Genomic DNA, 112,875 nt, shown 5'->3' with positions numbered 1-112,875 from the left:
GTCGGCCACACACGCTGCCTCGAGCAGCTCCGCGTCCTGCTCGAGCACGAGCCGGTCGCGCTCCTCGGCGGTCTCGGTGTAGCCCGCGAGCGTCGTCCCGCGCGGGTCGTTGTCGCCGAGGAAGCGCACGCCACCGACCTCGACCGGCTCGCCCTCGAGCACGGTGAAGCCCGCGTCGCGCAGCTGCTGCTCGGTGGTCTCGGTGTCGTGGTTGCCGGTGACGGCGACCTTGTCGAACCCGTCGAACTCGCGAGCGAGGGAGTTGACGCTGAACTGCTCCCAGTCGTCGCCCTGGGACGTGTCGTCGCCGACGTTGACGAGCAGCTCGGCGCCGGCGAGGTCGGCGATCACGCGAGCGACGGGGTCCATGCCGATGTTGTCGTGCCGGTCGGCGACGACGAGCGCCGTGAACTCGTCCTCCTCGGGCATTCGCAGCTGTGCCTCGGCGGCGGTCTCGGCGAGCTCGCCGTAGAAGGAGACGGAGTCCTCGTAGAGGTACAGCGCGCCCTCCACGAGGGCGCGAGATCCTCGGGTGATGGAGCCGTCGCTGATCTGGAGGGTGTCGAGCACGGGGTCGGCGGGCAGCTGAGGAAAGACCGACCGCACGCCGACCCAGTCCGGCTCGGGTCGTTCCCCCTCGTCCGGCGAGGTGACGACGAGGGCGACGCCGACGCCCAGAGCGGCGACCAGCGTCAAGGTCGTCACCAGCTGCGGTGCGGACGGGTGGCGCAGGTCGTGCACGAGTCGCCGGCGCCGACGAGGACCGACGCCGCGCCACACGCCAACGGTGAGCGCCGTGACGATGAGGGTGACCCCCGCGCCGCGCAGCACGGCCACGGTCGCCATGTCAGCGACGGCGGCACGCACCTCCGCGATCTCGCCCTGCGGCTGGCTCGCGATGACCGCGTCCTGCTGCACCAGCTCCTCGAGCGTCTCGACCTGAGCCTCGCCGAGACGGATGTCGACGCCGAGCGAGCCCGGTGCGTCGACGGGGACGCGCACGAGGGGCAGCAGGGGACCGAAGTCGAGCGTCGCGTGGGAGTCGAAGGCGGGCCGGACCGTGGCCTGGTGCGGCCCGATGGTCAGCTCCCGGACGCTGTCGGTGAACGTCACCCAGGCGACCGGCAGGCCGGCGGCGAGCCCGATCGCCACGGCGAGCAGGAGACGCAGGGTCGTCCGCACCAGGGATCCCCTCATGCGACGCGCGCCAGCCACGTCTCGCTCGTGCCGACGGTGACGAGCAGCTGCGTGGCGCGGGTGAGCACGACGTAGAAGGTGCGCCAGCCCGCCTCGGACTCCGCGATGATCGCGTCGGGCTCCACCACCGCGACGGCGTCGAACTCCAGGCCCTTGGTGTCGAGCCCGTCGAGCACGCGCAACCGGTCGGGGTGGGCGGCCACGAGGTCCGCGAGGTCCGCGCGGACGGTGCCGAGCGCGGCCCGGGGCGCGACGACGGCTACGGTCCCGTCGACGCGCTCGAGCAGCTCGCGGGCGGTCTCTGCGACCGAGGCGGCGAGGTCGGCGTCGGCCACCCAGCGGTGGTCGGGCTGCTCGCCGGTGCGGCGGACGGCGTCGGCGAGGTCGGCGCCGGGGATGGCCACCTTGGCGACGCGTGCGGCGAGGTCGTAGACCTCCGCGGAGTTGCGGTAGTTGGTGGAGAGGCGGAAGCGGTGCTCGTCCTTGCCGGCGAGGGCCTCCGCCCGGGCGTCGGCCGCCTCCTGCGGCGCGGGCCACGACGACTGCGCCGGGTCGCCGACGATCGTCCAGCTGGCCTGGCGGCCTCGGCGTCCCAGCATCCGCCACTGCATCGGCGAGAGGTCCTGCGCCTCGTCGACGAGCACGTGGGCGTAGCCGTCGTCCTCGATGCTGGTGGTGGAGCGCAGCGCATCGTCCTGCTCGCGCTCGCGCCGCTCGAAGCTCATCAGCTGGCGGGGGACGTCGTCGTGCTCCTCCTCCGGCGGCGGGACCTCGCCGACGAGGTAGCGCAGCTCGTCGATGAGCGGCACGTCCTCGATGCGCGGGACGCCTCCCTCCTGCGTCGACACCGCCCACGAGGCTCGCATCGCGGCGACCTCCTCGGCGTCGAAGGCGCCGTCGGCGAGCTCGGGCAGGCGTCGGCCGAGGGTGCGCCACAGCTCGACGGCGTCGACCGGCGGCCACCACGCCTCGATGAAGTCGACGAAGCGGTGGTCAGAGGTGAGGACCTCGAGGAACTCCTCCTCGCCCTTCTCCAGAGCGCGCTCTCCGTGCACCTGGCGCCACAGGGCCGAGGCGACCGCCGCAGGTGCCTTGGCGTAGGCGCGGTTGCGCTTGAGGCCGGACAGCAGGGTGCGGCGGATGCCCGCGAGCTGCTTGGCGTCGAGGGTCAGGACGTCGTCCTTGTAGAAGTAGCGGAACGACGTGGGCTCGCCCGGCTGTGGGGCGCGCGCCAGACGCCTCAGCACGGCCAGCATGCGGGCCGAGCCCTTGGCCGCCGCCGCGACGGCGTCGTCGTGCTCGCCGGCGCGGATGCCGTCGACGACCTCGCCGAGGGAGCGGAGCGTCACGGCGGTCTCGCCCAGGCTCGGCAGGACCCGTTCGATGTAGGCCATGAAGACCGACGACGGCCCGACCACCAGCACCCCGCCGCGCTCGAACCGGCGACGGTCGGAGTAGAGCAGGAAGGCGGCCCGGTGCAGGGCGACGACGGTCTTGCCGGTCCCTGGGCCACCCCCGATGATGGTGGCCCCGCGGACGGGTGCGCGGATGGCCTCGTCCTGCTCCTTCTGGATCGTGGCGACGACCGAGTGCATCGTGGCGTCGCGGGCGCGCGACAGGCTCGCCAGCAGCGCACCCTCGCCGATGACCTCCATGTCCTCCGGAGCGGCCTCGGCGTCCAGGAGGTCGTCCTCGACGCCGACGACGCGCTTGCCGGAGCTGCGCAGCACGCGACGGCGGATGACGCCGGACGGCTCCTGGGCGGTGGCCTGGTAGAACAGCGCGGCCGCCGGCGCCCGCCAGTCCACGAGCAGGATCTCGCGGTCGGCGTCGCGCACGCCGATGCGACCGATGTAGCGGGCCTCGCCGTCGGTGAGGTCGAGACGCCCGAAGACCAGTCCCTCGTGCGCGGCGTTGAGCGCCGACAGGCGACGTTGGGCCTGGAAGACCATGGCGTCGCGCTCGACGAGGCCACCCTCGTTGCCCACCGTGCCGCGGGCGTACCCCTCCTTGACCAACGACGTGGCGACCTTGGCCGACTCCTCGAGGCGCTCGTAGACGACGTCGACGTACGCCTGCTCGGCGGCGACGGCTCGCTGCTCGGCGCTGGTCTCGCTCACGATGGGTCCTTCTGGCGCGCACGGATGGAGGGAACGCTGAAGTCTACGGTCTCGTCCTCACCGATTCAGCGTCGTCCCGGTCCGTGCGACCCGTCTCACGCTCCCGACGAACGACGCTGCAGGAAGGCCGCCATCGCCTCGCGCGCCTCGGCGCTGCCGAACAGGTCCGCCGACTGCGCGGCGACCTGCTCGCCGAGGGCGTCGATCCGGGCGAGCAGGTCGTGGTTCAGCAGCCGCTTCGTCTCGCGCAGTCCCTGCGGGTAGCCCTTCACGAGGTCGCCGACGACCCCGGCCACCTCGTCCCCGAGCGCGTCGTCGGGGACGGTGCGCGTGACGAGCCCGACGCGCTGCGCCTCGGCGGCGTCGAAGGTGCGACCGGTGAGGAAGAGCTCGGCGGCGGCACGGTCGGTGAAGCGTTCGAGCAGGGTGAGCGAGATGACCGCGGGTGCCAGGGCGAGGCGCACCTCGGTGAGCGCGAAGGTGACCGACTCCGCCGCCACGACCACGTCGGCCGCCCCGACGATGCCGAGCCCGCCCGCGCGCACCGGACCGGCGAGCTCGACGACGACCGGGGTGGCTGCCGCGGCGATCTGCCGCTGCAGCGCGACGATCGCCCGTGCACCCTCCTGCATCCCGCCGGAGGCCGCCTCCGACAGGTCGGCCCCGGAGCAGAAGACCCGGTGGGCCGAACGGACGACGATCGCGCGGACGCTCTCGTCGGCGTCGGCCTGCTCGAGCCGGTCGGCCAGCTCGCCGACCAGCTGGCGGCTCAACGCGTTGCGGTTGCGCTCGCTGTCGAGCGTGACCGTCGCGACGCCGGCGGCGGTCTCGAGGTGGACGAGCTCGGTCATGGTGGCTGCTCCTGGGGAGGGGGCGGGTCAGTAGGACTTCGGCAGGCCGAGGGAGAACTGCGCCACGAAGTTCAGCGCCATCTCCCGCGAGACGGGGGCGATGTTCGACAGACGCGAGGAGGCGACGGCCTGGACGAGGCCGTACTCGTTGGCCAGGCCGTTGCCGCCGTGGGTCTGGATGGCCTGGTCGACGGCCTTCGCGGCCGCCTCGCCCGCGGCCACCTTGGCCATGTTCGCGGCCTCGCCGGCTCGCATGTGATCACCCGCGGCGTAGAGCGCCGACGCCTTCTGGGTGAGCAGACGCGCCATCTCCACGTCGATGTGCAGGCGGGCCAGCGGGTGGCTGATGGCCTGGTGCGCACCGATCGGCCGGCCCCACACCTCGCGCTCCTTGGCGTAGGCGACGGCCTTGCGGATCGCCCAGCGGGCGGTGCCGGTGGCCATCGACGCCGCCATGATGCGCTCGGGGTTGAGCCCCGCGAACAGCTGCTCGAGCCCGGCGTCCTCGCTGCCGACCAGGGCGTCGGGGCTCAGGCGCACGTCGTCGAAGAACAGCGTGAACTGCTTCTCGGGGCTGACCACGCCCATGTCGATCTGCTGCTTGGTGAACCCCTCCGCGTCGGTCGGCACCATGAACAGGCACGGCTTGAGCTTGCCCGTGCGCTCGTCGGAGGTGCGGGCGACGACGAGCAGGTGGCTCGCCTCGTCGACGCCGGAGATGTACGTCTTGGTGCCGTTGAGGACCCAGCCGCCGTCCTCGCCCTTCTCGGCGTTCGTGACGATGTTGTGGGAGTTGGAGCCCGCGTCGGGCTCGGTGATGGAGAACGCGTAGGTCGCCGTGCCGTCGGCCAGCCCGGGCAGCCAGCGCTCCTTCTGCTCCTGCGTGCCGTACTGGGCGATCGTCGTGCCGACGATCGCGGGGCTCACGACCATCAGCAGCAGTGGGCAGCCGGCCGTCGCGAGCTCCTCGCACACCGCCGCGAGGTCGCCGATGTCGCCGCCCCCGCCGCCGAACTCCTCGGGGATGGAGACGCCGAGGTAGCCGAGCTTGCCGGCCTCGGCCCACAGCTCGGTGGTCTTGCGACCCTCCTTGGCGGCCTCGTAGAAGTACCTCTCGCCGTACGACGCGCCGAGGGCGGCGACCGCCTTGCGGAGCTCGCGTCGCTCCTGGCTCTCGGTGAACTGGCTCATCAGGGGTTCCCTTCGTTCGCGCCGTCGACGGTGGTGGACTCGATGACGGCGAGGACGGCGCCGGACTCGACCTGCGTGCCCTCGGCGACGGCGAGCTCGCCGACCACGCCGTCGGTCGGCGCGGTGATGGTGTGCTGCATCTTCATGGCCTCGAGCACCAGGACGGTCTGTCCCGCGCTCACCTCCTGGCCCTGCTCGACGGCGACGCTGACGACCGACGCCGGCATGGGCGCCAGCAGCGACCCCTCGGCCACGACGTCGGCGGGGTCGACGAACGTCGGCACCGGCTCGAGGGTCGTCGTGCCGGCGGGGCCGGTGACGTCGACGGCGTCGTCGCGGACGTCGACCACGTAGGTCTCGCGGACCCCGCACACGTCGAGCACGACCCGGCGGGCGGTCGCATCGACCACGTGGACCGAGTCGAGCGCGTCGCTGACGAGCGACGCCCCCCGGGCCGCATAGGTGACCGACAGCTCCTGCTCTCCGTGGCGGAAGGCACGGGTGCGTGGCTGGGAGGGCACGTTGCGGTAGGCCGTCGGGATCCGAGCGAGCACCGCCGCCCCGGCCGTCGCGGTCCGGGCCGAGGCGAGCGCTGCGGCGAGGACGTGGCGCTGCAGCGTGGGCTCGTCGATCGCCGGTCCCGTCCAGGCCGCCAGCCGCTCGGCGAGCAGGGCGGTGTGGACGCGTTCGGCCACGAACTCCTCGTCGACGAGGATCGCTCGCAGCAGGTCGATGTTGGTGCGCACGCCGGTGACACGGGCGCGACGCAGGGCCCCCTCGAGCGTCCTCAGGGCCGAGCGCCGGTCGCGGCCGAGCGCGATCACCTTGGCGAGCATCGCGTCATAGTGGACGCCGACGACGCTGCCGGCCTCCACGCCGGAGTCGACGCGCAGCCCCGCCCCGCTCGGCCCCTCGAAGCGGGAGCCGTCGACGTCGAAGGTCGCCACGGTGCCGGTCTGCGGCGTCCAGTCGCTGGCCGGGTCCTCGGCGTAGAGGCGCACCTCGACGGCGTGGCCGGTCGACGCGGGCGGCTCGGCCTCGAGTCGCTCCCCTTCGGCGACGGCGATCTGCAGGGCCACCAGGTCGAGCCCGGTGACCGCCTCGGTGACCGGGTGCTCCACCTGCAGGCGGGTGTTCATCTCCAGGAAGTGCACGCGGCCGGTGTCCTCGTGGCCGTCGGCGACGAGGAACTCGACCGTCCCAGCGCCGACGTAGTCGACCGCCTCGGCGGCCTTGCGGGCAGCGTCGTGCAGCAGCTCGCGCACGGGAGGGGCGAGGTTGGGGGCGGGCGCCTCCTCGACGACCTTCTGGTGACGTCGCTGGATCGAGCAGTCACGATCGCCGACGACCCACGTGGTGCCGTGGGTGTCCGCGAGGACCTGCACCTCGACGTGGCGCGCGGTCGGCAGGTACGGCTCGACGAAGACGGTGTCGTCGCCGAACGCCGACGCGGCCTCGGCAGCAGCGGCGGTGAGCTCGCCCTCGAGGTCGGCCGGGTCGTCGACGACGCGCATCCCCCGTCCACCGCCACCGGCGGACGCCTTGACGAGCAGCGGGAAGTCCGCGGGCGTCGCCGACTGCGGGTCGACGCTGAGGATCGGCACGCCGGCGTCGGCCATGAGCTCCTTGGCGCGGATCTTGCTGCCCATCGCCTCGATCGACTCCGGCGAGGGACCGATCCAGGTGAGGCCAGCGTCGATGACGGCACGGGCGAAGTCGGCGTTCTCGGACAGGAACCCGTACCCGGGGTGGATCGCGTCGGCCCCGGCGTCGCGGGCGGCGGCGAGGACGAGGTCGGCGCGCAGGTAGGTCTCGGCCGGGCTGCTCCCCGGGAGCCGGACCGCGCGGTCCGCGTCGCGCACGAACGGCGCGTCGGCATCGGCGTCGGAGTGGACGGCGACCGTGGCGATGCCGAGGTCGCGGCACGTGCGGAAGACCCGCCGCGCGATCTCGCCGCGGTTGGCCACCAGGACGGTGCGGATCATCGGGGAGTCCTCTCATCGCGGATTCCCAGGACCTCCTGGGAACCCGACCTCGACCACGGAGGTCGTGCGCCGACCACGGGAAGGAACCCTGGACCGGTGCGGGAAAGCCGTGCTCGGGCACCGGGAGTCTGCACGATTCCCAGGAGGTCATGGGAATCGGTCATGGCGCTGGGGCGGAGGACCGGAGCACTCACAGGCGGAACACCCCGTAGCCGCGGGCGCCCTCGACGGGGACGGTGTGGATGGCGGACAGGCACATGCCGAGGATGCTGCGGGTGTCGCGGGGGTCGATGACGCCGTCGTCGTAGCCCATCCCCGACGTGAAGTACGCCAGCGACTGCTCCTCGATCTGCTTCTCGATGTAGGCGCGCATCTGGGCGTCGGCCTCCTCGTCGTAGGCCTGGCCCTTCGCCTCGGCGGCACCACGGGCCACGATCGAGATGACGCCGGCGAGCTGCGCCGGGCCCATGACCGCCGACTTCGCGCCGACCCAGCTGAACATGAAGCGCGGGTCGTAGGCGCGTCCGCTCATGCCGTAGTGCCCTGCACCGTAGGACGCGCCCATCACGACGGACAGGTGTGGCACGGTCGAGTTGGAGACGGCGTTGATCATCTGCGCGCCGTGCTTGATGATGCCGCCCTGCTCGTACTCCGCGCCGACCATGTAGCCGGTGGTGTTGTGCAGGAACAGCAACGGCGTGTCGCTCTGGTTCGCCAGCTGGATGAACTGAGCGGCCTTCTGCGCCTCCTGGCTGAACAGGACGCCCTGCGCGTTGGCGAGGACGCCGATCGGGTACCCGTGCAGCTGCGCGAAGCCCGTGACGAGGCTCGAGCCGTACAGCGGCTTGAACTCGTCGAACTCGCTCCCGTCGACCAGACGCGCGATCACCTCGCGCGGGTCGAACGGCACCTTGAGGTCGGTCGGGACGATGCCGAGCAGGTCCTCGGGGTCGAGGACGGGCTCGGCGTAGTCGGACGCGGGAGTGGGCCCCTTCTTGGTCCAGTTGAGGCGCCGCACGATCTGGCGGCCGAGGCGGATCGCGTCGTGCTCGTCGACGGCGAGGTAGTCGGCGAGCCCGGACGCGCGAGCGTGCATCTCCGCCCCGCCGAGGGACTCGTCGTCCGACTCCTCGCCGGTGGCCATCTTGACCAGCGGTGGGCCGCCGAGGAAGACCTTCGCACCCTCCTTCACCATGACGACGTAGTCGCTCATGCCGGGGACGTAGGCGCCGCCGGCGGTGGAGTTGCCGAACACCAGCGCGACGGTGGGGCAGCGAGCGGCGGACGCGCGCGTGATGTCGCGGAAGCTCTGCCCGCCGGGGATGAAGATGTCCTTCTGGGTGGGCAGGTCGGCACCGCCGGACTCGACGAGGTTGATCGTCGGCAGACCGTTCTCCGCGGCGATCTGCGCGGCACGGCGACCCTTCTTGAGCGTTGACGGGTTCGAGGAACCGCCCTTCACGGTGGGGTCGTTGGCGACGATCATGCACTCGACGCCCTCGACGACGCCGATGCCGGTGACGATCGAGCCGCCGACGGCGAAGTCGGTACCCCACGCGGCGAGGGTCCCGAGCTCGAGGAAGGGTGCGTCGGGGTCGAGGAGCAGCTCGATGCGCTCGCGGGCGGTGAGCTTGCCGCGGCGGTGGTGCCGCTCGACGTACTTCTCCCCGCCACCGGCGAGCGCCTTGGCGTGCTGCGCGGCGAGGTCGGCGACGCGCTCGAGCATCGCCTCGCGGTTCTCGGTGTACGTCGGCGAGGTGGGGTCGACGGTGGTCTTCATGCGACGTGCTCCTCGGGGGTCGGCCCGCGGTGGTGCGCAGGGTGGTGGTCGGTGCCTGAGCGACCCTCTGACGAGCGAGACGGTTGCTGTGACACCGATCGGGGTGCGGCTGCGCAGATTCCCACGACCTCATGGGAATCTCGCCTCCTCGAGGGACGGGCGGGGCCGCGCACGTCAGTACCCCAACAGCTTCGCGGACAGGTCCTTCATGACCTCGGTGGCGCCGCCACCGATGCCGAGGATCCGCGCGTCGCGGTAGTGGCGGTCGATCTCGGACTCGCGCATGTAGCCCATGCCGCCGAAGATCTGTACGGCCTCGTGCACGACGTGCTCGACGGCGGCGACGGAGACGTTCTTCGCGGTGACGGCGTCGAGGATCAGCGACGGGTCGGTCTTCGGCGTCTCCAGGGAACGCACGAGAGCCTGCCGCGTGAGGGCACGGGCCGCAGCCGTGCGTGCGTGCATGTCGACGAGCTTGTGGCGGATCACCTGGCGGGTGATGAGTGGCCGGCCGAACGTGTCGCGCTCGCGGGTGTAGGCGACGGCGAGGTCGAGGGCCCTCTGCGCGGTGCTGTAGGACTGCACGGCCAGGCCGAGCCGCTCGCCCACGAACTGCTGCATGACGAGGTAGAACCCGCCGTTCTCCTCGCCGACCAGGTTCTCGACCGGCACGCGGACGTCGTCGAAGGCCAGCTCGGCGGTGTCGGAGCAGTGCCAGCCCATCTTGCGCAGGCTCTTGCTCACGGTGAAGCCGGGCGCTCCCTTGTCGATGACGAGCAGGGAGATCCCCCGAGCTCCTTGGGTACTGGGCCCGTCGCCGCCGGTGCGGACGGCCGTGGTGACGAAGTCGGCCCGTACCCCGGAGGTGATGAACGTCTTGGCGCCGTTGACGACGTAGTGGTCGCCGTCGCGGACGGCGCGGGTGCGGATGTTCGCGACGTCGGACCCGCCGCTGGGCTCGGTGACGCCGAGCGAGCCGATCATGTCGCCGGCGAGCGTCGGGCGGACGTAGGCGTCGAGGAGGTGCCGGGCACCGGCGTCGATGATGTGGGGGACGGCGATCGAGTGGGTGAACAGGCTCGCCTGCAGACCGGTGGAGCCGCCGGCCTCGAGCATCGCCTCGGTGACGACGCACGCGTCGATCGCGTCCCCACCCGCGCCACCGACCTCCTCGGCGTAGCCGACGGCGAGGAAGCCGGCCTTGGCGGTGGCGGCGTGCAGCTCGCGCGGCAGCTGTCCGTCGTCCTCCCACTGCGGGAGGTGCGGGGTGATCTCCCGCACGGTGAACTGCTCCACCGCGGTGCGCAGGGCCCGTCGCTCCGGGGTGTTCCAGAGGTCGGTCACGATGAGGACTCCAGGGGTTCCGGCTCCGACAGGTGGGAGCGAGGGGTCAGCAGGACGGTCGGCGCGGGGACGACGCGGGCGCGCAGCCACTCCCCGAGGGCCTTCGCCTGGGGGTCGAGCCGGGTCGAGGACGAGACGCCCTCGCCCAGCAGGCCACGGATGACGACGTTGACCCCGCCGAGGTTCGGCAGCGGGTGCACGTCGACGTCGAGGGCCGCGGCCTCGGGCAGCCGGTCGCGCACCCAGTCGGGGTCGACGGTCGCCCCGAGCCAGTCGACCGCGTCGTCGCGGGCCGGGTGGTCGGCGGCGACCCAGATGCCGACGTTGGCGTCGCCGCCCTTGTCACCGGAACGGGCGTGGACGAGCTCGCCGAGAGGTCGGGACTCGGTGGGACCGAGGTCCGGGACCGTCCACGTCGCCACGGGCTCGACGTCCGATGACTCGACGGTCGAGCTCGGGGCAGGGATCTCCTCGCGGCGACCGTCGGCGTGGACGACCACGTGCGGCACCTCGTCCTGCGGCACGTACGCAGGCCGGTAGACGCCGAACGGTTCCCCCCGCCCCGGAGGCGCCGTGAGCGTGAACCCGGGGATCGAGGCGAGGGCGATGTTGACGAACGCGTCGCTGAAGGCGCGGCCGACAGGCTCGGGCCGCCCGCTCTTCGCCGTGCACCGCAGCACGGAGGTGGCCGCGGCCTGGCTGGGAGGGTCGAACACGTCGGTGCGGTCGAGGGTCCAGACGAGCTCGCCGGGCGGGTCGCTCTGCAGCGCCTGCTCCACCTGACGGCGCACCCAGGCGGCCTTGGGCTCCACGTCGAGCCCGGTCAGCAGCACCTCGACACCGTTGCGGAAGCCGCCGAGCAGGTTCAGGCAGACCTTGGTGGTCGCCGGCGGGGCGCTGCCGCGGACGCCGGAGATCCGGACCCGGTCCTGGCCGTCGGGGGCGAGCTCGACGGTGTCGAGGTGCGCGACCACGTCGGGGTTCAGGTAGTCGGTGCCCTGGATCTCGTAGACGAGCTGGGCGGTGACCGTGTCGACCGTGACGGCCCCACCGCTCCCGGCGTGCTTGGAGATGACGCTGCTGCCGTCGGCGTCGACCTCGGCGATCGGGAAGCCGAGCGGTCGCGTCAGGTCGAGGTCCCTGAAGCCGCTGAAGTTGCCCCCCGTGGCCTGGGTGCCGCACTCGATGACGTGGCCGGCCACGAGAGCGCCGGCGAGCGCGTCGAGGTCGTCGCGCCCCCACCCGTGGGCGTGGATGGCCGGCCCCATGACGACGGAGGCGTCGGTGACCCGGCCCGTCACCACGACGTCCGCGCCGGCGTCGAGCGCGGCAGCGATCCCGAAGGCGCCGAGGTAGGCGTTGGCGGTGACGACCTGTCCGAAGCCGAGCTCCTCGGCGCGCTCACGCAGGTCGTCGCCCTCCACGTGGGCGACGCGCAGGTCGAGCCCCTGCTCGGAGGCGATCTCGCGGAGCCGGTCGGCGAGCCCGGCCGGGTTGAGGCCGCCGGCGTTGGTGACCACGCGGACACCGCGCTCCTTGGCCAGGCCCATCGCGTCGTGCATCTGGCGCACGAACGTCTTGGCGTAGCCGGTGGCAGGGTCCTTCATCCGGTCCTTGCCGAGGATCAGCATCGTCAGCTCGGCCAGGTAGTCCCCCGTGAGGAAGTCCAGCTCCCCGCCCTCGAGCATCTCGCGGAACGCGGTGGGGCGGTCCCCGTAGTAGCCGGAGCAGTTGCCGATGCGGACGGTCACGCTCCGAGCATGACGGACACCGCAACAAACAGTCAACCCTGTTTGTTTTGTTGCTCGTCGCGTGGGCCGCGACGGTGGGCACGGTCCCGTCGCCGCAGCGCGTGCAGGAGGCGAGAGCTCGCGCGATCCACCCCGTCGGCGGATCGGGTGCACCGTCCAGAGCCGTCCTCGAGCGAACGGACCAGTGCCGCGAGACCCGGGCCGAGCCGTGCCGCGCGCCGGACGCGTCGGTCGCTCCACCACGCGGCGCCCGTCAGGAGCCAGGGCGTCGCCAGCACCGCGACGGCCGGACCCGCGACCGGGAGCACCCCGCGGTCGCGAAGGACGACGACGACCGCGACGACCGCGACGGACCCCGCGACCAGGAGTGTGAGCCTGAGAGGTCCGGTCCGCCCTACCCGAGGCGCGGCACCGCTGGACGGTGCGGAAGCGTTCGGTCGGTCGTCCAGTGGTCGCGTCGCGACCCCGTCGCGGGAGGCCGACTCACGCACGAAGGCGACGCCGCCACTACCTGTCGGGACCTTGCGATGGGTCAGTGGCACCTCCGGTGACTCCTCGAGCAACCAGTCCAGGCACGCTCGCCCGAGCGCCCCGGCCCGGTCGCACCCGGTCTCCACCAGGTCCTCGAACTCGAGGCCCCGCACCTCCGCGGCCCGTCTGACCGGGCTCGCCACCACGGACCGGTCGCGCCGATCGAGCGGTCCGGCCTCCCGCAGCGCGAGGATGAAGGCCACCCGCTCGACCAGGTCGGCCCGCCCCTCGGTCCCGATGCGGGAGGCAGCGGTCTCCACCCACCCGAGCAGCACCCACGCCTCCGACGTCGACAGGTCCTGCGAGCCGGTGCTCCCGACCCGGTCGACCCACCATCCGGACTCGGAGGCCAAGGACGTCTCCAGGCGCCGGGACCACGCCTCTCGCTCGGCGGTCGAGCCATCGTCGGGATGGTCCGCGAGGACGCCGATCATGACCCCGGTGTGCCTGGACGACCGCTGTGCTGCCGGTGTTCCCTCATCGGCTCAGCGCTCGACGAGGCGCTTCGGGTCGTTGCCCGGCAGTCCGGCGAAGGCTTGGACGATGGGCAGCCAGGCGGCTGCCTGCTCGCCCTCGGCGCGGACGTCGAGGTCGTCGAGGTGGCGCCGACGCGTCGCCAGCAGCGCGAAGTCCCATGCCGAGCCGGTGATGCGCTCGTCGGCGTCGTCGGGGCCCCACGTCCACTCCTCGCCCGACGGCGCGGTCAGCCGTACCTGGACGTCGACGCTCGGCGCCTCCAGACCACGGACCATGAACGCGAAGCCGCGCGTCCGCACACCGATGTGGCAGACGTGGCGACAGCGATCGGTCCGTGGCACCTCGACGCCCAGCGCCTCGGCGACGTCGTGGCCGTGCGCCCAGGTCTCCATGACGCGTGCCGTCGCCATGGAGGTCGGGCTCATCGGTGGCCCGAACCATGGCACCTTCTCCCCTGCCGGGACCGCCCGCAGTGCCTCGGACAGGCGGCTGCGCCCCTCGCGCCAACACACCAGGAGCTCCTGCGGGTCCCGGGCGGCCCACTGCTCGGCGGCCTCGTCCACGAACCCCGACGGGTTCGCGGCCGCCGCCTTCATCCCGGCCGCGAAGGCAGGGTCCCCGGTCACCGCCGCGACGGAGGCCTCGTCGGTCCAGGCGAGGTGCCCGACCTGGTGCGCGACCGTCCACCCCTCGGGCGTCGTGACGGTGGCCCATCCGTCGGCGTCGAGCGGCACGACCCACGACTCGAGCTGCTCGCTCTCGGCGGCCAGGTCGGTCAGGACGGCGTCGAGGGTGCTCATGAGCGCTCCAGCTGGGTCTCGAGGGTCAGGGCCCACGCGTCGAGCACGACGTCGCGGCGGGCGGTGTCGTCGCTGAGCGACGCGGCGAGGCCGAGTCCGCGCAGCAGGTCCAAGGTGGCCTGGACGAGGGCTCGGTTGGCTCCCCGCGCCTCGTCGACGTCGAGCAGGTGCAGGGCGTGCGCGTGGGTCTCGCGGCCCATGCGACGCTCCAACGGGGCGACGGCCTCGCGCAGCTCGGGGTCGGTCCGGGCCGCCACCCACAGCTCGAGGGCGGCGAAGAAGACCGGCGACGTGAACTGTGCCGCGAGCACGTCGAGCACCGCACGCGTCCGCCCGTGCTCGGGCAACGCCGCCGCCGCGTCGGTGAGGGTCTCTCGACGTCGCTCGGCGAGGTGCTCGACGGCGGCGAGCACGAGCGCCTGCTTGGTCGGGAAGTGGTGGAGCTGGGCCCCGCGGCTGACCCCCGCACGCTGGCTGACCACCGTCGTGGACGTGCCGGACCAGCCGAGCTCGACCAGGCACTCGACCGTCGCCTCCATCAACCGCAGCCGCATGGCGGCCGTCCGCTCGGCCTGCGGGGTTCGCACGGGGCTCATCGGGGCATCATGATCGCCGGCCGTGAAAACCGTCAAGTCTGCTTGTTTCTCCGACACCACCGACGCTCCCGTGTCGCACGGCCCCACCGGGTTACGTTGCGCTCGGAACGTCGGCCTTCGCCGACCCGCTCAGGAAGGCCCTCGCCGGGCGCCGACTCATCATGGCCCCCGTGCTCGCCGTCACCGCCCTCGTCGCCGCCGTGCTCCTCGCGGCCACCGCCGGCGCCGCCACCGTCTCGTTCAACGTGACGCCGACCTCCGGCCCCGGTGCCGTCACCATCGACTGGAACGTCGCACCGCAGGAGGGACGGACCATCGAGTCCATCACCGCCCGCTCCGAGCCGGCGACGGACTTCGCCGGACCCGTCGAGGACGCGGTCGGCACCCTGTCCATCAATGTGCCCCGCTCGGGCACGTACACGTTCACCGTCGAGGTGCTGGAGAGCGGCGCCGACGAGCGCGTCGTCGAGAGCCGCACCGTCGAGGTGACGTCGGCCGCCCCGCCCGCCGATGAGGAGAAGGGCGAGGCCCAGCCGGAGACCGAGCCCTCGCCCGACCCCGAGGCGACGACCGGTGACGACACCGACGACCAGACACCGACCCGCCCGACCGACATCCCCGACGCTGGCGTCGCCGCAGGACCCACGTCCACGTCGAGGGACAACGACGGCACCGCCCCGGTGGGGCCGCTGCGCTCCGCCGACTGACGACCCGCCCCGATGAGGAACCTCCTGGCGACGATCGTCGCGGGCCTCGTCCTCGCCGGCGGGTGGGCGATGCACCACGACGAGCCCGTCCAGGACGCGCGACCCGCTCCCGAGGGTCCGGTCGGCGGCCCACACCGTCGAACCGCTTCGACCGGTCGCCCACGTGCCCGCGGCCCCGACCCCCGGACCCACCACGACCGGCACTCCCGAACGGCTCGTGATCGACGGACTCGACGTCGACGCCCCCGTCGAGCCCGTCGGCATCACCTCAGGCGGCGGCCAGGAGGTCCCGCACTTCATCGACACCGTCGGGTGGTGGCGCGACGGCGCGGTGCCGGGAGCGCCCGGGAACGCCGTGGTCGTCGGTCACACGGCCTCCGCTGCCGACGGCGTGTTCGACCGGCTCGGCGAGCTCGCACCGGGCGACGAGGTCCGCGTCACCGGTCCAGACGGCACCGTCGTCTTCGTGGTCGAGCGGACCCGCACCCTCACCCCCGAGGAGTTCCGCCGCACCGCCCCCGAGCTCTACCGCACCGACGGTCCGAGCGGGCTCGTCCTCAGGACCTGTGGCGACTGGAACGGCAGGGAGTTCGAGACGACCGTCGTCGTCACGGCCGCGCTCGCCTGAGCCCCGCGCCCGCGGCGCAGGACGACGCCGGACCAGGTCGTACCACGGACCCCCAAACGGTGCTACGGTGCCATCGCCCGTCGGCGCCGTGCCGACCCCCATCGGGAGGATCCCCATGCGTCGACTTCTGCTGCTGCCCGTACTCGCCCTCGTGGGGGTGATGTTCGTCGCCTCCCCGGCCAACGCCGCGACCGTCGACCTCTCCGTCGACGAGACCACCATCACCGCCGGCGGCACCGTGACCCTCTCCTGGGTCGTGCTGCCCGAGGACGGCGGTGCGACCACGCTGACCGCCTCCTCCACCCCGGCCACGAGCTTCGACGGCGAGCGCGAGGCCCTCACCGACGAGGAGGACGTCGTCCTCACCGAGCCCGGCGAGTACACCTTCACCCTCTCGGCCACCGAGGACGGCGTCACCTTGGACGGCACCGGCTCCGTCACCGTGACCGTCGCCCCTGCCCCGACGATCATCGACGTCCCCGCCGTGACCTTCCCCGACCCGTGCACCGTCGTCCTCCCGCCGACGGAGAACGTCAGCTACGGCGTGGGCTTCGGCGGGTTCGGCAACGAGGTCCCGGCCGGGACGCTCGACCTCGCCGACTACTTCAACGGCGGGTTCCCGGTCGAGTTCACCGCCGTGCCCGACGAGGGCTTCGCGTTCCCCGAGGGAGCCACCTCCCGCTTCCCGGTCACCGTGTCCCCCGACTGCCTCGGTGGTGAGATCGTCGAGTCCGGCCTGGTCGAGACCAGCGCCGTCTGCCAGGGCGTGACCTTCACCAACGTCTCCGACGACGACCTCTTCGTGCTGTACGGCGACGAGGACGAGGACCGTCCCGACGGTGAGTTCGAGCTCGCCGTGGGTGCGAGCCGCACCATCGACACCGAGCGCGACCTGATCATCTACGTCGCCATCGCCGGGTCCGAGGAGGTCGTCCAGATCAACGAGGTCGAGGTCGAGCAGGACTGCGCCCGCGCCGCCGCCCTCCACCCGACGGTCGCCCCGGCCGCCGGCAGCGGCACCGGTGGCTCGGCCGCCGGGCTCGGTGCGCTCGCCGCCCTGACGCTCGCCGGTGGAGCCGCGCTCGGCGCCCGTCGCCTGCGTCGCACCGCCTGAGCACGACCCGACCGTGAAGAAGGACCTTCCCGCTGCCCTGGCAGCCTGCCTCCTGCTGCTGGCGGGGGTCCTGGTCAACCTGCCGACGGACCGGCCCGATCCTGGGCCGGTCCGTTCGGCGTCCACCCCCGCCTCGCCGTGGGCCTCCGCCGACCGCGACCTCGTCGACGGGTCGACCGGTGCTCCCGAGCGCATCGAGATCGAGTCGCTCGGGATCGATGCACCGGTCGAGCCGGTCGGCACGACGCCGGAGAACGCCCAGGAGGTCCCGGCGGCCCTCGACGAGACCGGCTGGTGGCGTGACGGCTCCGTCCCGGGCGAGGACGGCAACGCCGTCATCGTCGGGCACACCGCGTCCTCCGACGACGGTGTCTTCGACCGCCTGGTCGACATCGGGTCCGGCGACGAGATCCTCGTGACCGGTGAGGACGGCACGGCCGCCTTCACCGTCACCCGGACCGACGTCGTCCCCGTCCCCGACTTCGCGACCGTCGCCCCGGACGTCTATCGCAGCGACGGCGCCAGCGGTCTGGTCCTCATGACGTGCGGCGACTGGAACGGCGAGGAGTTCGAGACGACGGTGATCGTCTTCGCCGAGCGCGCCTGAGACCTCAGCTGGCCTGGAAGAACCACCGGCGCCGGCGGTCGCGGCCACTCGTCTCGAGCTCGACGTCGATGACCTCGTCGTCGGCAGAGGTGGTCGGCTCCTCGACGACCTCGCCCTCCAGGGGCTCCTCGTGGCGCCCGGAGTCGTCGCTGGCGCGCTCCGCGGCCTCCCCGACGGCGCGGCGGGCGAAGTCGGCGGCCAGGCGGAGGGCCTCTCGGCTCTCGGGGATCGCATCGACCATCACCGGGAACGCGTGCACCTGCCCGCGCCACAGGTGCGTCTCGACGGGCACGCCACGCTCGCTCAGCAGCAGAGCCATCGCCTCGATCTCGGGGCGCAGCATCTCGTCCTCGACGCCGACGAGGAACGTCGGGGAGTCGATGTGGTCGGCGGCGTCGAGCGGGGAGTCCTCCCCCTCGATCTGCGAGCCCTCCGGGAGCCAGCGTTCGCGGATCAGCCCGACGCGACGCATCGGCAGGTAGGCGTCGCGGACCCGGGTGACCCGCTTGACCTGCTCCTTCTCGTGGTCCGGGTCGAGGCTGAGCAGGGGCGAGAAGCCGAGCAGCGCCGCCGGCTGCTGCAGGCCTCGGCGGGTGGCGAGCTCGGCGACCTTCATGGTCAGGTAGCCGCCGGCCGAGTCGCCGGCGACGACGATCTTCGTGGGGTCCTCGGCGATCTCCAGGAGGCCCTCGTAGGCGGCGATCGCGTCGGCGACCGACGCGGCGACGGGCCCGTCCGGGAGCTGGGTGTACTCGACGGACACCACGGTGCCGCCGGTGTAGAGGGCCAGACGCTCGCAGATGCGACGGTGGGTCTCGATGCCGCAGGAGAAGAAGCCACCGCCGTGCAGGTACAGCACCGTCATGGCGCTGGTCGGGCCGTAGCGGTGCGTCATCGACTCCACGTGCACACCGCCCAGCTCGAAGGCGACGGGCTCGACGAAGCGGGACCGCGGCCCCTTGGCGGCCCTGGCGTCCAGCGATCGCATCAGGGTGAGGCTGCGGTCGTTCAGGGGCGCGAGGTTCAGCAGCGGCTTGAACACGAGTCGGGCCGTCCGTCCGAGGATGCGCGCCCGCAGGCTGGTCTCCTCGTGGATCACCGCCTCCTCGTGGACGACCCGGAACTCGCGGGGCCGCTGGCGGAGCGGGACAGGGACGGTGATGCGCACGCGTCGTCGCGACTGCTGCGACGACGCGGGTTCGTCGACGGGTGGCCGCACGAGGTCCACGATCCGATCACGCAGCCGTCGCCAGAACACCCGCCGAGCGTACCGCCGGTATGCGAGCGCGACAATCGTCCCGGTCACACCCCCGAGTGGCGTATTCCGGGTCGCGAGTGGCGCACAGTCTCCCGCGAGTGGCGCGATCTGGCGCGACACGCCGTCTCGGAATCCCCCGTTTGCGCCACTCGCGGGGGTGGGCCGGTGCGGGCCTAGGATGAGGCGCATGGTGACCCTTGCCGAGCTCCAGGTCCGCACGCTCGGTCCGGCGAGGCACCCGTCGCCCCTCGCGCAGTACGTCGGCGGCCGGGCCACCAACGAGTACTACGTGGGCGAGGACGACCGCATCCTGTTCGACGACACCATCGAGCTCATCCGCCGTCGCGGCCTCCCGCTCGAGGAGCTGCCGTCGTTCGAGACCGGCGGGCCCCGCGACACGCTCTTCTTCGACCCCAAGCACGTCCGCGTCGGCATCGTCACCTGCGGCGGCCTGTGCCCCGGCCTGAACGACGTCATCCGCGCGCTCGTGATGGAGCTGCACGAGCACTACGGCGTCCACGACGTCATCGGCTTCCGCAACGGCTACGCCGGCCTGAACCCCGAGCACGGTCTCGAACCCATCCAGCTGACCCCCGGGTTCGTCGCCAACATCCACGAGCGCGGCGGCACCGTCCTCGGCTCCTCCCGGGGCGCTCAGGACGTCGACGTCGTCGTCGACACGCTGCAGGCACGCGGCATCGACATCCTCTTCGTCATCGGCGGCGACGGATCCATGCGTGGCGCCCACCGGATCGCGCAGACCGCCCTCGAGCGCGACGCCGACATCGCCGTCGTCGGCGTGCCCAAGACCATCGACAACGACATCCCCCACATCGGACAGAGCTTCGGGTTCCAGACCGCCTACTCGCGGGCGGCGCAGTCCATCAAGGCCGCCAAGATCGAGGCGGAGGCCTCCATCAACGGTGTCGGCCTGGTCAAGGTCATGGGACGCCACGCCGGGTTCATCGCCTGCTACTCCGCGCTCGCCGGCCACGACGCCGACTTCGTGCTCATCCCGGAGGTGCCCTTCTCCCTCGACGGCGACAACGGCGTGCTCGAGCACGTCCGCCGCAAGGTCCGCACCCAGGGACACGCCGTGCTCGTCGTCGCCGAGGGCGCCGGCCAGGAGCACCTGCCCGACGACGGGGCCACCGACGCCTCCGGCAACGCCAGGCTCGCCGACATCGGCCGTCTCCTGCGCGAGCGCATCACCGCCGACTTCGCCTCCCGCGACGAGGAGGTGCTCTTCCGCTACTTCGACCCCGGCTACTTCATCCGCTCCGTCCCCGCGGAGCCGTCGGACTCCGTCTACTGCTCCCGCCTGGCCCAGACCGCCGTCCACGCCGGCATGGCCGGCCGCACCGACATGGTCGTCGGCCGACGTCGACACCGGTTCGTGCACGTGCCGATCCCGTACGTCACCCACCGCGCCCACCACGTCTCCCCCGACGGCGACCTCTGGCTCAGCGTCCTGGAGTCCACGGCACAACCGTTCGACATGCGCTGAGCGCCCGGCGACCAGCGACCGACACCGACACCGACACCGACACCGACACCGACACCGACAGCAGTCCGGATCATGAGACATCGAGCCACGGACCGGATGGCGTGCCACGGTGGAGCCCCACCCTCGTCCCACCCCGGAGGTTCGTCATGAGCGAGAACTGGTCGTTCGAGACCAAGCAGATCCACGCCGGCCAGGTGCCGGACCCCACCACCGGCGCCCGCGCGCTGCCGATCTACCAGACCACCTCGTACCAGTTCCGCGACACCCAGCACGCCGCGGACCTATTCAGCCTGGCCGAGCCCGGCAACATCTACACCCGCATCATGAACCCGACGCAGGACACCGTCGAGCAGCGTCTCGCCGCGCTCGAGGGCGGGGTCGGCGCGCTGCTGTTCGCCTCCGGCCAGGCCGCCACCACCGGCGCGCTCACCAACGTCGCCGAGGCCGGCGACCACATCGTCGCCTCCGCCAGCCTCTACGGCGGCACCGACGCCCTGCTGCGCCACACGTTCCCCAAGCTCGGCATCGAGGTCTCCTTCGTCGAGGACAACAACAACCCCGACGCATGGCGCGCTGCGGCGAAGGACAACACCAAGGCGTTCTTCGGCGAGACGATCGGCAACCCCAAGGGCGACATCCTCGACCTCGAGGCGATCAGCGCCGTCGCCAAGGAGGTCGGCGTGCCGTTCATGGTCGACAACACGGTCGCCACGCCGTACCTGCTGAACCCGCTGAAGCACGGCGTCGACACCGTCATCCACTCCGCCACGAAGTACATCGGCGGCCACGGCACCACGATCGCCGGAGTCGTCATCGACGGCGGCACCTTCGACTACGGCGCCCACGGCGACAAGTACCCCGGCTTCACCACCCCCGACGCGAGCTACCACGGTCTCGTCTTCGCCGAGGCGCTCGGCCCGGCGGCGTTCATCGCCAAGCTGCGCGTGCAGTATCTGCGCAACGTCGGCCCGGCCATCGCTCCCTTCAACGCCTTCCTGCTCGCCCAGGGCCTGGAGACCCTGAGCCTGCGCATGGATCGTCACATCGAGAACACGCGCAAGGTCGCCGAGTGGCTGCAGGCGCGCGAAGACGTCCAGAAGGTCACGTGGGCCTCCCTCGAGGGCAACGCGTACAAGGAGCTCGCCGACAAGTACGTCCCCCGCGGCTCCGGCGCGGTCCTGACGTTCGAGCTCGAGGGCGGCGTCGACGAGGGCCGCCGCTTCATCGACGCGCTCGAGCTGTTCAGCCACGTCGCCAACATCGGTGACGTCCGCTCGCTGGCCATCCACCCGGCCAGCACCACCCACTCCCAGGGCACCCCCGAGGAGCACGCCGCCACCGGCGTGACCCCGGGTCTGGTGCGCCTCGCCGTGGGCCTGGAGGGCATCGACGACATCCTCGCCGACCTGGACGCGGGACTGCGCGCGGCCAAGTGAACCCACTCCCCCTCACGGATCTCCCCCTCGTCACCGGCGCGTGGCGGGAGGGAGATCCGGTCGGTTCCCGACGCTTCGTCGACGTCGGCGACGTCGCCCTCGAGTCCGGCACCACGATCCCGGACGTGCGCGTCGCCTACGAGACGTGGGGGACGTTCACCGGCGACAACGCCGTCCTCGTCCTGCACGCCCTGACCGGCGACTCCCACGTCGTCGGCGAGGCCGGTCCGGGCCACCCCTCCCCCGGATGGTGGGAGACCGCGATCGGACCCGGGCGACCCATCGACACCGACCGGTGGTTCGTCGTCGCACCGAACATCCTCGGCGGCTGCCAAGGCACGACCGGTCCCGCCTCGGCCGCCCCGGACGGCTCCGCCTGGGGCAGCCGGTTCCCCGATCTCACCGTGCGCGACCAGGTGCGCGCCGAGGTGGCCTTCGCCGACGCGCTGGGGATCGAGCGCTGGTCGTGCGTCGTCGGCGGGTCCGCCGGCGGCATGCGGGCCCTGGAGTGGGCGATCGAGCACCCCGAGAGAGTCCTGCGGCTCTTCCTGCTCGCCACCAGTGCCGCCGCGTCGGCCGAGCAGGTCGCGCTCTCGTCGGCCCAGCAGGCGGCGATCCTCGCCGACCCGAACCACCGCGGCGGTGACTACTACGACGTCGACACGGCCGCGGGCGAGCGTGGGCCGGTCGCCGGCCTGGACGTCGCCCGGCAGGTCGCGCACATCGCCTACCGCAGCGAGGCCGAGCTGCAGCAGCGGTTCGGCCGGGAGGTCCAGGACGACGGTCGCTTCGCCGTCGCGTCGTACCTGCAGCACCACGGTGCGAAGCTGGTGCGGCGCTTCGACGCGAACTCCTACCTCGTCCTCACGCGCGCGATGGACTCCCACGACGTCGCCCGCGGACGTGGCACGACGGCCGAGGCACTGGCCCGGATCACCGCCAGCACCATCGTCGCGGGCATCGACTCCGACCGGCTCTACCCCCTGCACCAGCAGCGCGAGCTCGCCGAGCACATCCCCGGCTGCAAGGGCCTCGACGTCATCTCCTCCCTCTACGGCCACGACGGGTTCCTGGTCGAGGCCGACCGGGTCGGCGAGCTCGCGGCCGCGCTCATGGCACGCCGCGTCGTCTGAGACCTCAGAGGCCGACGGTGCCGGCGAGGCCGGCCACGTGCGCATCCAGGAAGCCGGCCGGGTCGGTCAGCGTCCCGGGGCCGTACTGATCGAAGACCTCGAACGTCACGGCACCGACGACGGCCGACCACAGGCCGAGGGCACGTGCGAGGTTCACCCTGGGGAGCGAGAGCCCGTACTCGGTGGCGATGCGCTCGAGGTCGGCGCCCAGCGCTGCGGGGACCTCGCCGTCGACCTCGCGCACGCGACCCTCGGCGTGCGCCCGCTCGAGGATGCCGACGAGGGCGACGACGAACCGGGTGCCGGGCTCGTTGGTCAGGCCGGCAGGTGCGGCGTACCCGGGGACGGGCGTGCCGTGGAGGAGGGCGAAGCGCGACGGTTCGCGCAGGCCCCACGCGCGCAGCGCTCGCGCCGCGGCCTGCAGCTGTGCCGTGGGGCTCTCGTCACGGGCGTCGTGGACGGCCGCCTCGACCTCGGCGCCCACCTCGTCGTACGCGTCGACGATGAGCAGGGTGAGCAGGGCGTCGCGGTCCTTGACGTACCGGTAGATCGCCGAGGAGACCACGCCGAGCTCGCGGGCGACGGCCCGCAGCGAGAGCTGTGCCGGGGTCGACGTCGCGAGCTGCTCGCGTCCGATGCGGACGATGTCGCGCATCGTCTGGTCCCGGGCGAGCTGTCGCGGGGTGGTCACCCGGTCACGCTACTGCAGTCGACGTCTATTTGTCGACTTGGTGAGCGGTGCTCTTGACTTCGGCAACGCACCGGTGCACTCTGGATCCCTGCCGAGAGCACTGCTCTCTCATTCCTCAGGAGATCCCATGCGCACCCTCGTCGTCGGAGCCGGACAGGTCGGCCCGCACATCGCCCTCCACCTCGCCGAGCGGGGGGAGCACGTCGTCCTGGCCAGCCGGTCCGCGTCCGGCCCGGACCATCCTCGCGTCGAGCGTCGGCACCTCGACGCCACCGATCCGAGGGCCGTCGACGACGCCCTCGTCGACGTGGACGTCGTCCACCTCTGCGTGCACGCCTCGGCCTACCGCCCCGACGTCTGGGAGCGCGAGCTGTTCCCTCTCGAGTCCGTGGTGCTCGACGCCGCCGCACGCCACGACGTGCACGTCGTGCTCCCCGAGAGCGTGTACGCGTTCGACACCTCCGACGTCCTCGACGCCCGCCTGCACGTCGCTCCACGGTCCTCCATGGGCAGGATCCGGGCGCGTCTGCTCGACCTGCGCGCAGCGTCTCCGGCCCGCACGACGAGCGTCGTCGCGTCGGACTTCTACGGCCCCGGGGCCTCGATGGCCCTCGGTGGCGACCGCGTGCTCGACCCCGCCGTCACCGGCCGTCCCGTCCGACCGCTCGGTCGGGTCGACCTCCCCCACGCCTGGACCTTCCTGCCCGACCTCGCCGCGGCGATGGTGGCCGCCGGCGAGGCACCCGCGACGGTCGCGGGTGGCAGTGCGATCGTCCTCGCCCCGGTCGTCCATGCGACGCAGCGCGAGCTGGCGACGGCCTACGCGCGCGAGGCCGGTCGCGCGCGCGTGCGTGTCCGGCCGGTCCGGGCCGGGGTCCTGCGCGCCGCCGCACCGTTCAGTCGCAGCATGGCGGCGATGGCCGAGATGTCCTACCTCTTCACCGAACCGCTGCTCGTCGACACACGGGCGAGCATCGAGGACCTGGGCGTCGCGCCCACCGCCCTCGAGGACGCGGTACGGCGAAGCGTCGCTACACGAGTCGGCGGACCACGCCCAGCGGTGCGTGCTTCATGACCTGCCCCAGCGGAGCCCACGGCCAGCCGGGGACGGCCGCGTCGCCGACCTCCTTCTCGATCGCCTTCACCATCGAGCGCACGCCGGTCGCGGTGTCGACCATGAGTCGCTGCTCCTGCTCGACCTGCTCGTTCATCTCCGAGGCGATGTAGCCGGGGAACAGGGTGGTGACGGCGATGTCGGTCCTCCGCCCGACGAGGTCCATCCGGATGCCCTCGGCCAGGTGGGCGATCGCGGCCTTGCTCGCGGCGTAGGCCGTCATCGACGACGGCATGCCGCGCATCGCCGACATGGAGGACACGACGACCAGGTGGCCCGTCCCGCGCTCGTTGAAGTGCGCCATGGCGGCCTCGCACTGGGCCAGTGCCGCCACGACGTTCGTCTCGATCGTCTCGCGGTTCGCCGCGAACTTCCCGGTGCCGATGCGCCCGCCCTTGCCGAGACCGGCGTTGACGACGACGCGGTCGAGGCCGCCGAGCTCGTCGACGCACTCGTCGACGACGGCGAAGACCTGGTCGTGGTCGTTGACGTCGAGCGCGCGGACCACCACCTCGACCCCCGGGTGCTCGGCGAGGATCTCCTCGCGCAGCGCCTCGAGGCGGTCGACGCGGCGTGCCGTGAGGGCGAGGTGACGGCCCTTGGCGGCGAACTGGCGCGCCATCTCCGCGCCGAGACCGGAGCTCGCCCCGGTGATGAGGATGTTCTGACGCATGCTCAGTCCTTCCGGCCCATGCGGAGGGCAGCCTTGGCCATCTCACGGTAGTAGAGTGGCCGCGCGAAGCGCTTCGCCGCGTAGGCGATGCGTCCCTCGCGGTCGGTCAAGACGATGTGCTTGCCCTGGTCGACCTGCTTCAGCACGGTGGTGGCGATGTCGTCGGCGGTGCGCGTGGAGCCGTCGATCAGCTTGGCCGCCGAGGCGCGCGCCGACTCGTCCTTGCCGCGTAGCGAGGCCGTCAGGTTCGTCTTGAAGAACGTGGGGCACACGACGCTCACGCCGATGCCGTAGGGCTTGAGCTCGTGGAACAGTGTCTCGCTGAGCGCCACGACGCCCGCCTTGACGGCGTTGTACTCGCTCATCCGGGGCGGGTGGACGAGCCCGGCCGCCGACGCGGTGTTGACGATCACACCAGAGCGAGCCTCCTTCATCATCGGCACGAAGGAGCGGCAGCCGCGGGCGACGCCCAGCAGGTTGATGTCGACGATCCACTGCCACTGGTCCATCTCCGTCAGCTCGATGCGCCCACCGGCGGCGACGCCCGCGTTGTTGAACAGGGCGTCCAGTCCACCCCAGTTCTCGGTGACCCAGTCACGGGCCGAGAGCCACGCGACGTCGGAGGTGACGTCCAGCGGTCGGTAGGTGACGCCGTCGAGAGCGGCGACGGCGTCCGGGACGTCCTCGTGGACGTCGGTCGCCAGGACCGTGCAACCGCGAGCGGCGAGCTGGTCGACGAGCGCCAGACCGAGACCGGAGGCGGCGCCCGTGACGAGGACGCGGGAGCCGGAGGTGAGCTTCATGGTTCGGATACTACCGGTATCCGAACTGTCTCAGTAGTCGCCCCCGCTGTCGGTCGCACCGGGTCGACCGTGTTGGACACCGTGCCCGACGCAGGTGCACCCACCGGCTCAGACCGATGGTCGGGCGGAGCATCGGCTGCGCCGGCCCGAGGACGAACAACCAACCGGATCGCGATGAGCAGGACGTCGGCGATGTCGACGTCGGTCCGTCCGGGTCCTCACTCATCGCAGCAGTCTGTCAGCGGAAGGTGACCTGGTCCGCGGGGAGATGGGTGTGCTCGTTGAAGGTGAGCAGACGGCTGCCGCCCCGTCCGACGATGACCGTCGTGACGGAGGCGTTCACGATCACCCGGTTGAGGGTGACGAACAAGGAGGCGTCACCGGTGAGCAGGTGGGAGGCGACCATCGCGATCGGACCGCCGGAGGTGAACACGGCGACGCTGCGTCCGCTGCCGGCCTCGGCGACGGCGTCCTGGAGCGCACCCACCACCCGTTCGCGGAAGCCCTCGAACGGTTCCGTCCCGTCGATCCCGCCGGCCACCCAGCGGGTCAGGGAGTCATCGAGCAGCGCCTGGAACTCCCGAGGGTCGCTGGGACGCGTCGAGGCGTCGACGTGCCCCGTCAGCCCGAGGTGGTCGTACTCGTTCCATCGGCCGTCGACGTCGTAGAGGTCGCCGTCGATGGCGTCGATGGTGGCGACCGCCGTCTGCGCGTGCCGCTTCATCGAGCCGGCGACCGACCAGGTGGGAGCGAACCCAGACGCCTCCCACGACGTCCCGAGCCAGGCCGCCTGGCGGGTCCCGAGCTCGGACAGCTGGTCGTAGTCGTCGGCGCCCCACGACGCCTGGCCGTGCCGGATCAGATGGAGAGCGCCCACCCGTCGACCCTAGCGGTCCCGCGAGCAGGCACTGGAACGACGAACCGCCGGGACCACGAAGGTCCCGGCGGCTCGCGTGCTCCCGGTGCGCTGGGAGCGTGTCATCACTCGATCAGGCCGACGGCGGCATCAGCACCGCGTCGATCAGGTACACCGTGGCGTTGGCGGTCTGGACGCCACCGCAGATGACGTTGGCGTTGTCGGCGCCGACGGTGATGTTGTCGACGTCCCCACCGATCTCCAGCTCATCACCCTGGACGGTGGTCAGCGTCTGGCCGACCAGGTCCTCGGGCAGGATCTGGCCCTCGACCACGTGGTAGGTCAGGACCTGCGTCAGCGTCTCGGCACCCTCGGGGGTCTGCAGGGCGGCGACGGTGTCCTCCGGCAGGGCGGCGAACGCGTCGTCGACCGGCGCGAAGACGGTGAACTCGCCACCGTTGAGGGTGTCCACCAGGTTGACCTCGGGGTTGAGCTCCCCGCTGACGGCGGAGGTCAAGGTGGTGAGCAGCGGGTTGCCGGAGGCGGCGGTGGCGACGGGCTCCTGAGCCATGCCGTCCACGGAGGCCGGGCCGTCGGGGTTGGCCTCGGCGTAGTCGGCGCAGCCGGGGCCGACCAGGTTGGCGGCCGGGTCCATGGCGTCGTCGGTGGGCGCCTCCTCGGTGGGGGCGGTGGTGTCCTCGGTGGCGGCGTCGTCGCTGTCGGAGCTGCAGGCGGCGCTGAACAGGGCCAGCGACGTGACGGCAGCGATGGCCAGGGACTTACCGGTCTTGGTCGTACGCATTTCCTTCTCCTTTGGTTGGGTCCTACTACGCGACGCGGAACTGGACGCTGTGCCAGCCGGTCGTTCCGTCGGGCACGATGCGTGCCCGCTCGGAAGTCTGTGTCTCACCGTTGGCGTCGGTCGCCCGGACGGTGACGTTGTGGATGCCTTCGGTGGCGTCGTCCCAGGTCCAGGACCACTGGCGCCACGTGTTGATGCTGTCCTCCTCGGCGAGGTCGGCGTCCTGCCACGGGCCGTCGTCGATCTGCACCTCGACGCGCTCGATCCCGGTGTCCTGCGCCCAGGCGACGCCACCGAAGCGAGCGTTGTCGAGCGGCACCTCGGCGAACGAGCGGGGGACGTCGATGCGCGAACTCATCTTGATCGGCGCCTCCTCCGCGTACCCCCGGGGCGTCCAGTACGCCTCGAAGTCCTCGAACCGGGTGACCTCGATGTCCACGAGCCACTTGGTGGCCGAGACGTAGCCGTACAGGCCGGGCACCACCATCCGCACCGGGAAGCCGTGCTGGAGCGGCAGCGGCTCACCGTTCATGCCGACGGCGATGAGCGACTCGCGGTCGTCGAGGAGGGCCTCGACGGGAGTGCCGATCGTCATGCCGTCGGAGCTGGTGGTCTTGACGGCGTCGGCTCCGGCCTGGACGCCGGCGCGCTCCAGGAGGTCCTTGGTCAGGACGCCGAGCCAGGCGGCGTTGCCGACGAGCGGGCCGCCGACCTCGTTCGACACGCAGGTCAGGGTGATGCGGCGCTCCACGAGACGCTCGGCGAGCAGGTCGCGGAAGCTGAGGTTGAGCTCCTGGTCCACCATGCCGTGGATCCGGAGCGTGTAGCCCTCCACCGGGACCTGGGGGACCTGCAAGGCGGTGTCGATGCGGTAGAAGTCGCTGTTCGGCGTGATGAACGGGCTGATGCCGTCGAGGTCGACCTGTGCGCCGGCCGGGACGGGGGCCGCAGCATCGGCAGGGGCGGGCAGCGACACCGACGCGCGGGAGGCTGCGCCGGCGTCGGAGCCGAGGAACCTCCACACGGAGGCGCCGACAGCGATCCCGGCGCTCGCGACCAGCACCGCACGCATGAAGGCGCGACGGTCGAACCCTTCGGGGACGTCGTCCCCCGGCTTCGGCGCGAGCTCGAGCGCCCGGAGAAGGACGCCCAGGACGACGAGACTCACCACGAGAGTCACGAGCGCCGGAATCAGCACGAGGGCACGCTGCGCCGTGGCCGTCCGGTCCGTGAACGCCGTGATGACGGCGACGATGCCGAACGTCGCCACGATGGCGAACGCGATGCGGGGGCGACGCAGTCCGACGACGCCGGCGGCCAGGGAGGCGAGCGTCAGGACGACGACCGTCCCGGCGATGAGCACCGCCTTGTCGTTGGTGCCGAACTGCTCGATGGCGAAGTCCTTCAGCCAGGCCGGCGTCAGGTCGATGAACTGGTTGCCCACCGACTCGATCGGGGTCGGGACGCCGGTGAACAGGGCCGCCAGACCACTGCCGATCGCCACGCCCGTGGCGGCGGCGAGCAGACCCGCGAGCGCGCCGGCCCACCGCGGTGCGGTGGCGGGTCGACGTCGCGGCGTCGTCTCGGTGGTCATGTCCGTCATTCGGAGCTCTCCGGCGCGGGGATGGGTCGGCGTCGAGAAAATCTTGTTCAGGGCCACCGAAAGTTACTCACGCGTCGCTCTTCTCCGCATGGCGACCGGTTCCTAGGGTGATCCCATGAACGTGATCGAGGGAGTTGCGTTCCCCACGGAGAGCACGTCGGCGACCGCCCGCGAGGTGCTGTCGGCGGCGTTGGCCAAGGCCGATCCGGTGGGGGCACGAGCGGTGGAGAACGAGACGGCGTGGCGGCGCGAGTACCTGCTGCACTTCCGTCGCGCCGTCGAGGCCGGCGTCGGTGACCCGGCCGCGGCCCTGGCGGTGGCCGAGGACGGTCTCGCCGCGCTGCACGCCCGGATGGTCGTCGGCGACCTGCCACTCGAGCGCGTCATCGCCGAGTCGAGCCTCGACCAGGTCTTCCACACCACCTCGGTCCGGGGGACGGCCGAGCCAGAGACGGAGGTGTCGCTGCCCTACCGCGGCGAGCGACTGCGCGGGGACGCATTGCGCCGCCAGCTCGCGCATTGGCGCGAGGAGGGCGTCGTGAGCGCGTCGTGCGTCGAGGCGGTCGAGACCGTCATGGACCACCCGGAGTGGCTGCGGCTCGATGGCGACGTCGTCGTGGTCGTCGGTGCCGGTGCCGAGATGGGTCCCTACCGCGCCCTCCAGCGCTGGGGGGCGGAGGTGGTCGCCCTCGACCTGCCCCGCGGTGACGTGCAGGACCGTGTCCGGCAGGTGGCCGCCGAGGGAGCCGGGACCGTTCACGTCCCCTCGCGGATCCTCACCGACGCCGACGCCGACGTCGGTGCCGACGTGGTGCGCGAGCTCCCGGCGGTCGCGCACTGGTTGGACGGCATCGAGGGCCGACTGGTCCTGGGCAACTACTGCTACGCCGACGGCGCACAGCACGTCCGGGTGTCCGCCGCGGCCGACGCCCTCGCCGCCCACCTCACGCGGACCAGGCCGGACACCGCGCTCGCGTTCCTCGCCACGCCGACGGACGTGTTCGCCGTCCCCCGCGAGGACGTCGAGGCCTCCGAGGAGGCGTACGGCACGGGCCGCGTCGCCCGCACCGCGCGCGGAGCCCTGCGCACCCTCAGTGGTGGCCGGTTGCTGCAGCGCAACTACCCGCCCGGGGCCGATCCGGGCATCTGCGACGCCCTCGTGCCACAGCAGGGTCCCAACTACGCCCTCGCCAAGCGGGTCCAGCGCTGGCGCGCCACCGCGGCCAGGGCCTCCGGCTCGACGGTCTCGCTCAACGTCGCACCCGCCACCCGGACGAGGTCGGTGGTCAAGAACCGTGCCCTCGCGGCGGCCTACGCCGGGGCGCACCGCTTCGGCGTCGAGATCTTCGACCCCGCGACGTCGAACACCCTCATGGCCGCCCTGCTCGTGCACGACCTGCGCGCGGGCGTCCCGTCCCAGCCGGAGCCGTGGCAGGACGAGGCACGGGGCGCCGCCCACGGAGGTCTGTGGACCGCCGCCTACCACCCCCGCAGCGCCCTCGGGCTCGCCGCCGTCCTCGGGATCGGGTCCCTGCGCGGCTGAGCCGGACGCTCAGGAGTGGACCGTCACGGACTCCGTGAGGGGCACACGGGTGGTGCGGTAGCTCGCAGTGGGGTGCTCGGGGTCCGGGTGGCCGAAGGAGATCCCGCACACCACCCAGCGGTCGTCGGGGATGTCGAAGAAGTCGCGCAGGAACGCCGACCGCATGGCGAGCGCCGCCTGGGCGCACGCCCCGAGTCCCAGGGCCTGGGCGGCGAGCAGGAACGACTGGACGTACAGCCCGCAGTCGACGAGACCGTAGGTGCCCAGCGACGACGGCGCGGTGACGACGGCGACGTGCGGCGCGCCGAAGAACTCGAAGTTGCGCATCGTCTGGGCGGCGGACCCCGCACGGTCGCCCTTCTCGACTCCCACCGCCTCGTACAGCTGCCACCCCGACTCGCGTCGCCGCTCGGCGTAGACGCCCTCGTACGACGCGGGGAAGTCGATGTCGGGGCCGAACCGGTCGTCCGCGGCCATCGCGTCGCGCAGGCGCGCCGTCGCCTCCCCCGTGGTCACGTGCACCTCCCACGGCTGGGTGTTGCACCACGACGGCGTGGATCCGGCCATGATCAGCAGCCGGTCGAGGACGTCGCGGGAGACCTGTCGGTCGGTGTAGCCGCGGCAGCTCCACCGGTCCGACAGCAGCCGCTCCAGGACGTCGGCGTCGGTCGACGTCGCGGGGCGGTCAGTCATGGATCCTCCATTGTCCGAGCAGGACGTCGATCGCGGCGACGAGCGCCACCGGCTGGTCCAGCATGATGTGGTGGCCCGCGTCGGGGATGGTCGTGACCGGCACCGCTCCGCCGAGCTCGCGCGCGACGGTCGCCGTGATGTCGTGCGTCGCCATGCCCCGCTCGCCACGCACGAGCGCCACGGGGCAGCCGGCCGCGCGCAGGGCCGACGGCTCCATGCGGGTGCTCAGGAAGATCCGCGGGTCGAACCGCCACGACCAGCCCCCCGCCACCTCGTGGACGGACTGCTGGGCGACGTGGTGCAGCACGTAGTCGAGGGTGGCGTCGTCGGCGGGCAGGGTGCGGAAGCGCGCGAGGACGGCCTCTCGCGTCGGGTGCACCTTGTGGGCGGGGAGGTCGGGGTTCGACTCCAACCAGGAGCGGGTCTCGGTCGACGTCTGCCGCACCGGGGAGTCGATGGCGACGGCTCCGGCGAGGCGGTCGCCGTGGTCGCGCGCCGCGGTCAGCGCGACGAACCCGCCCATGCTGTGCCCGACCACGACCGGCGGGGCACCTGAGGCGCTCTCGTGCTCCGCGACGGCCATGACCTCCCGCGCCCAGCACTCCAGGGAGTACCCCTCGCGGTGGTCGCTGAGTCCGTGACCGGACAGGTCGAGCGCCACCACGCGGTGGGCGCCCGTGAGGTGCGGTCCGACGTGGTCCCACCACCCGGCGTGCGCGGCTCCGCCATGGACCAGGACGACGACCGGCGACCCCGCCTCACCCCACGTCCGGTAGGCGATCGTCGCACCCGCGACGTCGAGGTCGTGGTGCTGCGGCGTGGCGGCGATGGCCGCGTCGAACCACGGGGGCGTCGTCATCGTCCTCACCTACCGTCAGGTCTGCTTGTAAGTTGCGACGAGCGTATCGCCCGTCCGGTCCACCCCGGACGCCGGCGCCACGCGCGCCGCGTCCCCCGTCATGGTCGTCGCGCAGGGACGGGTGAGGAGAAACCGTCACGCTTGACGGTTCCTGCGAGGGCGGACAGCATGTGAGGCGCACCCGCCCCTACCGAGGAGTAGCCCCATGAGTCTGGCCGGCACCACCATGATCATGTCCGGCGGCAGTCGAGGCATCGGCGAGGCGATCGCCGTCAAGGCCGCCGCCGACGGGGCGAACGTCGCGCTCCTCGCCAAGACCGTCGACCCGCACCCGAAGCTGCCCGGGACCATCCACACCGCCGCGGCAGCCATCGAGGAGGCCGGCGGTCACGCCCTGCCCCTCGTCGGGGACGTGCGCGACGACGCGTTCGTCGCCGAGGCCGTCGCGCGCACCGCCGAGCAGTTCGGGGGCATCGACATCGTGGTCAACAACGCCAGCGCCATCGACCTGTCCCGCACCGAGGACCTGCCGATGAAGAAGTACGACCTCATGAACGACATCAACTGCCGCGGCACGTTCCTGCTGAGCAAGTCGTGCATCGAGCACCTGCGCCGCTCGTCGAACCCGCACATCCTCACCCTGAGCCCGCCGCTCGAGCTCGACCCGAAGTGGCACACCACCTTCACCGCCTACACGATCGCGAAGTTCGGGATGAGCCTGGTGACGCTCGGCCTGTCCGGGGAGCTGCGCGAGGACGGCATCGCCGTCAACTCGCTGTGGCCGCGCACGGCCATCGACACCGCCGCGGTGCGCAACGTCGTCGGACCCGGGCTGGCCACCAGCTCGCGGACGCCGCAGATCATGGCCGACGCCGCCTACGAGATCCTGACCCGTCCGTCGCGCGAGCTCACGGGCCGGTTCCTCCTCGACGACGACGTCCTCGAGGAGGCCGGCGTCACCGACTTCTCGGTCTACCTCAACGGTGGCACCGACGCCGACCTCGCGCTCGACTTCTGGGTGGAGCCGAAGGGCGTCGTCGGCACCGGCACCTCACTCGCCTGAGACGCCCGAGACCTCGCCGACGGCGTGGGCGTCGACCCGGGTGCCCACCTCGACCGTCCTGCTCACCGTGCACAGCCGGTCGTGGGACATGGCGATCGCGTCGGCCAGCACGGCACGCGCCCGGTCACCGTCCGCACCCTCGCCGAAGGCCAGGTCGAAGGCGAGGGTGAGGTCGGTCATCCGGTTGCCCTGCTCGTCGCGGATCTTGCGTCCGGCGGCGCCGACGACCATCCGCGTCGGCTCGGCCCGCTTGGAGACGATGTGGTCGACGTCGACGGCGCTGCACGCCGCCAGCGCGACGAGCAACAGCTCGACCGGCGTGAACTCGTCGTCCTCGCCCGAGCCGACGTCGACGGTGCCGCCACGCGCGTTGGTGGCTCGGTAACGACCCAGCTCGCGACGCTCGAGGTCGATCCCGCGGGCTCCGTGGTCCGATGTGGTCATGGTGCCATCCTCCGCCAGGACCAGGTCGGTGGTCACCCCGGGTGGTTCTGTGGCGCGTCGCCGGTGGTTGCCGTTTCACCGACCTACCGTGGGAGGAACAGATCACCGCGTCGCTGCTCGGAGCCCGCATGAGCCTCTACCTGTTCGACATCGCCGGACACCCCGTCGCCTTCCGGCGCACCTGGGACGACGACCACCTCTACGCCCTCGACGGCAGCTTCCTCGGCCATCTGCCCTGGAAGTCCTGCGACGTCGCCGACGCCTCCGGGGAGTACCTCGGCTCGATCGTCGGCGACCGCCTCGTGCGCCGCAACGACGCGCACGACCGCAGGCGTGCACCTGCCGTCGCCGACCCCGGCCGGGCGGTGCCCACCGGGCGGCCCGGCACGCCGCTGCCGTTCGACCACCCGTACGCCTACGACGACGTCCTCCAGCCGGTGGTGCGCGCCGGCTGACCTCGTCCTGCACGAGCGCGTCCCACGCACGAGACTGAGGGCATGACCCTGTGCCTCGTCACCGGCGCCACCGGCTACGTCGGCGGTCGCCTCGTCCCCCAGCTCCTGGACGCCGGGTACGACGTCCGCGTCCTCGTCCGCGACGAGAACAAGGCCCGTGCCCACGAATGGGGAGCGAAGGTCGACGTCGTCCAGGGCGACGCGACCTCGCCCGACGACGTCCGCCGGGCGATGGAGGGCGTCGACGTCCTCTACTACCTGCTGCACTCGATCGGCAGCGGTGACGACTTCGCCGAGACCGAGCGCCGGATGGCCAAGGGCTTCGCCGACACCGCCGCCGCGGCGGGGGTCGGCCGCATCGTCTACCTCGGCGGCATGGACCCCGAGGGCGAGGAGCTCTCCGAGCACCTCGCGTCCCGCAGGCAGGTCGGCCAGGTGCTGCTCGACTCCGGCGTCCCGACCGCCGTCCTCCAGGCGGCCGTGATCATCGGCTCGGGATCGGCGTCCTTCGAGATGCTGCGCTACCTCACCGAGCGCCTCCCCGTCATGGTGACGCCGCGCTGGGTCGACACGCGGATCCAGCCGATCGCGATCCGCGACGTCCTGCGCTACCTCGTCGGGTGCGCGGAGCTCCCCCCGGACGTCAACCGCGCGTTCGACATCGGCGGCCCCGACGTCCTGACGTACTTGGAGATGATGCAGCGTCACGCCGTCGTCGCGGGGCTGAAGCGGCGACGCGTCGTCCGGGTCTCGGTGCTGACGCCCGGGCTGTCGAGTCACTGGGTCGGGTTGATCACCCCGGTGCCCGCCTCGATCGCCCGCCCCCTGGTGGAGTCGTTGAAGAACACCGTGGTGTGCTCCGAGGACGACATCCGCCAGTACGTGCCGGACCCGCCCGAGGGACTGATCGGCTTCGACCGTGCGGTGGAGCTCGCGCTGGCCCGCATCCGCGACCTGGAGGTGCCCACCCGGTGGTCGTCGTCGACCCCGGCCGGAGCCCCGGCCGAGCCGCTGCCGTCCGACCCGGACTGGGCCGGCGGTTCCCTCTACACCGACGAGCGCACGCGCGAGGTCAACGCCTCGCCGGAGGCGTTGTGGGCGATCGTCGAGGGCATCGGCGGGCGCAACGGGTGGTACTCGTGGGCGCTCGCCTGGTGGGTCCGTGGCGTCCTCGACCGCGTCGTCGGCGGCCCCGGCTTGCGGCGAGGTCGCCGGGACCAGCGCGACCTCATCGTGGGCGACGCCCTCGACTGGTGGCGGGTCGAGGAGACCGACGACGCCTCGTTCCTGCGTCTGCGTGCGGAGATGCGGGTCCCTGGCCTGGCTTGGCTCGAGCTCCAGGTCGGGTCCACCGAGGGCGGGACGACGACCTTCCACCACCGGGCGCTGTTCCACCCCCGGGGCCTGCTGGGCCACATCTACTGGTGGTCGGTCTACCCGTTCCACGGCATCGTCTTCGGCTCCATGCAGCGCAACATCGCCCGCGAGGCGGAGCGGCTCGAGCTCTACCTCCGTCGCTGAGGCCGACCTCGACGAGGCCAGGGAGGCCGGACGCACCGAGGGGCGGGACCGTGCTCGGTCCCGCCCCTCGTGCTCGCCGTGCCCGGCGACGCGTTCAGCCCAGGACGTCGGCCGCGTCGACCTCTCCCGCGTCGGCCTCGATGGCCTCGACCAGGCGCTGCTGGTCGTCCTCGCCGACCTCGACGTCGGCCTCGTTCAACCCGTCGCGCAGCTCCTTGGCGACGGTGCCCTCGGGCGCCCCGTCCTGGTAGCTGCTGACGCGGTCGACGACGGCCTGGATGGCTTCGATCTCTGTGGTTCCGTAACTCATGTGCCCACGGTAGGAGCGGACCGGTGGCGCCGCACCGCGAATCAGGCCGTGGCGCCGCCGGTCTCCGTCGCGTCCTCCGCGGGCGCCGAATCGAGACCGGCCTTCTCCACCTTCGCGTGGTAGCGCAGGCCGAGGCGCCCCCCTCCGAGGGCCACGAGCAACGACAGCACGGCCGCCACGGCGACGGTGATGGCCGCGACGGGCAGCAGGTCGGCACGCGCGACGGTCACGTCCGGGAAGGACGGACGCGAGGTGAGCGCGTACTGCGCCTCCGCCGTGACGGCCAGACCCAGGCCGACGAGAGCCGTGACGACCAGCAGGACCCACACCCCGAACCCCTGTCGGGCGCCGTCGAAGCGGACCAGGCGTCCCGCCGCGTAGGACCCGCTGAAGCACCCGAGCACGGCGACGACAGCGACGACGGTGAGCACCGTCATGACCGTGGTCTGCCCGATCACCAGCTGCCCGGTGCCGCTGCTCACGTCCTGGGCGAGACCCAGGACGAGACCGACCGTCGCGACGGCGAGCAGGAGCAGCACCATCGTGCCGAGGGCGCTCAGCCAGCCGTGGAACGCCGCACCGACGCTCAGTCCGCCGTAGGCGTCGCGCTGGCGCTCCTGCGGCGTCAGCGGTGGCGTGGCGGGCGGTGCGGCATCGAGGTCCTCCCCGGTCCACACACGTTCGGAGCGCTCGTCCCACTCGCCGTCCCAGCCGGCGGCTGATCGGTCGGCCGAGGGATCGCCCGATGGTGCCGGACCGGGGGCGGCCTGGTTCGAGGCGGTCGTGCCCGTGGCGATCTGGGCGGAGTCGGTGGACATGGATGCCTCCTGTGCGACGCAGTGTCTCCCAGTGTGCGACGGCGACCCCGTCGTCGGCGCGCCGACGCGCCGAGGACCGTCAGGAGGTCGCGAGCTCCGGGTCCGGCGTCATGGCGCGCACGTGGTGTCGACCACGGGGCACGACCATCGGGGTGCCGCTGACCGGGTCGGGCACGACGTCGCAGTCCAGGCCGAACACGTCGGTGACGACGTCGGCGTCGATGACGTCGCTCGGCGCGCCCTCACGCACGATCCGGCCGGCCTTCATCGCGATGATGTGGTCGGCGTACCGGCACGCGAGGTTGAGGTCGTGCAGGACCAGCACGATGGTCTTGCCGTGGCTGCGGTTGAGGTCGGTGAGCAGGTCGAGCAGCTCGACCTGGTGGTTGATGTCCAGGTAGGTCGTGGGCTCGTCCAGCAGGAGCAGGTCGGTGTCCTGGGCGAGCGCCATGGCCACCCAGACGCGCTGGCGCTGCCCGCCCGACAGCTCGGCGATGCGTCGCTCGGCGAGCTCGGCCGTCCCGGTCGCCTCGAGCGCGGCTTGCACCGCCTGGTCGTCCTCGGGCTTCCACTGCCGGAACCAGCCCTGGTGCGGGTAGCGGCCGCGGCCGACGAGGTCGGCCACCGTGATGCCGTCGGGGGCGACGGGGGTCTGGGGCAGCAGACCCACCACCTTCGCGACCTCGATGCTGCGCAGGGACGTGACGTCGCGACCGTCGAGGCGGACGCTGCCGGAGCGTGCCGGCAGCAGGCGGGCGAGACCGCGCAGGAGCGTCGACTTGCCGCAGGCGTTGGCCCCCACGATGACGGTGATGCGCCCCGGGGGCAGCTGCACGTCCAGGTGGCTGACGATGTCGGTCTCGTCGTAGCCGAGGGTGAGGTCCTCGGCGCGCAGGTCGTGACCCTGGGCCTCACGGGTCAGGGGGGCCGAGGCGTCGGCGTTGGGGTCGGTCATCCGCCGCGTCCTTCCGAGTTGACGTGGATGAGGAGCCAGATGAGGTAGGGGGCGCCGACGGCACCGGTGACCACACCCGTGGGCAACGAGACGGGCAGGAGCTGGCGGGCGACCAAGTCGGCGGCGAGCACGACGCAGGCTCCGACCAGCGCGGCAGCCGGCAGTCCGCTGCCGGTGCCGCGCAGCAGCCGGACGGCGATCGGACCGGCGATGAGCGCGACGAACGCCATCGGACCGGCGACGGCGGTGGCGAGGGCGACGAGCACGACCGCCACGAGCAGGACCAGCCGACGGGCCGTCTCGACACCGACCCCGAGCCCACGGGCGGCGTCGTCTCCGAGCTCGAGGACGCCGAGCGGGCGGGACAGCAGCAGCACGGCCGGCACGAGCACGGCCAGTGCCCCGAGCAGCACGGGCAGCTCGGTGGACCCCGCCCGTCCGGCCGACCCGACGAGCCACGTCATCGCCTCGCGGGCGTCGAAGAGCTCGGCCTGGACGATCACCCAGCCGACCAGGGAGATGAACAGCTGGCTGACGCCGATGCCGATGAGCACGAACCGGTAGCCGGTGATGCCGTCACGCCAGGCCAGCAGGTAGATGAGGGACGCCGTGAGCAGGGCACCGGCGAGCGCCGCGACCGAGACCGCGAACCCGCTCAGCCCCAGCAGGACGATCGCCGTGATGGCGAAGAAGCTCGCCCCCGACGTGATCCCGACGAAGTCCGGCGACGCGAGCGGGTTCGACAGCAGCTTCTGGAAGCACAGCCCGGAGATCCCGAGGGCCGCGCCGACCGCCGCGGCGGTGACCGCGGTCGGCAGCCGCAGCGTCCGCACGACGAAGTCCGTGGACGGGCTGTCGGAGAACCCGAGCACCGACGCGACCACCTCGAGCGGGCCGAGCCGCGTCTCGCCGATCATCATCGTCAGGACGAACAGGACGATGGTCAGTCCGCCCAGCGCCCCCGTGACCCCGATCGCGCGTCGACGACGGGTCCGACGGTCTCGGACGACGACCGCCGGCTCGTCGGTGGGTGCGGGGAGGTCGATCGTGCTCGAGGTCGAGGACGTCACGGCGCGTCAGAGCTCCGCGAGGTTGCGCAAGCGGACGAGGGCGATGAAGGCCGGGGCACCGGCGACGCCGAGCACGACGCCGACCTGCAGCTCCCCCGGGCTGGTGACGACACGTCCGAGGACGTCGGCGAGGAGCAGGACGATCGGGCCGAGGACGGCGGTGTAGGCCATGATCCAGCGGTAGTCGGGTCCGCAGATGGCGCGGGCGACGTGCGGGACGATCAGCCCGATGAAGACGATCGGGCCGCACGCGGCCGTCGCCGCCCCGCACAGGACGGCGACCGTCACGAACAGCACCGTGCGGGTGAGCCGGACGCGCTGTCCGAGCGCGGTCGCGAGGTCCTCACCGAGGGCGAGCCCGTTGAGCAGCCGGCCGCACACGAGGGCCACCAGGACGGCGACGGCCATGAACGGTACGGCCTGCGCGACGACCCCCCAGTACCGGCCGGCCAGCGACCCGACCTGCCAGAACCGCAGCTCGTTGAGTGCACCGAGGTCGCTCAGGACGACGCCGGTGGTGACCGAGTAGAGCGCCGCGCTGATGGCCGCGCCGGCCAGGGCGAGCTTGACCGGCGTGGCGCCCTCGCGCCCGATGGACGCGACGGCGTACACGACGGCCGTCGCGACGCCGGCTCCCAGGAACCCGAGCCAGACGTAGGTGCTCAGCGACATCGCGCCGAAGACGAGGATCCCCGTGACGATGAAGGCCGCAGCCCCGGCGTTGACGCCCATGATGCCGGGGTCGGCGAGCGGGTTGCGCGTCGCGCCCTGGAGGATCGCTCCCCCGAGCCCGAGGGAGGCGCCGACGGCGAGCCCGAGGATGGTGCGCGGGACCCGCAGCTCGCGGATGACGGTGTGGGCCGCGGAGTCGGGGTCGTACGCGGTGAAGGCCGCCCAGATCGTGCCCAGGTCGACTCCCCGCGCACCGAGCGTGATGCTCAGGAAGACGACGACGGCGAGGACCCCGAGGGCCAGCACGAGGCCGGCGCCGAGACGCGAGGTGGACCGTCGCCGCGACGGCGCGACCTGCGCGGGGCGCTCGACGACGACGGACATGAGGCAAGGCTAACCTAGGCCCCGCTCCGGGTGCGCCGGGACCGTCGTCAGGCGTCCATGCGCTCCAGGCGGTCGGCCTTCTTGTCTGCCCAGTACTCGCGGACCTCCTGGCGCACCACCGGCATCAACAGGTAGAGGCCGAAGATGTTGACCAACGCGCAGACGAACAGCATCGAGTCCGCCAGGGTAATGACGTCCGAGAGCGTGACCACGGAGCCGAAGACCGTGAACAGGCAGAAGATCACCTGGAACAGGCGCTCGGTGAAGACGGACCGGCCGAAGAGCGTCGTCCAGGCCTTCTGCGTGTAGTAGGCCCACGTGATGAGCGTGGAGAAGGCGAAGAGCGCCACCGCGATCGCGAGGATGTAGGGGAACCACGGCACGACCGTGGCGAACGCGTCCGACGTCAGCACGACGCCGTCGGGGTCGGGCGACTCGCCCGCGGCGACGGCGGCACGGCCGTCGATCCACGACTGCGGCGCGGCGATGACGATGACCAGGGCGGTCATGGTGCAGATGATGACGGTGTCGATGAAGGGCTCGAGCAGGGAGACGAAGCCCTCGCTGGCCGGGCGGCTGGTCTTGACCGCGGAGTGCGCGATCGGCGCGGAGCCGACCCCGGCCTCGTTGGAGAAGGCGGCTCGCTGGAAGCCGATGATCAGCACGCCCACGATGCCGCCGGTGACGCCCTCGGGGTTGAAGGCTCCGGTGATGATCTCGCCGAACGCGGCGGGCACGTGCTCGAGGTTGAAGGCGATGACGACGATGCACGCCAGGACGTAGACGGCGGCCATGCCGGGCACGAGCTTGCCGGTGACCTGGCCGATGGACTTGATGCCGCCGATGATGACGAGCCCCACGAGCACCGCCAGGACGATGCCGAACGCCAGCGCCGCTCCGTCGCCGGCGAGCGGACCGTCGGCACCGCCGGTGACGTTGCGAGCCTGGGCGTAGGTCTGGTTGGCCTGGAACATGTTGCCGCCGACCGCGCCGAAGAAGAAGATCGCGACGGCGAAGACCCCGGTCAGGGCGGCCGCGACGGGCTTGCCGAACCGCTCGAAGGCGATGGGCAGGTAGCGGAAGGGGCCGCCGGTGACGGTGCCGTCCTCGTGCTGCTCGCGGTACTTCACGCCGAGGGTGCACTCGACGAACTTGGTGCACATGCCGAGCAGGCCTGCCACGATCATCCAGAACGTGGCGCCCGCGCCACCGAGGGTGACGGCCACCGCGACGCCGGCGATGTTGCCGAGGCCCACGGTGCCGGAGACGGCGGAGGAGAGCGCCTGGAAGTGCGTCACCTCGCCCGGGTCGTCCTTGCTGCCGAACTTCCCGCGGATGAGGTCGATGGAGTGGCCGAGCGCCCAGAACTGCGGGGCCCTGAACGCGATCGTGAAGACGATCGCACCGGCCACGAGCCAGAACACGATCAGCGGGAACGAGACGCCCGCGACGGTGAGCTCGTAGAAGATCACGCTCGCCACGGCGTTGGCCACCGGGGCGAAGAAGTTGTCGATCGCGGTCTCGATGCCGGAAACGTCCATTCGGACAGACAACAGTGATGTGCGTCTCTCGGCAAGTCATCCGGCCCGACGTGTTCCAATCGTCATCGTCCGTCGAGTCGGGAACGACCCCGCTCGGCCCGTCGCGGACGCACTCACGCCCCCGGCGCCGATGACGGGACGGTCGAGACACGGCACCATGGTCCTGTGCCCTCCGACGACCTCCTGCTCGACGCGAAGATCTGGGCCGACCGACGCAAGAAGGTCCTCGACGTGAAGACCCTGCGGGTCCTGCTGGAATTGCGAGAGACCTACGCCGACACGGCGCCGACCCTGTGGCCGGCCGGGTCCGTCACCGACCTGCTGACCTCCCTGTGGCCCGCCAAGGGCGATGGCCAGGAGCTGGACGAGGAGGCGTTGCGCTCGTCCCTGGACTCCTTCCTCCGCTTCCTGCGGAACACCGGAACGATGTCGGGCCGGTCGGCCCCGTTGGCCGATCTCCTGAAGGAGGTGCGCAGCAGTGTGCGCGGCATCAACGAACGCTCAGCCGATCGCAGCCAGTGGTCCATCGGCAAGCAGATGCTCGACTACGCCGATCAGATCGGGCTCGGCATCTCCGAGGGCGACGACATCGAGTCGATCCGATCGTCGCTGGAGGCGACACAGGCGCGGTGGAACGCACTGCCCGTCCATGAACGGCGCGCGCTCTCACCGGACCCGACCTCGATGCACCTCAGCGGCTACGTGGGTGCCCAGGAGGCGTACGGCACGACCGACGCCGTGCAGCTCGTCGTGCTCTCGATGCGCCATGACCTGCCGACCGGCTCCCTGCCCGACCCCTCGCAGGTGGCCCCGGCCGTGCGATCGGCCGGTCTCACCGCGGAGCTCCGGCGCCTCCACGCCGCCCTGGAGGACCGCGAGCCGCTGACCTCCACCGGCGCACTGAAGCCGGCTCGGGCTCGCGCGCTCATCCACGAGCTCGCACTGCCTGACGACGGCGGATGGCGCTCGGCCCGCGACGCGAGGGCGCTGAACCGCTTGTGGGAGGCCGCCGCGTGGGCGCGACTCCTCGATCCCCACGCCACGGTGGCACGCCGACTGCCCTTCCCGGACCTGGCGGACGACGAGACCTGCGTCCGCTTCGGGGTCTCGTCGTTCATCGGCGCGTACATGTCCACGCTGCGCTACCTCTCCGACGGCGCCGGCATCACCTACGCCCTGGTGCGCTCCTACGTCCTGCGCTGCGGGCTGGTCACCTGGGAGGAGCTCGGCGGGTTCCTCGACGACTGGCTGCTGCCGGCCAGGATGCGAGCTCAGGGCATGTCGGTGGCCGACATCGAGGTGGCGCGCGCTCGACTGGACCTCGAGGCGGTCGCGGACACCGGTGCCGTGGTCGTCGACGACCGGGGCGTGCAGCTCACCCCTCTCGGGGACGTCGCCGTCACCGCTCTCATCCATCAGCTGGAGCGTGGCTGATCACCGCGACGGGACGTCGAACACCTTCATGACCTCGTCGCCGTAGTCGTTGATCGCCTTGACGGCGATCTTCCCGGTGCTCGGAAGGTCGAAGGGCCGCGACGTCGTGGCGTACAGCGTGGACCAGGCGTCGGGGTCGATGTCGGCCTTGAGTGCCGTCTTGAGGCGCTTGTAGGGATCGTTGCCACCGGTGAAGTAGCAGTGCCGGACGAAGAACGACTCCCCGTCGTAGTCGGTGTCGATCATCCAGAGGGCGATCTGTCCGGTGTCGACGCTGCGGACGTTGCCGGTGGTCGGATCGAAGACGTCGACGCCGCGGATCTCCACGACCACCTGGTCCTCGCCGTCCTGCCCGGGCTCGGTCCTGACGTCGATGTCCGGCTCGCCGAAGACGGTGAACAGGTTGCCGGCGCCGGTCTTCTTGAGCTCCTCGCCCATGAGGAGGTCGACGTTCATCCGCACGAACAGCACGGGGAGGCGGCCGACGCGTCGTTCGTTCTCCACCTCGGCAAACCCGGGCTCGAGGGCGACGTCGTCGACCTCCTTGACGTCCGACGCCTGCGCGTCGAAGGCGAACCCGAGCACGCACAGCAGGTCGATGGACGCGTCGGTGATCGCCTCCTTGGCGGCGCCCTTGATGAACGACTGGCTCACGGTGCCGTACTGCGGCCCCAGGGCGATGGCGACGCGCGACGGGGCCGCGTGGCTGGCCTCGGTGTGCACCCGTTCGCCGACGGCCTGGATGTGCGCGCCCGCGTACGGCTCGACGGACGCGAAGTGGATGCGTTCGCCCTTGGCGCCGTTCTGGATGCCCGCGGCCGTGAGGTTGTCGAGGATGGTCTGCTCGAAGTGCTCGCTGTCGGCCGCGCCCTTGGCCTCGGCCTGCGTCTCGTGGCGGTCGTCGGTCCCGGCGAAGGCGAGCGAGCGGTGCGGGCTGAGGCTCTCGACGGTGAACGGCCCGGTCACGCGGACGGTCTTCCTGTCCTCGTAGGGCTTGTCGTAGAGCATCTCGAAGTCGGCGTGCCGCGTGATCGCCGCGTCGATCTCCTCGCGGCTCATCCCCTCGACGATGTCGGGGTTGTTGGCGATGGAGCCGAGCGTGATGCGCTGGACGCGCTCGTAGACGAAGCCGTGGCGGATGTCGTTGGTCACCTGCGCCGGCGGCAGCGGCGTCGCCGAGAGGGAGCTCTCCTTCGCACGCCCCGCCTCGGAGTCGGCCAGCAGGTAGAAGGGGAACCTCGCGCCCATGAGCCGCTGGCGCGCGAGGGCCAGCGCGACACGGGAGGTGTCGATTGTGATCCATCGCCTCCCCCAGTGTTCGGCCGCCTGAGCTGTCGTTCCAGATCCGCACGTAGGATCCAGCACGAGATCGCCTGGGTCTGTGCACAGCAACATGCACCTACTGATCACCTTCGTCGTCGTCTGAACGACGTAGATCTTCTCGTCAGTGAACCCACCGATGACTGTGTCAGACCACGTGTTCGTGTACGGCTGCCAGCCGGAATCAGACTTGTAGCGCACGTACTCGAGCGATGACCCTGCGTTGTGGATTCGCCCAGCCGCAGCAAGTCGATCGAGGCCCTCGGGGCACTTCGCTTTCCAGTGCAGTTGTGGCCCTGGAAGGTAACTACGTCCGCCGTACTCGTATCGCTGTTCGGTCTTGCTGGCGCCTTGCGACCGGAGATTGTCGTTGCGGTACAGCTGGGCTCCGTCCGGAAGACGGGCATTCCCAGACTTCTCGTCCGCTGTGGCTGGGCGGCGCTCGCCGTCTGCGAGCATCACCCAGTTGTATCCACTGTCACTGCCACCCCTCCGCCAGAGGGGACGAACCTTGGCTCTGCCGACGTCCTTCGCGAACCACAGGATGAAGTCACCCGATCGGCTGAGGCCCCGAGCATCGACGAAGCCACTCGTGGTGGCAAACGCGATCTGGCTGACGAAGTTCTCCGCCCCGAAGACCTCGTCCATGAGGCTCCGGACGAGGTGAACGTTCTCCTCGCCGATCTGCACGAAGCACGACCCCGACTCGGTGAGCAGGTCACGGGCGACGACAAGGCGGTCCCGCAGGTAGGACAGGTAGGAGTGGATGCCCAGCTCCCACGTGTCACGGAAGGCCTTGATCTGCTCGGCCTCGCGAGCGGCGTCCTCGCGCTTGCCGTCCTTGACGTCGCGCTTGCGCGCCGAGACCTGCCAGTTGGAGCCGAACTTGATGCCGTACGGCGGGTCGATGTAGACCATCTGCACCTGGCCGCGCAGCGCCTCCCGCTCGGCGAGCGATCCCATGACCTGGAGGGAGTCGCCGAGGATCATCCGGTTCGACCAGTTGGCCTCGTGGCGGTAGAAATCGACGGAGTCCAGCTCGTCGAGGCCGTCGAAGGTGTCGAAGAGCGTCAGCTCGGGCTCCGGCTCGCCAGTGGCGGCCGTCTTGCGGAGGTTCTCGACGAGCACCCGCGGGTCGACCTTCTCCTGGATGTAGATCGGCGGCGCCTCGACGTCGAGACCGTCGAGCGACTTGCCCTTCCACAACAGCTCGGGCGACGTCATGCGGCGCTCGAGCCGGATGCGGACGTCCTCCTGCAGCTCCGGGTCGACGAGGTCCTGCGCGTCGACGGTGGGGATGTTCGGCCGCTTGTCGCCGTGGGTGGTGGCCTCCACGCGCGTAGGCCCCTGAACCCTCTTCCTACCAGCCACGTCGAGCCCTCCTGGAGCAGTCGCCGTCGAGATCGTGTTGCCTGCGGTGATTCACGTCGTCAGCTGCCAGCACCGAGCACCTCGTTCACGCCGGTCTGACCGAAGTCCTGCACGTCGTCGTCGCCGATGACCGGGCCGTCGGCGTAGAGCGAGTCGATGGCGTCCTGCAGTCGCCGGCGGACGTCGATCATCGTCGTGATCTCCACGTAGCCCCACCGCCCGAACCGGCCGTCGTTGTTGACCGCCGGGCACCACTTGGTGAGAGCGGTCTGGGCCTTCTCGACGGTGGGGCCGGGACTCTTCTGACCGCCCGACACCTCGACGATCAGGTACCTCTGCACGTCGTCGTCGCGGCGCCGCAGCCGGATGAGGAAGTCGGGCAGGTAGGAGTGGGAGTGCCCACGGTGGACGTAGGGGATGGCGAAGCCGAGGTGGTCGTTCTTGACGTAGGCGGCGACGTCAGGACTGATCTCGCACTCGGCGGCGAGCAGCTGCTCCCACGTGTTGCCGTCCTTGCCGTCGAGGACGACGTGGGAGACCTCGGACTTCGTCGTGTCGACCACGGCCTTGCGGGTGAGAAAGTCGACCCCGTCGGTGGCGCCGACGTGGCCTCCTCGGCGGAGCATGGCCCTGACGCGCGGGCGGCGGTTGCTGTCGAGCTGGACGATCGCGCGGTGGATCTTCTCCGCCGCCTCCGACTGTGCCTCGGCGAGCAGCAGCCGCGTGAGGTCGTAGCCGTCCTCCATGTCGACGCACTCACGGAGCCACCGGCGCGTGACGTCCAGCAGCCGCGGGAACAGCCACGGCTGCTCGCCCTGGTCACTGGTGAAGTGCACCCGCAGCAGGCGAGACGCGATCTCGAACCCGATGCGCTGCTCGCGGGCATCCGCGGTGGCGATGCGTGCCTCGACGTTCTCCCCGGCGATGCCGGCCAGCCGTGTCCAGCGCGGGACGCTGTCGCGGCCCACGACGAGTCGCGTCTCGTCGGTGGGGTCGAACTCGATGGGTGCGTCCGGGACCTCCGTGCGGTAGCCGTCGAGGATCGGGAACTCGATGCGGTACTGCTCGCGACCGGCGAGCGAGACGACCTCCTGGGCCGGCGGCGGCGGCTCGATCGAGCCCGTCTCGTGCTCGGACGGGATGAACGCGAACGGGATGCCGTAGACGTTCGCGTACTCGGGCGAGAACAGCCCGTCCTCGCCGAGGGCGTAGGAGCGGCGACGCAGACCGCGGCCGACCACCTGCTCGCACAGCAGCTGCGAGCGGAAGGCGCGGATGCCGAGGATGTGCGAGACGGTGTTGGCGTCCCATCCCTCGGTGAGCATCGCGACGCTGACGACGCAGCGCACCTGCTCGCCGAGACGTCCTTTCTTGCCGACGGTGTTCAGCACCTCGCGCAGGAGCTCGGCGTCGGTGATCTTGTCGGTGTCCGCACCGGGGTTGCGCCGGCGGTACTCGCTCTTGAAGGTCTCGATCTCTCCGGCGACCGCGGACTTGAACTCACCCTTGAGCGGTTCACCAGACTCCAGCTGCGCGGAGTCGACGAGGATCGTCCTCGGTCGGTCGACGGCCTTGCCGTCCTGACCGTTGCTGAACAGCGGCAGGTGGCCGTCGGTGTGCTCGACGTACCCGCCGTCGCGGCCGACCTCGAACCCCGCGATCCACTCGTGGACCAGCTTGGAGGCCGCCGTGTTCGGGCACACGACGATGAAGACCGGCGGAGGCTCCCCCGCCGAACGCAAGGTCTCCTCCCACTGCCGCCATGCAGCGCCGTAATTGGCGTAGAGGCTGCGCAATGCGCCCTCCAGGCGAGTGGGCATGACCCAGTCGGTGATGGCGACGTCCTTGAGCTTGCGCTTGCCGAGCTCCGGTCCGACGTCCTCCCACAGGTCGCGGTAGGCCACCTCGTCGCCGGCAGCGTCGTCGTCGACCGGCAGGCGCGGCACCTTCACGATGCCGGACTCGATCGCGTCCATGAGCGAGAAGTCGCAGACGGTCCAGGGAAAGATGAATCCCTCGTGGTAGCCGCTGCCCTTGAGGTAGTAGGGAGTGGCCGAGAGGTCCCAGACCGCCTTGATGCCGACGTGTTTCGCGACGGCCTGCAATCCTTTGAACCAGACGCGCGCATCCTCGTTCGCCTGCTTGGCGTCGGCCTTCTCCTCGGCGGTCAGCTTGAGGGACTTCCGCTCGGAGGCGCCGACGGGGCGATCGCGGTAGCAGTGGTGCGCCTCGTCGTTCAGCACCATGATCTCGCCGCTGCGGCCCGACGCGGCAGGGCCGAGGTCTCGCAGCACGCGGTGGACCATCGCCTCGTCGGTCTCCTCGAACGGGTTGCCCTCACGGTGGCCCTTGAGGATGGCCTTGGTGGTCTTGGCGACGCCTGCGAACTCCTTGGTCTCGCGCTTGACGAAGGCGTGGTAGTTGACGATCGCGAGCCGCGCCTGGCCCAGGCCCTGCGCGAGGTCCGCGGGCACGAGGTCCCGCAGGTCGTAGTAGTTGCCGGGGGAGCCAGGCTGCAGGACGCGGAGCCGGTCGCGGATCGTCACCCCCGGCGCGACGACGAGGAAGCGCTTGACGAACCGCGCATCTCGGGGCGTGGCCACCTTGTTCAGGGTCTGCCAGGCGACGAGCATGGCCATCACGACGGTCTTGCCGCTGCCGGTCGCCATCTTCAGGGCGATGCGCGGCAGTCCGTCGTTGTACTGGACGTTGTGGGCCTCGAGGGTGGTCCTGAACTCCCGAAAGTCCTCCCGGCCCGCCACCTCGTGCAGGTAGATGGCGGTCTCGACCGCCTCCCGCTGGCAGAACAGGACACGGTTCTCACGATGCTCGTCGCACCAGTGCAGCATCAGCTTGCGACTGACCGCGGTGGCACGGGGATAGTTCTGGGCGCGCCACAGGTCGACCTCGCGGCGGACGCTGTTGATGAAGGAGTTCAGCTCGCGACGCTCGACCGTGCCCTCGAACTCGAGCATCCCCTGGCTGGATCCGTCGGCGTTCTTGACCGCTTGCGCCACGGGGATGAAGGACTCGCTCGGCCGACGACCGTCGACGATGTCGCCCGTCGGACCCTGGGGACCCATCGCGAAGTGCCGGCTCGGGATGTCGTACGGGCCGTTCAGGATGGGGTTGGCGAGAGCAGACGCACCCACGTCCCCACCTCCGAGATTTCAACATTGATGTTGAAGACTCCGGCCACCCTAACCGGTGGGGTGGGGCCGTGTCGCAGATTCACCTGGAAGACGTCGCGAGTCGCCTCGCGACGCACATGGTGAAGTGGCGAGCCAGGCGCGGACTGTCGAAGAACGATGCCGCGAGCCGCATCGGCCTGGACCTCCAGCAGTGGGACCGCTGGGAGTCGGGGCACACGAAGAACCCGACGCTCAAGAGCCTTATGCGCATCGCCGAGGCCATGGAGACTGACCTGCCGACGTTGATCGCGGACGTCTACTGGCCAGCCGACGACGGCGAGAATGCTCCGGATTGACTGTCGGTGGCCGCACGTATGTTTGATTCATGGACATCGGGGAGAGCACGAGCGAGGAGGCCATGGTCATGGCTGCTCGCACGGCGGCTCGGGGTGAGGCGGCGATGTACTCCGCGATGCTCGCGTTCCGCGATGCCGAAGAGGCACGCATCAGTCGGCTCGACGGGTCGATGCGACAGCTCGTGGAGCGCTCGGCGATCCCGATGTCGATCGGGCAGGCGATGGGCCTGTCGGAGAACCAGGTCTGGTCGCGGCTCGCGACGGCCGATCGGATGGTCGAGCACGCACCCATGTGCTGGGCCGCGTTCACCGAGGGCCTGATTGACGCCGCGCGGGTGCGGGAGATCTCCACGGGATTGGACCGGCTGGAACGGGAGTCCTCGTGGGCGCTGCTCGACTCCAAGGCCCTCGCCTACGCCACCACCCACACCACCGCTGAGCTCCGGGCCTGGATCAAACGGTTCATCACCCGTGTCGAACCCGACGAAGCGATCGACCGGGCCGAGAAGGCCCGCGCCCAGCGCCACGTCTCGCTGCACCACCTCGAGGACGGCATGTCCTGGCTCTCGGCCTACCTGCCGTCACACCAGGCAGCTGCGGTGATGAAGCGCCTCGACCGCGCCGCCCGCACCCCCGTCGACGACGAGGACGACCGCACGTTGCCGCAGCGGACCGCCGACCTGTTCGTCTCCTGGCTCACCCACGGCGAGACCACCGACCTCCCCACCGTCACCGGCGACATCGCCGTGACCATCGAGGCCGACGTCCTCACCGGACTCATCGACGGCCACGCCGAATCCAGTGATGGCGAATGGTCCGTCCCCGCCTCCTGGATCCTCGAGGACGTCGACCCCGACGACACCTTCTGGCACCGGATCATCACCGATCCCGTCCACGGGAACACGCTCGCTCACGACTACGTCGGACGCTTCGCCCCCGAAACCCTCGCCAAGGCCATCCGATTCCGCGACGGCGTCTGCCGAGCACCCGGATGCCGAGTCCCCGCCGAACGATGCGACCTCGACCACCGAGAACCCTGGCCCACCGGGGCGACCAACGGATCGAACATGTGGGCACTGTGCCGACGGCACCACTCCATGAAGGGACACGACGTCCTGCGATGGATCCTGCCCACCGGACGAGAGGTCCCCTCCGACCCGGTCCTCGCCTGAGATGACGAGTGCCCCGCGACCTGGCCGGTCGCGGGGCACTCGCTCAGGCGTGGATCAGCTGATCTTCTCGCCGTTCTTCGCCTTCTCCAGCAGCAGCGCCGGCGGCTCGAAGCGGTCGCCGTACGTCTGCGCCAGCTCCTGCGCGCGACGCGTGAACGCCTCGATGCCGATCGAGCCGTCCGCGGCCGGGTAGCCGTTGACGTACTGGATCGCGCCACCGTGCAGGGCCGGGAAGCCGATGCCGAAGATCGAGCCGATGTTCGCGTCGGGCACCGTGCGCAGCACGCCCTCCTCGAGGCACTTGATCGTCTCCAGGCTCATGATGAACGTCAGGCGCTCCTTGAGGTCCTCGAAGTCCGGCTGCTCCTCGGCGACCGGGAACTCCTCCGTCAACCCCGACCAGAGGCCGGTGCGCTTGCCGTCGGCGTACTCGTAGAACCCCGCGCCCTTCAGGCGGCTCGGACGACCCAGCTCGATCATCCGGTCGATGATCGCCTCGGCGGGGGCCGGCTCCCACGTGCCGCCCTCGGCCTCGACGGCCGCCTTCGACTCGTTGCGGATCTTGACCATCAGCTCCATGTTGAGCTCGTCGGTCAGCTGCAGCACCGGCGCCGGGAAGCCCGCCTGGGTGGTGGCGCGCTCGATCGAGACCGGGTGGACACCCTCGGCGAGCATGCCGATGCCCTCGTTCACGAACGTGCCGATGACGCGGCTGGTGAAGAACCCGCGGCTGTCGTTGACGACGATCGGGGTCTTCTTGATCTGCTGCACGTAGTCGAGCGCACCCGCGATGGAGGCGTCGCTCGTCTTCTCGCCCGCGATGATCTCCACCAGCGGCATCTTGTCGACCGGGGAGAAGAAGTGGATGCCGATGAAGTCCTCGGGACGCTTGACGCCCTCCGCGAGACTCGTGATGGGCAACGTCGACGTGTTCGAGCCGAGCAGGGCGTCGGGCTTGACGACGTCCTGCAGGTCACCGAAGACCTGGTGCTTCAGGTCGACGGACTCGAACACGGCCTCCACGACGAGGTCGCAGCCCTCGAGGTCGGCGTAGTCGTCGCTCGGGTGGATCCGGGCGAGGAACTCATCGGCCTTGTCCTGCGTCATGCGACCCTTATCGACCTGCTTGGCCAGGAGCTTCTCGCTGTACGCCTTGCCCTTCTCGGCGGCCTCGAGGCTGATGTCCTTCAGGACGACCTCCATGCCGACCTTCGCCGAGACGTAGGCGATGCCCGCGCCCATCATGCCGGCGCCGAGCACGGCGACCTTGGTGAACTTCCGCGGCTCGACGCCCTCGGGACGCGACCCGCCGGCGTTGATCGACGACAGGTCGAAGAAGAACGCCTGCGTCATGTTCTTGAACTGCTGACCCACGAGCAGCTCGACGAGGTAGCGCGACTCGATGCGCGACGCGGTGTCGAAGTCGACCTGCGCGCCCTCGACGGCGGCGGACATGATGTTGCGCGGCGCCTGGTAGGGCGCGCCCTTGAGCTGCTTGCGCAGGTTCGAGGGGAACGCGGGCAGGAACTGCGCGAGCTTCGGCGACGACGGGGTGCCGCCGGGCATGCGGTAGCCCTTGCGGTCCCACGGCTGCGTGGCAGCCTCCTCGTCACCCTGGACCGACTCGATCCAGGCCTTCGCGGCGGGCAGCAGCTCGTCCTGGGAGCCGACGACCTCGTCGACGAGGCCCTTCGACTGGGCCACGGCCGGCTTCATGCGCGGGCCCTGCAGCAGGACGTTCATGAGGGCGTCCTGCAGACCGAACATCCGGACGGTGCGGGTCACGCCGCCACCGCCGGGCAGCAGGCCGAGGGTCACCTCGGGCAGCCCGATCTCGTAGCGGCCCTCGACGGCGATGCGCCGGTGGCACGCGAGCGCGATCTCCAGGCCACCGCCGAGGGCGGCGCCGTTGATGGCCGCGACGACGGGCTTGCCGCAGGTCTCGAGGCGACGCAGCGTCGCCTTGATGCCCTCGACGTTGTCGAAGAGCGCCTGCGCGTCCGCGGGGGTCGCCTGGGTCATGAGCTTGAGGTCTCCCCCGGCGAAGAAGGTCTTCTTCGCCGAGGAGACGATGACGCCCTTGATGGCGTCGGCGTCGTCCGCGATCTCCTGGACGAGTCGGTCGACGGCCTTGGCCATCGAGTCCGAGTACGCCTGGTTCATCGTGTTGGCGTTCTGGCTGGGGTCGTCGATGACGAGGTTGACGATGCCGCCCTCGACCTCGTAACGCACTGCTTCACTCATGTGGGTCTCTCCTGGAGGTGGGTCGGGGGATCAGATGCGCTCGACGATGGTGGCGATGCCCATGCCGCCGCCGATGCAGAGCGTGGCCATCCCGTAACGCTTCTCGCGACGTTCGAGCTCGTCGACGAGGGTGCCGAGGATCATCGCACCGGTGGCGCCGAGTGGGTGGCCCATGGCGATGGCGCCGCCGTTGACGTTCGTCTGCTCGTGCGGGTAGTCGCCGAGGTCACGCATGAGCTTCATGGCGACGGCGGCGAACGCCTCGTTGATCTCGACGAGGTCGATGTCCTCGATCGTGAGGCCGGCCTTCTTGAGCGCCTTGTGGCAGGCGGGGCCGGGGCCCGTCAGCATGATGGTGGGCTCAGAGCCGATGACGGCGGTCGAGACGACGCGGGCGCGCGGCTTGAGACCGTGACGCTCGCCGGCGTTCTCGTTGCCGATCAGCACCAGGCCGGCGCCGTCGACGATGCCGGAGCTGTTGCCGGCGTGGTGGACGTGGTTGATCTTCTCGACCGTGTGGTACTTCTCCAGCGCCACGGCGTCGAAGCCGCCGAAGTCGCCGATCTGGGCGAACGACGGACCCAGGGCCGAGAGGGACTCGACGGTCGTGCCCTCGCGGACGAACTCGTCGTGGTCGAGCACGAGCATGCCGTTCTGGTCGCGGACCGGGATGACGGAGTTCGCGAAGTAGCCGTTGGCGATCGCCTTGGCAGCGCGCGCCTGAGACTCGGCGGCGAACGCGTCGACGTCCTCGCGGCTGAAGCCCTCGAGGGTCGCGATGAGGTCGGCACCGATGCCCTGCGGGACGAAGTCCGTCGCGAGCGCCGTGGCGGGGTCCATGGCCCAAGCCCCACCGTCGGAGGCCATCGGGACGCGGCTCATCGACTCGACGCCGCCGGCGACGATGAGGTCCTCCCAGCCGGACTTGACGCGCGCCGAGGCCTGGTTGACGGCCTCGAGTCCCGAGCCGCAGAAGCGGTTCAGCTGGACGCCGGCGACCTGCTCGCCGAAGCCGGCGGCGAGGACGGCGGTACGGGCGATGTCGGCACCCTGGTCGCCCACGGGCGAGACGACACCGAGCACCACGTCGTCGACCTCGTTCGGGGCGAGGTCGGGGTTGCGGCTCTGCAGCTCGTCGAGCAGGCCGTTCAGGAGCGAGATCGGCTTGATCTCGTGCAGGGATCCGGACTTCTTGCCGCGGCCGCGCGGCGTGCGGATGGCGTCGTAGATGAACGCGTCGGTCATGGTGGTTCCTCGCGGAGTCGGGGGTGACGGGCGAGCCGTCGATCTGACCCGATTCTGACACCACTACTGTCAGAGTTCCAGACTGGCCCCGAATTCCGTGACGAGTAGGCTCCCGACGTGACCGAGACGCAGACGCTGAGCGTCGAACAGCTGGCTGCGCGCGTCGACATGTCCGTGCGGACCGTACGGTTCTACGCGGGCCGCGGGTTGATCCCGCCGCCGCGACGCGAGGGGCGCAACGGCTACTACGGCCCGGACCACCTCGTGCGCCTCGAGCTCGTCAAGGAGCTGCAGGCCCACGGGTTCACCCTCTCCGCCATCGAGGGCTACCTCGCCAACATCCCCGACGACGCCACCCCCGAGGAGGTGGCGTTGCACCGCACGCTGCTCGCGCCGTGGAGCCCGGCGATGCCGGAGATCCTGGACCGGGGGGCGCTCGAGGTACGCGCCGGACGTTCGCTGACCGACGACGACCTCGAGGTGCTCGTCGCCCTCGGCGTGGTCGAGCCGACGCCGACCGAGGACCGCTTCAATGTGGCGGCAGCCCATCTCGCGGTCGGGATCGGCTTCCTCGACGCCGGTCTGCCCCTCGATGCCGCCACCGCGGCCCGCCGGATCGTCACCGACCACGGCCAGGCCCTCGCCCGCGAGCTCACCGAGCTGTTCCGCACCCAGGTCTGGCCGCACCTGAAGGCCTCCGGGCAGCCGCCGGAGCTCATGACCGCGATGGTCGAACGCTTCAAGCCGCTCACCGTGCAGGCCCTCGTCACCGCGTACGAGCAGAGCGTCGACGAGGAGAAGCGGCGCAGCATCAGCAAGCGGACCTGAGGCGTGGACCCGATCCTCCTCGCGCTCCTGGTCACCCTGCTCGCGGGAGCCGCCACGATCATCGGCGGGGTCGTCGCCACCGTCGGTCGCCTGCGCACCGGGGCCGGGCTCGCTGCCTCCCTCGCCTTCGCGGCCGGGGCGATGATCACCATCTCCGTCGTCGAGATCGTGCCGAAGGGGGCGGTCGACCTCGGTCTGACGCTCACGCTCGTGCTCGTCGTCGTCGGCGCGGCGATCGTGTTCGTGGTCCAGCGCGCAGTGCCTCGGGCCGCCGACACCCCGGACGCCGCCCTCGACACCGACGTGCAGCGCACCCGCCTGCGACGCAGTGGCGTCATCGTCGCCCTCGTCGTGGCCGGGCACAACCTGCCGGAGGGTCTGGTGACGTTCACCGCGACGGTCGACGAGCCGGTCGCCGGCATCGCCATCGCGATCGCCATCGCGATCCACAACGTGCCCGAGGGCGTGGCGGTCGCCGCACCCGTCCACGCCGCGACCGGCAGCCGCGCGAAGGCAGTCGCCTACGCCACCGGCTCCGGTCTCGCCGAGCCGGTGGGCGGGCTCCTGGGCTACCTGCTGCTCGCCGCGATCCTCCCGGAGGCGGCACTCGGCGCGGTGTTCGGCCTGATCGCCGGCATGATGCTGCAGATCAGTGCCGCCGAGCTGCTGCCGGCCGCCCGGACCCTGGCAGGGACGCGGACGGTCGCGGCGGCAGCGGTCGCGGGCGGCGCGACGATGGTCCTCAGCCTCGTGCTGCTGGCGATCGCCTGATCACAGGCCCATCGTGCGGCCGATGATCTCCTTCATGATCTCGGTGGTGCCGCCGTAGATCGTCTGGATGCGGGTGTCGAGGTAGGCCTTGGAGATCGGGTACTCGCTCATGTAGCCGTACCCGCCGTGCAGCTGAAGGCACTTGTCGACGGTCTTCTTCTGCAGCTCGGTGGTCCACCACTTGCCCATGGCGGCGTCGCTGACGGTGAGGTCGCCGCGGTTGTGCTGGGTGATGGACTCATCGACGAACACCTGGGCGATCTGCGCCTCGGTCTGCAGCTCGGCGAGCACGAAACGGCTGTTCTGGAACGAGCCGACGGGCTTGCCGAACGCCTTGCGCTCCTTGACGTAGTCGAGCGTCATGTCGATCGCGGCACGGCAGGCGGCAGCAGCGACGATCGAGATGGACAGGCGCTCCTGCGGCAGGTTCTCCATCAGGTAGATGAAGCCCTTGCCCTCCTCGCCGAGCAGGTTCTCGGCCGGGACGCGGACGTCCTCGAAGAACAGCTCCGCGGTGTCCTGCGCCTTGAGGCCGATCTTGTCGAGGTTGCGGCCACGCTCGAAGCCGGGCGTGCCGCGCTCGACGGCGATGAGGGAGAAGCCGCCGGCGCCGGCCTCGGGGTTCGTCTGGCACACGACGAGGACGAGGTCGGCGTTGATGCCGTTGGTGATGAAGGTCTTGGAGCCGTTGATGACCCACTCGTCGCCCTCGCGGACGGCGCGGGTCTTGATGCCCTGCAGGTCCGAGCCGGTGCCCGGCTCGGTCATGGCGATCGCGGTGATGGTCTCGCCGCTGCAGAAGCCGGGCAGCCAGCGCGCCTTCTGCTCCTCGGTGGCGTACTCCAGCAGGTAGCCGGAGACGAGGTCGGTCTGGATGACGAAGCCGACGCCGCTCGCGCCGACGCGGGTGATCTCCTCGGACAGGATCGCGTTGTAGCGGAAGTCCTGGATGCCGCCGCCGCCGTGCTCCTCCGGCATCATGAAGCCCAGGAGGCCGAGCTCGCCGGCCTTGGTCCAGACCTCGCGCGGGACGATGCCGTCCTTCTCCCACTGCTCGTGGTTCGGGGCGATCTCCTTCTCGCAGAACGTGCGGACGGTGTCGCGGAAGGCCTCGTGGTCGGCCTCGAAGATGGTGCGCTTCATGACGGGTCCTCTTCAGTCGTGTCGGGGTCGGTCTGGACGGCGATGCCGTCGGCGATGAGGGACTCGACGTCGTCGATCCCCCAGGCGGTCAGGGCGTCCCGGGTGTTGGTCCCGGGCGCGACGGGCGGGGTGGTCAAGGTGGCCGGGGTGGCGCTGAACCGGGGTGCGGGCGCGGGCTGCGTCGTGCCCTCGTGCTCGACGTACGTGCCACGGGCGACGTTGTGCGGGTGCTCGTAGGCCTCGGCGAGCGGCAGCACCGGGTGGACGCAAGCGTCGGTGCCGTCGAAGACCTCGGTCCACTCGGCCTGGGTGCGCTCGGCGAACCGCCTCTCGATCTCGGTGCGGAGGGTGCCCCACTCCTTGAGGTCGTACTGGCCGGGGAGCTCGCCCCCGAGCAGCTCGACGAACGCGGCGAAGAACTGCGGCTCGAGCGGGCCGACGGACATCCAGCGGCCGTCGGAGGTCTCGAAGACGTCGTAGAACGGTGCGGCGCCGCCGAGCAGGTTGGTCCCGCGGCGACCGTCCCAGATGCCCGCCTGCTGCATCGTGACGGCCATCGTCATGAGGTGGGCGGTGCCGTCGGTGATGGCGGCGTCGACCACTTGGCCGACGCCCGTGGTGCGGGCGCTGAGCAGGGCGGCGAGCACCCCGGTGACGAGGTACATCGACCCGCCGCCGAAGTCGCCCAGCAGGTTCATGGGGAACGTGGGGGCGTCGTCGCGGCGGCGGGCCAGGGAGTCCAGCGCGCCGGCGACCGCGATGTAGTTCATGTCGTGCCCCGCGCTCTGGCTGAGCGGTCCGTCCTGGCCCCAGCCCGTCATGCGGCCGTAGACGAGGGCGGGGTTGCGGGCGAGGCAGTCGTCGGGTCCGATGCCGAGGCGCTCGGTCACGCCCGGGCGGAACCCCTCGAGGAGGACGTCGGCCTTCTCGACGAGCCGGAGCACGGTCTCGACGCCGCGAGGATCCTTGAGGTCCAGCGCCACGGAAGGACGTCCGCGCCCGAGGAGGTCCTGCTCCGGGGCGGTGATCTGCAGGCCGCCGCCCCCGGGCCGGTGGACGCGCACGACGTCGGCGCCGAGGTCGGCCAGGAGCATGGCGGCGAAGGGGCCGGGTCCGATCCCGACCATCTCGACGACGCGGATGCCCGCGAGCGGCCCGGTCCGGCCCTGGCTGGTGTCAGTGATCGTCACACCATGATTGTGACAGTAGGACTGTCACGATGTCGAGAGGGTCACGCTCCCCGGTCGGATACCGTCGGTATGTGGGAGCATTCCGCCATGCTCCCCGACCTCGAGTACACCCGACGCGGCCCCACCGGCGCCCCGACGATCGTCCTGCTGCACGGCATCGGTCACCGACGCGAGGCCTGGGGCCCGGTCATGGACCGCCTCGCCAAGACCTACGACGTCATCGCACCCGACCTGTCCGGGTTCGGGCAGTCCCCCGCCTTCGCCGGCGGCGTCCGCTACTCCATGGACAACGCCTGCGACCACCTGTACGGCCAGTTCGAGCGGTGGGGAGCGGTGAAGCCGCACGTCGTCGGGAACTCCCTCGGTGGCGCCATCGCCCTCGAGCTCGGCTCGCGCGGCCTCGTCTCCTCGGTCACCGCCCTCAGCCCGGCGGGGTTCTTCGGTCCTGTCAACCGGTTCCAGGCCCTCGTCCCGCTGATGCTGATGCGGCTCATGGCGCTGCTCACCCCGGCCTTCCTGCTCGAGCGCCTCGCACAGAACCCCACCGCCCGCAAGCTCATCGGGCTTCCGCTGTACGCCAAGCCCGAGCGGCTCGACGCCGAGTCCACGTTCGGCGACTCCCTGGCCCTCAAGCACGCGACGGCCTTCGAGCGCACCGCCAAGGAAGGCGTGATCTACCGCTTCGACCGTCACGTCCCCGTCCCCACGACCATCGCGTGGGGCACCGAGGACCGCCTCCTGCCGTACGCCCAGGCCTCCACGGCTCGGGCGCGCCTGCCCTACGCGCGCCACGTCCCGTTGCACGGGGCCGGCCACGTCCCCATGACCGACGACCCCGAGCTCATCGTGCGGCTCGTCGAGCTCGCGGTCGAGGAAGGATCGACGAGGGTGCTGCGTTGACCCAGCCATGAGGGTCCCGACGTGAGCGTGCGCGACGGCGTCGTCGGCAGTGTGGTCATCGGGGCCGGCCAGGCCGGGCTCTCCGCGTCCTTCCACCTGCGCCGGCGCGGGATCGACCACGTCGTCCTCGACGCCGACGACTCCCCGGGCGGCGCCTGGCAGCACCGCTGGGACGCCCTCACCATGGCCGACGTCCACGGCGTCGCCGACCTGCCCGAGGCCCCCGTCCCACCGGCCGCCGGGGACGAGCGGGCGAACGTCTTCGTGCCGAGGTACTTCGCCGAGTACGAGCGCGCTCACGAGCTCCCCGTCGTCCGACCGGTCCGCGTGGAGTCGGTGACCGACGAGGCCGACCTGTTCCGCGTCGACGCCGACGACGGTCGCACCTGGCACTCGCGCACCCTGGTGAACGCGACGGGCACGTGGACGCAGCCGTTCGTGCCGCGCTACCCCGGCCAGGAGCTGTTCCGCGGCGAGCAGCTGCACACCGTCGACTACCCGGGACCGGACCACTTCCGCGGGAGGCGCGTCCTCGTCGTCGGCGGGGGCGCGTCGGCGGTGCAGTTCCTGGGCCAGCTACGGCCGGTCACCGACACGCTCTGGGTGACGCGACGGGAGCCGGTGTGGCGCACCGAGCCCTTCGATCCGGAAGCCGGGCGCGAGGCGGTCGCGATGGTGGCCGAGCGGGTGCGGGCCGGCTACCCGCCACGCAGCGTCGTCAGCGTCACCGGCCTGATGCTGCGCCCGCAGGAGCAGGAGGCTGCGCGCCTCGGCGCCTACGAGCGGCTGCCGATGTTCGACCGACTCGTCCCGGGGGGAGCCGAGTGGGACGGCGGTCGGCGAGAGGATGTCGACGCGATCCTCTGGGCGACCGGCTTCCGCCCGGCGATCGCGCACCTGGCCCCGCTGGGGCTGCGGTCCGAGCACGGCGGGATCCAGCTCGGCTCGACGTCCGCCACATCGACGACGGCGACCGCCGACCCGCGCGTGCAGATGGTCGGGTACGGGCCGTCGGCCTCGACGATCGGAGCGAACCGCGCCGGCCGGTTCGCCGCGATCGGGGTGTCCCGCGCACTCAGCGAGGCCGCTTGAGCGACCACGCCTCGAGGTGCTCGTACCCCTTGACGGAGACGCGACGCGTGCGCCGCAGCCGGTAGCGGGGCTCCTCGCGGTCCTCGTCGGCGTCGCGCAGCAGCGTCGACAGCTCGGCGTCGACCAGGACGCGCCCCGGGCGGCTGACCGACGTGAGCCGCGACGCGATGTTGACCGTCGAGCCGTAGACGTCGCCCAGGCGCGCGAGCACCGGACCATGGGCGAGCCCGACCCGCACCTGCGGGAAGAGCTCGTCGTCCTCGTCCTCGCCCTGGTCGACGAGCTCGAGCGCGACGCCGGCCGCGAGCTCGGGGTCCTCGATCGTGAACAGCACCTCGTCGCCGATCGTCTTGATCACCTGGCCGCCGGCGTCGACCACGCTTCGGGTCACGAACGCCTCGAAGTGCTCGACGAGCTCGGCGAGGTCGCGCGTGCTCATCTGCCTGCTGCGCGACGTGTACCCGACGATGTCGACGAAACCGACGGTGGTCGGGCCGGACGACTCCTCGCGGACGGCGCGCATGGCGATCCGACTCGACGCCGCGAGCAGGTGGCGTCGCCAGATGTAGGACTGGACCTCCTCGACCATCGGGATGACCTCGCTGATGACCTCCAGAGGCGGGTCGTGCTCGTCGGTGTCGGCCATCGACGCGAGCAGCACCCGCACCTGCCAGTCCGCGAGCCGCGAGAAGCTGCGCCCCACCGACCGCACGAACTGCGGGATGGAGTCCGACGGGACGATCCCGAGCTCGGTGAGACGCCGGGTGATGCGGATCGCCTCGACGTCGGCCTCGGAGAACGCGACGACGTCGTCGCCGACGACGGAGAACCCGAGGTAGCGCCACAGCTCGTTCGCCTGGTCGAGGCTGACGCCGGCACGCTCGGCGACCTGCGCCTGCGTGAGGTCGGGCTGGCCGTCGAAGAGGAACTCGTGGGCGACGTCGATGAGGACCGACGGGTCGAACGCCGGCTGGTCCTGCTCGGGTTCGTGGTCACTCACACCTGCGAGACTAGTGCCCCGCGGTCGAGGTCGCGGGCGTTCGGGACCCCGAGGAGGGCCAGCGTGGAGTCCAGCTCGGCGTGCAGCTGCTCGAGCACCGCGACGGCCCCCTCCTCCCCGCCGCGGGCCATCCCCCACAGCACCGGGCGCCCGACGAGGGCGGCGTCGGCACCGAGGGCGAGCGCCTTGGCGACGTCCCACCCGCGCCGGATGCCACCGTCCACGAGCACGTCGGCCCTGCCGGCGACCGCGTCGACGATCGGCGGGAGCGCCTCGGCACCGGTCAGGACGGTGTCGAGCTGGCGGCCGCCGTGGTTGGACACGATGATCCCTGCCGCTCCCGCGTCGACGGCTCGCTCGGCGTCGTCGGGCCGCAGGACCCCCTTGAGCAGCAGCGGCATCCCGGCCGCCTCGGCGAACGCGCCGATGTCGTCCCACGTGAGGCTCGGGTCGTGCAGGGCGAAGAGCTCCTCGGTGGTCAGTGGCGGACCGTCCAGGTTGAGGGCGACGGGGTGCTCGACCCGGAACCCGGTGCGCTTGTCACGCTCGCGCCAGCCGGCCACGGGGAAGTCGACGGTGAGTACCAGCGCCTCGTAGCCGGACTCGCGCGCCTGGGCGACGAGGTCCAGCGAGACCTGCCGGTCGCGGAACACGTACAGCTGGAACCAGGGGTCCGAGACCTCCGGCCCGACGACGGTCGGTGCCGTGGTGGTCTGCGACGACAGCACGTAGCCGCTGCCGGTGCGGGCCGCGCCACGGGCCGAGGCGAGCTCGCCGTCGGGGCACACGTGCTTCTGGTAGGCCATCGGGGCCACGACGATCGGGCTCGGCCGCTGCTTGCCGAGCAACGTCACCGACGGGTCGCGCTCGCTGACGTCGACGAGCACCCGCGGCGCGAGCCGCACCTGTGACCACGACGTCTCGTTGGCACGCAGCGTGATCTCGTCGCCGGCGCCACCGGCGAAGTAGCCGTGCGCGCCGTCGCCGAGGATGTCGAGGAGGTCGGTGTCGTCCATCGGCTCAGAAGTGCTCGAGCAGGCGGCCGAGGACGGGCTTCCAGGGGCGGACGCGGTGCTCCCCGACGAGTCCCTGAGCGACGAACGGGTCGGCGGCGAGGAGCGCCTCGACCTGCTCGGCGGTCTCGGACTCGAAGATCAGGACCGCGCCGCGGCCGTCGTCGGCCGGGCCGCTGATCAGCAGCTCGTCGAGACCGGCGAGGTACTCGCGGTGCTCGGCGCGCACGGCGGCGAGCTCGGTCTCGGCGGCGGAGTACTCGTACGTCGCGACGAAGTGTGCCATGGACCCAACGTACGCCCACCCTTGATTGTGCAACTCGTTGCATAGTACGGTTCCGGCGTGGCTCTGGAGCACGCGATCCTCGTGTCCCTGGCGGAACGTTCCGCCAGCGGCTACGAGCTGGCGCGCCGGTTCGACGCCTCCATCGGCAACTTCTGGAAGGCCAGCCACCAGCAGATCTACCGCGTGCTCGCGCGCATGGAGGCGGCCCGGCTCGTCGACTGCCGAGCCGTCGAGCAGGACGGTCGCCCAGACAAGAAGGAGTACGCGATCACCGACGCCGGCCGCGTCGAGCTCGCCGACTACACCCGGACGCCGACCTCACCGGAGGTGCTGCGCAGCGAGCTGGCCGTCAAGATCCGTGCGCTGCCGTTCGGCGACCCCACGACGATCATCGATGACGTCCGGCGCCGCAGGGAGCACCACCACGCCACACTGGCCTACTACCGCGAGAGCGCCGAGCGCTTCTACCCCGACCCCGACGCGATCGAGGACGACCAGGTGGGTGCGTGGCTCGTGCTGCGCGGCGGCATCCTCGCCGAGCAGGCAGGCATCAGCTGGTGCGACGAGATCCTCGATCGGCTCGCAGGGCCCGAAGGGCACGGAACCCGATGACGAGCACCGCGACCCCGAACGCCATCGCCGACCCGATCAGCACGGCATGCACCCAGAAGAACGACGTCGGCGCGCTGCCCCAGGCGTCACCGGACCAGGCACGCTCGTCGGCGACGATCGTCCGCGCGAACCGCGGCCAGATCACGACGTTGAACACACCTGCCGCCACCAGCACCCAGGCCGAGAACCGTGAGATCACCCGACCATTCGAGCACACCGACCCATCCCCCGGCAGGAGAGACCATGCACGCCTTCCGTGACACCGTCGAGCGCGGTGACTTCGACGGCCTCGGCGACCTGCTCGCCGACGACGTCGTCTTCCGCAGCCCCGTCGCCTTCCGTCCCTACGAGGGCCGTCCGGTCGTCGCCGCGATCCTGCGCGCCGTGGGGCGTGTCTTCCAGGACTTCCGGTACACCGGCGAGCTCGCCGGCGACGGCGGTCGTTCCGCCCTCGTGTTCGCCACACGCGTCGGCGACGTCGAGCTCCACGGGTGCGACTTCATCACCGTCGGCGACGACGGCCGCATCACCGAGCTGACCGTCATGGTCCGCCCCCTGTCCGCCGCGAACGCCCTCGCCGAGGCGATGAGCGCGGAGTTCCCCCGCATCCAGGCCGAGGCCACCGAGGAGTCCGCATGACCAGCCCGTCCACCCCGTCACCGTTCACCCAGCCGGACCACCCGGACTACCCCCACCTGCTGAGCCCCCTCGACCTCGGGCACACGACGCTGCGGAACCGGGTCATCATGGGTTCGATCCACAGCAAGCTCGAGGACCGGCGCAAGGACCTGCCGAAGCTCGCGGCCTACTTCGCCGAGCGCGCCAAGGGCGGCGTGGCCTTGAGCGTCACCGGTGGGTACTCCCCCAACCGCACCGGCTGGCTGCTGCCGTTCGGCGGCACGATGAACAACCGCTCCTTCGCCGACGCCCACCGCGTCGTCACCGACGCCGTCCACGAGCACGACGGCAAGATCGCGATGCAGATCCTGCACGCCGGCCGGTACGGGTACCACCCGTTCGTCAAGAGCGCGTCGCGCCGCAAGAGCCCGATCAGCCCGTTCCGGCCGCGCGCGTTCAGCGCCAAGGAGATCGACCGCACCGCCACCGACTTCGCGAAGGCGGCCGCCCTGGCCCAGCGCGGCGGCTACGACGGCGTCGAGATCATGGGCTCCGAGGGCTACCTCATCAACCAGATGATCACCGCCCGCACCAACACCCGCGACGACGCGTGGGGCGGCACCGCCGAGAAGCGGATGCGCTTCCCGATCGAGATCGTGCGCCGCACGCGCGAGCTCGTCGGCGACGACTTCATCGTCATGTACCGTCAGAGCCTGCTCGACCTCGTCGACGACGCGCAGTCCTGGGACGAGACCGTCGAGCTCTCGTTCAGGCTCGCGGAGGCCGGCGTCTCGATCATCAACACCGGCATCGGCTGGCACGAGGCGCGCGTCCCCACCATCGTCACCTCGGTGCCGCGGGCCGCGTTCGCCCCGCTGACCGGGCGTCTGCGCGACGCGCTGACCGAGCACGGCACAGCGGTGCCCGTCGTCGCCTCCAACCGGATCAACACCCCCGAGATCGCCGAGCAGATCGTCGCGTCCGGCCAGGCCGACCTCGTCTCGATGGCGCGTCCGCTGCTGGCCGACCCGCACTTCGTCGCCAAGGCCGCCGAGCGCCGCAGCGACGAGATCATCACCTGCATCGCGTGCAACCAGGCGTGCCTGGACCACACGTTCTCCAACAAGCGCGCCACCTGCCTGCTGAACCCCCGAGCGGGCCACGAGACCGAGCTGGTCCTGCTGCCCACGAAACGCGCCAAGCGGGTCGCGGTCGTCGGCGCCGGCCCGGCCGGGCTCGCCGCCGCGGTCGAACTGTCCGGCCGGGGGCACACGGTCGACCTGTTCGAGGCCGACGAGAGCCTCGGCGGCCAGTTCCGCATCGCCGCCCGCATCCCCGGCAAGGAGGAGTTCGTCGAGGCGCTGCGCTACTACACGACGATGCTGGACAAGAACGGCGTGACCGTCCACCTGGGGACCCGTGCCGACGTGGAGCTGCTCACCACCTATGACGAGGTCGTCATCGCGACGGGCGTGACGCCGCGCATCCCCGAGATCGACGGCGTCGACCACCCGAGCGTCCTGCGCTACGACGAGGTGATCGCGGGGGCGCCGGTCGGGGAGAAGGTCGCCGTGCTGGGCGCCGGCGGCATCGGCTTCGACGTCACCGAGTTCCTCCTGCACGACCCCCACGAGTCGATCGAGCACTGGATGCAGCGGTGGGGCGTCACCGACCCGGCCGAGGAGAGGGGCGGGCTCACCACCAAGGTGCTCGCTCCGCCGCGACGCCAGGTGCACCTGCTGCAGCGCAAGCACTCCGCGCACGGCAAGGGCCTGGGCAAGACCACCGGCTGGGTCCACCGCCAGACCCTCAAGGACTCCGGCGTCGACTTCGTCAAGGGCGTCGTCTACGAGCGCATCGACGACGACGGACTGCACGTGCGCGTCCATGACGGTGAGAAGGACACCGAGGGCACGCCCCGAGTGCTCGACGTCGACACCGTGGTGCTGTGCACGGGCCAGGAGTCGGTGCGCGACCTCGTCGAGCCGCTCGAGGCGGCCGGCGTCACCACGCACGTCATCGGTGGCGCCGACGTCGCCGCCGAGCTCGACGCCAAGCGCGCGATCAAGCAGGCCACCGAGCTGGCCGCCACCATCTGACCACCCACATCGAGGGAGAACCATGCAGACCACCCAGATCCGCCTCGCCGCCTACCCCGAGGGCGAGCCGAAGGACAGCGACTTCGAGACCGTGACCGTCGACCTGCCCGAGCTGCAGGAGGGCGAGGTCCTCCTGAAGGCGCGCTACCTGTCGCTCGACCCATACATGCGTGGCCGGATGAGCCGGGCCCGCTCGTACGCGGCACCGCTGGAGATCGGCGACGTCGTGCTCGGACAGACCGTGTGCGAGGTCGTCGAGTCGACCGTCGACAACCGCAGGCCCGGCGACCTCGTCCTGGCGTTCACCGGGTGGCAGACCCACGCCGTCGTCGACGCCCGGCACGTCCGCCGACTCGACCCCGAGGCCGCTCCCCCGTCCACCGCGTTGGGCGTCCTCGGCATGCCCGGCTTCACCGCCTACGCCGGACTGCTGGAGATCGGCCGGCCTGCCGAGGGCGAGACGGTCGTCGTGGCGGCCGCCGCCGGACCGGTCGGCTCGGCCGTCGGACAGATCGCCAAGGTCAAGGGTGCGCGGGCCGTGGGCATCGCCGGCGGTGAGGAGAAGGTGCGACTGCTCACCGACGAGCTCGGCTTCGACGTCGCCCTCGACCACCGCTCCCCGACCTTCGCCGACGACCTCAAGGCGGCGACGCCCGACGGCGTCGACGTGTACTTCGAGAACGTCGCCGGCCCGGTCGGCGAGGCCGTGCTGCGCCGCATGAACACCTACGGCCGCGTGCCCGTGTGCGGGCTCGTCGCGAACTACAACGCCACCTCCGCACCCGACTCCGCGCTCGGCTTCCCCGGGTTCATGAACCTCGTGCTGACCCGCAGCCTCACGGTCCGCGGGTTCATCCAGGACGAGTTCGTGCCCACCCACACCGAGGACTTCCGCCGTGAGATGACGCAGTGGGTCGCGGACGGTTCCGTCCGCTACCTCGAGGACGTCGTCGACGGTCTCGAGAACGCCGTGGAGGCCTTCCGCGGGCTGCTGTCCGGGCGCAACGTCGGCAAGCTCCTGGTGCGCCTCCCGGACTGAACCCACGATCGGCCGAAGGTGCGAAGCCCTCAGGAATCTCTAAGGTGGATCGACGGGGGCCGGACCGGCTCCCTACCCCGCGAAAGGACACCCTCATGGGCATCATCACCCTGATCATCGTCGGCCTCATCGCCGGCGCGCTCGCGCGCCTCATCGTCCCGGGCAAGGACCCGATGGGCATCCTCGGCACCCTCGTCCTCGGCGTCATCGGCTCGTTCGTCGGCGGCTTCATCGGCTCGCTCATCTCCGGCGACGGCATCCAGGTCTTCAACACCAGCGGCCTGCTGCTGTCGATCGTCGGCGCCGTCGTCGCGCTGCTGATCTACCGCCAGATCTCGGCGCGCTCCGCACGCTGACCTCTGCACGACGAAGCCCCGCACCGATCACGGTGCGGGGCTTCGTCGTCGTCGAGGTCAGAAGAAGTGTCTCCTGCCGCCGACGGCGCGACCGGTGGCTCCGAGGATCCAGAGGATGGCGCCGACGAGCACCAGGATCCCGCCGATCGTGTACAGGATCCCGATGTCGAGCACTGCTCCCAGGATCAACAAGATGATGCCAAGGATGATCATGCGATTCTCCCTTCATCCACGGCGTCCGTCGCCGTCGATCCCTCCAACGTAGGGGTCCGCGCCGCCGTCGCATCTTGAACGACCGGCGAGGCCCGTTCCCGCATACTGGGCGGGTGAGGGTCCACCTGCTGCGTGCGGTCGACGCGGAGCTCGGCGCCACCGACGTCCGCACGGACATCGCCTCCGGCACCCTGCTGGAGATGCTGCGATGAGCACCGCCGACCTGGCCGACATGGTCGGCGGTGGCGAGGTCCTGGTCCTGACCGGGGCCGGGCTCTCCACCGACTCGGGCATCCCCGACTACCGCGGGCCGGGCTCGCCACCGCGCACCCCGATGACGTTCCAGGAGTTCATCGCCTCGGCCGGCAACCGGCAGCGCTACTGGGCCCGCTCGCACGTCGGCTGGGCCCGGATGGGCGGCGCGGAGCCGAACGCCGGGCACTTCGCGATCGCCGAGCTCGAACGACGCGGACTGCTCGCCGGGCTCATCACCCAGAACGTCGACGGCCTCCACCAGCGCGCCGGCCACGAGGACGTCATCGACCTGCACGGCCGGATCGACCGGGTGGTCTGCCTCGACTGCGGCACGCACAGCGGGCGGGCCGCGCTGCAGGAGCGTCTCGATGACCTCAATCCCCGCTGGAGCGCCCAGGACGTCGTGCTCGCCCCCGACGGCGACGTCCTGCTGGAGGACACCGGCGCCTTCGTCGTCGCCGACTGCGAACGGTGCGGAGGACGGCTCAAGCCCGACGTCGTGTTCTTCGGGGAGAGCGTCGCCAAGGACCTCGTCGCCCACTGCTTCGCCCTCACCGAGGGGGCGCGGGCACTGCTGGTCCTCGGGTCGAGCCTGCACGTCATGAGCGGGCTGCGGTTCGTGCGCCGCGCGGCCGCGATCGGCACCCCCGTCGCCATCGTCAACCGCGGCAGCACCCGCGGCGATTCGCTCGCCGACGTCCGGCTCGACGCCGGCTGCACGCCGACGCTCGAGGCACTGCTGGCTGGGCTCCCCGCGGGGCTCAGCTCAGCTGACGCAGGCGGATCGTCTCGGGCAGGTTCGCCAGCTCGGTCATGACCGACGGGGTCACGGGCACGTCGACGTCGGTGACGACGTAGCCGATCTCCCCACGGGTGGCCAACGACTGCGCCTCGATGTTGACCTCGCGCTCGCCGAGCAGGCCGTTGATGGTCGCCAGCACGCCGGGGGCGTTGCGGTGCACGAGAGCCAGCCGGGTGCGGGAGTCGTCGGCCGGCAGGTTCATCTCCGGGAAGTTGACGCTCAGCGAGGTGCTGCCGAACGAGGCGTACGAGCGCAGCTTCGACGCCACGAAGCGGCCGATGTCCTGCTGCGCCTCCTCCGTCGACCCGCCGACGTGCGGGGTGAGGATGACGTTCGGCACGCCGCGCAGCTCGGACTCGAACGGGTCCCCCTGGCGCTTCGGCTCGACCGGGAAGACGTCCAGCGCCGCGCCGGCGATGTGACCGGACTCCAGGTGCGCCTTGAGCGCCGACGTGTCGACCGCGATCCCGCGGCTCAGGTTCAGGAACAGCGAGCGCGGCTTCATCAGTCGCATCTGCTCGTCGCCGAACAGACCGGCGTTGCCGGGACGACCGTCGACGTGCAGGGAGACGACGTCGGACATCTCGAGCAGCTCCTCGAGGGTCGAGCAGCGCTGGGCGTTGCCGAGCGCGAGCTTGTCGTCGATGTCGTAGAACGCGACCTTGAACCCCAGCGCCTCGGCGATCACCGACAGCTGGCTGCCGATGTTCCCGTAGCCGACGATGCCCAGGGTGCGACCGCGGACCTCGTGGCTGCCGGCGGCCGACTTGTTCCAGACGCCGGCGTGCATGGCCGTGGACTTCTCGTGCAGACGACGCGCGAGCGAGATGATCTCGGCGATCGCCAGCTCCACCACGGAGCGGGTGTTGGAGTAGGGGGCGTTGAAGACCGCGATGCCGCGCTCGGTGGTCGCCGGCAGGTCGATCTGGTTGGTCCCGATGCAGAAGGCACCGATGGCCATGAGGTCCGGCGCGTTCTCCAGGACCTTCGGCGTGATGTAGGTGGTGGAGCGGATGCCGAGCAGGTGGACGCCCTGGACGGCCTCGATCAGCTCGTCCTCCCCGAGCGCACCGTCCTCGGTGCGGACGTCGTAGCCCTTCCCGCGCAGGAAGTCGCGGCCGTCGGCGTGGATGTTCTCCAGCAGCAGGACGCGCACGTCGGCGTCGTCGAGCGTGGTGGTGAGGGCCCGGGCGGCGGGGTTCATGGTCATCATCATGCTGGGTGTCCTCCGGTCAGCGGGATGCGGGCTGACGCGGGGCCCAGGCGAACGGTCCCTAGTCGTGCAGGTGCCGGGCTCCCTGGTGGATGTCCACCTCAACGCCAGTCGCTCCGACGCGGCGAGTCTAGCCGATCAGGCCTCGGGGTCGAGACCGAACGCCGCCAACGCCTCGGGCGGGATCTCCTTGTCCAGGTTCGCCAGGCGAACCTGGCCCTGTGCGACGAGCCGGCCGTCGGGGCCGATCGAGTCGAGGTGCCACAGCTGCTGCGTCCGTCCCCGGTGGATGGGCGTGGCGGTGACGGTGATCGTGTCGCCGAGCGTCGCCTGGCGGATGAAGTCGGTGGAGTTGTTCGTGCCGACGACCACGCCCTTGCGGCCCAGCCACACCTGGCCGGCGGTGCTCGCCGTGGACTCGTGCACGGCGCAGTAGATGCCGCCGTGGGGGATGCCGAAGGGCTGCAGGTGGTGCTCGGTGATCGTGAACCGGACCACCACCTTGTCGGGACCGACCTCGACGTGCTCCACGCCGAGGACACCGTCGAGACCAGGGATGTCGCTCATGGCGCGAGCGTAGCGCGGGACGGCCCCGGGGCCGTCCCGGCTTGGCTCTCATACCCCTAGGGGGTATGCTCAACTCATGGACCACCCCGGCTACTCCGACGACAAGGCCGCCGTCCTCGCGCGCCTGAGGCGCATCGAGGGGCAGGTGCGCGGCCTCACCCGCATGGTCGAGGACGACACCTACTGCATCGACGTGCTCACCCAGGTCAGCGCGACCACCCGCGCCCTCGAGGCCGTCGCCCTGAAGCTGCTCGACGAGCACCTCGCGCACTGCGTCGTCGACGCCGCCCGCGCCGGCGGACCGGAGGCCGAGGCGAAGGTCGCCGAGGCCAGTGCCGCGATCGCTCGGCTCGTCCGTTCCTGACCATCCCCTTCGAGGAGGACCCATGACCACCACCGACTTCCACGTCACCGGCATGACCTGCGGCCACTGCGTCGCCGCCGTCTCCGAGGAGATCAAGGAGGTGCCCGGCGTCACCGACGTGAGCGTCGACCTCGTCGCCGGCGGCACCTCGACGGTCACCGTCACCTCCGACGGCGAGCCCGACCGCTCGGCCGTGGCCGAGGCGGTCAGCGAGGCCGGCTATGAGCTCGCCTGAGGTCACCGACGCCAACCGCACCCTGCGCCTCGACGTGCAGGGCATGACCTGCACGGCCTGCGCCGCCCGCATCGAGAAGAAGCTGAACCGCCTCGACGGCGTCGAGGCGAACGTCAACTACGCCACCGAGCGCGCCACCGTCCGGCTCGCCGACGGCGTCGAGCCCGACCTGCTGCTGCAGACCGTCGAGAGGACCGGGTACTCCGCCTCGATCCACCGGACCGGGCACTCGCCGGCCGGCGAGGACGACACCACCACCGTCCTGCGGCGACGCGTCCTCGTGTCCGCCGCGCTCAGCGTCCCCGTGCTGGTGCTGTCGATGCTGCCCGCCGCGCAGTTCCCGGGATGGCAGTGGGTCGCCCTGGCGCTCACCACGCCCGTCGTCACGTGGGGCGCCTGGCCCTTCCACCGCGCCGCGGCGATCAACGCGCGCCACGGTGCCGCCACGATGGACACCCTCGTCTCCACGGGTGTCGGCACCGCGTTCCTGTGGTCGCTGTGGGCCCTGTTGTTCGGTGGCGCCGGCGAGATCGGCATGCGGATGGAGTGGACCCTGGTGCCGGCTGGGCACGGGTCGATGGCCGAGATCTACCTCGAGGTGGCCGCCGTCGTCACCACGTTCATCCTCCTGGGCCACTACCTCGAGGCCGGTGCCAAGCGACGTTCGAGCGCCGCGCTGCGTGCCCTGATGGAGCTGGGCGACGACGACCTGAATGTCGCCGTCGGCGACGAGTTCACCGTCCGTCCCGGTGAGCGCATCGCGACCGACGGCGTGGTCGTTGAAGGCTCTGCGGCGGTCGACGAGTCGATGCTCACCGGCGAGTCCGTGCCCGTCGAGGTGGGGATCGGCGACGCGGTCACCGGCGCGACGATCAACACCTCGGGGCGCCTGGTCGTCCGGGCGACGGCGGTCGGCGACGACACCCGCCTCGCCCAGATGGCTCGCCTCGTCGAGCAGGCGCAGGAGGGCAAGGCCGAGGTCCAGCGCCTGGCCGACCGGATCTCGGCCTGGTTCGTCCCCGTCGTCATGGTGCTCGCGCTGCTCACCTTCGCCGGGTGGGCGCTGCTGGCCCGCGACGTCACGACCGCGTTCGTCGCCGCCGTCTCCGTCCTCATCATCGCGTGCCCCTGCGCCCTCGGGCTGGCGACGCCCACCGCCCTCATGGTCGGTACCGGGCGAGGGGCCCAGCTCGGTGTGCTCATCAAGGGCCCACAGGTGCTGGAGTCGACGCGCCGCATCGACACCGTCGTGCTCGACAAGACCGGCACCGTCACCACCGGCGTCATGACGGTCGTCGACGTCTCACCGGCCCCGGGCGAGGACGAGCAGCGGCTGCGTCGCGTCGCAGCGACCCTCGAGGACGCCTCGGAGCACCCCGTCGCCCGGGCGATCGCCGGGCTCGCCGACCCGGGGACGGTCGAGGACTTCCGCAACCATGCCGGCTTCGGCGTCAGTGGCGTCGTCGACGGCCTCCCCGCTCGCGTCGGGCGCCCCACCTGGCTCGGCCACGACGTCGAGGCGGGCCAGGCTGCCGGCACCACCGTGACGGTCGAGCTCGACGGCCGCCTGCTCGGCACCATCACCGTGGCCGACGTCGTCAAGGAGACCTCCGCCGAGGCGATCGCCTCGTTGCGGGACCTCGGCCTCGAGCCCGTCCTGCTCACCGGTGACGCGCGCGGCGTCGCCGAGGAGGTCGCGGCCGCGGTCGACGTCACGGCCGTGCACGCCGAGGTCACGCCCGAGCGCAAGCTCGAGGTGGTCCGGGAGCTGCAGGGCGAGGGCCGGGTCGTGGCGATGGTCGGCGACGGCATCAACGACGCCGCCGCTCTCGCAGCGGCCGACCTCGGGATCGCGATGGGCACGGGGACCGACGTCGCGATGGCGGCCTCGGACCTGACCCTCGTCGGCGGCGACCTGCGCTCGGCGGCGACGGCCGTCCGACTCGCCCGCGCGACGCTGCGCACGATCAAGGGCAACCTGTTCTGGGCCTTCGCCTACAACGTCGCCGCCATCCCGCTGGCCATGTCCGGGTTGTTGAACCCGATGATCGCCGGGCTCGCGATGGCGTTCAGCTCGGTCTTCGTCGTCACCAACAGCCTGCGCCTGCGCCGGTTCGAGTGAGGTCAGGCTGCACTCGCTGAGGTGAGGCTGACCACGCGTAGGTGAGCCTGTTCTTCGTTGCGAGGCCTGGAATAACAGGGAATCCTCGCTGTTGTACATCGACGTACCCCGACGTCATCGAGCAGACCTCACAGAACAGGAGAGCCCATGTCCTCCACCGACATCCAGGCGCCGTCCGACCTCGCCACCACTTCCGAGATCGCCGCGGGCGTGGCCCAGTTCCTGACCCCGGTCGTGCACGAGCTCGAGGCGCTCGTCGTCAACGGCAAGCAGGCCCACTGGCACGTGCGCGGAGGCAGCTTCGCCGGCGTGCACGAGCTGCTCGACGACCTCGTGGCCCACGCCCAGGACTTCTCCGACACCGCTGCCGAGCGTGTCGTGGCCCTGGGCCTGCCGCTGGACGCACGCCTCGAGACGGTCGCTGCGAAGGCGACTCTGCCCACCCTCAGCGACGGCTTCCAGCCCTACCAGCGCACCGTCGCCGAGGTCGTCGCGCAGATCGACGCCGCGCTCGTGACCATCCGTGCCGCCATCCAGGGACTCGACGACATCGACCTCAGCAGCCAGGACGTCGCCATCGAGATCGAGCGCGGTCTCACCAAGGACCGCTGGCTCCTGCAGGCCCACGTCGCCGCCTGAGACGCAGGTCACCTCGCCCGGTCAGGATAGGTAAGCCTATACTGACCGGGTGAGATCCCATCGTCGGCGCGGACCCCTCCCGCACGTGCTCGCCGTCGGCAGCGACGCCGACCTCGACACCCTGCGGCTCGTCCTCGACCTCCTGCCCGAGGGCGCCTACGGCCAGGTGATCGTCCGATCCGACGATGCGCTGCCGACCCCGCCGCGCGTCACGGTCCACCACGTGCGCGACGACGCCGAGCTCGCCGAGGCCGTCGCGGCGTGGACGGCGGAGTGGATGCCCGACGAGCACGACGACCCCGACCGCGCGGTCAGCCTGTGGATCGGCGCCGACGCCGCCGAGCGGCTGCACGGCACCTGCCCCGCGGTCCACGCCCTCGCCGTCAGGCTCTGACCACCTCAGGCGTCGAACTGGTGGGCGTCGTTCGCCCCGTACGTCCACCGGAACCCGGCCGCCTTCATCGTCACGACCACCGTCACCCGGCCCGTTGCCGGGCGACCTGCCGAGGTGGACCCGCGTGACCGTGAAGGTGAACGGGACGTCGGCGACCACGTCCGCCGGTGCCACCACCCGATCTCTCGAGCCGGGCGGCAGGGGCCGTACGGCTGGGGGGAACGTCACCCGAGGCTCTCGTCATCGCTCGCCGGAACGGTGGACGGACGGTGGTCGAAGCAGGCGAGTCTTCCTACACTTCTCGCGTGCGCCCAACGCTTCGCCCGTTCGCCGCCGCCCTCGGGGTCCTGCTCGTGCTGTCCACCGTCGCCTGCAGCAGCGACGACGAGCCCGCGCCCGAGCCCGAGCGGACCGAGGCCGCCGACCTCGACCGGTTCGCCACCACCGACGTCGCCGAGCTCCTCCGGGCCGAGCCCGGCCGACTCGACCTCGAGACCGACCGCGACGAGATCGTCGCGCAGGTGCGCGCCGCCTACGACGACGGCGTCCGGGGCGAGGAGCTCTACCGCACCCTGCTCGACCTCGGCGCCGCCGACTTCCGCGAGTACCAGGAGTTCCTCGACACCTTCGAGATGGAGTTCAGCGACCCGGGTCAGCGTCCGGACGGCTCGGTCGTCGGGGGCGACGGGCAGGTCGAGCCGTTCCTCAACGTCCAGGTGCTCTTCGACGCGTCCGGCAGCATGCGCGGTCGGGTGGACGGTCGCCCGAAGATCGACCTCGCGAAGGAGGCGGTCGAGGAGTTCGTGCAACGCCTGCCCGAGGGCGTCAACATCTCGCTACGCGCGTACGGCCATCTCGGCAGCAACCAGGAGGAGGACAAGGCCGAGTCGTGCGGCACCACGGAGGACGTCTATCCGTTCGGCGCCTACGACGAAGCCCGGTTCTCCGCCGCGCTCGCGTCCTTCTCCCCCACCGGCTTCACCCCGATCGGCAGGGCGATCGAGGACGCCGCCGCCGATCTCGCCGCGCTGCCGGGCGACCTGCCGAGCGCCGTCTACGTCGTCAGCGACGGTGAGGAGACGTGCGACGGTGACCCCGTCGCCGCCGCTCGCGACCTCGTGGCCGACGACGTGCAGGCGGTGGTCAACATCATCGGGTTCGACGTCGCCGATGCCGAGGCTCGGGCGCTGGCGCGACGAGAGCCGGGCGGTCATCGCCAACGAGCGCGACACGACCCGCGCCGACGTCGCCGAGCGCCGGGAGGCGGGTCGTGAGCTCGCCGCCGACGAGCGCGAGGCCTTCCTGGCGATCGCCGAGGACCTCGGCCTGGAGGCCAACGACCGCACGATCCTGCGCAGCGCCATCCAGGTCCGCGGCACGACCATCCGCGCCCACCTGTTCACGGGCTACACCAGCATCCGCAGCGAGGTGTTCCTCGAGGGGACCAGACGCCGCGTGGAGATCTGGGAGGAAGGCACCCGCGAGCGGCAGCGCCTGTGGGACGAGTCCCAGGGCTACTGAGCGTCCACCACGCGGCCGCGCCGCCCGCACGACCGGCCGGCTCACGCCCACGCGGGCGGGGGTTCGCGTCGGGCGCGGCGCGGCGCGTCGGGCACGACGAACGCCGCGAGCAGACCACCCAGCGCGCCGAACAGGTGCGCCTCCCACGAGATGCCGACCGCACCGGGAAGGACGCCCCACAGCATCCCTCCGTAGACCACGACCATGATGCCGCCGAGGACGATCTGCGCACCGTCGCGCGTCACCAGTCCGCGCACCGCCAGGTGCACCAGGTAGCCGAAGACCAGCCCGGACGCACCGATGTGGACGGTCCCGCCCTGGCCGACGACCCAGACGCCGATCCCGCTGGTGAGCCAGATGATCGCGGTCACCGACACGAAGGTGCGCAGCCCCGACAGCGCCAGGAAGAACCCCATCACCAGCAGCGGCACCGTGTTGCCGATCAGGTGCCCGAAGCCGAGGTGCAGCAGCGGTGCGAGCACGATGCCCTCGAGGGCGCCGGTGTCGCGCGGGCGGATGCCGTACGCGTCGAGCCGGGCCGGCAGGACGGCGTCGACGATCTCCAGCACCCACAGGATCGCGACGAACCACCCGATGGTGAAGGCCGCGCGACGCGGGGCACCCTGGGTGAGCTGCATGCGACGAGCCTAGTCTGCAGAGCATGACCACCATCGCCGTCACGGGTGCCACCGGGACCATCGGACGCCTGACCACCGAGGGCCTCGTCCGCGCCGGGCACCGTCCCCGTCTGCTCGCGCCCCGACCGGAGCGCCTCGCCCCCACCGACCTCCCCACGGCCGTCTGCTCCTACGCCGACGCCGAGGGGACACGCGCCGCCCTCGAGGGTGTCGACGTCGTGCTGTTCGTGTCCGGCCGCGAGGACGCCGACCGCCTCGACCAGCACCGGACGTTCGCCGCCGCGGCTGCCGACGCCGGCGTCAGGCACGTCGTCTACACGTCGTTCGTGGGCGCGTCGGCCGACAGCACCTTCACGCTCGGGCGCGACCACGCCGCCACCGAGGAGGCGATCCGCGAGACCGGCGTCGCGTGGACGATGCTGCGCGACAACTTCTACGCAGAGGTCTTTCCCCTCTTCGCCGACGCCGAGGGCGTCATCCGCGGGCCCGCCGGGGACGGGCGGGTGGCGGCCGTCTCCCAGCGCGACGTCGCCGCGGTCGCGGCGCACGTGCTCGCCGATCCCGCCCCCCACGCCGGAGCCACCTACGACCTCACCGGGCCCCGCGCCCTCGACCTGACCGAGATCGCCGCGGTGCTGAGCGAGACCACCGGCCGTCCGCACCGCTACGAGCAGGAGACGGTCGAGGAGGCCCGCGCGTCGCGTGCGTCGTACGGCGCTCCGGACTGGCAGGTCGACGCATGGGTGAGCACCTACACCGCGATCGCCACCGGCGAGCTGGCCGAGGTCAGCGGCGACGTCGAGCGGCTGCTCGGTCGGCCGGCCACGCCCTTCGTCGATGCGGTCTAGGCTCGGTCCATGACCACCACCCCCGACATCGCCGTCTTGACCGTCACCGGGTCGGCCACGATCCGCGACCACGACGAGCCGCCGGCCGAGGGGATCCTGAGCGTCAAGCTGGTCACGAAGGACGGTGAGGTGCTCGCGGGGATCGCGGCGGAGGCCACCGAGTCGCACACGCCGTTCACGCTGAGCGTCGACGTCGCGATGGCCCCGAACCCGGCTGCACTCCGCCTGTGGGCGATGCTGCGCACCCCCGTCGGCGTGTGGGGCACCCCCGACCTGATCACCGTTCGCGAGGAGCTGGTGTTGTCGCGGGTCGACGCCTGATGAGCGACGGCGCCGCCCAGCGCCAGTCCGACGTCCCGCCGGTCCTCGGTCGCATCGCCTCGCTCCTGCGGCCCTACCGCGGGAAGCTGGCGCTCGTCGGCGTCGCGGTCGTCGTCTCAGCCGCCCTGACGTCGTACGTGCCGTTCCTGACCCGGGCGGTCTTCGACGACGCGCTGTTCCCTCCCGGTGGCGACGGACCCGACCTCGGGCTGCTCGGCCGGCTGGTGGCGCTCATGTGCCTCATCCCGGTGGTCACGGCGCTCATCTCGGTGGGCCAGAACTGGCTCACCGCGACCGTCGGCAACTCCGCGATGGCCGACCTGCGCGGCTCGCTGTTCCAGCACTTGCAGAGGATGGAGCTGGCGTTCTTCACGGCCACGAAGACCGGTGCCATCCAGTCGCGCCTGGCCAACGACGTCGCCGGGGTGCGCACGGTGCTCACCGACACCGCCACCACGATCCTGCAGAACACCGTCACCGTGGTCGCCGCGCTCGTGGCGATGGTGATCCTGTCGTGGCAGCTGACCGTCATCACGCTCGTGCTGATGCCGCTGTTCATCGCCGTGCAGCTGCAGGTCGGCAAGCGACGCCAACGCCTCGCCCGCAAGACTCAGGAGTCGCTCTCGGAGATGACGGCGATCACCGAGGAAGCGCTCAGCGTCTCGGGGATCCTGCTGTCGAAGGTCTTCAACCGTGCCGACATCGAGACCGAGCGGTACCGGGCCTCCAACCGCGAGCAGGTGCGCCTGCAGGTGGACCAGGCGATGACCGGGCGGACGTTCTTCGCGATCGTGCAGACGTTCTTCGCGATCACCCCGGCCCTCATCTACCTGTTCGCCGGTCTGCTCGCAGCCGGCTCGATCCCCGGTGGGACGAACGCCCTCACCGCCGGCACCCTCGTGGCCTTCACCACGCTCCAGGCACGCCTGCAGATGCCGTTGCTGCAGCTCATGCGCGTCACGCTCGACGTGCAGACGTCGCTCGCGCTGTTCCGACGCATCTTCGAGTACCTCGACCTCGAGCCGGCCATCACGCAACGGCCGGGCGCCGTCGCGCTCGCCGGGCCGGGAATCGGGCGCGGCGTGTCAGTGGAGCTGCGCGACGTCTGGTTCCGCTACCCCGAGCCACGGGTCCTGACCGGCAAGACCGAGGTGAGCCGCTTCGGCGACCCGACAGTACGCGACGCCGGCCCCGACGCCGAGCACACGCCGACCGTCTCCGGGTGGGCCCTCGAGGGCGTCTCCCTGACCGTGCGACCAGGCCAGCTCGCCGCCATCGTGGGGCCGTCGGGCTCGGGCAAGACGACGGCGACCTACCTCGTCCCGCGCTTCTACGACGTCGACCGCGGACAGGTGCTCGTCGGCGGGACCGACGTGCGCGACCTGACCATGGACTCTCTCGCCGACGCCGTCGCGATGGTGACGCAGGAGCCCTACCTGTTCCACGGGACCATCCGTGACAACCTCGCCTACGCCCGTCCCGACGCGAGCGACGAGGAGATCGAGCAGGCGGCCCGCGACGCCAACATCCACGACCGGATCATGAGCTTTCCGGACCGCTACGCCACGCTCACCGGGGAGCGCGGCTACCGGCTCTCCGGTGGCGAGAAGCAGCGTCTGGCGATCGCGCGGGTGCTGCTGAAGGATCCGCGGATCCTCATCCTCGACGAGGCGACGTCGGCGCTGGACTCCGAGACCGAGCGGCTCGTGCAGGACGCCCTCGCGCGCGCCACCGACGGGCGCACCACGATCGCCATCGCCCACCGGCTCTCGACGATCCACGACGCAGACGTCATCTTCGGCCTCGAGGACGGTCGCGTCGTGGAGTCCGGCACCCACGCCGAGCTGCTCGAGGCCGGGGGCCTGTACGCCCGCCTGTACGCCGAGCAGTTCAGCCGCCAGCGCGCCTGATCGCGTGGTGACCGGCCGCGGGCACTACGGTCGGGACATGCGGACCGAGCGCACCACCTACCTGCTCGTCGACGGGGAGAACATCGACGCCACGTTGGGCTCGTCGATCCTCGGGCGACGCCCCAACCCGCAGGAGCGTCCGCGCTGGGACCGCCTCCTGCGCTTCACCGAGGAGCACTGGGACCAGCCGGTCCGCGGGTTGTTCTTCCTGTCGGTGGTCCAGCACGAGCTGCCGATGTCGTTCGTCCAGGCACTCACCGCGATCGGCTTCCGTCCGGTGGCGCTGTCCGGCGACCCCGACCAGAAGGTCGTGGACATGGCCATCCAGCGGACCCTCGAGGCGATCGTCGAGCGCGACGCCGACGTCGTGCTCGCCAGCAACGACGGCGACTTCCTGCCGCAGGTCGAGTCGCTCGTGCACGGGTCGCGCCGCGTCGCCGTGCTCGGGTTCGACGAGTTCCGCAGCGCCGGGTTCACGGCGCTGGAGAGCCGCGGCCTGGAGCTGCTCGACCTCGAGCACGACGTCGAGGCGTTCACCGTCTCCCTGCCGCGACTGCGGATCGTGCCGATCGACGAGTTCGACCCTGCCGACATCCTCTAGAGGCCCGCGAGCCCCACGTACTTGGTCTCGAGGTACTCCTCGATGCCCTCGGCGCCACCCTCGCGGCCGAAGCCGGAGGCCTTGATGCCACCGAACGGTGCCGCGACGTTGGACACGACGCCGGCGTTGATGCCGACCATGCCGGTCTCGAGCCCCTCGTAGACGCGGACCACGCGGGCGTGGTCGCGGGTGTAGGCGTAGGCCACCAGCCCGTACTCGGTGTCGTTGGCCATGCGCAGCGCCTCGTCCTCGTCGGTGAACGTGACGACCGGGGCGACCGGACCGAAGATCTCCTCGCTCAGCAGACGGGCGTCGTCCGGTACGTCGACGAGGACCGTGGGCGCGTAGAACCAGCCGTCACCCTCCGGCGCCTGCCCACCGCACAGGACCCTGGCACCCTTCTCGACGGCGTCGTCGACCAGCTCGGCGACGGAGTCGCGCTGCTTCTCGTCGACGAGGGGTCCGACCTCGACGCCGTCCTCGGTGCCCGGGCCGACACGCATGGACCCCATGCGCTCCGCGAGCTTGGTGGAGAACTCCTCGGCGACCGAGGCGTGCACGATGAAGCGGTTGGCGGCGGTGCAGGCCTCGCCGAGGTTGCGCATCTTCGCCAGCATCGCCCCGTCGACGGCGGCGTCGACGTCGGCGTCCTCGAAGACGACGAACGGGGCGTTGCCGCCGAGCTCCATGGACGTGCGCAGCAGGCCCTCGGCGCTCTGCTCGACGAGCGAGCGGCCCACGCCGGTGGAGCCGGTGAAGGTGAGCTTGCGCAGCCGCGGGTCGCGGATGATCGGCTCCATCACCTCACCGGTGGAGGTGGTGGTGACGACGTTCAGGACACCGTCGGGCAGACCGGCCTCGCCCATGACGTCGGCCAGCCACAGCATCGTCAGCGGCGTCAGGCCGGCGGGCTTCACGACCATCGTGCAGCCGGCGGCGACGGCGGGAGCGATCTTGCGGGTGCCCATGGCGAGCGGGAAGTTCCAGGGCGTGATCATGAGGCACGGCCCGACCGGCTGCTTGAGGGTCAGCAGGCGCGTGGCGCCGTTCGGGGCGACGGAGTACCGGCCGCTGATGCGGACCGCCTCCTCGCTGAACCACCGCAGGAACTCCGAGCCGTACGCGATCTCGGCCCTGCTCTCGCTGAGCGGCTTGCCCATCTCCAGCGTCATGATCGTGGCGAGCTCGTCGGCACGGTCGGTCACGATCGCGAAGGCACGGCGCAGGATCTCGCCGCGGTCGCGAGGGGCGGTGGCCGCCCAGTCGGCCTGGGCGGCGACAGCGGCGTCGAGCGCAGCGGCACCGTCGGCGACGCTCGCGTCGGCGACCTGCGTGAGGGTGCGTCCGGTGGCGGGGTCGTCGACGCCGAACGTGGCACCGCCCTCGGCGTCGCGCCAGGAGCCGGCGATCAGGAGCTGGGTGGGGACGTCGGGCAGGTCCGGGGTGCTCATGCCCGCAGGCTACGCGTCAGCGACGACGGCGGCAGCACCCCCGGGTGCAGGATCGACGCGATCGCCTCGACGCCGTCGACGAGCCTGGGACCGGGCCGCACCACCATCGCGTCGCCGTCGATCGCCCAGACCGTGGCGTCGGGAACCTGCTCGGCCACGACCCGCGCCTGCTCGCTCGCCCCGTCCAGTCCGAACCCGCACGGCGCGACGACGAGGACCTCCGGCGCGACCGCGCGCAAGGCCTCCCACGACGTCGGACCGGACGCGGTGCCCTCGTGCATGCCCACCGGCTCGCCGCCGGCGGCACGCACCTGGTCGGGGATCCAGTGCCCCCCGCAGAACAGCGGGTCGTCCTCGAGCCGGGACGGGTCGAGGGTCACGACGTCGGCGGTGCAGCCGAGGTGGCGCAGTGCTGCGTCGACCTGAACGGTGGGCAGGGCGCACACCCGCCTCGTCGAGCGTGTCGAGGTCGCGACCGGCGTCCCGCTCGCCGCGGACGTACGCGTCGATCTCGACGGGCGTCATGGCCGAGGTGTCCGCGCCGGAGACGATCACCCGGTGGTCGCGCCGGGCCCGCTCCGGCTCGTCGCACTCGAAGGTGACCGCCACGAGCCGGTCGTCCAGCCCGAGGGCGTAGACGATCTCCGTGGCCGAGGGCAGCAGGGAGGCGACGCGCATGACCTCAGTGTCCTCGTCGCCGCCGCGGGAAGTACTCGCGGACCCGCACCACGACGAACACGCAGACGAGCACGGCCACGGCCACGACGACGACCTTCTGGAAGGTGCCGGCGTACGGCTCGACGCGGTCCCACTCCTCGCCCAGCCGGAACCCGGCGACCACCCAGATCGCGTTCCACACGGCGCTGCCGCCGGCGGTCAGCAGGAGGAACAACCCGACGTTCATCCGCTCGACGCCGGCCGGCAGCGAGATGAGACTGCGGAAGATCGGGATCATCCGCCCGAAGAAGATGGCCTTGTAGCCGTGCCTCGCGAACCAGGCCTCGGTGCGCTCGAGGTCGCCGAGCTTGAGCAGCGGGACGTGCGTGAAGACCCACACCGCGCGCTCGCGGCCGAACCCCCGGCCGAGGCCGTAGAGGATCATCGCGCCGACCACCGACCCGAGCGTCGTCGCGAGCAGTGCTCCGGTGAGCGAGAAGGTGCCTTGCGCCGCCGCGAACCCGGCGAGCGGCAAGATGATCTCGCTCGGGATCGGCGGGAAGAGGTTGTCCGCGCCGACGGCGATGGCCGCGCCCAGCAGACCGAGGCTCTCCATCAGGTCGACGAAGAACCCCGCGAGTCCATCATCTGGACCGTTCACGGCCCGCTCAGAGCTCGGTCCAGGCGATCTCCGGCACCGCGACCGCGGCGAGACGGGCCAGCAGGCCGAGGCGGGCGGCCTGGACGTCGGGGTCGGGGTCCATGACGCGGACCTGCTCGAAGTAGGTCTCGACCACCGAGGGCAGGTCGCCGGCGGAGGCGAACAGGTGCACGACGTCACCGTCGCGACCGGCCATCTCCTGCTCCAGTCGCGCCACCTCTCGCGCCAGGGCCTGCTCGGGAGCGGACTCCGGCTCGCTGTCGACGACCGGGGTCCCCTCGGGGAGGATCCGCAGGACGCGCTGGATCGCGGCGAGGACGCTGCCGTCGGCGTCGGACTCCAGGGCCTCGCTCAGCGAGGCCAGCAGGGCGTCCGCACGGGCAGGACGGTCGGCCGCGGGCAGCACCGCGCGGACGAGGTCGTGGCGGGCGCCGGCGTCGATGAGCTGCAGCTCGTAGCGCTGGCGGACGAACTCGGCGGCCTTCTCGCAGGCCTCGGCGTCGACGGAGATGCCGTCGGCCTCCAGGCGGCGCGCCGCGGCCTCGATGCCCTCGGGCACCGAGACGGCCGACAGCCGCGGGAAGTCACGCAGCACCCGCACGATCCCGAGCGCGGTGCGACGCACGCCGTAGGGGTCGGACGTGCCGGTGGGGACCGAGCCGATGGCGTACATGCTGGTGAGCAGGTCGAAGCGGTCGGCCAGGGACAGCACGGCACCGGGGACCGACTCCGGCCCTGACGACGCAGCCGTGCGCGGCATCTCCATCTCGGCGATCGCCTGGGCGACGGCCTCGGGCTCGCCGGCTCGCACGGCGTATTCGCGAGCCATCGTGCCGGCCAGCGACGACAGCTCCACGACCATCTGCGTGGCGAGGTCGAACTTGCCGAGCGCGGCGGCGCGGCGCACGGTCGCGACGTCGTCGTCACCCAGGTCGTAGGCCTCGACGAGCACGTCGGCGAGCGCCGCGATCCGGTTGACCCGGTCGTCGAACGAGCCGAGGCTGGTCTCGAAGGTCAGGTTGCCCAGCCGGGAACGGAAGTCCTCGGGACTGGTCTCCTGGTCGGCACGCCAGAAGAACGCGGCGTCCTCGTACCGCGCACGGATGACGGCCTCGTTGCCGGCGCGGACGGCGTCGCGGTCGCACGGGCCGTTCGCGACGGTGACGAAGTAGGGCAGCATCGCGCCCTGCTCGTCGACCACCGGCAGGTAGCGCTGGTGCTTGCGCATGACCGTCGTGAGCACGGCCTGCGGCAGGTCGAGAAAGCGTTCCTCGAACGAGCCCAGGATGGGGTGCGGGTCCTCGACGAGGTCGGTGATCTCGTCCACCAGCGACGACTCGCCCTCGACGTCGACCCGGCCACCGGAGTCGTTGGCCACACCGACCGCGACGTTGGCGACCAGCTCGCGGCGCTGCTCGCGGTCGGTGAGGATGCCGGCCTCGGCCATGACGTCGGCGTAGGCCTCCGCGGACTCGACCTCGACGAGCTCCTGGCTGGCCTTGCGCAGCACCCGGGTGGTGCGGCCGGAGACCAAGGACGACACCGCGACGGGGACGACGTCCTCGCCGAGCAGCACCACGAGCCAGCGCAGCGGGCGGGAGTAGGTGAGCTCCGGGTCGCCCCAGCGCATGTTGCGCTCCGAGCGCAGCGAGCGCACGGCGGCCGCGGCGAGCTCGGCGACGATCTCGACCGAGCTGCGTCCGGGCACCTGCTTGACGAGGGTGACGTACTGCTGGCCGTCGATCTCGGCCTCGACGACGTCGTCGGGGGTGCCGCCGTTGCCGCGCAGGAACCCGGCGAGCGCCTTGGTGGGCTTGCCGTCCTCCTCATAGGCCGCCGCGACCTTGGGCCCGCGGACGGTGCGCGTGGTGTCGTCCTCGGTGGGTGCGACGTCGAGGACGGTCACCGCGATCCGTCGCGGAGTGGCCTGGACGGTGACCTCGCCGTGCTCGAGGGAGGTCTCGGCGAGCAGCTGGCGGACGGCGTCCCCGACCTGCTGCTGGGCCCGCTGCACGTCGGTGTGGGGCAGCTCCTCGACACCGATCTCGACGAGCAGGGTGCGCACGTCCTCGACGACGGGCGGCTCGTCGACCTCCGGTGCCTCGAACGGGGCGGGGGTGCCGAGGGGGAACTCCAGCTCCTCGCGGCGGGCCACCCACAGCTCGGAGACCGCGCGGGTGAGACCGCGCATGAGACCGAACGAGCGTGCGCGCTCGGTGGTGCTGATCGCACCGCGCGCGTCGAGCACGTTGAACGTGTGGCTGCACTTCAGGACGTAGGAGTACGCCGGGACGGGCAGCTTCGCGTCGATCATCCGCTGGGCCTCGGCGGCGTAGGACTCGAACAGTCGGCGGTTGAGGTCGGTGTCGGCGGCGTCGAGGTAGTACCGGCTCATCTCGTACTCCGACTGCAGGTGCACGTCGCCGTAGGTGACGGAGTCGTTGTACTGGATCTCGGTGAAGTGCTGCACGCCCTGCAGGGCCATGACGATGCGTTCGAGGCCGTAGGTCAGCTCGACCGCGACGGGGTCGAGGGTGAGGCCGCCGGCCTGCTGGAAGTAGGTGAACTGGGTGATCTCGAGGCCGTCGAGCCAGACCTCCCAGCCGAGCCCCCACGCGCCGAGCGCCGGGGAGGCCCAGTTGTCCTCGACGAAGCGGATGTCGTGGGCGCGGGTGTCGATGCCGATCGCCGCGAGGCTCTCGAGGTAGATCTCCTGCGGATCCGACGGCGCCGGCTTGAGGATCACCTGGAACTGCGTGTGCGTCTGCAGCCGGTTCGGGTTCTGGCCGTAGCGGGCGTCGTCGGGACGGACGCTGGGCTCGACGTACGCGACGTTCCACGGCTCCGGGCCGAGGACGCGCAGGGCGGTGGCCGGGTTGCCGGTGCCCGCCCCGACCTCGGTGTTGAACGGCTGGGCGATGAGCGCACCCCGCGCGGACCAGAACTCCTGGAGTCGCAGGATCACCTGCTGCATGGTGGGCGCGGCAGGACGTGCTGCGGGGGAAATCTCGGTCATGTCTCAATCAGTCGTCGGCGGCGGGACCTTCCGAGAGTACCGGCGACGTGTGGCCCGATCGACACCGACGCGGCGCAAGAACCCGGTGCGACGGCCCCCGGCCGCGGTCTGCACCACCTCAGTAGAACTCGCCCGCGGCGGCGCCAGGGGTCTCGGCGGTGCGAGCCATGGGGGTGAAGCGCGAGTAGTGGCCCTGGAAGGTGACGGTGACCTTGTTGACCGGTCCGGAGCGGTTCTTGGCCAGGATGATGTCGGCCTCGCCGGGACGCTCGGACTCGCCGCCGCCGTGGGAGTCGGGACGGTTCAACAGCATCACCATGTCGGCGTCCTGCTCGATCGAGCCGGACTCGCGCAGGTCCGAGAGCATGGGGGTCTTGTCGGTGCGCTGCTCCGAGCCACGGTTCAGCTGGCTGATCGCGACCACCGGGACGTCGAGCTCCTTGGCCAGCAGCTTGATCGCACGGCTGAACTCCGAGACCTCCACCTGGCGGTTCTCGACCTTCTTGCCCGAGGTCATCAGCTGCAGGTAGTCGAGCACGATGAGGTCCAGCCCGTGCTGCTTCTTGATGCGCCGCGCCTTGGAGCGGATGTCGGGCATCGTCATGTTCGGGGAGTCGTCGATGATGATCGGCGCGGAGTTGACCCGGGGCATCGCACGGGTGATGGCGTCCCAGTCGGTGTTGGTCATGCCGCCACCGCGCATGTGGTGAATCGCGACCTTGGCCTCTGCCGAGAGCAGGCGCATCGCGATCTCCGCGCCCGTCATCTCCAGGCTGAAGATGGCCGACGGTCGCCCCTGGGCCACCGAGCAGGCGCGGACGAAGTCGAGGCCCAACGTGGACTTGCCGACACCCGGACGCGCGGCCACGACGATCATCTGGCCACCGCGGAACCCTGTGGTGAGGCGGTCGAGCTCGGGGAACCCCGAGCCGAGGCCGGACATCTCACCGTCGCGGTTCTGGATGTCGTCGATCTCCTGGATCGTGTCGGGGATCAACGCCGACACGGCGCGGAAGTCGTCGACCGCCGACGACCCGTCGACCTCCAGGACCTCGGCCTGGGCGCGGTCGACCAGCTCGGACAGCTCGCCGGTCTCGGCCCAGCCGAGCCCGGCGATCTTCTGGCCGACCTCGATGAGGCGCCGCAGCACCGCCTTCTCACGCACGATCGTGGCGTAGTAGTCGGCATTGGTGGCGATCGGCACGCCCGCGACGAGCGTGTGGAGGTACGGGGCACCGCCCACGCGGGTGAGCTCGCCGCGGCGCTGGAGCTCGGCGGCGACGGTGATCGCGTCGGCCGGCTCCCCGCGTCCGGCCAGTCCGGTGATGGTCTCGAAGACCGCCTCGTGCGCGGGACGGTAGAAGTCGCGGCCGTCGAGGATGTCGCCGGCGACGTCGATCGCCTGCTTGCTCATGAGCATGGCGCCGAGCACGCTCTGCTCGGCCTCGATCGCCTGCGGGGGCACCCGCCCGGCGGAGGCCGTCTCCTCGTTCTCGGGCGCCGGCGCCGGGTACAGGTCCGCACTCACAGGCTCGCGCTCCTCGTCATAGGGTCACCGTAGGCCGGCCCTCCGACAGGGCCGACGCGCCACACTAGGGCGCCGCGGGGACCACACGGAAGACCGATCCGCACAGCCCCTGGGGACAAGATCGACGCCCCTGGGGAAAACGCCGCGAGGCGTGTGCACAGTCCGTGGACAGACCTGTGGACGTTAGGGTGCCGTTCATGTGGAATGGTGCCCTGACCTGCGGAGACGTGTTTCCCACCGTGTGGAATCAGATCATTTCTGTTCCCCGTGGCCATCTGGGGGCCACCCGATAGACAAGTCGACATCCGGCCCTTAGCACAGGTTCATCCACAGGAGTGACGGTTTTCGTGGCGAAGTTCATCGACCGACGTCCGCGCATCCGTCCCGTCGACCGACAGATCGCCGCGGTCGCCCTGCCTGCCTTCGCAGCGCTCGTCATCGAGCCGGTGATGCTGCTCGCCGACACCGTCATCGTCGGTCGCCTCGGGACGGGTCCGCTCGCCGGGCTCGCCGTCGCGTCGACGGTCCTGCTGACCATCGTCGGCCTGTGCGTCTTCCTCGCCTACGCCACGACCGCGTCGGTCGGTCGTCTGCAGGGCGCGGGCCGCACCCGCGACGCCTACACCGAGGCCGTCGCCGGCCTGTGGCTCGCCGTGACCATCGGCGTCGTCCTCGCGGTCGCGCTGGCCGTCCTGGCCCCACCGGTCGCCGCCGCCTTGTCCAGCTCCCCGGCCGTGGCCGAGGAGGCCGTCACCTACCTGCGCCTCACCGCCCCCGCGGTACCGGCGATGCTGCTCGTGCTCGCCGCCACCGGCGCGCTGCGCGGCGTCCTCGACCTCCGCACGCCGCTCGTCGTCGCCGCCGCCGCGACCGCGCTCAACGCCGTCCTCAGCGTCGCTCTCGTGCACGGCCTCGACTGGGGGATCGCCGGGGCAGCGGTCGGCACGACCATCGCCCAGTGGATCGCCGCTGCCTGGCTCGTGCTGGTGCTCCTGCGCGGCGCGCGTCGGCACGAGGCCGCGACGGGCCCCCGGGTCCGCGGCGTCCTGGCCGCTGCCCGCGGCGGCGCCCCGCTCCTGGCTCGCACGGCGACCCTGCGTGTCGCACTCCTGCTGGCCACGGTGCTGGCCGCGCAGCTCGGCGACGCGCCGCTCGCCGCCCACCAGGTCGCCACGACCGTCGTCAGCCTGCTCGCGTTCGGGATGGACGCGGTCGCGATCGCCGGGCAGACGCTCACGGGACGCTCCCTCGGCGCCGGCAGCGTCGCGCAGACCCGTGCCCTCACCCGTCGGATGGTGGGGTGGGGTGTGTGGTCGGGGATGCTGCTCGGGGGGCTCGTCGCCGCACTGGCGCCCGTCGTCGGACCCGCCGTGACCCCCGACGTGGCCGTCCACGAGGCGCTGCTGCCGGCGCTGCTCGCGGTCGCGCTCGTCCAGCCCGTCTCCGGCGTGGTGTTCGTGCTCGACGGGGTCCTGATCGGCGCCGGGGACGGCGTCTACCTCGCGTGGGCGGGGCTCCTCGTGCTGGCGCTCTATGCCCCCCTGGCCGTGGTCGTCGTGGCCCTCGGAGGCGGACTCGTGGGCCTGTGGGCGGCGTACGGCGGCCTGCAGGTCGCCCGGCTGGCCACCCTGTGGTGGCGCCAGCGCGGCGACCGCTGGATGGTGCTGGGGGTCCGCTGAGGGTCCGGCGGACGACCCCGCACGGACTCAGCGGGCGCGCCAGTAGCCGGTGAGGTCGAGGCAGTCCCGCTCGAGCCCGCGCTCGGCCTTGAGGAACTGCCGGATGGGACGCAGCATGGCCGACTCGCCCGAGACCCAGGCGAAGGCCTGACCGTCCCACCAGGGCGCCGCCTGGACGGCACGCGCCAGGAGGTCGGTGCTGCCGGGCGGCGCACCGTCGCGGTGCAGCCACGTGAGCTCGACCTGCGCGGACGTGGCGAGGTCCTGCTCGTGGGTGCGGTCGGCGACCTCGACGAGGACCTGCGCGCGGTCGTCCGGCCCGAGCTCCTCGAGCAGGCGTCCGATCGCCGGCAGCGCCGTCTCGTCGCCGACGACCAGCATCCAGTCGGCGCCCTCGGGCATCGTGGCGCTGTGGGTGGGCCCGACGATCCAGGCCGGGTCACCTGCTGCCAGGGACTCGACCCAGGTGGAGGCGTGACCGGTGGGGTGGTGGGCGAAGTCGAGGTCGAGGTGTCCGGCGACCGGGTCGAAGTGCCGTGGCGTGTAGTCGCGGTGGATGGCCCGCACCCCGCCCGCCGTCCAGTCGAGCCGACCCTCTTCCTGCACGGGCAGGACGGGGCGCGCGTGACCGGGCGAGGGCAGCAGCACCTTGACGTGGTCGTCGAAGGCCGGCGTGCTGAACGCCGGGACGCGGACGCCGCGGACCTCGAACGCTCCGAGCTGTGCGCCGACGAGCCGGACCCGCCGCATCCCCGGGGTCACGTCGTCGATGCTGGCGACCTCCAGCTCCCGCAGTGCGGGAGGCAGCGTGAGTGCGCGGCGGCGCGAGCGCGACACGTCTCAGTCCACCAGCCCGACGCGTGTCCAGTCCGGACGCAGGAACGTCGACGGGCCGTAGTTGGCCACGCCGTCACGCAGGGCGAGCACCTCTGGCGGCACGGTGAGGGGCACGAGCACCAACGGCTCCAGCACCTGAGCGTCGAGCGCGGCGACCGCCTCGGCCCGGTCGTCGGGGTCGAGAGCCACGCGTGCGGCCTCCCACACCTCGGCCGACCCGGCGGCCACGCCGGTGACGTTGTCGACCGAGCCGGCCGGTCGCAGCCGTGACTCCATCGGGGCCACCCCGAGGATCGCGGCGTCGTAGGAGAACGTCAGCAGGTCGAAGTCGCGGGGCACCAGCACCTGCTCCACGAAGTCCTCCGGCGCGACCGGTCGGACCTCGACGGTGGCGCCGGCCTCGCGCAGCTGGTCGGCGACGGCCTCCGCCCGCGCCTCGGTGACCTCGCCCGCGGGGACGGGGAAGCGCAGCGTCACGTCGGAGAGCACCTCGCGTGCCGCGTCGGCGTCGGGTGCGGGGAGCGCGTCGCTCGCGTCGACGTGCCCCTGCTGGCCGGGCACCGTGAAGACGCTCTCCGCCACCAGCGGCGGGACGTCGAGGTCCGCGACGCCCGCCTCGGCGAGGGCCTCCCGGTCGAGTGCCTGGACCACCGCACGTCGCACCGAGTCGTCGGCCAGCGGGCCGCTGCCACCGGCGTTGAGGGTCAGGTGCGTCCAGCGCGAGCCCGTCGCCGTGCGCAGGAGGTCGGCGTCGAGGTCGGTCCCGCTGGAGGGCACCACCTCGGCGACGTCGAGCTCGTCGGCGGCGAACGCCTCGGCCTGGACCTCGGGCGTCGCGAGTCGCCAGACGATCTGGTCCAGCACCGGGCGCGGCCCCCACCAGCGTGGGTTGGGCTCCTGGGTGACCGTGCCGGTCTCGAGGTCGATGTCGGTGATGGCGAACGGCCCGTTGGAGGGCACCGGCTCCTCGGCGAAGCCGTCGGCGAACCGCTCGGCGTCAGTGCTGATGTCGGCCGGCAGGCGCGGGTAGACGAACAACGGCCAGTCCGAACGCACCCGCTCGAACCTGACGGTGTACGCGAGGTCGCCGTCGGCCTCGACGGTCTCGACGTCGTCCCATCCCTCGTCCTGCGCGACGGCCTCGACCCAGGCGCTCATGTCGACCGACGTGATGGGCGAACCGTCCTGCCAGACGGCGTCGGGCTGCAGCTCGACGCGCACCTCGAGCGGGTCGTCGCCGGTGACCTCGACGGACTCGGCGTAGGCGGGGTCGACCTCCCAGCCGCCGTCCTCGCCCAGGCGCACCGCCGAGCCGGTGGTGGGGGCGAGCAGCCGGTCGAGTCCGGACCGGCCCGGCAGCGCGCCCTCGGCGGCGACGGCGGGATTGAAGCTCGACGGCAGCACGTCGATGCCGACGCGCAGGACCCCGCCCTCGGACAGCTCTGCCGGATCGACGGGCGACCACCCGACGAGCGGGTTCGTCGGCTTCTCGTCGGAGCCGCCCGGCTCGTCCGGGGACCCTCCCCCGAACAGGCCGCAGCCGCCGAGCAGCACGAGGGCCAGCCCGGCGGCTGCGAGCCGCACCGAAGGAGTCAGCGTCTCACTTGGACGCAACGACGTTCAGCCGGACGTTCGCGACCACCTCGGGGTGGACGCGCACGGTGATGTCGTGGGCGCCGAGCGCCTTGATCGGGTTGCCGACCTCGATGCGCCGCTTGTCGACCACGGCACCGGCCTCCTCGAGGGCGGCGGCGATGTCGGTGACGGTGACGGCGCCGAACAGACGACCGGACTCACCGGCCTGGACGCTCACGTTGACCGGCTCGGCCTCCAGTCGGCCCTTGATCTGCTGGGCCTCCTCGAGGTCGTGGACGGCGCGGGAGTCGCGCGCGGCCTTGATGGACTCGACCTGACGCGCAGCACCCTTGGTCCAGCGGATCGCGTAGTGGCGCGGCAGCAGGAAGTTGCGACCGTAGCCGTCCTTGACGTCGACGACGTCGCCGGGCTCGCCAAGGTTGGAGACCTCGTGGGTGAGGATGAGCTTCATGAGTGGTTCCTCCCTCAGCGGGTCGTGGACGTGTAGGGCAGCAGCGCCATCTCGCGCGCGTTCTTGATCGCCTTGGCGATCTGGCGCTGCTCCTGCACGGAGACGCCGGTGACGCGACGCGCGCGGATCTTGCCGCGGTCGGAGATGAACTTGCGCAGCAGCGCGGTGTCCTTGTAGTCGATCTTCGTGTCAGCCGAGAGCGGGTTGCTCTTCTTCTTCGGCTTGCGGACGACGGGCTTGGCCATGATGTGTGGTGCTCCTGTGAAACGAAGGGGGAAAGAGGATCAGAAGGGGGGCTCGTCGGAGGCGGCGGACCCACCCCAGGCGTCGGACTGGCCACCGGACTGCTGAGGCTGCGTGGACCACGGGTTGGCCTGGGCACCGCCCTGGCCGCCGCCGCCACCCTGACCGCCACCGCCGGCGTTGCCGCCGCCGGAGCGCTGGGCCCGCGACGTCTTGGCCGTCGACCAGCGCAGCGAGGGGCCGACCTCGTCGACCTGGATCTCGACGCTGGTGCCCCGCGAGCCGTCCTGGCGCTCGAAGTTGCGGATGCGCAGGTTGCCGGTGACGATCACGCGCTGGCCCTTCTGCAGGGACTCCGCGACGTTCTCGGCCTGCTCGCGCCACACGGCGCACCGGAAGAAGTTGGCCTCCCCGTCCTTCCACTCGTTCGTCTGACGATCGAACGTGCGGGGGGTCTGAGCGACGGTGAAGTTGGCCACCGCGGCGCCGGACGGGGTGAACTTGAGCTCCGGGTCGTCGGTGAGGTTGCCGATGACGGTGATCGTGGTCTCGCCAGCCATGAGGCTCAGCCTTTCGATGGGGTGGGGTCGTCGGACTCCATGGAACCGCAGACCGGGGACATCACCTAGAGCGTGTCCACAGTCCGGTGGTCACCGGAGGCGTCTCAGCGGACGTCGGGCCGGGTGACCTTGGTGCGGACGACGGACTCGTTGAGGCCGAGCTGGCGGTCCAGCTCCTTGACGGCCTCGGGCGTGGACGTGAGATCGATGACGGCGTAGATGCCCTCGTTCTGCTTGTTGATCTCGTAGGCGAAGCGACGCTTGCCCCACACGTCGACGTTCTCGACGGACCCACCGTCGCCGGTGACGACCTTGAGGTAGGTCTCGAGGCTCGGAGCGACCGTGCGCTCATCGAGGCTGGGGTCGAGGATGACCATGACTTCGTACTGACGCAACGACACGTGCGCCCTCCTTCGGTCTGAACGGCTACGGGCGGTCCGCAGCAGGAGGAGGTCCGCCATCGGACGGCGGACAACCGTGGCAGTCTAGCCGGGCCCGGGACCGCAGGCCAAATCAGTCGCCCACCTCGACCGGACCGCGCTCACGCCGAGCCGATCGCCCGGAGCACGTCGAGCCGGGCGGCCCGCCGCGCGGGCAGCACCGCCGCCAGCACCCCGACGACGACCGCGGCGAGGACGTAGAGGCCGAGCCGCGCCCACGGGATCGACAGGACCTCCACGCCCTGGTCGGCCACAGAGCGCTGCAGCACCGTCCCGAACCCCAGGCCCGTGCCGATGCCGAGGGCGGCACCGAGGAGCGCGATGGCCACCGACTCCAGGCGCACCATCTGCCGCAGCTGACGCCGCGAGAGCCCGATGGCGCGCAGCAGCCCGACCTCGCGCGTCCGCTCGACGACGCTCAGGGCGAGCGTGTTCACGATGCCGAGGATCGCGATCACCAGGGCGAGGCCGAGCAGGGCGTAGATGAGCAGCAGCAGCTGGTCGATGCGCTCGCGCTGGCCCTCGGTGAACTCCTCGCGGTCCTGCACGGTCACGGTCGGGACGTCGGCCACGACGCGCTCGACGGCACGGTCGAGCGCACGGACGTCCACCCCCTCCCCTGCCCGCACCGCGACGAAGGAGTCCTGGGCCGGGATGCCCGACCCGTCGAGCAGGTCCCGCGAGACGATGCCCCCCTGCAGCGCCTGCGACGGCTCGTACAGACCGACGACGTCCACCTCGACGCTCTCGAGTCCCTCGGCGGCGGCGAAGTCCACGGTGCTGCCGACCTCGAGTCCGAGCTCCTCGGCCTCGTCGGTGTCCAGGGCGACCTCCCGCACGGTCCGGGGCGCGCGTCCCTCGACGTAGTCCGGGGCGACGACCGCCTCGATGTCGTCGAGGTCGCCCGCCAGCGCCGGCAGTCCGTCCTCGCCGACGCGTCCGGAGACCGCCTGCAGGGCCGCGACCCGCTCGACGCCCGGGACCTGCGCGACGTCGTCCGCGACGCTGGTCGAGAAGGGGATGCCCACGGCGTTGCTGATGACGAGGTCGCCGGGGAAGTCCGCGCGGACCGTCCGCTCGATGGAGGCGTTCACCGAGGAGCCGATGATGGACATGGTGGTCACGAGCGACAGGCCGATCATGAGCGCCGACGCGGTGGCGGCCGTGCGCCGGGGCTGGCGACGCGCGTTCTGCCAGGCGAGCACGCCGACCGCGCCGAAGACGCGCGCGTAGACCCGGCCGGTGATCGCGAGGACCGGCCGCGCCAGGACCGGGGCGGCGAGCGCCACCGCGAGCAGGACGGCCAGGACGCCGAGACCTACCGTGAGCACCGCGTTGCCGGCCCCGCCCAGCCCCCACGCCAGCAGACCGGATCCCAGCAGCGCGAGAGCGACCGCCACGACGGTGCGTCGGCGCACCGAGGTCTCGGGCAGCGCCACCTCGTCGCGCATGGCCGCCACCGGCGGGACGCGGGAGGCGCGACGCGCCGGGGCGTACGCGGCGACCATCGTCACGAGCACCCCGACGGTGTAGGCGACGACGGCGGTGCGCGGGCGCAGGACCAGCGGCGTGGAGTCGAGGTCCAGGCCGAAGGAGGCGAACAGCAGGCGCAGCCCGGCCGCCAGCGCGAAGCCGAGGAGCAGGCCGACCGTGGACCCGAGCAGGCCGACGACGAACGCCTCCGCGAGCACCGAGCGGGTCACCTGCCCGCGGGAGGCGCCGAGGGCGCGCAGCAGCGCCAGCTCGCGGCTGCGCTGCGCCACGAGGATCGAGAAGGTGTTGACGATGAGGAAGGTGCCGACGACCAGCGCGATGGCCCCGAAGACGAGCAGGAACGTCGTGAGGAAGTCCAGCGCCGTGCCGATGACGCCCTGGATCTCGGCGGCGACGTCGTCCCCCGTGGCGGCCTCGAAGCCGCTCGGCAGGAGCGTGCCGACGGCGCGGGCCAGCTCGGCCTGGCCGACCCCGGGGGCTCCGGTCACGGAGATCGACGTGAAGACCGGCTCGCCTCCGAGGAAGAGGTCCTGCGCGGTGGCGGTGTCGACCACGACCAGGGTGACCCCGGCCAGCCCACCACCGGCGAACTGCACGGTGCCGACGAGCGTCGCCTCGATCTGCGGGACGGGACCGGTGCTGAGCAGCGTCACGGTGTCACCCACGGCGTATCCCGCCTGCTCCGCGGACCGGACGTCGAGCGCCACCTCGCCGCCGGTCCGTGGCTCGCGGCCCTCCGCGACGGAGATCGACGGTTCTCCCAGGGCGTTGGGGGCGTCGGAGAAGTTGAAGGTCAGGGTGGGCGCCCCGGCGCCACCGAGGAGGCGTCCGTCGGCACGGACGACGAAGAGCCCGAAGCCGTCGACCGTGCCGTCGGCCCGCTCCACCTGCGGCAGCGCGGCGATCTGCTCGACGAGGGGCGCGTCGAGGGTCTGGGGGACGCCGGCCAGAGGCACCGGACCCCCACGGCGCTCGACCGGGTCGCTGGCGGCGCGGACCGTCACGTCGGGCACCGAGCCGTCGACGATGCCGTCGAAGCTGCGCTGGATGGTGTCGGTGAAGATGAACGAGCCGGCCACGAACGCGACGCCCAGGACGATCGCGAGCCCGCTCAGGAGGAGCCGGACCTTGCGGGCCAGGAGGGTGCGCCAGGTGACGGTGCGCATCAGCGGGTCTGCAGGGCCGTCATGCGGTCCGCGACGCTCGCCGCGGTCGGCGAGCGCAGCTCGTCGACGACACGACCGTCGGCGAGGAACACGACCCGGTCGGTGTACCCGGCGGCCACGGGGTCGTGGGTGACCATGACGATCGTCTGCCCGAGCTCGTCGACGCTGCGCCGCAGGAAGCCCAGCACCTCCGCGCCCGAGGCGGAGTCGAGGTTGCCGGTGGGTTCGTCGGCGAAGACGATGTCGGGCCGCGAGACGAGGGCGCGCGCGCAGGCCACCCGCTGCTGCTGGCCGCCGGACATCTCGTTCGGGCGGTGGCCGAGGCGGTCGGCGAGTCCCACGGCCGCGATGACGGTCTCGAACCACGCGTCGTCGGGTCGCCGACCGGCGATCGACAGCGGCAGGAGGATGTTCTCCCTCGCGGTCAGCGTCGGGACCAGGTTGAAGGCCTGGAACACGAACCCGATGCGGTCGCGCCGCAGGACGGTCAGCTCCTTGTCGCGCATCCGGCCGAGCTCCTGCCCCCCGACGGTGACCGTCCCGGAGGTGGGGGCGTCGAGCGCGGCCATGCAGTGCATCAGCGTGGACTTGCCGGACCCGGACGGGCCCATGACGGCCGTGAACTCGCCGGCGCGGACGTCGAGGTCGACGCCGTCGAGCGCCCGCACCTCGGCGTCGGCGGTGCCGTAGGTGCGCACGAGGTCGCGCACGCTCGCTGCCGGTGTCGGCTCGGCGGTCTGGCTCATCGCGGCTCCTGGGGTTCGGGGAGAACGCTATCGGGCCGGTCCGTCGGTGCAGGTAGCGTCCTGCCCATGGACGCGCGGATCGAGACCCTGCTGGTGTCGCCGCGCCACCGCTACGACGGCCGTCCGGGCGACGGACCCCGGCCGGCGGCCGGGCCCGAGACCGTCGAGCGGGCGACGCTGCGGGCGCACAAGGGCATCGTCGGGGACCGGTACTTCGGCACGCGGCACCGCTTCGCGTCGGTGACGTTCCTGGCCGCGGAGTCCGTCGAACGGCTCGAGCAGGTGCTCGGCGGCCTGCTGCCGGGCACCGGGTCCTTCGACCCCGTGCTGGCGCGTCGCAACGTCGTCACGCGGGGGCTCGACGTGGAGGACCTCGTCCACACGGTCTTCACGGTCGACGCCGGCGCCGGCCCGCTGCGCTTCCGGTCCCTGACCCGGGCGAACCCGTGTGCGTGGATGAACGGGGCCTACGCCGACGGCGCCCACGGCGCCATGCGCGGGCACGCCGGGATCCGCTGCGAGCCGCTCGACGACGGCGAGCTCGTCGTCGGGCCGGTCCGCCTGCTCGACGTCGTCCGCCTGAGCCCCGACGAGCTCACCGCCGCACGGCGTTCCGCCCTGGCCTGAGCTGTCAGCGCAGGCGGGTGATCTCGACCTCGACGAACAGCTGCGACGTCCCCTGGGCGGAGTAGAGGCCGCGCAGGGGCGGGACGTCCGCGTAGTCGCGGCCGCGACCGACGACGATGTGCCGCTGGGACACCTCGACGTCGTTGGTGGGGTCGCGGCCCGTCCAGTCGTCGTCCCACCACTCGACCCACGCGTGGGACTCGGCCGTCACCGTCTCGCCCACCGCGGGCTCGAGGTGAGGGTGCAGGTAGCCGGAGACGTACCGGGCGGGGATCCCGGCCCACCGCAGCGCACCGACGGCGATGTGCGCGATGTCCTGGCACACGCCGTGGCCCTCCTGCCAGGCGTCGGCGGCGATCGTCGTGACCTCGGTGGCGCCGGGGAGGTACTCGATGCGCTCGTGCACGAGTGCCAGGGCGTCCCGGGCGTACTCGCTGGGCGTGGCCGCCGCCGCGCGCAGCGGCTCCAGCAGCTCCACGAGCGAGGGGTGCGGACGGGTCCACTCGGCATCGGTGACGAGGAACTCACAGAACTCGTCGGTGACCCCCGACAGCGCGTCCCAGCCGACCGGCTCGGGCCCCTCGTCGGTGTGCGGCGAGGTCTCGACGGTCGACGTGGAGACGACGACCAGCTCGTCGTGCGGCTCGTGCACCTCGAAGGCCGTCACCACCGAGCCCCAGTAGTCGCGGTACTCCTGCGACCACGCCGTGGGCGTGACGTCGACCCGCGAGCGCAGGACGTACTGCTCCGGCGTCGTCAGCGGCGTCATCCGCGCCTCGTTGTAGGACGCGCGGGCGCTCTGGTCGTAGGCGTACCCCGACGTGTGCTTGATCCTCCACTGCATGCGCTCGTTCACAGGACCGCTCCTCCCGTCCACTCCTGGGCCTCCGAGTGGGAGAAGTACCGCGCCGTGATCGCCTCGCTGGCGTCGGCGCAACGCCGTTGCAGGCGTTCCATCTCCGTCGGCAGCTCCTCCACGATCTCCGGCAGGGGGCGGTACTCCAGCTCCGTGCGGGCCCGACCGAGCAGCCGCTGGGCCTCGTCGCCGAAGCCCGAGCGCTGGCCGCGCGCCTCCAGCAGGCTGAGCGCCCGCTCCGCCTCCTGCAGGGAGAAGACGATCGAGCGCGGGAACCAACGGTCGAGCAGCAGGAACTCCGCCGCCTGCCGGTCGCCCTCGAGGCCCCGGTAGGCGCGGATGAACGCCTCGTACGCGCCACAGGCACGCAACGTCGTCGGCCAGGCCACCTGGGTCTCCTCGGCGAGCGCGGCGGTCGAGAGCATGCGGGCGGTCATGTCGACCCGCTCGATGCTGCGACCGAGGACGAAGAACTGCCACCCCTCGTCGCGCGGCATGGTCGAGCCGGCGATGCCGTTGATCATCGCCATGCGGCTGCGCACCCAGGCGAAGGTGTCGACCGGACGTTTGCTGCGCGCCGACGGCACCCCGCGCCACGTCGTGTTGATGGCGGCCCAGATGTCGGTCGAGAGGATCTCCCGCGCTCCTCGGGCACTCTCGCGCGCCGAGTCGATGGCCGAGGCGATCGAGTTGGGCGAGTCGGCGTTGTGGGCGAGGAGGTCGAGGATCGTCCACCGGTTGACGTTGTCCGGTGCGTCCTCGATGCCCATGACGGTGAGCAGCTGCTCGCACGAGACGGCCTCGTCGACCGACGGGTCCTCGACCAGCACCTGCATCTGCACGTCGAGGATGCGGGCGGTGTCGTCGGCGCGCTCGAGGTAGCGGCCGATCCAGAAGATCTGCTCTGCGATGCGGCTCAGCATCAGCGCACCTCTCCGTCGGAGGACTGGCTCTGGCTCTGGGACTGGGTCTGCTCGTCCTCGACCGCGTCCTTCGGGTCGGCCGGGGTGGACGGGTCGGCCAGCACCCAGGTGTCCTTCGACCCGCCGCCCCGCGAGGAGTTGACGATGAGCTCGCCCTCCGGGAGGGCGACGCGCGTCAGGCCGCCGGGCAGGACGTAGACGTCGTCACCGTCGTTGACGGCGAAGGGGCGCAGGTCGACGTGCCGAGGGCGGATGCCGTTCTCGACGAGGGTGGGGACGGTCGACAAGGAGATGACCGGCTGGGCGATCCACGCCCGCGGGTCCGCGGCGATCTTGGCGCGCAGCTCGTCCAGCTCGGCGGCGCTCGCCGCGGGGCCGATCACGATGCCCTTGCCGCCGGACCCGTCGACGGGCTTGAGCACGAGCTCGTCGAGCCGGTCGAGCACCTCGGCCCGCTGCTCGGCCTCCCCCAGGCGCCACGTGTCGACGTTGCGCAGGATCGGCTCCTCCGACAGGTAGTAGCGGATGAGGTCGGGCACGTAGGTGTAGATGAGCTTGTCGTCGGCGACGCCGTTGCCCACGGCGTTGGCGATCGTGACGTTGCCGGCGCGCGCCGCGTTGATGAGTCCGGGGACGCCGAGCATCGAGTCGGGCCGGAACTGCATGGGGTCGAGGAACTCGTCGTCGATGCGCCGGTAGATCACGTGGACGGGCTCGAGGCCCCGCGTGGTGCGCATCGAGACCCGGCCCTGCTGGCACACGAGGTCACGCGCCTCGACGAGCTCGACGCCCATGGTGCGGGCCAGCAGCGTGTGCTCGAAGTACGCGGAGTTGTAGACGCCGGGCGTGAGCACGACGACGTTCGGGTCGCTGACGCCCGAGGGCGCCGCCGCCCGCAGGGCGGTGAGCAGGTTGCGGGAGTACTGCTGCACCGGACGGATGCGGTGGTCGGCAAAGACCTCCGGGAGCGCCGCTGACATCGCCGGGCGGTTGGTCATGACGTAGGAGACGCCCGACGGGACCCGGCAGTTGTCCTCGAGCACCCGGAACGCGCCGTCGGCGTCACGGATGAGGTCGATGCCGGAGATGTGGACGCGCACGCCGTTGGACGGCTCGAGACCGGCCACGACGCGGTGGTAGTGCGGTGAGGTCAGGACCGTCTCGCGCGGGACGACGCCGTCCGCGAAGACCTCGCCGGGGCCGTACACGTCGGCGAGGAACGCCTCGAGCGCCCGGACGCGCTGGCGCACCCCCTCGTCGACGGGCTGCCAGTCGACGGCCTCGATGATGCGCGGGACGATGTCGAGCGGGAAGGGACGCTCCTCGCCGCCGACTCCGAAGGTGACGCCCTGGTCGAGGTAGGCCGAGGCAAGCGACTCCGCGCGGGAGCGGATCTCCTCGTTGCCCATCTCGCGGAACGCCCCGTGCACCCGGGCGTACTCCTCGCGCAGGTGCTGGTCGTCGAACATCTCGTCGAACCCGCGCAGCGGGCCGTAGCCGTCGAACAGGTGGGCGTCGTCCACAGGTCACCTCGGCGTTCGGGGATCGGTTCCTCCATTCCTACCGAATCCGCGAGGCGAGCGCACATGCTGGGACCGCCTCGGGCTGCGAACCGCACGGATAGTTCTACCGTGGAAAGATGTCGTCCTCCGCCGCCGCGAGCACCACCCACCGCGTCCCCGTCGGGCTCGCCGCGCTCGTCCTCGTCCTCGCCGTCGCCCAGGCCGCCACCCCTGCTCTCTCCACGGTCCTCGGCGGCGCCCAGCCCGACGAGTCGACCGTCGACCTGCTCATCACGCCGGCCGGCTGGACCTTCTCCATCTGGGGTCTGATCTACCTGCTCGCCATCGTGACCGCGCTGGCGGTCCTGGTGCGACGGTCCACCGGCAGCCGCGACCCCCGACGCCTGCTCGTGGCCCTGGCCGTGGCCCAGGCCGGCGCGGCCCTCTGGATCGTCTTCTCCGCGAACCAGATGTCGTGGTTCACGTCGGTCACCTTGACCGTCATGGTCGTGGCGCTGCTCGACGCCGCCCGCACCGCGGCCGGACCGACCGGGACGACCGAGGGCGACGAGTCGCCCCGGTGGCTCACGCTGCTGGTACGCACCACCGTCGGCATCTACGCCGCCTGGGCCACGGCGGCGGTCTTCCAGAACTGGGCCTCCGACCTCGCCGAGGCGACGCTCGACCCGACCGACGTTCGGTGGCAGCTGGTGCTGCTCGTCGGATCGGTCGTGCTGGGAGCCGCGGTGACCGTGCTGCTCGGCGGTCGCCTGCCGGGATACCCCCTCGCCCTGCTGTGGGCGCTGACCGGCATCCTCGCAGAGGCCCGCGGTGACTCCGCCGCCGTCCTCGTGACCGCCGTCGCAGGCATGGTGGTCGTGCTGGCCGCCCTCGTCGTCGCCCTGCGCCGGGAGCGTAGTCTGGCTCCATGAGCACACCCCGGACGATGACGGCCGAGGAGACCGCCGCGCTCGTCCGGGTGCGGCGCCGGACGGCCGCGCTGGCCTTCGTCGGCGTCGCGATCCACGGGGTCATCGCCCTCGTGGTGGTCGCCGAGATCATCGTCGACGAGCCCGGGCGGCGCGGAGCCGCCATCGGCCTGCTCGTCATGTCCGTCGTCGCCGCCGCGCTCATGTACGTCGGGACCCGCGTGCTGCTCGGCGCACGCCTGTGGTCGCCGGTCTGGATCGCCGTGGCGCTGTCGCCCGCCGTGGCAGGGTTCTTCTGGGTCCTCTGAGACCGGCACGACCCTCGGGGACCCCGCTATCCTGTGCGCGGAAAGGTGCGCCGATGGCACAGACCCCCGTCCTCGTCCTCAACGCGAGCTACGAGCCCCTGCAACGGGTCTCCATGCGGCACGCCATCAAGATGCTCGTGCGTGAGGTCGCCGTCATCGAGGAGGAGGCCGAGGGGACGTTCGGACCCTTCCCCCGCCCGAAGGTGCTCCGCCTTGTCCGGTACGTCGTGATGCGCTGGAAGCACCGGCGCGGCCACCTGTGCACCAAGGCCGCCATCAAGGCGCGGGACAAGCACTGCGGCTACTGCGGCGGCGCACCCGACACGGTCGACCACATCGTGCCGCGCAGCCGTGGTGGCACCCTCACGTGGGAGAACGCCGTGGCGGCCTGCCTGCGCTGCAACCACCGCAAGGCCAACCGCACGCCCGCCGAGGCGGGGATGACGCTGCTGGTCACGCCCGCCGCGCCACCCGTCGGCTTCGTCCTCTGACGGCGCGACCGTGAGCCCGTCGCGTGAGGGACCCCTCGGCCACTGACGCCCTCGACGGTCGGTGCGAACCGGATCCGTCAGGCAGACTGGTGCCTCCGGCGGCCGGGTGGGCGGCGGGCCGAGGGCGATCGTCGAGCAGGCGGCGAGCCCGCGAGGAGAGGTGGCTGGCGACGATGACGGCGATCGAGGCCGAGCACGACCTGGTGGTCCTGCTCGACGACGACGGCAACGCCACCGGCACGGCCCCCCGCCTCGCGGTCCACACCGACGACACGCCGCTGCACCAGGCCTTCTCGCTGCACCTCTTCGACGACGAGGGTCGCGTGCTCATCACCCGTCGCGCCCTGTCCAAGCGGACGTGGCCGGGAGTGTGGACCAACTCCTGCTGCGGCCACCCCCAGCCGGGGGAGGACCTCGCGGACGCCGTCCGCCGACGACTGCGCGAGGAGCTCGGCGTCGAGGTCGAGGACCTCCGCGTGGTGCTGCCCGACTTCCGCTACCGGGCCGTGGACGCCAGCGGGGTCGTCGAGAACGAGATCTGTCCCGTCTTCGCCGGTCGCGTCAAGGGCACGCTGAGGCCCGATCCCTCGGAGGTCAGCGAGCACGCCTGGATCGCCTGGTCCGACCTCGCGACCGCCATCCGCGCCACTCCGAGCGTCTACTCCCCGTGGGCCGGTCTGCAGGTGCCGCAGCTCGACGCGGAGCGCTGCCGACTGCCCCTCGACCCGCCGCTGGACCGCGACGTCCTGCCGGCCCCGACGGCTGCGGAGGACGCAACCGTCGACGCGGTCACCGACCTCCTCGCCACCGAGCTCACCTGGGTCGGCACGGTCTGGGACCAGCTCGCCCCCGCCGGCGGTCCCGGCCCGCTCACCGACGAGCCCGGCGACCTGCCCGCATGGCTCCGCTCGCTGGTCCTCGGCGGCGGCAAGCGGCTGCGTCCCCGGATGTGCCACTGGGGCTTCGTCGCCACGGGCGGTCGCACTGGCACCGCCGCGCACACCGACCTCGTCCGGGTGGCCGCCGCGCTCGAGACGCTGCACCTGTTCGCCCTCGTGCACGACGACGTCATGGACCAGTCCGACGAGCGTCGCGGACGGCCCGCCGCCCACGTCGTGGCCGCCGAGCGTCACCGTCTCGCGGACGGTCACGGCGACTCCGACCGGTTCGGCGAGAACATGGCCATCCTGCTCGGCGACCTCGCCCACTGCGAGGCCGACCGCCTGGCGCACACGCTCCCCCTCGAGCTGCGGGCGTCCTGGTACGAGCTGAACCTCGAGCTCATCATCGGCCAGCGCGCCGACCTGACCGGGGCCGCGTCCCGACGCGACGACGCCGCGCACGCCGAGGCCGTCGCCGCGCTGAAGTCCGGCGCCTACACGATCGCCCGGCCGCTGCAGCTCGGCGCGCTCGCCGCCGGCGCCTCCGTGCACCAGCGCGACGCCCTCGCCGGCTACGGCCACCACCTGGGACGCGCCTTCGCCTGGCGCGACGACGTCCTCGGTGCGTGGGGCGACCCCGTGGCCACCGGCAAGCCCGCCGGGGACGATCTCCGCGAGGGCAAGACGACGATCATCTGGACCCTCGGCGCGGAGCGCCTCGACGGTGCGGCCGCACGGGCGATGGCACGGGTCGGCACCGCCGGGGCCCGTCCCGACGACGTCCCGCTCCTGCAGCAGGCGCTCGAGGACGCCGGCGTCCGCAAGGACGTCGAGGACCGCATCGTCGTCGAGGCCGACCGTGCCCTCGCCGCGCTGGAGACCGATGCTGCCGAGTTCACCCCCGAGGGCCTGGCCGGGCTGCAGGCCATCGCCCACACCGTGTCCTGGAGGACCGCATGAGCCACGTCGTCGTCGTCGGAGCCGGTCTCGCCGGGCTGGCGGCCGCCTGCCACCTGGTCGGCGACGGTCACCGCGTCACCGTCCTCGAGCGCGAGGACGTCCCCGGTGGACGCGCCGGGCGACTCACCCGGGAGGGCTTCACGTTCGACACGGGCCCGACGGTGCTGACGATGCCGGACCTCATCGACCGTCCACTGCGGGCGGCGGGCTCGAGCCTGGCGGAGCGGCTCGAGCTGACCCTGCTCGACCCCGCCTACCGCGCCTTCTACGCCGACGGCTCGACGTTGGAGGTCCGCCACGGCCACGAGGCGATGCGCGCGGAGATCCACCGCGAGTGCGGCAGCGTCGACGCCGCGGCGTTCGACGAGTTCGTCGTGTGGCTGCGCAAGCTCTACCTGACGGAGATGCCGCACTTCATCGACCGGAACTTCGACTCCCCCGTCGACCTCGTCTCGCGACCCCGCGCGGCGGCGAAGCTGCTCGCGATGGGCGGCTTCGGCCGCCTGGGACCGATGATCCGTCGACGCTTCGCCGACGAGCGCCTGCACCGCCTGTTCTCCTTCCAGGCCCTGTACGCCGGTCTCGACCCGGAGTCGGCGCTCGCGCTCTACGCCGTCATCACCTACATGGACTCCATCGAGGGCGTGTACTTCCCCCAGGGCGGCATGCGCGCGATCCCCACGGCGCTCGCCGACGCGGCCACCGACGCCGGGGCGGAGATCCGCTACGACACCACCGTCACCGCGCTCGTGCGCGACTCCGGCGGTCGGGTGCGGGGTGTCGCCACGGGCGAGGGTGTGGTGCAGGCCGACGCCGTGGTGTGCACGATCGACCTGCCGGTCGCCTACGAGTGGCTGCTGCCGGAGCTGAAGGTCCCCCGCGCCGTGCGCGGCATCGGCGGCAGGGTCGGCGGCGACTACTCGCCGTCGTGCGTCGTGTGGCACGTCGGCGTCAAGGGCCTGCCGCAGGGCAAGGCGCACCACAACATCCACTTCGGCCAGGACTGGAACGGCGCCTTCGACGACCTGCTGCGCGGCGGCACGCTCATGCGCGACCCGTCGCGACTGGTCACCATCCACTCCCTCGACGACGACGAGGCCGCGCCCGACGGCGACAGCACGCTCTACGTCCTGGAGCCGACGCCCAACCTCGACGTCGGCCGGATCGACTGGACGGCCGAGCGCGAGCCGATGAAGGAGCGCCTCATGGAGTTCCTCCAGGGTGCCGGCTACCCGACGGACGTCGTGGTCGAGGAGCTGGTGACGCCCCTTGACTGGAAGGACCAGGGCATGGCCGCGGGCACGCCCTTCGCTCTCGCGCACACGTTCGCCCAGACCGGTCCCTTCCGTCCGGCGAACGTGGACAAGCGCGTCCCGGGGTTGGTCTTCGCCGGGTCCGGCACCGTGCCGGGCGTCGGCGTCCCGATGGTGCTCCCGTCGGGCCGGTTGGCCGCCGAGCGCGTCAACCAGCTGCTCGGCACTCGCTGAGCGGCCGCTCAGCGCCCGAGGGTGGCGCGGGCCAGCTCGCGTCGGCCCGACCAGGGCATGTCGGAGAACATCGACCACATCGCCCCCGCGACCGCCGACGAGCCGGCGTCGCGGGACATGAAGGCGCGCTGCCGGTGGGCGGGCAGCCGGCCGAACCCGTCGAACAGCGCCAGGGTGCCGTCGACGTCGAGGCGCAGCAGCGCGCGCAGCCCGGCCTCCCGCAGGGCGTCGACCGGGCGCACCGGGTCGACCTCCTCGGGCACGCTCCCCCGCACGATCTCCTCCGCGAGCGAGCGGCCGCGACGCATCGCGTGCGCGACGGAGTAGCCGGTGACGAGGTGTCCGCCTCGGCCTGCGACGCCGAGCGCCAGCGTGCCGGGCACCGGTGGGCGGCCCCGCCCGCGCATGGGGATCCTCACGATCTCGCGGTGCAGCGGCGACTCCACGACGGCCGCGTCGACGCCGCGGGACCGTAGCCGTCGACGCAGGCGACGCCGCAGCTCCTCGATCGGCATGCCGGGGGCGGCGGCCAGGCACGTCTCCTCCAGCAGGACGGTGCCGTCACCCAGGCCGATAGCGTAGAGGAACGTGGGCGTCGCACCGGGTGGCGCGACCCCGCCGGGTGCCCAGTCGGTGCGCCAGTCCATCAGCAGTGCCTCGGCACCCTGCAGCGCCGGCACCGCGGCCGCCGCAGGGACCACGATGCCGAACGCCGTCTGAGCGGGCTCCGGGTCGTCGGGGACCCGCCCGTCGGGCCGGGCACCACGTGCGTCGACGACGACCCGCGCCGACGACCGCAGGGCCGTGACACCGGCGTCGTCCAGCCGGTCCCGCCGCACCTCCACCCCGGTGAGCGGCAGTGCCGCCTGCACGCGGGCGTTGTCGAGCACGACGTAGGTCCGCTCCAGCCGGTGGTCGGACCCCGCGCGCACCTCCGGGGCCGTCCACCGAGCCCTCGCGACGTCTGCGCGGAGACCGCCGAGCTCGTCCTCCCACACCCCGTACGTCGGGATCCAGACGGCATCGGGTCGAGGATCCACGGCGAGCACGCTCAGACCGAGCGCGGCGCAACGCGAGGCGAACGTCCGCCCCGCCGGACCGAGTCCGACGACCGCCACGTCCACTCGTCCACGCATGTCCCCATCGTCGCCTACGCGTAGGCTGAGCCGCACCATGGCACGATCCCTGCACCCCGATCCCCGGCTCGCAGCGGGCTACGCGCGGTGCGCGGAGCTGACCGAGCGGCACGGCACGACGTACTACTGGGGGGCGCGGCTGCTGCCGAGGCAGCAGCGCATCGACGTCTACACCGTCTACGCCCTGTGCCGCCTGGCCGACGACATCGTCGACGAGCCGGAGCGGGTCGATCCCGCGGTCCCGGGCGCCGACGTCTCCGATCCCGGCGAGCGGCTGCGTCTGTTCGAGCGGCACTTCTGGGACAGCGTCGACGCCGGGCACGCCGCCGATCCCGTGATGGCCGCCGTCGTCGACAGCCTGCAGCGTCGCGGCACCGACCCCGAGTGCTTCGACCGGTTCTTCCGCGCCATGGAGCTCGACCTCACCCGCACGACGTGGCAGACGTGGGAGGACCTGCGCGACGGATACATGGAGGGCTCGGCCGCCGTCATCGGCGAGATGATGCTGCCGGTCCTCGAGCCCCTCACCCCCGAGGCCAAGGAACCGGCTCGGGCGCTCGGCCACGCCTTCCAGCTGACGAACTTCCTTCGTGACGTGGGCGAGGACCTCGAGCGCGGCCGCGTCTACCTCCCGCAGGAGGACCTGCAGCGGCACGGGGCCGACCCGTGGGAGCGTCGCGTCACGCCGGCGTGGCGGTCGATGATGGCCGAGCAGGTCGAGCGCAACCGGGCCCTCTACCGCGCGGCGGCGCCCGGGGTGGCGATGCTGCCGGGTCCGGGAGCCAGGTGCGTCGCCACGGCGCTGCGCATGTACGCCCGCATCCTCGACCTGATCGAGGAGAACGACTACGACGTCTTCTCGGGCCGCCTGCGGGTGAGCCCGCGCAGGAAGGTCGGGATCCTCGCCGACGTCCTCGTGCGCGGTCCGCGACGTGGCCTGCCGGCCTCGCCCAGGCCGAGCCTGGCGCCGCGCAGCCAGTAGCCGGCGATCAGGTGGTCCCAGCCGAGCTCGGGCTCGGCCTCCAGCCGGGGCTCGAGGGCCAGGAGCCGGACGAGGAGCGCGTCGGACTCCTGCAGTGCGAGGGGCTGGCCGGGGCACTTGTGCTCCCCGTCGCCGAACGCGAGCACCGGCTCCCCGACGCCGGTCGGCAGGGGCCGGCCGGGGCACAGGTCGAGCGGAGACTCCCCCACGGCGCGGGGGTCGGCGTTGCCCTGCCGGACGCACACGTCGACGAGGTCACCCGGCTCGATGGTCCACGTCTCGCCGCCGTCGCTCACGTCGATCGGTCGCTGGGCCCGCCGGTACAGGTGCCCGACGACCGGCTCGAGCCGGATGATCTCGCCGAGGATCGCGAGCCGCTCGGTCTCGCCGGCGGCGAGGTAGCGGGCCCGCAGGGCGTCGTCGTCGAGCAGGTGCAGGGCGGCCATGACGATGAACTCGCGCGTCGTCACCATGCCGGCCGTGCCGTAGGTGACGCACTCGACGAGGATGCTCGCCGTGGAGTACCCCTCCGCGAGCAGGTGGCTGATGATGTCCTCGCGGGGCTCGCGACGCCGAGCGCGGACGGCGGGGCGGACGTCGGCGAGGTACAGCCGCGCGACGGGCAGCAGACCGTTGCGGGCGGCCTGCATCCACTGCCGCCGGGTGCGGCCGAGGTCGTCGCGGGTGATGTCGAAGGGTGGCTGGCTGAACATCGACTCGAGTCGGCGCGCCATCTGCGGCACGGACGACTCCGTCAGTCCGACGAGCTCGGCGGTCACCTCGACGGTGTACAGCAGGGCGAGCTCGTCGAGGGTGCACCCGCCGTCGGCGACGGCGTCGGCGAGGAGTCGGTCCGCGACGTCGTGCATGAGGCCGGTGTACCGGTCGGCGACGACCTTCGGCGCCCAGAAGCGGGCGACCTTGCGTCGCTGCTCGTCGTGCTGCGGGCCGTCGGAGACGAGGATGGGGTGATGCTCGAGGTAGCCCTGCGGGATGGCCTCGGCGGTGAAGCCCGCCTGCGTGGTGGCGTGGCGTGCGCGCAGCACCTGCCGGGCCGCCTCGAGCGAGCGGATCCGCCACACGGTGCTGACCCCTGGCCGTCCGGCGGCGTCGACCCGCTCGACGCGTGGCGCGCCCGAGTCGTGGTCCGGCTCGCCGGGCAGCACCGCTCGTCGACGCGAACGGGCGTCGGCGCTCATCGGACGCGGCGGCCGGGGATCCGGCGGGCGATGCCCTCCAGCGGGACGGTCCAGACGTCCTCGCCGCGCACCCCCCATCCGGCGAGCAGGTGGTTCGCGGCGAGCACGCCCGTCGTGGCCGCGCGCTCCATCAGGGCGATGGGCCAGTCGACCCGCAGGCCGTCGCCGGCGAGCGCGAGGCCCGGGTAGGGGGTGTCGACGGTGAGCCGCTCGCGCCACGGCGCCGTGCCCACGAGGCCGCAGTCGTCCTCGACGAGCAGCTCCTCGTGCACGACGCCGAGCCCGCGGGTCTCGGGGTAGACCGCGTGCAGCGCGTCCATGAGGCGTGCGCGCAGGCGTTCGGTGTCGAGGCCGAGCGGGCCGTCGCCGGCGAGGTCGGCGTCGCGGGTGGGGTCGGCGGCGTAGGCGTGCAGCTCGACGACGGACCCGCCGTGCTCGGCGGTCCACCGCGCGGCGCCTGCCTCGAACCGCTCGAGGACGGTGACGTTGTCGAGCAGGTCGTAGCCGCTCGTGCCGAGGAACGCCTCCCGCTCCGGCGCGACGGTGCCGTCGAGCCAGACCCGCAGCACGCCGAACGGTGGGGCGTTGCGTGCGGACTGGGCGCGACGCTGCCAGTCGCGACGGGCGTCGTCGTCGGCAGGCAGCGGCGCCACCAGTTCGCGGGTGACGCGCGGGTCGGTGGCGACGACGACGGCATCGGCCCGCAGGTCCTCCGCGCCGACGCGCACCAGCCAACCGTCGCCGTCGGGGGTGACGGACTCTGCTCGCGCTGCGGTGCGCACCCTCGCCCCCCGCTCCTCCAGGTAGCGGCCGAGCGGCGCCCAGAGGACGGTGTCGTAGTCGTCGTCGGGGACGTCGAACATGAGTCCCTCGCGCGAGCCGGTGAAGTAGGTGTGGAACATGCCCACGAGCTCGCCGGCGCCGAAGTCGTCGGGGTGGGCGAAGAAGGACCGCGCGAAGACCTCCAGCGCCAGGTGACGGGCACCCTCGGGGAAGCGCAGTCGGTCGAGGAAGGCCTGCGCGGACTCGCCGTCGTAGCGCTCGTGGCTGGCCGGGTAGGAGCAGTCCACGAGCTCCATCGCGCTCGCGACGTCGACCTGCGTCAGCGCCGAGACCGGGAACGTGGGGCTGCGCAGGACGAAGGCCAACAGATTCAGCGGGGGCGTGACGGGCAGGGCGGCGAAGGAGTCGGTAAGGCCGTCGGCGCGCTGCAGCGGGTAGTCCGGCACCGGCACGAGGTGCGACAGCGTCGGGTCGACGCGACGCAGCAGGGCGCGCAGCGTGTAGTACTGGCGGAAGAAGGCGTGGAAGCCTCGGCTCATCGTGCGCCCGGAGCCGTCGTCGGTCTTCCAGGAGCGGACGCGGCCGCCGAGCTCGTCGCAGGCCTCGAGGAGCGTGACGTCGACGCCGCGCTCGGCGAGGACGACGGCGGCACCGAGCCCGGCGATGCCGCCGCCGACGACCACGACGTGCTTCGCGTCGTCCAGACGGGCCGCGCCGGGGGCGGCCGGGTGCAGGACGGCGCGCGGGTCGCGTCCCGGAGGAAGCGGCCGCATCAGGCGGGGCGGCGGGCGTGGACGGTGTGCAGGATGCCGCGCTGCCACCCGCCCGCCGTCGTCCAGGAGATGTCGGTGAGGCCGGCGCGCTCGAGGCGGGCGTGCAGCTCGTCGCGAGAGTCGTTCTCCAGCACGCTGCGCCACAGGTAGCGGTAGATGGAGGGGTTGCCGCGCACGGCGAGCGCGAGCGGGGTGACGACGCCCCAGCACACGGCGCTCCACGTCGCCTCGGCCCGCTTCGAACCCTTGACGTGGTAGTCCTGCAGCGCGATCCAGCCGCCGGGTCGGACCTGCGCGGCGATGGACGCGACGACCTCGTCGCGCTGCTCCTCCGGGACGTTGCGCATGAGGTAGGCGGCGAACGCTCCGTCGGCGGGGCCGTCGAGCGTGCGCGCGGCGACGTCGGGCAGCTCCTGGGCGAACGCGTGCACGAAGTCGACGCCGGCCGGCCAGTCCTTGGCACGCGCCTGCTCGAGCATCCCGTCGGAGGCGTCGACACCGACGATCCGCGCGTCGACACCGGCAGCGTCGACGAGGGCGCGCGTGGAGAGTCCGGACCCGCAGCCGAGGTCCCACAGCGTGAGGGGTCCGTCGATGCGCGGCAGGCGCAGGACGAGTGCCTTGGCCGCGTCGCGCAGGGCGTCGTGATAGCCAGGATTCAGGCTCGTCAGGAGGTCGTACCGGCCGGAGGCCCGGTCGAACTCGTCGGCCAGACGTGCGCCATGGGTCGGTTCCACGGGAAACACTGTAGGTGCGTGACCGGCGCGCCACCGGACATGGGTGGCGTGCGGCCGGGCCCGGTGCCCCGGGGGCGCGGCGCGAGGCAGTGGTCGGCGACGGCCCTCGCCACGGGTCGACCAGCTGTCTCAGAACTCGACGACAGAACCCCGGATGAGACACACGAAGTGAGACGGGTTTCAGAGAATCAGGAATGACTGAGTGTGACTTCGTCTGCTGAATGGCGGGGTTCTTCGGTCGCTTCGTGGCGGGGTCAGGTGACACCGATGACCAGGGTGCTCTGTGCGGCTTCGATGACGTCGTTGGTGATGGTGTCGAGTTCGTTGATCTTCAGGACCCGCTGGATCTGGGGGAAGAGGCGTTCGAGGAGCCGGAAGTTGCCGCGGGTGATCCGTGCGATGGCTGCGATGGCTTGGGCGTCGGTGAAGTCGTCGGGGTCGAGGGTCTTGCCGAGGGATCGCCAGTGTCGCTCGAGGACGAACAGCAGTTCGTCTTGTCCCAGGGGCCGGTACTGGTGGGCGAAGCCGACTCGGCTGTAGAACTGGGGGTAGTGGCTGAACTGCTTCTCCAGGCCGGGCATGCCGATCAGGATCAGGGCGATGTCGTCGCGGTCGTAGCGATCGCGCAGCAGTTCCAGCGCGGCGGGACGCAGTCGTTCGGCCTCGTCGACGATGATCAGCTCCACGTAGTTCCTGCCGTGTCGCCATCCCCAGGCCTCGGGAGTGGCCGTGCCGGGAGGTACGAGGTGCTGCTCAATGCACATGTTGGTGCGGGTGATGGCTTGGGTCAGCTGGGCGTGATGCAGCCGTAGGTGACAACTGACTTCTGGTGCGCGGCACCAGGAGAGAGGATGTCGCTATGCCTGCTCCGTATCCGCAAGAGTTCCGCGATGACGTGGTCGCGGTCGCCCGTGGACGAGACTCCAAGACGACGTTGAAGCAGATCGCCGAGGACTTCGGGATCGCTGAGGCCACGCTCACGAACTGGCTGAAGGCTGCCGACGTCGAGGGCGGCAAGCGCCCGGGTGTGACCTCGGATCAGGCTGCCGAACTGCGCGAGCTGAAGCGTCGCAACCGGTTGCTGGAGCAGTGGGGGCACCTCCCGCTTGCGGGGGCGAACGAGGTCCTGCGCCGCGCGGCGGCCTACCTGTCTCAGGCGAACTTGAAACTGGGTGGCTTGTCAAAATGATCTACCCGCTCGTGAGCGAGCTGGCCGCAGGCGGGATTCCCGTCACGGTTGCGTGCGGGGTTCTGAAGCTTGCGCGTCAGCCGTACTACCGCTGGCTCGAGGAACCCGTCACGACCGCTGAGTGGGTCCAGGCGCACCGAATCAATGCCCTGCACGATGCCCACGCCGAGGACCCGACCTTCGGATACCGGTTCCTCGGTCACGAGGCGAAGAAGGCGGGCTGGTCAATGAGCCGCCGCACTGCCTGGGCGTTGTGTTCACAGGCCGGGATCTTGTCGGCTGCGCAGCGTCGCCGCCGCGGCAAGGGCGTCAAGGCCGGGCCGCCGGTCTTCGACGATCACGTGCAGCGGATGTTCACCGCCGACGCCCCGAACCACCTCTGGTTCACCGACATTCCCCCAAGCACTGCGTGCAGGGAGGTGCCCCCACCGAGCACTGGACCGCCGAGGGCAAGCTCTACTGCTGCGCGATCAAGGACGCCTGCGGCCACCGCGTCGTGGGCTACTCGATCAGCGACCGGATGCCCGCTTCGCTGGCCGTCGATGCACTCAACAACGCCGTCGCTCGTCGCAAGGCCGAGGGCCACGACGTCGCCGGCTGCATCCTGCACGCCGATCGGGGCAGCCAGTTCCGCTCCCGCAAGATGGGCCACGCGTTGAACCGACACGGCATGGTCGGCTCGATGGGACGGGTCGGCGCGGCCGGAGACTGTGAGACTGTGAGACTGTCGATCGTCTCCTGGCGGCCTGACTCTTGCTGACGACTGACCTCGAAGTTGGGTGTCCTTGCTGTTGATCTGTCGTCCGCCAGGAGGCGCAACACCACCTTGGTGCTGGCCGGG

At 71.6% G+C, this 112,875-nt stretch carries 106 protein-coding genes, 3 pseudogenes and 1 riboswitch (1 of these 110 only partly in view); of the genes and pseudogenes, 47 read left to right on the top strand and 62 right to left on the bottom strand.

From position 1 onward, the window contains the following. The 11 genes from ABD213_RS04560 to ABD213_RS04510 all read right to left on the bottom strand — a co-directional run. Positions 1-1,197, bottom strand: the 5' portion of a protein-coding gene (locus tag ABD213_RS04560) for a metallophosphoesterase (RefSeq protein WP_344325013.1). It extends 426 nt beyond the left edge of the window; only the first 1,197 of its 1,623 coding nucleotides appear in the window; the start codon lies at positions 1,195-1,197; its stop codon lies off the left edge, out of view. Beyond that, positions 1,194-3,317, bottom strand: coding sequence for a HelD family protein (locus ABD213_RS04555; protein ID WP_344325011.1), 2,124 nt, complete (start codon positions 3,315-3,317; stop codon positions 1,194-1,196). The genes ABD213_RS04560 and ABD213_RS04555 overlap by 4 nt, the downstream gene beginning before the upstream one ends. Before the next feature lie 95 nt (positions 3,318-3,412). Beyond that, the gene (locus tag ABD213_RS04550; RefSeq protein WP_344325007.1) at positions 3,413-4,168 is read right to left on the bottom strand and encodes an enoyl-CoA hydratase-related protein; all 756 of its coding nucleotides are present in this window, start codon (positions 4,166-4,168) and stop codon (positions 3,413-3,415) included. A gap of 27 nt (positions 4,169-4,195) precedes the next feature. Continuing rightward, positions 4,196-5,359, bottom strand: a complete 1,164-nt coding sequence (locus ABD213_RS04545; RefSeq protein ID WP_344325004.1) for an acyl-CoA dehydrogenase family protein — start codon at positions 5,357-5,359, stop codon at positions 4,196-4,198. After that, positions 5,359-7,344, bottom strand: coding sequence for an acetyl/propionyl/methylcrotonyl-CoA carboxylase subunit alpha (locus ABD213_RS04540; protein WP_344325002.1), 1,986 nt, complete (start codon positions 7,342-7,344; stop codon positions 5,359-5,361). The genes ABD213_RS04545 and ABD213_RS04540 overlap by 1 nt, the downstream gene beginning before the upstream one ends. Before the next feature lie 190 nt (positions 7,345-7,534). After that, entirely contained in the window at positions 7,535-9,124 is a 1,590-nt protein-coding gene (locus ABD213_RS04535) for an acyl-CoA carboxylase subunit beta (RefSeq protein ID WP_344324999.1), read from the bottom strand. 174 nt (positions 9,125-9,298) lie between these two features. After that, positions 9,299-10,468, bottom strand: a complete 1,170-nt coding sequence (locus tag ABD213_RS04530) for an acyl-CoA dehydrogenase family protein (protein WP_344324996.1) — start codon at positions 10,466-10,468, stop codon at positions 9,299-9,301. Further along, positions 10,465-12,219, bottom strand: a complete 1,755-nt coding sequence (locus ABD213_RS04525; protein WP_344324993.1) for an acyclic terpene utilization AtuA family protein — start codon at positions 12,217-12,219, stop codon at positions 10,465-10,467. The genes ABD213_RS04530 and ABD213_RS04525 overlap by 4 nt, the downstream gene beginning before the upstream one ends. A gap of 32 nt (positions 12,220-12,251) precedes the next feature. Continuing rightward, complete coding sequence (locus ABD213_RS04520) at positions 12,252-13,184, bottom strand: hypothetical protein (RefSeq protein ID WP_344324990.1); 933 nt, start codon at positions 13,182-13,184, stop codon at positions 12,252-12,254. Between the two features lie 51 nt (positions 13,185-13,235). Continuing rightward, positions 13,236-14,027, bottom strand: a complete 792-nt coding sequence (locus ABD213_RS04515; protein ID WP_344324987.1) for a TIGR03084 family metal-binding protein — start codon at positions 14,025-14,027, stop codon at positions 13,236-13,238. Further along, positions 14,024-14,623 (bottom strand): TetR/AcrR family transcriptional regulator, encoded by a 600-nt coding sequence (locus ABD213_RS04510; protein WP_344324984.1) that lies wholly within the window; start codon positions 14,621-14,623, stop codon positions 14,024-14,026. Before ABD213_RS04510 ends, ABD213_RS04515 begins: the two co-directional genes overlap by 4 nt. A gap of 170 nt (positions 14,624-14,793) precedes the next feature. On the opposite strand from ABD213_RS04510, the gene ABD213_RS04505 reads away from it, so the two are divergent. The 4 genes from ABD213_RS04505 (at position 14,794) to ABD213_RS04490 (ending at position 17,679) form a co-directional block, all read left to right on the top strand. Continuing rightward, positions 14,794-15,330, top strand: a complete 537-nt coding sequence (locus ABD213_RS04505) for a hypothetical protein (RefSeq protein ID WP_344324981.1) — start codon at positions 14,794-14,796, stop codon at positions 15,328-15,330. Between the two features lie 163 nt (positions 15,331-15,493). Beyond that, on the top strand, positions 15,494-15,958 hold the full coding sequence (locus tag ABD213_RS04500; RefSeq protein ID WP_344324978.1) for a class F sortase: 465 nt from the start codon (positions 15,494-15,496) through the stop codon (positions 15,956-15,958). A gap of 115 nt (positions 15,959-16,073) precedes the next feature. Further along, on the top strand, positions 16,074-17,072 hold the full coding sequence (locus ABD213_RS04495; protein WP_344324975.1) for a cupredoxin domain-containing protein: 999 nt from the start codon (positions 16,074-16,076) through the stop codon (positions 17,070-17,072). A 13-nt stretch (positions 17,073-17,085) separates the two neighbouring features. After that, positions 17,086-17,679 (top strand): class F sortase, encoded by a 594-nt coding sequence (locus tag ABD213_RS04490; protein ID WP_344324972.1) that lies wholly within the window; start codon positions 17,086-17,088, stop codon positions 17,677-17,679. A gap of 4 nt (positions 17,680-17,683) precedes the next feature. Here ABD213_RS04490 and ABD213_RS04485 read toward each other — a convergent pair whose 3' ends face one another. Beyond that, positions 17,684-18,937, bottom strand: a complete 1,254-nt coding sequence (locus ABD213_RS04485) for an alpha/beta hydrolase (RefSeq protein ID WP_344324970.1) — start codon at positions 18,935-18,937, stop codon at positions 17,684-17,686. A gap of 187 nt (positions 18,938-19,124) precedes the next feature. Between ABD213_RS04485 and ABD213_RS04480 the strand changes: the two genes are divergently transcribed. The 3 genes from ABD213_RS04480 to metX all read left to right on the top strand — a co-directional run bounded on the left by ABD213_RS04480 (position 19,125) and on the right by metX (position 23,013). Beyond that, a complete protein-coding gene (locus tag ABD213_RS04480; protein WP_344324967.1) occupies positions 19,125-20,444 on the top strand; it encodes an ATP-dependent 6-phosphofructokinase in 1,320 nt (439 codons plus the stop codon). A 146-nt stretch (positions 20,445-20,590) separates the two neighbouring features. Further along, positions 20,591-21,880 carry a bifunctional o-acetylhomoserine/o-acetylserine sulfhydrylase gene (locus ABD213_RS04475; protein WP_344324964.1) on the top strand — a complete coding sequence of 430 codons (1,290 nt, stop codon included), beginning with the start codon at positions 20,591-20,593 and terminating at the stop codon, positions 21,878-21,880. Continuing rightward, on the top strand, positions 21,877-23,013 hold the full coding sequence (gene metX, locus ABD213_RS04470) for a homoserine O-acetyltransferase MetX (protein ID WP_344324961.1): 1,137 nt from the start codon (positions 21,877-21,879) through the stop codon (positions 23,011-23,013). Before ABD213_RS04475 ends, metX begins: the two co-directional genes overlap by 4 nt. Positions 23,014-23,017: 4 nt before the next feature. Here metX and ABD213_RS04465 read toward each other — a convergent pair whose 3' ends face one another. After that, entirely contained in the window at positions 23,018-23,704 is a 687-nt protein-coding gene (locus ABD213_RS04465) for a TetR/AcrR family transcriptional regulator (protein ID WP_344324958.1), read from the bottom strand. A gap of 127 nt (positions 23,705-23,831) precedes the next feature. Here ABD213_RS04465 and ABD213_RS04460 point away from each other — a divergent pair, with 127 nt between their 5' ends. Further along, positions 23,832-24,779, top strand: a complete 948-nt coding sequence (locus ABD213_RS04460) for an NAD-dependent epimerase/dehydratase family protein (protein WP_344324955.1) — start codon at positions 23,832-23,834, stop codon at positions 24,777-24,779. Here ABD213_RS04460 and ABD213_RS04455 read toward each other — a convergent pair. The 5 genes from ABD213_RS04455 to ABD213_RS04435 form a co-directional block, all read right to left on the bottom strand. After that, positions 24,736-25,491, bottom strand: a complete 756-nt coding sequence (locus ABD213_RS04455) for an SDR family oxidoreductase (protein WP_344324950.1) — start codon at positions 25,489-25,491, stop codon at positions 24,736-24,738. The genes ABD213_RS04460 and ABD213_RS04455 overlap by 44 nt on opposite strands. Before the next feature lie 2 nt (positions 25,492-25,493). Then, entirely contained in the window at positions 25,494-26,294 is an 801-nt protein-coding gene (locus tag ABD213_RS04450; protein ID WP_344324947.1) for an SDR family NAD(P)-dependent oxidoreductase, read from the bottom strand. A 238-nt stretch (positions 26,295-26,532) separates the two neighbouring features. Continuing rightward, positions 26,533-27,171, bottom strand: coding sequence for a histidine phosphatase family protein (locus tag ABD213_RS04445; RefSeq protein WP_344324944.1), 639 nt, complete (start codon positions 27,169-27,171; stop codon positions 26,533-26,535). A gap of 112 nt (positions 27,172-27,283) precedes the next feature. Then, positions 27,284-27,952 carry a fasciclin domain-containing protein gene (locus ABD213_RS04440; RefSeq protein ID WP_344324941.1) on the bottom strand — a complete coding sequence of 223 codons (669 nt, stop codon included), beginning with the start codon at positions 27,950-27,952 and terminating at the stop codon, positions 27,284-27,286. A gap of 25 nt (positions 27,953-27,977) precedes the next feature. Continuing rightward, entirely contained in the window at positions 27,978-29,546 is a 1,569-nt protein-coding gene (locus ABD213_RS04435; RefSeq protein WP_344324938.1) for a molybdopterin-dependent oxidoreductase, read from the bottom strand. Positions 29,547-29,670: 124 nt separating this feature from the next. Between ABD213_RS04435 and ABD213_RS04430 the strand changes: the two genes are divergently transcribed. Continuing rightward, entirely contained in the window at positions 29,671-31,098 is a 1,428-nt protein-coding gene (locus tag ABD213_RS04430) for a hypothetical protein (protein ID WP_344324935.1), read from the top strand. A gap of 9 nt (positions 31,099-31,107) precedes the next feature. Here the strand turns inward: ABD213_RS04430 and ABD213_RS04425 are convergent, their stop codons facing one another. Then, on the bottom strand, positions 31,108-31,791 hold the full coding sequence (locus ABD213_RS04425; protein WP_344324932.1) for a nitroreductase: 684 nt from the start codon (positions 31,789-31,791) through the stop codon (positions 31,108-31,110). Beyond that, the gene (locus ABD213_RS04420) at positions 31,784-32,650 is read right to left on the bottom strand and encodes an alpha/beta fold hydrolase (RefSeq protein ID WP_344324929.1); all 867 of its coding nucleotides are present in this window, start codon (positions 32,648-32,650) and stop codon (positions 31,784-31,786) included. Before ABD213_RS04420 ends, ABD213_RS04425 begins: the two co-directional genes overlap by 8 nt. Before the next feature lie 205 nt (positions 32,651-32,855). Between ABD213_RS04420 and ABD213_RS04415 the strand changes: the two genes are divergently transcribed. After that, positions 32,856-33,713 (top strand): SDR family oxidoreductase, encoded by an 858-nt coding sequence (locus ABD213_RS04415; protein WP_344324926.1) that lies wholly within the window; start codon positions 32,856-32,858, stop codon positions 33,711-33,713. On the opposite strand, the gene ABD213_RS04410 is transcribed toward ABD213_RS04415, so the two are convergent. Further along, complete coding sequence (locus ABD213_RS04410) at positions 33,702-34,157, bottom strand: OsmC family protein (protein WP_344324923.1); 456 nt, start codon at positions 34,155-34,157, stop codon at positions 33,702-33,704. The two genes, ABD213_RS04415 and ABD213_RS04410, sit on opposite strands and share 12 nt — an antisense overlap. Before the next feature lie 128 nt (positions 34,158-34,285). Between ABD213_RS04410 and ABD213_RS04405 the strand changes: the two genes are divergently transcribed. Both ABD213_RS04405 and ABD213_RS04400 read left to right on the top strand, forming a co-directional pair. After that, complete coding sequence (locus ABD213_RS04405; RefSeq protein ID WP_344324920.1) at positions 34,286-34,612, top strand: hypothetical protein; 327 nt, start codon at positions 34,286-34,288, stop codon at positions 34,610-34,612. A 42-nt stretch (positions 34,613-34,654) separates the two neighbouring features. Then, positions 34,655-36,133: an SDR family oxidoreductase gene (locus ABD213_RS04400; RefSeq protein ID WP_344324917.1), complete on the top strand. Its 1,479-nt coding sequence runs from the start codon at positions 34,655-34,657 to the stop codon at positions 36,131-36,133. A gap of 94 nt (positions 36,134-36,227) precedes the next feature. On the opposite strand, the gene ABD213_RS04395 is transcribed toward ABD213_RS04400, so the two are convergent. The 6 genes from ABD213_RS04395 to ABD213_RS04370 all read right to left on the bottom strand — a co-directional run bounded on the left by ABD213_RS04395 (position 36,228) and on the right by ABD213_RS04370 (position 41,883). Further along, positions 36,228-36,443, bottom strand: a complete 216-nt coding sequence (locus ABD213_RS04395; RefSeq protein WP_344324914.1) for a hypothetical protein — start codon at positions 36,441-36,443, stop codon at positions 36,228-36,230. 41 nt (positions 36,444-36,484) lie between these two features. Beyond that, a complete protein-coding gene (locus ABD213_RS04390) occupies positions 36,485-37,261 on the bottom strand; it encodes a hypothetical protein (RefSeq protein WP_344324911.1) in 777 nt (258 codons plus the stop codon). Positions 37,262-37,340: 79 nt separating this feature from the next. Next, positions 37,341-38,216 (bottom strand): ABC transporter ATP-binding protein, encoded by an 876-nt coding sequence (locus ABD213_RS04385; protein WP_344324908.1) that lies wholly within the window; start codon positions 38,214-38,216, stop codon positions 37,341-37,343. Then, a complete protein-coding gene (locus tag ABD213_RS04380) occupies positions 38,213-39,286 on the bottom strand; it encodes a FecCD family ABC transporter permease (protein WP_344324905.1) in 1,074 nt (357 codons plus the stop codon). Before ABD213_RS04380 ends, ABD213_RS04385 begins: the two co-directional genes overlap by 4 nt. Before the next feature lie 6 nt (positions 39,287-39,292). Beyond that, on the bottom strand, positions 39,293-40,342 hold the full coding sequence (locus ABD213_RS04375) for a FecCD family ABC transporter permease (RefSeq protein WP_344324901.1): 1,050 nt from the start codon (positions 40,340-40,342) through the stop codon (positions 39,293-39,295). Positions 40,343-40,389: 47 nt separating this feature from the next. After that, on the bottom strand, positions 40,390-41,883 hold the full coding sequence (locus tag ABD213_RS04370; RefSeq protein WP_344324899.1) for an alanine/glycine:cation symporter family protein: 1,494 nt from the start codon (positions 41,881-41,883) through the stop codon (positions 40,390-40,392). A 165-nt stretch (positions 41,884-42,048) separates the two neighbouring features. Between ABD213_RS04370 and ABD213_RS04365 the strand changes: the two genes are divergently transcribed. Beyond that, positions 42,049-43,317: a hypothetical protein gene (locus tag ABD213_RS04365; protein WP_344324897.1), complete on the top strand. Its 1,269-nt coding sequence runs from the start codon at positions 42,049-42,051 to the stop codon at positions 43,315-43,317. Here ABD213_RS04365 and ABD213_RS04360 read toward each other — a convergent pair whose 3' ends face one another. Further along, a complete protein-coding gene (locus ABD213_RS04360) occupies positions 43,318-45,972 on the bottom strand; it encodes a site-specific DNA-methyltransferase (protein ID WP_344324895.1) in 2,655 nt (884 codons plus the stop codon). Between the two features lie 95 nt (positions 45,973-46,067). Continuing rightward, on the bottom strand, positions 46,068-49,160 hold the full coding sequence (locus ABD213_RS04355; RefSeq protein WP_344324893.1) for a BPTD_3080 family restriction endonuclease: 3,093 nt from the start codon (positions 49,158-49,160) through the stop codon (positions 46,068-46,070). A gap of 68 nt (positions 49,161-49,228) precedes the next feature. On the opposite strand from ABD213_RS04355, the gene ABD213_RS04350 reads away from it, so the two are divergent. Both ABD213_RS04350 and ABD213_RS04345 read left to right on the top strand, forming a co-directional pair. Beyond that, a complete protein-coding gene (locus ABD213_RS04350) occupies positions 49,229-49,495 on the top strand; it encodes a helix-turn-helix domain-containing protein (RefSeq protein ID WP_344324891.1) in 267 nt (88 codons plus the stop codon). A gap of 29 nt (positions 49,496-49,524) precedes the next feature. After that, positions 49,525-50,667 carry an HNH endonuclease signature motif containing protein gene (locus ABD213_RS04345; RefSeq protein WP_344324888.1) on the top strand — a complete coding sequence of 381 codons (1,143 nt, stop codon included), beginning with the start codon at positions 49,525-49,527 and terminating at the stop codon, positions 50,665-50,667. Between the two features lie 54 nt (positions 50,668-50,721). Here the strand turns inward: ABD213_RS04345 and ABD213_RS04340 are convergent, their stop codons facing one another. After that, positions 50,722-52,911 (bottom strand): 3-hydroxyacyl-CoA dehydrogenase NAD-binding domain-containing protein, encoded by a 2,190-nt coding sequence (locus ABD213_RS04340; protein WP_344324885.1) that lies wholly within the window; start codon positions 52,909-52,911, stop codon positions 50,722-50,724. A gap of 30 nt (positions 52,912-52,941) precedes the next feature. Further along, positions 52,942-54,156, bottom strand: coding sequence for an acetyl-CoA C-acetyltransferase (locus ABD213_RS04335; RefSeq protein ID WP_344324883.1), 1,215 nt, complete (start codon positions 54,154-54,156; stop codon positions 52,942-52,944). Positions 54,157-54,273: 117 nt separating this feature from the next. On the opposite strand from ABD213_RS04335, the gene ABD213_RS04330 reads away from it, so the two are divergent. Continuing rightward, positions 54,274-54,984 carry a MerR family transcriptional regulator gene (locus ABD213_RS04330; RefSeq protein WP_344324881.1) on the top strand — a complete coding sequence of 237 codons (711 nt, stop codon included), beginning with the start codon at positions 54,274-54,276 and terminating at the stop codon, positions 54,982-54,984. A gap of 3 nt (positions 54,985-54,987) precedes the next feature. Next, on the top strand, positions 54,988-55,755 hold the full coding sequence (locus ABD213_RS04325) for a ZIP family metal transporter (protein WP_344324879.1): 768 nt from the start codon (positions 54,988-54,990) through the stop codon (positions 55,753-55,755). Here ABD213_RS04325 and ABD213_RS04320 read toward each other — a convergent pair whose 3' ends face one another. Both ABD213_RS04320 and ABD213_RS04315 read right to left on the bottom strand, forming a co-directional pair. Next, positions 55,756-56,898 carry an acyl-CoA dehydrogenase family protein gene (locus ABD213_RS04320; RefSeq protein WP_344324877.1) on the bottom strand — a complete coding sequence of 381 codons (1,143 nt, stop codon included), beginning with the start codon at positions 56,896-56,898 and terminating at the stop codon, positions 55,756-55,758. Next, the gene (locus ABD213_RS04315) at positions 56,895-58,088 is read right to left on the bottom strand and encodes a CaiB/BaiF CoA transferase family protein (RefSeq protein WP_344324875.1); all 1,194 of its coding nucleotides are present in this window, start codon (positions 58,086-58,088) and stop codon (positions 56,895-56,897) included. Before ABD213_RS04315 ends, ABD213_RS04320 begins: the two co-directional genes overlap by 4 nt. Before the next feature lie 87 nt (positions 58,089-58,175). Between ABD213_RS04315 and ABD213_RS04310 the strand changes: the two genes are divergently transcribed. Further along, positions 58,176-58,988 carry an alpha/beta fold hydrolase gene (locus ABD213_RS04310; protein ID WP_344324872.1) on the top strand — a complete coding sequence of 271 codons (813 nt, stop codon included), beginning with the start codon at positions 58,176-58,178 and terminating at the stop codon, positions 58,986-58,988. A 21-nt stretch (positions 58,989-59,009) separates the two neighbouring features. Further along, positions 59,010-60,080: an NAD(P)-binding domain-containing protein gene (locus tag ABD213_RS04305; protein ID WP_344324870.1), complete on the top strand. Its 1,071-nt coding sequence runs from the start codon at positions 59,010-59,012 to the stop codon at positions 60,078-60,080. Here the strand turns inward: ABD213_RS04305 and ABD213_RS04300 are convergent. The 3 genes from ABD213_RS04300 to ABD213_RS04290 are packed head-to-tail and all read right to left on the bottom strand — an operon-like array spanning position 60,064 to position 62,379. Then, positions 60,064-61,080, bottom strand: a complete 1,017-nt coding sequence (locus ABD213_RS04300) for an adenylate/guanylate cyclase domain-containing protein (RefSeq protein WP_344324868.1) — start codon at positions 61,078-61,080, stop codon at positions 60,064-60,066. The two genes, ABD213_RS04305 and ABD213_RS04300, sit on opposite strands and share 17 nt — an antisense overlap. Next, positions 61,077-62,096, bottom strand: coding sequence for an alpha-hydroxy acid oxidase (locus ABD213_RS04295; RefSeq protein ID WP_344324865.1), 1,020 nt, complete (start codon positions 62,094-62,096; stop codon positions 61,077-61,079). The genes ABD213_RS04300 and ABD213_RS04295 overlap by 4 nt, the downstream gene beginning before the upstream one ends. A 4-nt stretch (positions 62,097-62,100) precedes the next feature. Continuing rightward, positions 62,101-62,379, bottom strand: a complete 279-nt coding sequence (locus tag ABD213_RS04290; protein ID WP_344324862.1) for a YciI family protein — start codon at positions 62,377-62,379, stop codon at positions 62,101-62,103. A 57-nt stretch (positions 62,380-62,436) separates the two neighbouring features. Here ABD213_RS04290 and ABD213_RS04285 point away from each other — a divergent pair, with 57 nt between their 5' ends. Further along, positions 62,437-62,991: a PadR family transcriptional regulator gene (locus tag ABD213_RS04285; RefSeq protein ID WP_344324859.1), complete on the top strand. Its 555-nt coding sequence runs from the start codon at positions 62,437-62,439 to the stop codon at positions 62,989-62,991. Here ABD213_RS04285 and ABD213_RS04280 read toward each other — a convergent pair. Next, complete coding sequence (locus ABD213_RS04280; protein ID WP_344324856.1) at positions 62,930-63,190, bottom strand: SCO4848 family membrane protein; 261 nt, start codon at positions 63,188-63,190, stop codon at positions 62,930-62,932. The genes ABD213_RS04285 and ABD213_RS04280 overlap by 62 nt on opposite strands. A 44-nt stretch (positions 63,191-63,234) precedes the next feature. Here ABD213_RS04280 and ABD213_RS04275 point away from each other — a divergent pair, with 44 nt between their 5' ends. The 4 genes from ABD213_RS04275 to ABD213_RS04260 all read left to right on the top strand — a co-directional run bounded on the left by ABD213_RS04275 (position 63,235) and on the right by ABD213_RS04260 (position 67,103). After that, positions 63,235-63,630, top strand: coding sequence for a nuclear transport factor 2 family protein (locus ABD213_RS04275; RefSeq protein WP_344324854.1), 396 nt, complete (start codon positions 63,235-63,237; stop codon positions 63,628-63,630). Then, positions 63,627-65,708 (top strand): oxidoreductase, encoded by a 2,082-nt coding sequence (locus ABD213_RS04270; protein WP_344324852.1) that lies wholly within the window; start codon positions 63,627-63,629, stop codon positions 65,706-65,708. Before ABD213_RS04275 ends, ABD213_RS04270 begins: the two co-directional genes overlap by 4 nt. Before the next feature lie 22 nt (positions 65,709-65,730). Then, a complete protein-coding gene (locus ABD213_RS04265) occupies positions 65,731-66,747 on the top strand; it encodes an NADP-dependent oxidoreductase (protein ID WP_344324849.1) in 1,017 nt (338 codons plus the stop codon). Between the two features lie 95 nt (positions 66,748-66,842). Next, entirely contained in the window at positions 66,843-67,103 is a 261-nt protein-coding gene (locus ABD213_RS04260; protein ID WP_344324846.1) for a GlsB/YeaQ/YmgE family stress response membrane protein, read from the top strand. Between the two features lie 57 nt (positions 67,104-67,160). Here the strand turns inward: ABD213_RS04260 and ABD213_RS04255 are convergent, their stop codons facing one another. Further along, complete coding sequence (locus ABD213_RS04255; protein WP_344324843.1) at positions 67,161-67,316, bottom strand: hypothetical protein; 156 nt, start codon at positions 67,314-67,316, stop codon at positions 67,161-67,163. Positions 67,317-67,524: 208 nt separating this feature from the next. On the opposite strand from ABD213_RS04255, the gene ABD213_RS04250 reads away from it, so the two are divergent. Further along, the gene (locus ABD213_RS04250) at positions 67,525-68,388 is read left to right on the top strand and encodes an NAD-dependent protein deacetylase (protein ID WP_344324840.1); all 864 of its coding nucleotides are present in this window, start codon (positions 67,525-67,527) and stop codon (positions 68,386-68,388) included. On the opposite strand, the gene serA is transcribed toward ABD213_RS04250, so the two are convergent. Continuing rightward, positions 68,333-69,577 (bottom strand): phosphoglycerate dehydrogenase, encoded by a 1,245-nt coding sequence (gene serA / locus ABD213_RS04245; RefSeq protein ID WP_344324837.1) that lies wholly within the window; start codon positions 69,575-69,577, stop codon positions 68,333-68,335. The genes ABD213_RS04250 and serA overlap by 56 nt on opposite strands. 46 nt (positions 69,578-69,623) lie before the next feature. Beyond that, positions 69,624-69,711: riboswitch (ZMP/ZTP riboswitch) on the bottom strand. 13 nt (positions 69,712-69,724) lie between these two features. Next, positions 69,725-70,153 carry a PaaI family thioesterase gene (locus ABD213_RS04240; RefSeq protein ID WP_344324834.1) on the bottom strand — a complete coding sequence of 143 codons (429 nt, stop codon included), beginning with the start codon at positions 70,151-70,153 and terminating at the stop codon, positions 69,725-69,727. Between the two features lie 76 nt (positions 70,154-70,229). On the opposite strand from ABD213_RS04240, the gene ABD213_RS04235 reads away from it, so the two are divergent. From ABD213_RS04235 to ABD213_RS04205, 7 genes are all read left to right on the top strand, one after another. Beyond that, positions 70,230-70,517 (top strand): metal-sensitive transcriptional regulator, encoded by a 288-nt coding sequence (locus ABD213_RS04235; protein WP_344324831.1) that lies wholly within the window; start codon positions 70,230-70,232, stop codon positions 70,515-70,517. A 22-nt stretch (positions 70,518-70,539) separates the two neighbouring features. After that, positions 70,540-70,752: a heavy-metal-associated domain-containing protein gene (locus ABD213_RS04230; RefSeq protein ID WP_344324828.1), complete on the top strand. Its 213-nt coding sequence runs from the start codon at positions 70,540-70,542 to the stop codon at positions 70,750-70,752. Continuing rightward, positions 70,739-72,874, top strand: a complete 2,136-nt coding sequence (locus ABD213_RS04225) for a heavy metal translocating P-type ATPase (protein ID WP_344324826.1) — start codon at positions 70,739-70,741, stop codon at positions 72,872-72,874. Before ABD213_RS04230 ends, ABD213_RS04225 begins: the two co-directional genes overlap by 14 nt. 147 nt (positions 72,875-73,021) lie before the next feature. Beyond that, positions 73,022-73,513 (top strand): Dps family protein, encoded by a 492-nt coding sequence (locus tag ABD213_RS04220; RefSeq protein ID WP_344324824.1) that lies wholly within the window; start codon positions 73,022-73,024, stop codon positions 73,511-73,513. A 49-nt stretch (positions 73,514-73,562) separates the two neighbouring features. Then, positions 73,563-73,907 carry a hypothetical protein gene (locus tag ABD213_RS04215; protein WP_344324821.1) on the top strand — a complete coding sequence of 115 codons (345 nt, stop codon included), beginning with the start codon at positions 73,563-73,565 and terminating at the stop codon, positions 73,905-73,907. 305 nt (positions 73,908-74,212) lie between these two features. After that, complete coding sequence (locus ABD213_RS04210; protein WP_344324818.1) at positions 74,213-75,181, top strand: VWA domain-containing protein; 969 nt, start codon at positions 74,213-74,215, stop codon at positions 75,179-75,181. After that, complete coding sequence (locus ABD213_RS04205; protein ID WP_344324815.1) at positions 75,078-75,428, top strand: hypothetical protein; 351 nt, start codon at positions 75,078-75,080, stop codon at positions 75,426-75,428. Before ABD213_RS04210 ends, ABD213_RS04205 begins: the two co-directional genes overlap by 104 nt. Before the next feature lie 41 nt (positions 75,429-75,469). Here ABD213_RS04205 and ABD213_RS04200 read toward each other — a convergent pair whose 3' ends face one another. Next, a complete protein-coding gene (locus ABD213_RS04200) occupies positions 75,470-76,066 on the bottom strand; it encodes a rhomboid family intramembrane serine protease (protein WP_344324812.1) in 597 nt (198 codons plus the stop codon). 23 nt (positions 76,067-76,089) lie between these two features. Here ABD213_RS04200 and ABD213_RS04195 point away from each other — a divergent pair, with 23 nt between their 5' ends. Genes ABD213_RS04195 through ABD213_RS04180 form a run of 4 tightly spaced genes read left to right on the top strand, consistent with a single transcriptional unit; the run spans position 76,090 to position 79,746 of the window. Then, positions 76,090-76,914 (top strand): SDR family oxidoreductase, encoded by an 825-nt coding sequence (locus tag ABD213_RS04195; protein ID WP_344324809.1) that lies wholly within the window; start codon positions 76,090-76,092, stop codon positions 76,912-76,914. 9 nt (positions 76,915-76,923) lie between these two features. Then, complete coding sequence (locus ABD213_RS04190; protein WP_344324806.1) at positions 76,924-77,235, top strand: hypothetical protein; 312 nt, start codon at positions 76,924-76,926, stop codon at positions 77,233-77,235. Beyond that, positions 77,235-79,145 carry an ABC transporter ATP-binding protein gene (locus tag ABD213_RS04185; RefSeq protein WP_344324804.1) on the top strand — a complete coding sequence of 637 codons (1,911 nt, stop codon included), beginning with the start codon at positions 77,235-77,237 and terminating at the stop codon, positions 79,143-79,145. The genes ABD213_RS04190 and ABD213_RS04185 overlap by 1 nt, the downstream gene beginning before the upstream one ends. A 37-nt stretch (positions 79,146-79,182) precedes the next feature. Beyond that, positions 79,183-79,746 carry an NYN domain-containing protein gene (locus ABD213_RS04180; protein WP_344324802.1) on the top strand — a complete coding sequence of 188 codons (564 nt, stop codon included), beginning with the start codon at positions 79,183-79,185 and terminating at the stop codon, positions 79,744-79,746. On the opposite strand, the gene ABD213_RS04175 is transcribed toward ABD213_RS04180, so the two are convergent. The 5 genes from ABD213_RS04175 to dnaB all read right to left on the bottom strand — a co-directional run bounded on the left by ABD213_RS04175 (position 79,743) and on the right by dnaB (position 87,059). Then, complete coding sequence (locus ABD213_RS04175; RefSeq protein ID WP_344324800.1) at positions 79,743-81,197, bottom strand: NAD-dependent succinate-semialdehyde dehydrogenase; 1,455 nt, start codon at positions 81,195-81,197, stop codon at positions 79,743-79,745. The two genes, ABD213_RS04180 and ABD213_RS04175, sit on opposite strands and share 4 nt — an antisense overlap. Continuing rightward, positions 81,194-81,643: a TroA family protein gene (locus tag ABD213_RS04170; RefSeq protein WP_344325587.1), complete on the bottom strand. Its 450-nt coding sequence runs from the start codon at positions 81,641-81,643 to the stop codon at positions 81,194-81,196. The genes ABD213_RS04175 and ABD213_RS04170 overlap by 4 nt, the downstream gene beginning before the upstream one ends. A gap of 236 nt (positions 81,644-81,879) precedes the next feature. Next, positions 81,880-82,515, bottom strand: a complete 636-nt coding sequence (locus ABD213_RS04160) for a DedA family protein (protein ID WP_344324798.1) — start codon at positions 82,513-82,515, stop codon at positions 81,880-81,882. Positions 82,516-82,522: 7 nt separating this feature from the next. Continuing rightward, a complete protein-coding gene (locus ABD213_RS04155) occupies positions 82,523-85,531 on the bottom strand; it encodes a glycine--tRNA ligase (RefSeq protein WP_344324796.1) in 3,009 nt (1,002 codons plus the stop codon). A 118-nt stretch (positions 85,532-85,649) separates the two neighbouring features. Next, complete coding sequence (dnaB, locus tag ABD213_RS04150; protein WP_344324793.1) at positions 85,650-87,059, bottom strand: replicative DNA helicase; 1,410 nt, start codon at positions 87,057-87,059, stop codon at positions 85,650-85,652. Positions 87,060-87,406: 347 nt separating this feature from the next. On the opposite strand from dnaB, the gene ABD213_RS04145 reads away from it, so the two are divergent. Further along, positions 87,407-88,738: an MATE family efflux transporter gene (locus tag ABD213_RS04145; protein ID WP_344324791.1), complete on the top strand. Its 1,332-nt coding sequence runs from the start codon at positions 87,407-87,409 to the stop codon at positions 88,736-88,738. 27 nt (positions 88,739-88,765) lie between these two features. Here ABD213_RS04145 and ABD213_RS04140 read toward each other — a convergent pair whose 3' ends face one another. The 8 genes from ABD213_RS04140 to ABD213_RS04105 all read right to left on the bottom strand — a co-directional run bounded on the left by ABD213_RS04140 (position 88,766) and on the right by ABD213_RS04105 (position 96,271). Then, positions 88,766-89,575: a siderophore-interacting protein gene (locus ABD213_RS04140; protein ID WP_344324788.1), complete on the bottom strand. Its 810-nt coding sequence runs from the start codon at positions 89,573-89,575 to the stop codon at positions 88,766-88,768. A 3-nt stretch (positions 89,576-89,578) separates the two neighbouring features. Then, positions 89,579-91,159: an ABC transporter substrate-binding protein gene (locus ABD213_RS04135; protein WP_344324785.1), complete on the bottom strand. Its 1,581-nt coding sequence runs from the start codon at positions 91,157-91,159 to the stop codon at positions 89,579-89,581. Positions 91,160-91,175: 16 nt separating this feature from the next. After that, complete coding sequence (rplI, locus tag ABD213_RS04130) at positions 91,176-91,622, bottom strand: 50S ribosomal protein L9 (RefSeq protein WP_344324782.1); 447 nt, start codon at positions 91,620-91,622, stop codon at positions 91,176-91,178. A gap of 14 nt (positions 91,623-91,636) precedes the next feature. Further along, positions 91,637-91,867 (bottom strand): 30S ribosomal protein S18, encoded by a 231-nt coding sequence (gene rpsR / locus ABD213_RS04125; RefSeq protein WP_344324779.1) that lies wholly within the window; start codon positions 91,865-91,867, stop codon positions 91,637-91,639. A gap of 39 nt (positions 91,868-91,906) precedes the next feature. Further along, a complete protein-coding gene (locus tag ABD213_RS04120) occupies positions 91,907-92,425 on the bottom strand; it encodes a single-stranded DNA-binding protein (protein ID WP_344324776.1) in 519 nt (172 codons plus the stop codon). A 104-nt stretch (positions 92,426-92,529) separates the two neighbouring features. After that, a complete protein-coding gene (gene rpsF, locus ABD213_RS04115) occupies positions 92,530-92,820 on the bottom strand; it encodes a 30S ribosomal protein S6 (RefSeq protein WP_344325569.1) in 291 nt (96 codons plus the stop codon). A gap of 146 nt (positions 92,821-92,966) precedes the next feature. Next, the gene (locus ABD213_RS04110; RefSeq protein ID WP_344324773.1) at positions 92,967-95,525 is read right to left on the bottom strand and encodes an ABC transporter permease; all 2,559 of its coding nucleotides are present in this window, start codon (positions 95,523-95,525) and stop codon (positions 92,967-92,969) included. Continuing rightward, the gene (locus tag ABD213_RS04105; RefSeq protein ID WP_344324770.1) at positions 95,525-96,271 is read right to left on the bottom strand and encodes an ABC transporter ATP-binding protein; all 747 of its coding nucleotides are present in this window, start codon (positions 96,269-96,271) and stop codon (positions 95,525-95,527) included. The genes ABD213_RS04110 and ABD213_RS04105 overlap by 1 nt, the downstream gene beginning before the upstream one ends. A 66-nt stretch (positions 96,272-96,337) precedes the next feature. On the opposite strand from ABD213_RS04105, the gene ABD213_RS04100 reads away from it, so the two are divergent. Beyond that, positions 96,338-96,898 (top strand): molybdenum cofactor biosysynthesis protein, encoded by a 561-nt coding sequence (locus tag ABD213_RS04100; RefSeq protein WP_344324768.1) that lies wholly within the window; start codon positions 96,338-96,340, stop codon positions 96,896-96,898. A 4-nt stretch (positions 96,899-96,902) separates the two neighbouring features. Here the strand turns inward: ABD213_RS04100 and ABD213_RS04095 are convergent, their stop codons facing one another. From ABD213_RS04095 to ABD213_RS04085, 3 genes are read right to left on the bottom strand one after another with little or no spacing between them, the layout of a single operon-like run. Beyond that, positions 96,903-97,754, bottom strand: coding sequence for a transglutaminase family protein (locus ABD213_RS04095; protein WP_344324766.1), 852 nt, complete (start codon positions 97,752-97,754; stop codon positions 96,903-96,905). Next, the gene (locus ABD213_RS04090) at positions 97,751-98,677 is read right to left on the bottom strand and encodes an alpha-E domain-containing protein (RefSeq protein WP_344324764.1); all 927 of its coding nucleotides are present in this window, start codon (positions 98,675-98,677) and stop codon (positions 97,751-97,753) included. The genes ABD213_RS04095 and ABD213_RS04090 overlap by 4 nt, the downstream gene beginning before the upstream one ends. After that, positions 98,677-100,200, bottom strand: coding sequence for a circularly permuted type 2 ATP-grasp protein (locus tag ABD213_RS04085; protein ID WP_344324762.1), 1,524 nt, complete (start codon positions 100,198-100,200; stop codon positions 98,677-98,679). Before ABD213_RS04085 ends, ABD213_RS04090 begins: the two co-directional genes overlap by 1 nt. Before the next feature lie 116 nt (positions 100,201-100,316). Between ABD213_RS04085 and ABD213_RS04080 the strand changes: the two genes are divergently transcribed. The 6 genes and pseudogenes from ABD213_RS04080 to crtI all read left to right on the top strand — a co-directional run bounded on the left by ABD213_RS04080 (position 100,317) and on the right by crtI (position 105,235). Beyond that, the gene (locus tag ABD213_RS04080; RefSeq protein ID WP_344324760.1) at positions 100,317-101,111 is read left to right on the top strand and encodes a hypothetical protein; all 795 of its coding nucleotides are present in this window, start codon (positions 100,317-100,319) and stop codon (positions 101,109-101,111) included. Beyond that, positions 101,108-101,416: a hypothetical protein gene (locus ABD213_RS04075; protein WP_344324757.1), complete on the top strand. Its 309-nt coding sequence runs from the start codon at positions 101,108-101,110 to the stop codon at positions 101,414-101,416. Before ABD213_RS04080 ends, ABD213_RS04075 begins: the two co-directional genes overlap by 4 nt. Before the next feature lie 53 nt (positions 101,417-101,469). Beyond that, a complete protein-coding gene (locus ABD213_RS04070) occupies positions 101,470-101,907 on the top strand; it encodes an HNH endonuclease (protein WP_344324754.1) in 438 nt (145 codons plus the stop codon). 173 nt (positions 101,908-102,080) lie between these two features. Next, a pseudogene (gene idi, locus ABD213_RS04065) lies at positions 102,081-102,614 on the top strand (isopentenyl-diphosphate Delta-isomerase); the annotation flags it as partial. After that, positions 102,591-103,748 (top strand): polyprenyl synthetase family protein, encoded by a 1,158-nt coding sequence (locus tag ABD213_RS04060; RefSeq protein ID WP_344325566.1) that lies wholly within the window; start codon positions 102,591-102,593, stop codon positions 103,746-103,748. The pseudogene idi and the gene ABD213_RS04060, both read left to right, overlap by 24 nt. Then, a complete protein-coding gene (gene crtI / locus ABD213_RS04055; protein ID WP_344324752.1) occupies positions 103,745-105,235 on the top strand; it encodes a phytoene desaturase family protein in 1,491 nt (496 codons plus the stop codon). Before ABD213_RS04060 ends, crtI begins: the two co-directional genes overlap by 4 nt. 8 nt (positions 105,236-105,243) lie before the next feature. Here crtI and ABD213_RS04050 read toward each other — a convergent pair whose 3' ends face one another. Beyond that, positions 105,244-106,371 (bottom strand): lycopene cyclase family protein, encoded by a 1,128-nt coding sequence (locus ABD213_RS04050; protein ID WP_344324750.1) that lies wholly within the window; start codon positions 106,369-106,371, stop codon positions 105,244-105,246. 37 nt (positions 106,372-106,408) lie between these two features. On the opposite strand from ABD213_RS04050, the gene ABD213_RS04045 reads away from it, so the two are divergent. Beyond that, complete coding sequence (locus ABD213_RS04045; protein ID WP_344324748.1) at positions 106,409-107,353, top strand: phytoene/squalene synthase family protein; 945 nt, start codon at positions 106,409-106,411, stop codon at positions 107,351-107,353. Between the two features lie 71 nt (positions 107,354-107,424). Here the strand turns inward: ABD213_RS04045 and ABD213_RS04040 are convergent. From ABD213_RS04040 to ABD213_RS04025, 4 genes and pseudogenes are all read right to left on the bottom strand, one after another. Further along, positions 107,425-107,799: pseudogene (locus ABD213_RS04040) on the bottom strand (cytochrome P450); the annotation flags it as partial. A gap of 749 nt (positions 107,800-108,548) precedes the next feature. Continuing rightward, positions 108,549-110,108: an FAD-dependent oxidoreductase gene (locus tag ABD213_RS04035; RefSeq protein ID WP_344324745.1), complete on the bottom strand. Its 1,560-nt coding sequence runs from the start codon at positions 110,106-110,108 to the stop codon at positions 108,549-108,551. Further along, positions 110,108-110,845 (bottom strand): methyltransferase domain-containing protein, encoded by a 738-nt coding sequence (locus tag ABD213_RS04030; protein WP_344324742.1) that lies wholly within the window; start codon positions 110,843-110,845, stop codon positions 110,108-110,110. The genes ABD213_RS04035 and ABD213_RS04030 overlap by 1 nt, the downstream gene beginning before the upstream one ends. Positions 110,846-111,099: 254 nt before the next feature. Beyond that, positions 111,100-111,531: an AAA family ATPase gene (locus ABD213_RS04025; RefSeq protein ID WP_344324739.1), complete on the bottom strand. Its 432-nt coding sequence runs from the start codon at positions 111,529-111,531 to the stop codon at positions 111,100-111,102. Positions 111,532-111,704: 173 nt separating this feature from the next. Here ABD213_RS04025 and ABD213_RS04020 point away from each other — a divergent pair, with 173 nt between their 5' ends. Beyond that, positions 111,705-112,034, top strand: coding sequence for a transposase (locus ABD213_RS04020; RefSeq protein ID WP_344324736.1), 330 nt, complete (start codon positions 111,705-111,707; stop codon positions 112,032-112,034). A 203-nt stretch (positions 112,035-112,237) separates the two neighbouring features. Further along, positions 112,238-112,743 (top strand): annotated as a pseudogene (locus ABD213_RS15065) (DDE-type integrase/transposase/recombinase); the annotation flags it as partial. Positions 112,744-112,875: the final 132 nt, after the last annotated feature.

Source organism: Aeromicrobium halocynthiae, assembly GCF_039531385.1.
Classification (GTDB): Bacteria; Actinomycetota; Actinomycetes; order Propionibacteriales; family Nocardioidaceae; genus Aeromicrobium; species Aeromicrobium halocynthiae.
Note: the sequence above shows the minus strand (reverse complement) of the source record. Positions and strands in the feature narration are given on the sequence as shown.

Bases quoted from the DNA above. Each gene is read 5' to 3' on its own strand.
- ABD213_RS04550 (WP_344325007.1), bottom strand. From the start codon at position 4,168: ATGACCGAGCTCGTCCACCTCGAGACCGCCGCCGGCGTCGCGACGGTC.
- ABD213_RS04545 (WP_344325004.1), bottom strand. From the start codon at position 5,359: ATGAGCCAGTTCACCGAGAGCCAGGAGCGACGCGAGCTCCGCAAGGCG.
- ABD213_RS04540 (WP_344325002.1), bottom strand. From the start codon at position 7,344: ATGATCCGCACCGTCCTGGTGGCCAACCGCGGCGAGATCGCGCGGCGG.
- ABD213_RS04535 (WP_344324999.1), bottom strand. From the start codon at position 9,124: ATGAAGACCACCGTCGACCCCACCTCGCCGACGTACACCGAGAACCGC.
- ABD213_RS04520 (WP_344324990.1), bottom strand. From the start codon at position 13,184: ATGATCGGCGTCCTCGCGGACCATCCCGACGATGGCTCGACCGCCGAG.
- ABD213_RS04515 (WP_344324987.1), bottom strand. From the start codon at position 14,027: ATGAGCACCCTCGACGCCGTCCTGACCGACCTGGCCGCCGAGAGCGAG.
- ABD213_RS04510 (WP_344324984.1), bottom strand. From the start codon at position 14,623: ATGAGCCCCGTGCGAACCCCGCAGGCCGAGCGGACGGCCGCCATGCGG.
- ABD213_RS04495 (WP_344324975.1), top strand. From the start codon at position 16,074: ATGCGTCGACTTCTGCTGCTGCCCGTACTCGCCCTCGTGGGGGTGATG.
- ABD213_RS04480 (WP_344324967.1), top strand. From the start codon at position 19,125: ATGGTGACCCTTGCCGAGCTCCAGGTCCGCACGCTCGGTCCGGCGAGG.
- ABD213_RS04475 (WP_344324964.1), top strand. From the start codon at position 20,591: ATGAGCGAGAACTGGTCGTTCGAGACCAAGCAGATCCACGCCGGCCAG.
- ABD213_RS04460 (WP_344324955.1), top strand. From the start codon at position 23,832: ATGCGCACCCTCGTCGTCGGAGCCGGACAGGTCGGCCCGCACATCGCC.
- ABD213_RS04455 (WP_344324950.1), bottom strand. From the start codon at position 25,491: ATGCGTCAGAACATCCTCATCACCGGGGCGAGCTCCGGTCTCGGCGCG.
- ABD213_RS04450 (WP_344324947.1), bottom strand. From the start codon at position 26,294: ATGAAGCTCACCTCCGGCTCCCGCGTCCTCGTCACGGGCGCCGCCTCC.
- ABD213_RS04440 (WP_344324941.1), bottom strand. From the start codon at position 27,952: ATGCGTACGACCAAGACCGGTAAGTCCCTGGCCATCGCTGCCGTCACG.
- ABD213_RS04435 (WP_344324938.1), bottom strand. From the start codon at position 29,546: ATGACCACCGAGACGACGCCGCGACGTCGACCCGCCACCGCACCGCGG.
- ABD213_RS04430 (WP_344324935.1), top strand. From the start codon at position 29,671: ATGAACGTGATCGAGGGAGTTGCGTTCCCCACGGAGAGCACGTCGGCG.
- ABD213_RS04425 (WP_344324932.1), bottom strand. From the start codon at position 31,791: ATGACTGACCGCCCCGCGACGTCGACCGACGCCGACGTCCTGGAGCGG.
- ABD213_RS04420 (WP_344324929.1), bottom strand. From the start codon at position 32,650: ATGACGACGCCCCCGTGGTTCGACGCGGCCATCGCCGCCACGCCGCAG.
- ABD213_RS04415 (WP_344324926.1), top strand. From the start codon at position 32,856: ATGAGTCTGGCCGGCACCACCATGATCATGTCCGGCGGCAGTCGAGGC.
- ABD213_RS04410 (WP_344324923.1), bottom strand. From the start codon at position 34,157: ATGACCACATCGGACCACGGAGCCCGCGGGATCGACCTCGAGCGTCGC.
- ABD213_RS04405 (WP_344324920.1), top strand. From the start codon at position 34,286: ATGAGCCTCTACCTGTTCGACATCGCCGGACACCCCGTCGCCTTCCGG.
- ABD213_RS04400 (WP_344324917.1), top strand. From the start codon at position 34,655: ATGACCCTGTGCCTCGTCACCGGCGCCACCGGCTACGTCGGCGGTCGC.
- ABD213_RS04395 (WP_344324914.1), bottom strand. From the start codon at position 36,443: ATGAGTTACGGAACCACAGAGATCGAAGCCATCCAGGCCGTCGTCGAC.
- ABD213_RS04390 (WP_344324911.1), bottom strand. From the start codon at position 37,261: ATGTCCACCGACTCCGCCCAGATCGCCACGGGCACGACCGCCTCGAAC.
- ABD213_RS04385 (WP_344324908.1), bottom strand. From the start codon at position 38,216: ATGACCGACCCCAACGCCGACGCCTCGGCCCCCCTGACCCGTGAGGCC.
- ABD213_RS04375 (WP_344324901.1), bottom strand. From the start codon at position 40,342: ATGTCCGTCGTCGTCGAGCGCCCCGCGCAGGTCGCGCCGTCGCGGCGA.
- ABD213_RS04370 (WP_344324899.1), bottom strand. From the start codon at position 41,883: ATGGACGTTTCCGGCATCGAGACCGCGATCGACAACTTCTTCGCCCCG.
- ABD213_RS04345 (WP_344324888.1), top strand. From the start codon at position 49,525: ATGGACATCGGGGAGAGCACGAGCGAGGAGGCCATGGTCATGGCTGCT.
- ABD213_RS04340 (WP_344324885.1), bottom strand. From the start codon at position 52,911: ATGAGTGAAGCAGTGCGTTACGAGGTCGAGGGCGGCATCGTCAACCTC.
- ABD213_RS04335 (WP_344324883.1), bottom strand. From the start codon at position 54,156: ATGACCGACGCGTTCATCTACGACGCCATCCGCACGCCGCGCGGCCGC.
- ABD213_RS04320 (WP_344324877.1), bottom strand. From the start codon at position 56,898: ATGAAGCGCACCATCTTCGAGGCCGACCACGAGGCCTTCCGCGACACC.
- ABD213_RS04310 (WP_344324872.1), top strand. From the start codon at position 58,176: ATGCTCCCCGACCTCGAGTACACCCGACGCGGCCCCACCGGCGCCCCG.
- ABD213_RS04295 (WP_344324865.1), bottom strand. From the start codon at position 62,096: ATGGACGACACCGACCTCCTCGACATCCTCGGCGACGGCGCGCACGGC.
- ABD213_RS04290 (WP_344324862.1), bottom strand. From the start codon at position 62,379: ATGGCACACTTCGTCGCGACGTACGAGTACTCCGCCGCCGAGACCGAG.
- ABD213_RS04275 (WP_344324854.1), top strand. From the start codon at position 63,235: ATGCACGCCTTCCGTGACACCGTCGAGCGCGGTGACTTCGACGGCCTC.
- ABD213_RS04270 (WP_344324852.1), top strand. From the start codon at position 63,627: ATGACCAGCCCGTCCACCCCGTCACCGTTCACCCAGCCGGACCACCCG.
- ABD213_RS04265 (WP_344324849.1), top strand. From the start codon at position 65,731: ATGCAGACCACCCAGATCCGCCTCGCCGCCTACCCCGAGGGCGAGCCG.
- ABD213_RS04260 (WP_344324846.1), top strand. From the start codon at position 66,843: ATGGGCATCATCACCCTGATCATCGTCGGCCTCATCGCCGGCGCGCTC.
- ABD213_RS04255 (WP_344324843.1), bottom strand. From the start codon at position 67,316: ATGATCATCCTTGGCATCATCTTGTTGATCCTGGGAGCAGTGCTCGAC.
- ABD213_RS04250 (WP_344324840.1), top strand. From the start codon at position 67,525: ATGAGCACCGCCGACCTGGCCGACATGGTCGGCGGTGGCGAGGTCCTG.
- serA (WP_344324837.1), bottom strand. From the start codon at position 69,577: ATGAACCCCGCCGCCCGGGCCCTCACCACCACGCTCGACGACGCCGAC.
- ABD213_RS04240 (WP_344324834.1), bottom strand. From the start codon at position 70,153: ATGAGCGACATCCCTGGTCTCGACGGTGTCCTCGGCGTGGAGCACGTC.
- ABD213_RS04235 (WP_344324831.1), top strand. From the start codon at position 70,230: ATGGACCACCCCGGCTACTCCGACGACAAGGCCGCCGTCCTCGCGCGC.
- ABD213_RS04230 (WP_344324828.1), top strand. From the start codon at position 70,540: ATGACCACCACCGACTTCCACGTCACCGGCATGACCTGCGGCCACTGC.
- ABD213_RS04225 (WP_344324826.1), top strand. From the start codon at position 70,739: ATGAGCTCGCCTGAGGTCACCGACGCCAACCGCACCCTGCGCCTCGAC.
- ABD213_RS04220 (WP_344324824.1), top strand. From the start codon at position 73,022: ATGTCCTCCACCGACATCCAGGCGCCGTCCGACCTCGCCACCACTTCC.
- ABD213_RS04205 (WP_344324815.1), top strand. From the start codon at position 75,078: ATGCCGAGGCTCGGGCGCTGGCGCGACGAGAGCCGGGCGGTCATCGCC.
- ABD213_RS04200 (WP_344324812.1), bottom strand. From the start codon at position 76,066: ATGCAGCTCACCCAGGGTGCCCCGCGTCGCGCGGCCTTCACCATCGGG.
- ABD213_RS04195 (WP_344324809.1), top strand. From the start codon at position 76,090: ATGACCACCATCGCCGTCACGGGTGCCACCGGGACCATCGGACGCCTG.
- ABD213_RS04190 (WP_344324806.1), top strand. From the start codon at position 76,924: ATGACCACCACCCCCGACATCGCCGTCTTGACCGTCACCGGGTCGGCC.
- ABD213_RS04185 (WP_344324804.1), top strand. From the start codon at position 77,235: ATGAGCGACGGCGCCGCCCAGCGCCAGTCCGACGTCCCGCCGGTCCTC.
- ABD213_RS04180 (WP_344324802.1), top strand. From the start codon at position 79,183: ATGCGGACCGAGCGCACCACCTACCTGCTCGTCGACGGGGAGAACATC.
- ABD213_RS04175 (WP_344324800.1), bottom strand. From the start codon at position 81,197: ATGAGCACCCCGGACCTGCCCGACGTCCCCACCCAGCTCCTGATCGCC.
- ABD213_RS04155 (WP_344324796.1), bottom strand. From the start codon at position 85,531: ATGACCGAGATTTCCCCCGCAGCACGTCCTGCCGCGCCCACCATGCAG.
- rplI (WP_344324782.1), bottom strand. From the start codon at position 91,622: ATGAAGCTCATCCTCACCCACGAGGTCTCCAACCTTGGCGAGCCCGGC.
- rpsR (WP_344324779.1), bottom strand. From the start codon at position 91,867: ATGGCCAAGCCCGTCGTCCGCAAGCCGAAGAAGAAGAGCAACCCGCTC.
- ABD213_RS04120 (WP_344324776.1), bottom strand. From the start codon at position 92,425: ATGGCTGGCGAGACCACGATCACCGTCATCGGCAACCTCACCGACGAC.
- ABD213_RS04110 (WP_344324773.1), bottom strand. From the start codon at position 95,525: ATGCGCACCGTCACCTGGCGCACCCTCCTGGCCCGCAAGGTCCGGCTC.
- ABD213_RS04105 (WP_344324770.1), bottom strand. From the start codon at position 96,271: ATGAGCCAGACCGCCGAGCCGACACCGGCAGCGAGCGTGCGCGACCTC.
- ABD213_RS04100 (WP_344324768.1), top strand. From the start codon at position 96,338: ATGGACGCGCGGATCGAGACCCTGCTGGTGTCGCCGCGCCACCGCTAC.
- ABD213_RS04090 (WP_344324764.1), bottom strand. From the start codon at position 98,677: ATGCTGAGCCGCATCGCAGAGCAGATCTTCTGGATCGGCCGCTACCTC.
- ABD213_RS04080 (WP_344324760.1), top strand. From the start codon at position 100,317: ATGTCGTCCTCCGCCGCCGCGAGCACCACCCACCGCGTCCCCGTCGGG.
- ABD213_RS04075 (WP_344324757.1), top strand. From the start codon at position 101,108: ATGAGCACACCCCGGACGATGACGGCCGAGGAGACCGCCGCGCTCGTC.
- ABD213_RS04070 (WP_344324754.1), top strand. From the start codon at position 101,470: ATGGCACAGACCCCCGTCCTCGTCCTCAACGCGAGCTACGAGCCCCTG.
- crtI (WP_344324752.1), top strand. From the start codon at position 103,745: ATGAGCCACGTCGTCGTCGTCGGAGCCGGTCTCGCCGGGCTGGCGGCC.
- ABD213_RS04050 (WP_344324750.1), bottom strand. From the start codon at position 106,371: ATGCGTGGACGAGTGGACGTGGCGGTCGTCGGACTCGGTCCGGCGGGG.
- ABD213_RS04045 (WP_344324748.1), top strand. From the start codon at position 106,409: ATGGCACGATCCCTGCACCCCGATCCCCGGCTCGCAGCGGGCTACGCG.
- ABD213_RS04035 (WP_344324745.1), bottom strand. From the start codon at position 110,108: ATGCGGCCGCTTCCTCCGGGACGCGACCCGCGCGCCGTCCTGCACCCG.
- ABD213_RS04020 (WP_344324736.1), top strand. From the start codon at position 111,705: ATGCCTGCTCCGTATCCGCAAGAGTTCCGCGATGACGTGGTCGCGGTC.